This is a genomic window from Pseudomonas sp. 09C 129 (genome assembly GCF_002843625.1).
Lineage (GTDB): Bacteria > Pseudomonadota > Gammaproteobacteria > Pseudomonadales > Pseudomonadaceae > Aquipseudomonas > Aquipseudomonas chlororaphis.
Genome location: NZ_CP025261.1, coordinates 2,214,981 through 2,329,121, shown reverse-complemented (window position 1 = coordinate 2,329,121; position 114,141 = coordinate 2,214,981). Strand labels below are relative to the sequence as shown.

Here is a 114,141-nt window from a genome sequence, read left to right as displayed (position 1 = left end):
GCCCCAACTGACGCCGGGAACCGTGCGCGCGCTGCCGATCAGCGGTGAGCTGCTCAAGTTGCTGCAGCCCCTGGAAGGCCTGATCGCCGCCGGCCAATCGGCCAAGGCCGAAGTACTGTCGCTCAAGCAGGCGGACCAGACGTTCCAACTGTTGCTCAAGCTGACCCTCGACAGCGGCCGGCAGACCACCGTCCAGGCCACCAGCAACCAGGCGCTGCCCCTGGGCACCAGCCTGGCGGTGACCCAGCCCTCGGCCGGCAACCTGGCCATCACCGTGCAGCAGGCGATTGCCGCCAGCGTCGCCACCCTGACCCGCCTCGACACCGCACAGCTTCCCGTGGGCACCCTGCTGCAGGGCAAGGTGCTGACCACCCAGCTACAACCCCAGGCAGCCGGACAACCGGCGGTCTACCGCTCACTGGTGAGCCTGCTCAACACCGCCTTGAGCGGCAGCACCCTGAGCATCGACAGCCCGCAACCCCTGCGCATCGGCAGCCTGCTGAGCGCCCTGGTGCAAGGCTCGCAGAGCTTGAGCTTCGTGCCGCTGAGCGGGCGTCAGGAGCAACTGGCGATCGCCCAGCAACTGGCCGCCCAGCAAAGCCGCCAGGCCTCGCTGACGGGCCTGATCAATGCGTTGCAGAACCTGCCGCCCTCCGACGACACCTCCAGCGAACTGCGCGCCGCGGTGGACAAGTTGCTCGCCGGCCTGCCCGACCTGCAGCAACTGAGCAATCCCAAGGCGCTGGCCCTGGCCCTGGGTAACAGCGGCGCCTTCTTCGAGTCGCGGCTGCTGGCCGGCGACAATCCGGCCCTGGCGGCTGACCTGAAAGGCAACCTGTTGCGCCTGATCGCCCAGATGACGCCGGGCCTGCCGGCCAGCACCAGCTTCAACGCGATCATTGCCGCCAACACCCTGGCCCAGGTGCTGCCGAGCTTCGTGCGCAGCGCCCTGGGGACCCTCGGCCAGGTCAGCGCCAGGCCCCAGCCCGGTGGCTTCCCCCTGCCCTCGCGGCTGCTGCAAAGCCTTGAGGAGGAAGGCGACCTGGAACACCTGCTGCGCCTGGCCGCGGCCGCTGTTTCGCGCCTGCAGAGCCATCAGCTGGCGAGCCTGGAACAGAGCGGCCTGACCGATGACGGGCGGCTGCTGACCACCTGGCAACTGGAAATCCCGATGCGCACGATGCAGGACGTCGTGCCCTTGCAGGTCAAGTTCCAGCGCGAAGACCCGGCGGAAAAGCCGCCCGAGGAAAAACGCGAGGAACGCGAACCGAAACAGCAGCTGTGGCGCGTCGAACTGGCGTTCGACCTCGAACCCCTGGGCCCGCTGCAAGTGCAGGCGCAATTGCTCAAGGGCCGCCTGTCCAGCCAGCTCTGGGCGCAGCGGCCGTTTACCGCGAGCCTGATCGAAAGCCATCTGGGCAGCCTGCGTGAACGGCTGCTCGCGTCCGGCCTGGATGTGGGCGATCTGGACTGCCATCTCGGCACACCGCCGCAGGGCCCGAAAACCCGACTGGAACAACGCTGGGTCGATGAAACCGCATGAATAATCCCAACCCGCCACGCCAGGCCATCGCCCTCAAGTACGACGGCCAGCACGCCCCCACGCTGACCGCCAAGGGTGACGACGAATTGGCCGAAGCCATCCTGAAAATCGCCCGCGACTGTGAAGTGCCGATCTATGAGAACGCCGAGCTGGTGAAACTGCTGGCGCGCATGGAACTGGGCGACAGCATTCCCGAGGAGTTGTACCGGACCATTGCCGAAATCATCGCCTTCGCCTGGAACCTCAAGGGCAAGTTCCCGGCCGGGCATGAGCCGCAGGAAGCGGCGCTGGAGAAAGATGTGACGGAAAGCGGGGAGGATTACTGAAGAGCTACAAGCTACAAGCTACAAGCTACAAGCTACAAGCTACAAGCTACAAGATTCCAGCTTGAAGCTTGCGGCTTGTAGCTTGCAGCTAGCTTCTATGTAACTTGCTCATCAACTCGGCCTCGGCCTGGGTCAAGCCGCAGGACTGAGTCAGTTCGTCGACGCTGGCGCCCATGCCCACCAGGCGCGCGGCCTGGGCGAAGGACAGGCTCGACGGATCGCGCTGTTCCAGCTGGGCCAGCTTGTCCGGCAACGGGCCGACCACCGCGCGCAGCTCATGCAGGTCTTCGCCCATGCGCACCGTACCGTTCTGGTAATCGTCGACGCGCTTGGCCAGGTCCTTGATGCGCTGATCGCGCAGCGCATCGCCCTGGGCCTGCTGGGCGGCGATCTGCCGCTGAGCACGGATATAGGCCAGGAACATCGCCAGTGTGCCTGCCCAAAAGAGGAACAGGACAATAACCGCAACCTCGAGAATCAATCAGATACTCTCCAGTTCCGACCACTCTTCTTCGCTCATCATCTTGTCCAGCTCAACCAGAATCAGCAGCTCGCCGTTCTTGTTGCACACGCCCTGGATGAACTTGGCCGACTCTTCGTTACCGACGTTCGGCGCGGTCTCGACTTCCGACTGACGCAGGTAAACCACTTCCGCCACGCTGTCGACCATGATCCCGACCACTTGCTTGTCGGCTTCGATGATCACGATACGGGTGTTGTCATTGACCTCGGTCGGCACCAGGCCGAAGCGCTGGCGGGTGTCGATCACGGTCACCACGTTGCCGCGCAGGTTGATGATGCCCAGCACGTAGCTCGGGGCACCCGGTACCGGTGCGATCTCGGTGTAGCGCAGGACTTCCTGCACGCGCATCACGTTGATGCCGTAGGACTCGTTATCCAGCTTGAAGGTTACCCATTGCAGGATCGGATCTTCGGAACTCTGTGCAGACGACGACTTATTCATACCCCTGACCCCTCAAAAAACCGTTGGAAACGGTGTGTGTTCTGTGTGGCCGCACCGTCGGCGCAGCCTGTTGTTGGTCTATATCGGCTTCGGCGCCGGTTTACTGATAGCCATGTGTTTCGCGCCGCCGCTGGCGATCAGCTCGGCCAGCTCGGAAACGTCCAGCAGCGCGCACATATGCTCGATGACCGTGCCCGCCAGCCATGGCCGCTGGCCACGGTGGCTGCGCCATTTGATTTCGTTCGGGTCCAGGCGCAACGAGCGGCTGACCTGATGCACCGCCAGCCCCCACTCGTAGCCCTGGACCGAGATCACGTATTGCAGGCCCTGGCGGAAGTCGTCGCGGTAGCGATCCGGCATCACCCAGCGCGCGGTATCCAGCACCTTCAGGTTGCCGGCCTGGCTCGGCAGGATCCCGAGGAACCACTCCGGCTGACCGAACAGCGGCGTCAGTTCATGCCCCGCCAGGGAGTAGATCGACCCCAGGCAGACCAGCGGCACCGCCAGGGTCAACCCGGCGACATCGAACAGCAGGCACTCGAAGGGTTCCGCCGCCCAGCTCGGCCGGTCGTCACCCGCCACCGGGGGTGGCGTGCTGCTGGGTGGCCGATGCACCTCGACCACCGGTTCGACCAGGCCTTGCAACAAGGGCGCAACGGTCGACACGGTGGCCGGCAATGGCGCGGGCGCCTCCAGCACGGGGGCGACCACCGCTTCCTCGACCCGCACTACCGGCGCGACAACCGCAGCCGGCGCACGCTGGACCTGGGCATCGCGAGCCTGTTCTTCGAGCACCGCGGCCTGGAACTCATCCAGGACCTCGCTCGACACCGCCACCTCTGCAACGGCTGCCTGAACCTGCGGCAGCGCCTCGGGAACCGCGAACTCTTCTTCGGTGGCGTCCTGCAGCAACGCGTCCAGGTAGGATTGCAGCGCCAACTGCGGCCGGGACGTGACGTCGACAGGACGGTTCATAAGGATGCCCACGGATAAAGCCCAGCACAGTGACCTGTAGGGTTTATCGGCCAGACCGGCAGCAGACTTGAATGCTCCGCCACGTCAGGCCACCTGCGGGACAAGTTGCTGGGCTAGCAGGTGCTTGAGCAAGGCGCGATAGGCCAGTACGCCGCGACTCTTGCCGTCGAACTGCGAAGGCGTCAACCCGGCCCGGCTGGCATCGCGCAGGCGCGTGTCGACCGGGATATAGCCTTGCCAGATCTCATCCGGGAACTTGTCGCGCAGCACCCGCAAGGTGCCCAGGGACGCCTGGGTGCGGCGGTCGAACAGGGTCGGCACGATGCTGAACGGCAGCGCCTGTTTGCGCGAGCGGTTGATCATCGCCAAGGTATTGACCATGCGCTCCAGGCCCTTGACCGCCAGGTGCTCGGTCTGCACCGGGATCACCAGTTGCTGGCTCGCCGCCAAGGCATTGACCATCAGCACGCCGAGCAACGGCGGGCTGTCGATCACCGCATAGTCGAAATCCTGCCACAGCTGCGCCAGGCTCTTGGCGATCACCAGGCCCAGGCCGCTCTGCCCCGGCGACTGGCGCTCCAGGGTAGCCAGCGCGGTACTCGAGGGCAGCAGGGAAATACGTTCGTCGCTGGTCGACAGCAGCAACTGCCCGGGCAAGCCCTCGGGAACGCTGCCCTTGTGCAGGAACAGGTCGTAGTTACTGTGTTCCAGGCTGTCGGGGTCATAGCCGAAATAGCTGGTCATGGAGCCGTGGGGGTCGAGATCGACCACGACCACGCGCTTGCCCGCCTCGGCCAGCAACCCGGCTAAAGCGATGGAACTGGTGGTCTTACCGACGCCACCCTTTTGATTGGCAACTGCCCAGACTCTCATTCAGATTGTTCCTCCCGGCAGGCACGGGCCCACCGAGAAATAGCACCCAGTTATAAAGCCGGTGACGGAGAATTGACGGCACTCTCGCGTCCCGGCGTCTTGACTGACGTAGGTGCAGTTTGTGTGCCAGCCCGCTTCAATGCCGCATCCGGTGTCGCATGGGCGGTGCCGGTGCCTGTCAGGCTGCGGCGTACGTCGAGATTGCGCGACACCACCAGCACCACCCGACGGTTGCGGGCACGGCCATCGGCCGTCGCGTTATTGGCTACCGGCTGGAACTCGCCGTAGCCCACCGATGCCAGGCGCTGCGGATTGACCCCCTGCATCGCCAACATCCGCACGATGCTCGCCGAGCGGGCCGACGACAGCTCCCAGTTGGTCGGATACTGCGCGGTCTGGATCGGCTGGTTGTCGGTAAAGCCCTCGACGTGAATCGGGTTGTCGAAGGGTTTGAGGATCGCCGCCACCTTGTCGATGATGTTGAACGCCAGGTCGCTGGGCATGGCATCGCCGCTGCCGAACAACAGGCTGGAGTTGAGTTCGATCTCGACCCACAGCTCGTTGCCGCGCACGGTCATCTGGTTGGAACTGATCAGGTCGCCAAAAGCCGCGCTGATATCGTCGGCGATGCTTTTCAGCGGATCGCTGGCACCGGCGATACCGGCGTCGGTCTGCTCGCTGTCCTTGACCAGCGGCTTGGCCGGGGTCACGGTCTGGGGCCGCTCCTCACCGATGGGAATCGGTTTGAGGGCGCGGTCCGAATCGGTGAACACGCCGATCAGCGCTTCGGAAATGACCTTGTACTTGCCCTCGTTGATCGAGGAGATCGAGTACATGACCACGAAAAAGGCGAACAGCAAGGTGATGAAGTCCGCGTAGGACACCAGCCAACGCTCATGGTTGACGTGTTCTTCATGCCGGCGACGACGGGACATAGTCCATTACCCCCATCAATCCATGAAGCCTTGCAGCTTCAACTCAATGGAACGAGGATTTTCACCTTCGGCAATCGACAGGATTCCTTCAAGCAACATTTCGCGATAACGCGACTGGCGCAAGGCTATGGACTTGAGCTTGGCGGCGATCGGCAGCAATACCAGGTTGGCGCTGGCCACGCCGTAGATGGTGGCGACGAAGGCCACGGCGATACCGCTGCCCAGCTGCGAAGGGTCGGCCAGGTTGCCCATCACATGGATCAAGCCCATGACCGCACCGATGATACCGATGGTCGGCGCGTAGCCGCCCATGCTTTCAAAGACCTTGGCCGCTTCGATGTCGCGGCTTTCCTGGGTGTAGAAATCCACTTCCAGGATGCTGCGGATGGACTCCGGCTCGGCGCCGTCCACCAGCAGTTGCAGGCCCTTGCGCGAATAGGTGTCGGGCTCGGCATCGGCCACGCCTTCCAGGCCCAGCAGACCTTCCTTGCGGGCGGTCAGGCTCCAGTTGACGACACGGTCGATGCCCCCCGGCAGGTCGACCCGCGGCGGAAACAGGATCCAGCCGAGGATCTGCATGGCCCGCTTGAAGGCGCTCAGCGGCGATTGCAGCAACGCCGCGCCGATGGTCCCGCCCAGCACGATCAGCGCCGCCGGACCATTGGCCAGGGCCGACAGATGACCGCCTTCCAGGTAGTTGCCACCGATGATGGCGACGAACGCCATGATGATCCCGATGAGGCTTAGAACATCCATCAGAGACAGGCCTCGACCAGGTGCTTGCCAATGTCGTCCAGGCCGTACACCGCATCCGCCAGCTCCGCCTTGACGATCGCCATCGGCATCCCGTAGATCACACAGCTCGCCTCATCCTGGGCCCAGACCGCGCTGCCGCCCTGCTTGAGCAGGCGCGCGCCTTCGCGACCGTCGGCGCCCATGCCGGTGAGGACCACCGCCAGAACTTTGTCGCCGTAGGACTTGGCCGCCGAACCGAAGGTAATGTCCACGCACGGCTTGTAGTTCAGGCGCTCGTCGCCCGGGAGGATTTTCACCGCGCCACGGCCGTCGACCATCATCTGCTTGCCGCCCGGTGCCAGCAGCGCCAGGCCCGGACGCAGGATGTCGCCATCCTCGGCTTCCTTGACGCTGATCCGGCAAAGCTTGTCCAGGCGCTCGGCGAACGCCTTGGTGAAGGCCGCCGGCATGTGCTGGATCAGCACGATCGGCGCCGGGAAGTTGGCCGGCAACTGGGTCAGCACTCGCTGCAGCGCCACCGGACCACCGGTGGAGGTACCGATGGCCACCAGTTTGTAGGCCTTGCGCTTGGGCGCCGGCGACGACGCGCCAGCGGCCGGCGTGCGGGCGGGAATCGGCGCCGGAGCCGGGCGCGCCGGGGCCGTGCCGCCGAAGCTGCTGGTGCTCGTTGGCGCGGGCTTCGGTGCCGCCGCCGGTTGTGGCGCCGGCGCACTGTAGCTGCTGAAACGACGGTTACTGCGCGAGATGCTATGGACCTTCTCGCACAGCAGTTGCTTGACCTTCTCGGGATTGCGCGAGATGTCTTCGAAGTTCTTCGGCAGGAAATCCACCGCGCCGGCATCCAGCGCATCCAGGGTTACCCGGGCGCCTTCATGGGTCAGCGAGGAGAACATCAATACCGGCGTCGGGCAGCGCTGCATGATATGCCGCACGGCCGTGATGCCATCCATCATCGGCATCTCGTAGTCCATGGTGATCACGTCCGGCTTGAGTGCCAGCGCCTGATCGATCGCCTCTTTGCCGTTGGTCGCGGTACCGACGACCTGGATATTGATATCCGCTGAAAGAATTTCCGAGACGCGGCGGCGGAAAAAACCCGAATCATCCACCACCAGGACCTTGACTGCCATAAACACTCCGTTAGGCGGGGCAAGGCAAATGGCCCCGCCCCTCCGGTATTCAAATACGCCGTGCGGCGTAACGCTTGAGCATGCTCGGAACATCGAGAATCAGGGCGATGCGGCCGTCACCGGTAATGGTGGCGCCCGACATGCCCGGGGTTCCCTGGAGCATCTTGCCCAATGGCTTGATGACGACTTCTTCCTGGCCGACCAGTTGATCGACGACGAAGCCGATCCGCTGGGTGCCGACCGAAAGGATCACCACATGGCCTTCGCGCTGCTCTTCGTGAGCGGCGGAGCTGACCAGCCAGCGCTTGAGGTAGAACAGTGGCAGCGCCTTGTCGCGGACGATCACCACCTCCTGGCCGTCGACCACGTTGGTGCGCGACAGGTCCAGGTGGAAGATTTCGTTGACGTTGACCAGCGGGAAGGCGAACGCCTGGTTGCCCAGCATCACCATCAGGGTCGGCATGATCGCCAGGGTCAGCGGCACCTTGATGACGATCTTCGAACCCTGGCCCTTGGTCGAGTAGATGTTGATCGAACCGTTGAGCTGGGAAATCTTGGTCTTCACCACGTCCATGCCCACGCCGCGGCCGGACACGTCGGAGATCTCGGTCTTGGTCGAAAAACCCGGGGCGAAGATCAGGTTGTAGCACTCGGTGTCGCTCAGGCGATCGGCGGCATCCTTGTCCATCACCCCACGCTTGACCGCAATCGCGCGCAGGACGTTCGGGTCCATGCCTTTGCCGTCGTCGGAGATCGACAGCAGGATATGGTCGCCTTCCTGCTCGGCCGCCAGCACCACCTTGCCGCCACGGGACTTGCCCGAGGCCTCGCGCTCTTCCGGCGACTCGATACCGTGGTCGACGGCGTTGCGCACCAAGTGCACCAGCGGGTCGGCCAGGGCCTCGACGAGGTTCTTGTCGAGGTCGGTCTCTTCGCCGACCAGCTCCAGGTTGATCTCTTTCTTGAGCTGGCGGGCCAGGTCGCGAACCAGACGCGGGAAGCGCCCGAAGACCTTCTTGATCGGCTGCATCCGGGTCTTCATCACCGCGGTCTGCAAGTCGGCCGTGACCACGTCGAGGTTCGACACGGCCTTGGACATGGCTTCGTCGCCGCTGTTGAGCCCCAGGCGCACCAGGCGGTTACGCACCAGCACCAGCTCGCCGACCATGTTCATGATTTCGTCCAGCCGCGCGGTATCGACCCGCACGGTGGTTTCGGCTTCGCTGACCGGCTTTTCCGCCGGGGCGGCAGCCGGAGCACGAGCAGGCGCCGCCGCAGCGGCTGGAGCCGGTTTTGGCGTTTCGGCCTTGGCTTCCGGCTTCTTCACTGCAGGCTTGGCAACGGCGGCAGGCGCCGGAGCCGTGACGGCCGTTGCGCTCCCCACGGTCGCCGCGGCAGCGGGCACTTCAGAGAACTTGCCCTTGCCATGCAGCTCGTCGAGCAGGGATTCGAATTCCTGGTCGGTGATCAGGTCGCTACCAGCGGCGGCCGCGCTTGGTGCTGCCGGCGGCACTGCCGCCGCCACCGCGGAGTCCAGCGCATCGACCGCAAAGTTGCCTTTGCCATGCAGCTGGTCCAGCAGGGCTTCGAATTCGTCATCGGTGATTTCGTCGCTGGCCGCGGCTTTTTCCGCAGCCGGCGCCGTGGCCGAAGGGGCCACCGCATCCGGTGCGAACTGGCCCTTGCCATGCAATTGATCGAGCAGCGACTCGAACTCGGCATCGGTGATTTCGTCGCTGGCCGCTTCGCTGCCGGCAACGGGTGCCGCAGGGGCAACAGCAGCCGGAGCTTCGGCCTCGGCCTTGGCGGCATTGAGCGAATCGAGCAACTGCTCGAACTCGCTGTCGGTGATATCGCCGGACTCGCTTTCGGTCGATTCGGCGACCGGTTCGGCAACGGCTTCAACAACTGTCTCAACCTCGGCCACCGGCGCGGCGACCTCCTCGGCCCCCGCAGGCTCGGCCAGGCGGGCCAGGGCAGCCAGCAGCTCCGGAGTGGCGGCGGTGATCTCGGTACGCTCGCGCACCTGGCCGAACATGCCGTTCACTGCGTCCAGCGCTTCGAGCACTACGTCCATCAGTTCCGCGTCGACGCGACGCTCACCCTTGCGCAGGATGTCGAACACGTTCTCGGCGATGTGGCAGCACTCCACCAGCTCGTTGAGCTGGAGGAAGCCGGCGCCCCCTTTTACAGTGTGAAAACCGCGAAAAATTGCGTTGAGCAGATCCGCATCGTCCGGTCGGCTTTCCAGCTCGACCAGTTGTTCGGACAGTTGCTCTAGAATCTCGCCGGCCTCAACCAGAAAATCCTGAAGGATTTCTTCATCGGCGCCGAAGCTCATGTATGGGTGCTCCTAGAATCCAAGGCTGGAAAGCAAATCGTCGACATCGTCCTGACCGGATACAACGTCTTCACGTTTATCGGCATGAATCTGCGGACCTTCACCCTTGGCCAGATGTTTTTGCGGATCTTTTTCAGCGAGGATCGATTCACGGTCATGTTCGATGCCGGCAAAACGATCGACCTGGCTGGCCATCAGGACCAGTTTGAGCAGGTTGCTCTCGACTTCGGTGACCAACTGGGTCACGCGCTTGATCACCTGACCGGTCAGGTCCTGGTAGTCCTGCGCCAGCAGAATGTCGTTGAGGTTGCTCGATACCGCGCGCGTGTCTTGCTCGCTGCGGGTCAGGAAACCGTCCACCCGGCGGGCCAGGTCGCGGAATTCCTCGGCGCCCAGTTCGCGGCGCATGAAACGCCCCCAATCGGCGCTCAGGGCCTGGGCTTCGCTGCTCAGGCCATTGACCAGCGGGGTGGCGCTCTCGACCAGATCCATGGTGCGGTTGGCCGCGGCCTCGGTCAGCCTGACCACATAGGACAGGCGCTCGGTGGCATCCGTGATCTGTGAAACTTCCTCGGCTTGCGGCATATGCGGGTCAATCTGGAAATTGACGATGGCGCTATGCAGCTCGCGGGTGAGCTTGCCGACCTCCTGGTACAGGCCGCGGTCACGGGTCTGGTTGAGCTCATGGATCAGTTGCACGGCTTCGCCGAACTTGCCTTTTTCAAGGCTGTCGACCAGTTCGAGTGCGTGTTTTTTCAGGGTCGATTCGAAATCGCCCAATGAAGATTCGTTGTGCTCCATAGCTCCCCCGTGGCGGAATGATTCCACTCTCAACCGATGCGTTCGAAGATCTTCTCGATCTTCTCTTTCAACGCCTGGGCCGTGAAGGGCTTGACCACATAACCGTTTACGCCGGCCTGGGCAGCTTCGATGATTTGTTCGCGCTTGGCTTCAGCGGTCACCATGAGTACCGGCAGGTGCTTGAGTTTTTCATCGGCGCGCACATGGCGCAGCAGATCGATACCGGTCATGCCGGGCATGTTCCAGTCCGTTACCAGAAAGTCGATGCTCCCACTGTTGAGGACCGGAATGGCGGTGGTGCCATCGTCAGCCTCGACCGTGTTGGTGAAGCCCAGGTCACGCAACAGGTTTTTTATGATCCGCCGCATCGTTGAGAAGTCATCAACGATGAGGATTTTCATGTTCTTGTCCAATTCGACCTCCAAGCAGTCTTAAACGCGTCCAGCACCTGAACGCGCCATTCAATCAATCAGGCAGAGCACTCAACGACTGCATGGAATACACACCGCAAGTCCGGCCACGTCGTGCCAGTCTCGTCCGCAGTGTCCCCCACACTGCCTGTCAGCGCGCTCGCCACTCTCCCAAACGCCCCCGCAAACGGGCCGCGCACTGGCTGTGTAACTGGCTGACCCGCGATTCGCTGACCCCCAGGACCTCACCGATTTCCTTGAGGTTCAGCTCTTCGTCGTAGTACAGCGCCAAGACCAGTCGCTCACGCTCCGGCAAATTGGCAATCGCGTCCGCCAGCGCGGCCTGGAAACGTTCGTCCTCCAGGTCGCGCGACGGCTCGAGATGAGCACTCGCGCCATCCTCATGCAGCCCTTCATGCTCGCCGTCCTGCAACAGGTCGTCGAAGCTGAACAGGCGACTGCCCAAGGTGTCGTTCAAAATCCCGTAATAATCGTCGAGACTCAATTGAAGTTCGGCCGCAACTTCATGATCTTTAGCGTCACGACCGGTTTTAGCTTCAATTGCGCGAATGGCATCGCTCACCATCCGGGTATTGCGATGTACCGAACGCGGCGCCCAGTCACCTTTACGGACCTCATCGAGCATCGCACCACGGATACGGATACCCGCGTAGGTCTCGAAACTTGCGCCCTTGCTCGCGTCGTACTTGGTCGACACTTCGAGCAGACCGATCATCCCGGCCTGGATCAGGTCTTCGACCTGGACACTGGCCGGCAGGCGCGCCAGCAAGTGATAGGCAATACGCTTGACCAGCGGCGCATAGCGCTCGATCAATTCGTACTGGCTGTCACGTGCCGACTTTTTGTAAAGGTTGTAGCCGCTGGCGCTCATAGCACCGGTCCCGCTGTCTGATGCACGAGCCGCTCGACGAAAAATTCCAGATGTCCACGTGGGTTGGCCGGCAACGGCCAGGTATCGACCTTCTGCGCGATGGCCTTGAACGCCAGCGCGCATTTCGAACGCGGAAACGCCTCATAGACCGCACGCTGCTTTTGCACGGCCTTGCGCACGCATTCGTCGTAAGGCACGGCGCCGACATATTGTAGGGCCACGTCCAGGAAGCGATCCGTGACCTTGGTCAACTTGGCGAACAGATTGCGCCCTTCCTGCGGGCTCTGCGCCATGTTGGCGAGCACGCGGAAGCGGTTCATGCCGTAGTCGCGGTTGAGCAGCTTGATCAGCGCGTAGGCGTCGGTGATCGAGGTCGGCTCGTCGCAGACCACCAGCAACACTTCCTGGGCCGCGCGGACAAAGCTGACCACCGAGTCGCCGATGCCGGCGGCGGTGTCGATCACCAGCACATCGAGGTTGTCGCCGATGTCGCTGAAAGCCTGGATCAGGCCGGCATGCTGCGCCGGGCTCAGATGAACCATGCTCTGGGTGCCGGACGCCGCCGGCACGATACGGATTCCACCCGGCCCCTGCAGCAGCACATCGCGCAGCTCGCAGCGGCCTTCGATCACGTCAGCGAGGGTCCGTTTGGGGGTCAGCCCCAATAGCACGTCGACGTTGGCCAGGCCCAGGTCGGCGTCCAGCAGCATGACGCGCCGGCCGAGCTCCGCTAGGGCCAGGGACAAGTTCACTGACACGTTAGTCTTGCCGACGCCACCTTTGCCGCCGGTCACCGCGATCACCTGTACGGGATGCATGCTGCCCATGTTCGTTCTTTACCTTGTCTTACTTAGACGGGGCCACATAACTGGCTGCGCGTTCACCAACGGAACAATGCCTGGCAGACCATCGATGTAGGTACATTGCAATCTTTTCATGATTCCCTCAGCCAACCCGCTTGGTCGGGTTGTGGTAGAGGTCAGCGAACATGTCAGCCATGGCTTCTTCGCTGGGTTCTTCCTGCATCTGCACGCTCACCGCACGACTGACCAGCTGGTGACGGCGCGGCAAGTGCAGATCGTCCGGAATCCGCGGGCCATCGGTCAGATAGGCAACAGGGAGTTCATGACTGATCGCCAGGCTCAACACCTCACCAAGGCTGGCGGTTTCATCCAGTTTAGTCAGGATGCAGCCGGCCAGCCCGCAACGCTTGTAGCTGTGGTATGCGGCGGTTAGAACCTGTTTCTGGCTGGTGGTTGCCAAGACCAGATAATTTTTTGCCCGGATGCCACGTCCGGCCAGGCTTTCCAGCTGCATGCGCAGGGCCGGGTCGCTGGCTTGCAGGCCGGCGGTGTCGATCAGCACCACACGCTTGCGCAGCAGCGGATCGAGGGCTTGCGCCAGGGACTGGCCCGGGTCGACATGGGTCACCGAGACGTTGAGGATCCGGCCCAGGGTCTTGAGCTGTTCCTGGGCGCCGATGCGGTAGCTGTCCATGCTCACCAGCGCGATGTTCTGCGCGCCGTACTTGAGTACATAACGCGCGGCCAGCTTGGCCAGGGTGGTGGTCTTGCCCATGCCGGCGGGGCCGACCATGGCGATCACACCGCCCTCCTCCAGTGGCTCGACTTCCGGGGTCACGATCATCCGCGCCAGGTGGGCCAGGAGCATGCGCCAGGCCTGACGGGGTTCGTCGATTTCAGTGATCAGCGCCAGCAGGTCGCGGGCCAGCGGACCGGACAAGCCGATACGCTGCAGGCGCCGCCACAGGTTGGCCTGCTCGGGCCGGCTGCCTTGCAGCTGGCTCCAGGCCAGGGAGCCGAGCTGGACTTCCAGCAGCTCGCGCAGGCCATTGAGTTCAAAACGCATCGAGTCCAGCGCCCGCTGATCGACAGCCGGCGCGGCGACTACCGGGGCCGGGCGCTGGGGTTCGTTGAATGTAGGTTCGATCAGCGGCTCGGCGGCGGTCAGCGGCAGGCCGGCGAACAGCTGGCGATTGGTGCTGGCATCGCCGTCGCCACGCAGGCTCAGTTCGGCCTGGGCGGTGACGATGCGCGACTGAGTCTTGCGCAGTTCGTCCTCGAGCTCCATGTTCGGCACCCGTGGCGCCAGCGCCGACAGCTTGTAATCCAGGGCAGCCGTCAGCTCGACACCGCCGGCGATGCGGCGATTGCCAATGATGGCGGCGTCGGCGCCCAGCTCATCACGAACCAGCTTCATGGCCTGACGCATATCGGCGGCGAAAAAACGCTTAACTTGCATAACCCACTACCTCAGCCGTTGGGCCCTACTGTCGCAACGATGGTCACTTGCTTGTTGTCAGGGATTTCCTGGTACGCCAACACGTGCAAGCCCGGGACCGCCAGGCGTCCGAACCGCGAGAGCATCGCGCGGACCGGACCGGCTACCAGCAGAATCACCGGTTGACCTTGCATTTCCTGGCGCTGCGCGGCTTCGATCAACGAACGCTGCAGCTTCTCAGCCATGCTTGGCTCCAACAGGACACCCTCTTCCGAGCCTTGTCCTGCCTTCTGCAGACTATTGAGCAAAATCTGTTCCAACCTGGGCTCCAAGGTGATCACAGGCAGCTCGGACTCAGTCCCTACAATGCTTTGCACGATGGCGCGCGACAATCCGACACGCACCGCGGCCACCAAAGCGGCAGTATCTTGACTCTTGGCGGCATTGTTCGCGATGGCCTCGGCAATGCTGCGGATATCGCGCACCGGCACCTGTTCGGCCAGCAGCGCCTGCAGCACCTTGAGCAGCTGGGACAACGAAAGCACGCCCGGCACCAGCTCTTCCGCCAGCTTCGGCGAACCCTTGGCCAGCAATTGCAAGAGCTGCTGGACTTCTTCGTGGCCGATCAGCTCGCTGGAGTGCTTGTACAGAATCTGGTTGAGGTGGGTGGCGACCACGGTGCTGGCGTCGACCACGGTGTAGCCCAGCGACTGCGCCTGGGCGCGCTGGCTGATCTCGATCCACACCGCCTCCAGGCCGAAGGCCGGATCTTTGGCGTTGATGCCGTTGAGCGTGCCATAGACCTGCCCCGGGTTGATCGCCAGCTCGCGATCCGGGTAAATCTCGGCCTCGGCCAGGATCACCCCCATCAGCGTCAGCCGGTAGGCGCTGGGCGCCAGGTCGAGGTTGTCGCGAATATGCACGGTGGGCATGAGGAAGCCCAGGTCCTGGGACAGCTTCTTGCGCACGCCCTTGATCCGCGCCAGCAATTGCCCACCCTGGTTGCGGTCCACCAGGGGAATCAGGCGATAACCGACTTCCAGGCCGATCATGTCGATCTGGGTCACGTCGTCCCAGCCCAGCTCCTTGGTTTCCAGGGCGCGGGCCGGCGAAGGCAGCAGTTCCTGCTGGCGCTTGACCTCTTCCAGCGCCTTGACCTTGACCACGTTCTGGCGTTTCCAGAACAGGTACGCGGCACCGGCCGCCAGGGCCGCCATGCTCAGGAAGGAAAAGTGCGGCATGCCCGGCACCAGGCCCATCACCGCCATCAGGCCAGCGGCGACAGCCAGGGCCCGGGGCGAAGCGAACATCTGCCGGTTGATCTGCTTGCCCATGTCTTCGGAACCGGAAGCACGGGTCACCATGATCGCGGCCGCGGTGGACAGCAGCAGCGATGGCAATTGCGCCACCAAACCGTCACCGATGGTCAGCAAGGCGTAGACCCGGCCGGCATCGCCGAAGGACATGTGGTGCTGGAAGATGCCGACCGCCATGCCGCCGATCAGGTTGATGAACAGGATCAGCAGGCCGGCGATGGCGTCACCGCGGACGAACTTGCTGGCACCGTCCATGGAACCGTAGAACTCGGCCTCCTGGGCCACTTCCGAGCGGCGGGCCTTGGCCTGGGCCTGGTCGATCAGGCCGGCGTTGAGGTCGGCGTCGATGGCCATCTGCTTGCCCGGCATCGCATCGAGGGTGAAACGTGCGCTCACCTCGGAAATCCGCCCGGCACCCTTGGTCACCACCACGAAGTTGATGATCATCAGGATCGCGAACACCACGATACCGACCACATAGTTACCGCCGATCACCACCTCGCCGAAGGCCTGGATCACTTTACCGGCGGCGGCGTGACCGTCCTGGCCGTGGAGCATCACCACCCGCGTGGAGGCCACGTTCAGCGCCAGGCGCAACAGGGTCGCCACCAGCAGGATGGTCGGGAACACCGCGAAATCCAGCGGCCGCAGGGCATACACGCAGACCAGCAGCACGACGATCGACAGGGCGATGTTGAAGGTGAAGAACACGTCCAGCAGGAACGGCGGCACCGGCAGCATCATCATGGCCAGCATGACCAGCAGCAACAGCGGCACCCCCAGGTTCCCTCGACTGAGGTCGGCCAGGTTAGTGCGAGCCGTACTGATTAACTGAGAGCGATCCACCGGTATTCCCCGTTCCCTTGAAGCAAACTTTTGACGCCTGGAGGCGGCGCAGGGCGGGTATTGCAAGAAGCCTTCCAACTTTTGCCTGGAAGGCAAACTGATTTATGGCGTTGCGCCATCAGTCGTCACACAAGGCGCTTTCGCGCCATCGCGAGCAAGCTCGTTCCTACGGCCGGGCGTGGACTCTGCTGGAGCGAGCTTGCTCGCGATAACGTCGGTACAGCCAACGCCGACCTCAGGAATCGCGACGCAAATCCGGCGGAATCGGCAGGTCCTTGAGCGGATCGGGACGCTTGCCTTTGCCGGCCCGGTGCTGGCGAATCTGATAGACATACGCCAGCACCTGGGCCACCGCCAGATAAAGCCCGGCGGGGATTTCCTGCTCCAGCTCGGTGGAGTAGTAGATCGAACGCGCCAGCGCCGGCGATTCCAGCAACAGCACTTCGTTGGCCACGGCGATCTCGCGGATCTTCAGCGCCAGGAAATCGCTGCCCTTGGCCAGCAACACCGGCGCCCCGCCCTTCTCGGCGTCGTACTTGAGCGCCACGGCGTAGTGGGTCGGGTTGGTGATGACCACATCCGCCTCGGGAATCGCCGCCATCATCCGCCGCTGCGACATCTCGCGCTGGACCTGGCGAATCCGCTGCTTGACCTCCGGACGCCCCTCCTGGTCCTTGTGCTCGTCACGCACTTCCTGCTTGGTCATCAGCAGCTTCTTGTAGCTCTGGTACAGCTGCACCGGCACGTCCACCGCGGCGATCAGGATCAGCCCGCAAGCCATCCACAAGGTACTCCAGGCCACCACTTGCACACTGTGGATAATCGCCTGCTCCAGCGGCTCGTGGGCGATCCGCAGCAGGTCGTCGATGTCCGAAGACAGCACCGACAAGGCCACGATCAGGATCACCACGAACTTGGCGAAGGCCTTGAGCAACTCGATCAGCGAGGTCGGGGACACCATGCGCTTCATGCCGCTGAGCGGGTTCATGCGGCTGAACTTGGGCGCCAGGCTCTTGGTGGAAAACAGCCAGCCGCCCAAGGAGATAGGACCGATCAGTGCCGCCAGCACCAGGGGCAGCAGGATCGGCATCGCGGCGATAATCGCGATCTTGCCCGAATGCAGCAGGTACAGGCCCATGGCGCCGGGGCTGAGCAGCACCTCGCGCGGCAGGGAGAAATTCAGGCGCATGATTTCCAGCAGGTCCCGGGCCACTCCCGCGCCGTAGATCAGCAGGCCGGCGGCGCCGATCATGGTGATCGCCAGGGTATTGAGTTCCTTGGAGCGGGCAATCTCGCCCTTTTCCCGGGAGTCCTTCTTGCGTTTCTCCGTGGGGTCTTCTGTCTTGTCCTGACCGCTCTCGCTCTCAGCCATGGTTCAACGCGCCTGCGCCAGGTTGCGCAGCAACTGCAGGGCCTCGACGGCCAGCGGTTGATACTGGTTGAGAATGTCGCCCAGGCTGACCCAGAAAATCACCAGGCCCAGTACCAGGGTCAGCGGAAAGCCGATGGAGAAAATGTTCAACTGCGGCGCCGCGCGGGTCATCACGCCAAAGGCAATGTTCACCACCAGCAGCGCGGTGATCGCCGGCAATACCAGCAACAGCGCGGCGCCCAGCACCCAACCCAGCTTGCCGGCGATGTCCCAGAAATGGTTGACCAGCAGCGCGCTGCCCACCGGCAAGGTGGTGAAGCTCTCGGTCAGCACCTCGAAGACCACCAGATGCCCATTCATGCCGAGGAACAGCAAGGTCACCAGCATGGTCAGGAACTGCCCGATCACCGCCGCCGAAACACCGTTGGTGGGGTCGACCATGGACGCGAAGCCCATGCCCATCTGCGTCGAAATGATCTGCCCGGCGATCACGAAAGCCTGGAAGAACAACTGCAGGGAGAAACCGAACAAGGCACCGATGATGATCTGCTCGGCAATCAGCAGCAGCCCGCCGAGATCCAGTGCATTGACCGCCGGCATGGGCGGCAGCCCCGGCACCACCACGACCGTGATGGCCAGGGTGAAATACAGACGGATGCGGGTCGGCACCAGGGTCGTGCCGAAGACCGGCATGGTCATCAGCACGGCGCCGATACGAAACAGCGGCAGCATGAAGCTCGCGACCCAGGTGCTGATCTGCGTATCGGTAAGCGCCAGCAGAGACATGATTCAGCCGATCAACTGCGGAATACTGCCGTACAACTGCAGGATGTATTCCATGAAGGTCTGCACCAGCCAGGGACCGGCGACGATCAGCGTCACCAGCATCACCAGCAGGCGCGGCAGGAAGCTCAGGGTCTGTTCGTTGATCTGGGTGGCGGCCTGGAACATCGCCACCAGCAAGCCCACCAGCAGGCTGGGGATCACCAGGATGGCGACCATCATGGTGGTCAGCCAGAGCGCTTCGCGAAACAGGTCTACTGCGACTTCAGGCGTCATAACGCGTCACCCGCCAACAAGGTTCTAAACACCACCGAAACTGCCCGCCAGGGTGCCGATGATCAGGGCCCAGCCATCCACCAGCACGAACAGCATGATCTTGAACGGCAGGGAAATGATCAGCGGCGAGAGCATCATCATGCCCATGGCCATCAGCACACTGGCGACCACCAGGTCGATGATCAGGAACGGAATGAAGATCATGAAACCGATCTGGAACGCGGTCTTCAGCTCCGAGGTGACGAAGGCCGGCACCAGGATCGTCAGCGGCGCCTGGTCCGGCGTCGCGATATCAGTGCGCTTGGACAGGCGCATGAACAGCTCCAGGTCGCTGCTGCGGGTCTGGGCCAGCATGAAATCCTTGATCGGCACCTGGGCCTTGGCCACCGCGTCCTGGGCGCTGAGCTTCTCCGCCAGGTACGGCTGCAGGGCATCCTGGTTCACCCGGTCGAACACCGGGGCCATGATGAACATCGTCAGGAACAGCGCCATGCCGGTGAGAATCTGGTTCGACGGCGTCTGCTGCAGGCCCAGGGCCTGACGCAGGATCGAGAACACGATGATGATCCGGGTAAAGCTGGTCATCAGCATGACGAACGCCGGAATGAAGCTCAGCGCGGTCATGATCAACAGGATCTGCAGGCTGACCGAGTATTCCTGCTGGCCGTCGGCATTGGTGCCGAGGGTGATCGCCGGGATCGACAACGGGTCGGCCGCCAGCGCCAGCGGCGCCGCCAGCATCAGGGCCAACATCAAGAGGAGGCGCAACGGCATTACTTCTTATCCTTCTGATCCTTGCCCAGCAGCTCCATCAGGCGCTGGGCAAACTCCGGAGTCGCCTGCTCGGTGCTCGGCACCTGCACCGGCTCCTTGAGCACATGCAACGCAGTGATGGTGCCCGGCGTCAGGCCGAGCAGAATCTGTTCGTTGCCGACCTGCACCAGCACCAGCCGGTCCCGCGGCCCAAGCGCCCGCGAACCGATCAGCTCGATGACCTGGCCCTTGCCGGCCGGTCCGGCCTGCTGCACCCGGCGCAACAGCCAGGCGAGGAAGAAGATCAGCCCCACCACCAGCAACAGGCCCAGCACCAGCTGGGTCAGCTGCCCGGCCACGCCGCTGCTGCCAACCGCTGGCGCGGCGGTACCGGCCACCGGCTCGGCGGCCAGGGCCCAAAGCGGCCAGGCCAGGAACAGCGCGAGTGCCTTTCTCACTTAGCGCAGCTTCTTGATGCGTTCGCTCGGGCTGATCACGTCGGTCAGGCGGATGCCGAACTTCTCGTTGACCACCACCACTTCGCCATGGGCGATCAGCGTGCCGTTGACCAGCACGTCCAGCGGCTCGCCGGCCAGGCGATCGAGTTCGATCACCGATCCCTGGTTGAGTTGCAGCAGGTTGCGAATGTTGATGTCGGTGCTGCCGACCTCCATGGAGATCGATACCGGGATATCCAGGATCACGTCCAGGTTCGGACCGTCGAGGGTCACCGGCTCGTTGTTCTTCGGCACGCTGCCGAACTCTTCCATCGGCAGGCGATTGGACGCTGGCACGCTGGCCGCATCGGCCGCCAGCAAGGCATCGATATCGTCTTGCCCGGCGTCGCCGGTTTCCTGCAGGGCAGCCGCCCACTCATCAGCCAGGGCCTGGTCTTCTGCGGAAGTCATTTCGTGTTCGTCAGCCATGTTGTCCTCGGCGGGCAAAAAATCATTAACAAAGCGAATTCATAACAACGCCGCTCAACGGCGCTCGATCGGCTCGATCACTTGCAGGGCCAGGTTGCCCTTGTGCGAACCGAGCTTGACCTTGAACGCCGGTACGCCGTTGGCGCGCATGATCATGTCTTCAGGCAGCTCCACCGGGATCACATCCCCTGGCTGCATGTGCAGGATGTCGCGCAGGCGCAACTGCCGGCGGGCCACCGTGGCGCTCAAAGGCACATCCACATCCAGCACGTCTTCGCGCAGGGCCTTGCTCCAGCGCTCGTCCTGGTCGTCCAGGTCCGATTGGAAGCCGGCGTCGAGCATTTCCCGCACCGGCTCGATCATCGAGTACGGCATGGTCACGTGCAGGTCGCCGCCACCGCCATCGAGCTCGATGTGGAAGGTCGAGACCACGATCGCTTCGCTCGGGCCGACGATGTTGGCCATGGCCGGGTTCACTTCGGAGTTGATGTACTCGAAGTTGACTTCCATGATCGCCTGCCAGGCTTCCTTCAGGTCGACGAAAGCCTGCTCCAGCACCATGCGCACCACGCGCAATTCGGTCGGGGTGAATTCACGGCCTTCGATCTTGGCGTGACGACCGTCGCCGCCGAAGAAGTTGTCCACCAGCTTGAACACCAGCTTGGCGTCGAGGATGAACAGCGCGGTACCGCGCAGCGGCTTGATCTTCACCAGGTTGAGGCTGGTCGGCACGTACAGCGAGTGCACGTATTCGCCGAACTTCATCACCTGCACGCCGCCCACCGCCACGTCCGCCGAACGGCGCAGCATGTTGAACATGCTGATACGGGTGTAGCGGGCAAAACGCTCGTTGATCATCTCCAGGGTCGGCATGCGTCCGCGGACGATGCGATCCTGGCTGGTCAGGTCGTAGCTTTTGACGCTGCCGGGCTCGGCGGCGTGTTCGGTCTGTACCAGACCGTCATCGACGCCATGCAGCAGCGCGTCGATCTCATCCTGGGACAGCAGGTCCTGCACGGCCATGTCGTGTTCCTACTGCAGTACGAAGTTAGTAAAGAGCAACTGCTCGACCACCACTTTGCCGACCTCTTTCTGCGCCACTTCCTGCACGCTGGCGGTGGCCTTCTGACGCAGCATTTCCTGACCGACCGGAGTCGCCAGGGTGTCGAAGCTCTGGCCGGAGAAGAGCATGACCAGGTTGTTGCGGATCACCGGCATATGCACTTTCAGCGCGTCCAGATCGGCCTGGTTGCGCGCCAGCAGGGTGATGCTCACCTGCATGTAGCGCTGGCGGCCGTTCTGTGTGTAGTTGGCCACGAAGGCCGGCGCCATGGGCTCATAGATGGCCGCCGGCTTGACGCTGCTGGTCGCCTCGGTCGTCTCGGCAGGCTTGCTCTGGGCACTGCTGTGCATGAAGTACCAGGTCGCCCCGACGGACAAACCGATCGCCAGCAACAAGGCCAGAACAATCAAGAGGATAAGCTTGAGTTTGCCTTTCCCGGCGGGGGTTTTCTCTGCTGCTTCGCTCTTCGCCATGCCAATAATCCGTCACTAATCGGGTTTTCACAGTCGCACGGCAAGGCAAGAGCAAGTGTTATGCCAGATTTGTCTGAACTGGGATGAACTGAAGGGATAGGGGAAGCGCAAAGCAGAAGATCGCCAGCCGCGGAGTCACACGGCTGGCGATCTTCTGTTCAATGACACCCGAAGCGGGTCAGGCGTAATAGTCGACGGCGCTGCTGCCGATGACCGTGCTGGTGCTGGTGGCGACTTCGGCGACGCTCGGCGGCAACTCTTCATCCACGCCATCCAGACGCCCGCCGCTGGCGCTGGTGCCGTTGCTGCGATGCTGCCCCTGCTGGGCCTGCTCCTGGCCACCCTGCCAGTTGCGCGACTGGTCGGAGACGTTGACGTCCACCTGCCCCATGCCTTGCTGGTGGAACATGTCGCGCAGGCGATGCATCTGCCCTTCGAGGGCCTCGCGCACGCCAACATGGGCACTCATGAAGGTCACCTGGGTCTGCTGGTCCGGCACCATGTTCACGCGAATGTCCAGGCGCCCCAGCTCGACCGGCTGCAACTGGATCTCGGCCGACTTCAGATTGACGCTGGACAGGTACATGACCCGGTTGACCACTTCTTCGGTCCAGCCGCTCTGATGCATGGCCAGCGGCTGGTTCACCGGGACGGCATTGGCGGTCTTGGGCGTGGCCGCCTGGGTCAGGGCTGCCAGGCGGTTGGCGAAATCGTCGACGCGGGTGTCGCTGGCAGCGCCCTTGAGGTCCTTGAGACCGTCATCGAGCAGGCCGCTGAAGGCCTTTTCGCCGCCCTGCTCGGTGCTGTCCTTGTCCACCTGCAGGTCCAGCATGTTGGCCATGCCGCTGGCGAAGGTCTGCGCCGAAGTCGGCCCATCATCGGCCACCACGCTCGGCGCCGCCTTGCTCTGCGCCTGGCTGGAAGCCGAGACATGGCCGCTCTGCTCCATGGCCAGGCGCACCACCGGCAGCGCATCCAGCGGATCAGCTTCAGGGTCGAATTCCGGATCGACCGGCACCGGCGTCGCAGTGCTGGTCACCACCGGTATAACCGGCTGCGCTTGCGGCTGCACTGGCGGCTGTGCCGGAACCGGCGCAGTCGCCACTTCTGGCTCGGGCGCCGGCAACGGCACCGGCACCGGCTGGGTCGCCTGCATCAGCGCCGGATCGAGGGTCGGGTCGACCGGCGTGCTCTCGGCCAGCGGCTGATCGCTGCTCGCGGCCTGGTCATCGGCGACTTTTTCGCCACTGGCAACAGCCTTGTCGGCAGGCAAGGTTTTGCCGCTATCGGCAACCGCAGGCTCGGGGGCGGCAGTCTTGCCCTTGCCCTGATCCACCTTGGCAGCGGTTTCGCCACCCTTGTCGCGAGCCGGCTTGATCGGGCCGTCGGCAGCCGCTACCGGCTTGCCGAGTGCCTCCTTGGCGAACACCCGGGCAAAGCTTGCGCCTTTGTCCCCGGGCTCGGCGGCGCTGGCCTGGGGGGTGGCGGAAGCCGCTTGAGTCTTGGCCTGGGAAGCGGCCTGAAGAAGCATGTTCGGGGTAAGGGGCATGAAAACGGTCTCCGCTGCACTGGGATCGTAGGTACAGTTGGGAGACTTGAGTGCAAAGGTCGAGCCAGCTTTGCTGGCTCGCGGGAAAAAGCCTGGGCTGCAGCGGTTTTTCAGCAGTGAAAACGCTGGCGTTCCTGCTCGCACAGCTGGCGGACAATGGCGAATTCGCCATCGATCTCGCCCACCAGCTGCTCGATACCGCGCAACGACGAGCCCTGGGCACGTTGCTCCAACTGATGACAGAGCTCGGCCAGGCGAATCGCCCCCATATTGCTGCTGCTGCCCTTGAAGCTATGGGCAGTGGCGACAAGTTGACGGGGGTCGTCGACCTTGTGCAACTGGCGCAAACGCTCTTCGGAGTCACAGAGGAAGGTGTCGAGCAACAACGGATACTCATCCTCCATGACTTCCTGCAATGCGTTCAGCACCTCGTGATCCAGATGAATCTCAGACACTTGCTCACTCCTTGATCAAGAATCGGCGAATTATGCCAGAGGCTCCCAAGAAAACTCCACGCAGGCACTACGACCGTCGTCGGACCAGCTGGCACGCCGGCTGAGCTGACGGATCAGGCTGACGCCGCGCCCGGAAAGACGGTCGCCATCGACGGGCCGCGCCATTACCCGCCCGACATCGAAACCACTGCCGCTGTCCTCGACCCGGATCAGCAAACGACCGCCAGCCCCTTGAGGCTCCACTTGCAGGTGCACCCGCACAAACCCCTCCTGCAAGGCTTCGAGGCGTACCGCGCGCTCCCGGTAATAGCGGGAAAATCCCTGGGCATCGCGCTTGAGGCTCGAGTCCAGGCCCAATACGCCATGCTCCAGGGCATTGGAATACAACTCGGCCAGCACACTGTAGAGCGCCCCGCTCTGCGCCCGCAGGCCATGCACTTCCAGCAGCAGCTGCAACAGGTAAGGCAAAGGGTTGAAACGTTTGAGGGTCGCGGCGCGGTACTCGAAACTCACCGACCAGTCCAGCGGGCAGGACTGACCGCTGTCGGAGTACACCAGCGCCGGCGGCGTCAGTTGCCGGGCCTCGAGGAGGCTGACCTCGACCATGCTCACGTCGTCCCGCGCATCCCCGCCAAACTCGCTCAGGGCCCGCTGGATCTCCTCGAACAACAGGTCCGGCTCGCGGTTGGCGGCAAACACCCGCTGCAGGCGCTCGACACCGAACAGTTGCTCGTTGGCGTCGCAGGTGTCGATCACCCCATCGGACAACAGAAAAACCCGGTCGCCCAGGGCCATGGGAAAGACTTCGGTGCGGTCGTCGAATGCCTCGGCGCCCAGCACCCCCAGCGGCAGATGGTGCGCCCCCAGCGGCACCCGCTCCCCGCTTGCCAGGCGATGCAGGTAGCCATCCGGCATGCCGCCGTTCCACACCTCCACCGCCCGCCGCTGGAAACTCAGGCACAGCAGCGTCGCACAACAGAACATGCCGACCGGCAGAATGCGCTTGAGCTTGGCATTCATCTCGCGCAGGGTTTCGGGCAGCCCGTAACCCTTGGCCGTCATGCCGTAAAACACCTCGGCCAGGGGCATCGCGCCCACCGCCGCTGGCAAGCCGTGGCCCGTGAAATCCCCCAACAGCACATGCATGTCGCCTGTCGGGGTAAAGGCAGCCAGCAGCAAATCGCCATTGAACAGCGCGTACGGCGACTGCAGGTAGCGGATATTCGGCGCGCTCAGGCAGCCGGAATGCGCCACCTTGTCGAACACCGCCTTGGCCACCCGCTGCTCGTTGAGCAGGTAGTCATGATGCTGGGTGATCTGGTCGCGCTGCTGCAGCACGGTTTCCTGCAGGCGCCGCAAGCGATCCATGGCTTTGATCTTGGCGGCCAGGATCACCGGGCTGTAGGGTTTTGCCAGAAAATCGTCGCCACCGGCTTCCAGGCAGCGCGCCAACGCCTCGCTCTGGGTGAGCGAGGTCAGGAAAATGATCGGCACCAGCGCTTCGCCAGCCAGACGCTTGATCTGCCGGGCGGCCTCGAAACCGTCCATCACCGGCATCATCGCGTCCATCAACACCAGGTGCGGGCGCTGCTGGACGAATAGTTCCACCGCCTCGGCGCCGTTACTCGCCGTCAGCACTTCGTGCCCCTGGCGCCGGACGATGCTCGACAGCAACATGCGGTCGCTGGTGCCGTCCTCGGCGATCAGCACGCACAGAGGTGCCTCACTCGACTGCATGTCGATCAACTGATGTCGAACAGCTTGTCGAAATTGGAAATGGCGAGAATCTTGCGCACGTCCGAGTTGCTGTTGATCACTCGCACGTCGGAATCGTCGCCGCCGGCGTGATCGCGCAGCAACAGGAGCATGCCCAGGGCGGAACTGTCGAGGTAGGTGGCGTCTTTCAGGTCCACCACTATGGAGTCGGGCCTTTTGTTGAGGCGCTCGTAGGACTCGCGAAACTCTTGATGACGGCCGAAATCGAAACGCCCCTTGATCGAAATCGTCAGTTTGTGCCCGTCCGGTGAAACTTCAGTAACGACTGACATGATTCGCTTCCTTGTGATTGGCAATCTGTACAAGGTTTAGCACCCCGTACAAGCCTGGGCAACCCGAACCGCCGAAGCGTCGCTGACGAGCGCCTGGCGGTGACGAGTGGGGTGGCGCTCAGTACGGATCCTGGCGCGGCAGGCGCTGGGACAGCTCGTCGAGCAGCTTCTGCTCGCGCTTGTCTTCCAGTTGGCGGGCCTCATCGATGTAGCGTTGCACCAGCTTGCGCAAACCCTCGACCCGGGCATAGGCCTGCTGCCAGGTTTCCCGGGCGCGGTTGAGGTTGTTCTGGTGCCAGGCCAGGCTTTGCCGCTGCTGGCCCACGGCGGTTTCCAGCTGATTGAGAAAGTGCTGGTAGTTCATCAGCCACTGGCCGGAAACCCCAGCACTGCCCCGCTCGATCCACTGTTGCTGGTATTCGGCACGAAAGCGTTCCAGGTCCCCCAGCTTGCTTTCCGCCAGGCGCACCTGGCCCTGGAAATGCCCCAGGCGCTGGGCGGCGGTGCGCTCGGCGCTTTCGGCCATGTCGACCACCGGCGCCAGACGCGCGGCACGGCTGTTGGCCATGACGAATTAACCGCCCGGCGCCGGAGCGAAAACCATCTCCAGATGGGCTTCGCTTTCACCCAGGCTGATGCTGTCGTTGAGCCCCTGGCGCAGGTACGCGACCATCGACGGCTGCAGCGAGATGGCGGCGTCGGTTTCGCGATCGCCGCCCGGTACGTAAGCGCCGACGCTGATCAGGTCGCGCGCCTGTTGGTAACGCGACCACAGCTGCTTGAAATACTGGGCGCGAGTCATGTGATCCGGGGTCACCACCGCCGGCATGACCCGGCTGATGGACGCCTCGATATCGATCGCCGGGTAATGCCCCTCCTCCGCCAGGCGCCGCGACAGCACGATGTGCCCGTCGAGTACGCCACGCGCCGAGTCGGCGATCGGGTCCTGCTGGTCGTCGCCTTCGGACAACACGGTATAGAACGCGGTGATCGAGCCGCCACCGGCCTCGGCGTTGCCCGCGCGCTCCACCAGTTTCGGCAGCTTGGCGAAGACCGACGGCGGATAGCCCTTGGTCGCGGGCGGCTCGCCGATGGCCAGGGCGATTTCCCGCTGGGCCTGGGCGAAACGGGTCAGGGAATCCATCAGCAACAGGACGTTCTTGCCCTTGTCGCGAAAGTATTCGGCGATACGCGTGCAGTACATGGCCGCGCGCAGGCGCATCAGCGGCGCATCGTCTGCCGGCGATGCCACCACCACGGAGCGCTTGAGCCCCTCTTCACCGAGGATGTGCTCGATGAACTCCTTGACCTCACGGCCCCGCTCACCGATCAGACCGACCACGATGATGTCGGCCTCGGTAAAGCGGGTCATCATGCCCAGCAGCACACTCTTGCCCACACCGGTACCGGCGAACAGGCCGAGACGCTGACCGCGGCCCACCGTCAATAATCCGTTGATGCAGCGAATGCCCACGTCCAGCGGCCGGCTGATGGGGTCGCGCTTGAGCGGGTTGATGGTCGGACCGTCCATCGGCACCCAGTCCTCGGCCTTCATCCCGCCTTTGCCGTCCAACGCACGGCCAGCACCGTCGAGGACCCGCCCGAGCATGCTCATGCCCATCGGCAGGCGGCCAGTATCGGCCAGCGGCACGACCCGGGCGCCGGGCGCGATACCGGCGACGCTGCCGACCGGCATCAGGAATACCTTGCTGCCGGAGAAGCCCATCACCTCGGCCTCGACCTGCACCGGGTGATAGCTGTCGTCGTTGATCACCATGCAGCGCGTGCCCATGGCCGCCCGCAGGCCTTCGGCCTCCAGGGTCAGGCCGACCATGCGCAGCAGGCGGCCTTCGAGAATCGGCTGGTTCGGCAGTTCGGTGGCTTCGGCGTAGCTGCTCAGGCGCTTGCCGAAGCTGGTGCGGTCAAGGCGCATCGGCAGGGTCCTGCGCGGGGTCGACAGGGTCGACATCCGCGGCGGGCTTGCCGGTGGCGGCCCCCAGCTCGACGCTCAGGTCCGATTCGGCGGGATGCAAAGCCTGCTCATGAAGCTGGTCGGACAGCTTGTCCATGATCTTGGCGATCCGGGTTTCCATGGTCGCGTCGATCCGGCTGTGCTCGGTCTCGACCCGGCAGCCGCCCGGCAACATGGCTTCGTCCTCGACGATGCGCCAGCTTTCCTCGTGGCGCTCGCGCAGGCTTTTGACCTGGGCGAAATCCTGCGGATTGATGTACAGCCGCACGTTGCCCACACCCAGCGGCAGCAGCTTGAGGGCTTCGCGCATGACGTGTTCGATCTGGCTGGAGTCGATGGCCAGCTCGCGCTGGATCACCTGGCGCGTCATGTGCTGCACCAGGTTGACCAGGGCCTTTTCAATCTGTGTGTCCTGCTCGGCGATGGGTTCGAACAGATTGCCCATCAGCGTTTCCAGCGCCTCCAGCTTGGCACTCAGGGCCACGTCGGCTTCCTGGCGGACCTTCAGCGTGGTGCTGTGGAAACCTTCCTTTTCGCCCGTGGCGAAGCCTTCGTTATAGGCTTCCTGGCGAATGCTCTCGAGCTCTTCGAGGGTCAGTGGCTGGACTTCTTCCAGCGGCACTTCCTCGATCTGCGCCGGCGGCTCTTCCACCGGTTCCGGCTCGGGCTCGGGTACATGGGGGTCGAAACTGGGCAGCGCCCAGACGTCGAAACCACCGACGTCCCGAGCGCGAATCAGGTCGCTGTGGGATTCATCACTGCTGGACGACATAACGCGACCTTAGATCATTTCTTCGCCGCCCTTCCCGCCGAGAACGATTTCTCCGGCTTCGGCCATACGGCGGGCAATGGTGAGGATTTCCTTCTGCGCGGTTTCCACATCGCTGACGCGCACCGGGCCCTTGGCCTCGAGGTCGTCGCGCAGCAGTTCGGCAGCCCGCTTGGACATGTTCTTGAAGATCTTTTCCTTGACGCCTTCGTCCGACCCCTTGAGGGCCAGGACCAGCACGTCGGAAGACACTTCGCGCAGCAATGCCTGGATGCCGCGGTCGTCGACATCGGCGAGGTTGTTGAACACGAACATGAGGTCTTCGATCTGGCCGGACAGGTCTTCGTCGACTTCGCGGATCGAGTCCATCAACTGGCCTTCGATCGAGCTGTCGAGGAAGTTCATGATGTCGGCAGCGCGCTTGATACCACCCAGGGTGGTACGCGAGGCGTTGGAGTTGCCGGCGAACTGCTTCTCGAGAATCTGGTTGAGTTCTTTCAGGGCGGCCGGCTGCACGGTATTGAGCGAGGAAACCCGCAGGATGATGTCCAGGCGCGCCTTGTGGTCGAAGTTGCCAAGCACTTCGCCCGCCTGGTCCGGATCGAGGTACGCCACCACGATCGCCTGGATCTGCGGGTGCTCGTAACGGATCACGTCCGCCACGGCGCGCGGTTCCATCCACTTCAGGCTGTCCAGGCCGCTGGTGTTGCCACCCAGCAGGATGCGGTCGATCAGGCCGTTGGCCTTGTCCTCGCCCAGGGCCTGGGTGAGCATCTTGCGCACATAGTCGTCGGAGCCCACGCCTAGGCTGGTCTGGTCGCCGACGATGTCGACGAACTCGCTCATCACCTGCTCGACCTGCTCGCGATGCACGTTGCCCATCTGCGCCATGGCCACGCCCACTCGCTGGACCTCTTTGGGGCCCATGTGGCGCAGCACCTGCGCGGCGTCGGTGGAACCCAGGGACAGCAGCAGGATCGCGGCCTTGTCGACCCGGGTCAGTTTGGCGGTAGCGGCTCGGTTATCACTCATCTGCGTTAATCCACTCTTTCACGACCTGGGCCACTCGACCCGGGTCTTCTGCCACCAGACTCTTGATTGCGTTCAACTGTGCGTCATAGCCTTCGCTCGGGCTAGGCAGCAGGATGCTTTGCGGGCCACCGAGGCTGACGCGATCGTTGGCCAGCTCGCCATCCAGGCCGCCCATGCCGCCGAGTTCGACATCGCTGCCCAGACCCGCCAGTTGCTTGCCCTTGCCGCCACCGGTGATGTTGTTGAGCACCGGACGCAACACGCCGAACACCAGGACCAGGATAAACAGCACACCCAGGACCTGCTTCACGATGTCCCAGAACCAGGGCTGCGAGTAGAACGGAATGTCGGCGATCACCTCGCCGCGATCGGCCGAGAACGGCACGTTGATCACGCTGACGCTGTCGCCACGGCTGGCGTCGAAGCCCACGGCGTCCTGCACCAGGCGGGTAAAGCGCGCCAATTCGTCGGCGCTCCACGGCGCACGGCTGGTTTCGCCGTTGGCCGGATTGACCTTGACCTGATCGTCCACCACCACCGCCACCGACAGCCGGTTCAGACGCCCCTGCTGTTGCTTGGTGTGGCTGATGGAGCGATCCAGTTCGAAGTTCTTGGTGGATTGTTGACGCTTGTCGTTCGGGTACGGCGCCAGCATCGGCTGGCCGGTGGCCGGGTCCATGATCTGCTGGCCGTTGGCATCCAGCAGCGGCTGGCCTGGCTGCACCATGCCGGCGGCAGCGGTGGCGCCACCGGTGGTCTGCGGTGCGCTGGCCGGCGACGGCGGCTGGTTGCTCAGGGCGCCAGGAACGCCTTGCGGGCCCAGGCTGCTGGAGCGTTGTTCGTTGACCGACTGCTCGCTGCGCAAGGCCGGCTGGTCCGGGTTGAACTGTTCGGAGGTCGACTCGACAGCACTGAAGTCCACATCGGCGGACACTTCAGCCTTATAGCGGTCGTTGCCGAGGATCGGCTGCAGGATGTTGTGCACACGCTGGGTCAGCATGCTTTCCATGCGGCGGCTGTAGTCGAATTGCTTGCCGGCCATGGTCAGTTCGGAGTTTTCCGCCTGGTCGGAGAGCAGGTTGCCCTTCTGGTCGACCACGGTGATCTGCGACTTGCTCAACTCGGGAACGCTGGTCGCCACCAGATTGACGATGGCCACCACCTGGCCCGGTTCCAGCGAACGGCCGGAATACAGCTCGACCAGTACCGAAGCGCTGGGCTTGCGCTCGTCGCGCACGAACACCGAGCTTTTCGGAATCGCCAGGTGCACGCGTGCGCCCTTGACGTTGTTCAGGCTGGAAATGGTCCGCGCCAGCTCGCCTTCCAGGCCGCGACGGTAGCGGGTCGCCTCCATGAACTGGCTGGTGCCCAGGCCCTGCTCTTTATCGAGAATCTCGAAACCGATATTGCCGTCGCCCGGAGCCACGCCGGCAGCGGCCAGCTTGAGGCGCGCGCGCGACAGGTCGTCGGCCTTGACCAGCAAGGCACCGGAGTTGGGCTCGACGGTGTAGGGAATATCGGCGGAGGCCAGGGTGTCCATGACCTGCTTGGCGTCCATGCCGGCAAGGCTGCCGTACAACGGACGGTAATCGGGTTGCTGGGACCACAACACCACGGCAAAACCAATCGCCACGCTGGCAGCCAGACCGACCATGAGGCCAACCTGACGCAACATGGTCATCTCGGAGAGGTTTTCCAGAAAGGACAACCCGAACAGCGGCGGCTTGCCTTCTGTCGGAGTGGCCTTGGCCGGTACGTTATCGGCGACTGCTTCTGCCATGACTCAATCTCGTCCTTAAACCGGCATCTGCATGATGTCTTGGTACGCCTGAACCAGCTTGTTGCGCACCTGGGTCAACGCCTGGAAGGACACACTGGCCTTCTGCGAGGAAATCATCACGTCGGTCAGGTCGACACCGCTCTTGCCGATCTCGAAGGCACTGGCCAGCTGGCTGGACGCCTGCTGAGTGTCGTTGACCTTGTTCACCGCCTGCCCAAGCATGTCGGAAAAACTGCTGCCGCTCACCTGCGACACCGCGGCCGATTTTGGCTGGGCCATGGCGTCCATTTGCATGGCCCGCATGTCCAACATCAACCGATTAAATTCAATACCTTGGCTCATGGTCTACTCTCTCCGACGACCCGCATTTTTTTGACACTCACGCAGCGGTTAGTGAGGTGTTAGCAACAAGGGTGCCAGCTCCGCGGCGACACCGAACAAAAGCCTGCATGGCTTCAGCCTTAAACGACTCATGTTGCAAACAGATACGCCTCGACATCCATTCCGGCATCGCGCATTTGCGCCAACTTGTAGCGCAAGGTTCGCGGGCTGATACCCAGGCGCTCGGCCGCCTCCTTGCGTCGGCCGCGCTCGGTGCGCAAGGTGTCGATGATCATCTGGAACTCCCGACGCCGCAGATCGTCGCCCAAGGCCCCCGCCGACTCGGCTGGCGGCAGCTCGGCCTCCACCGGCGCACTGCGCACCGTCGCCACCGCGGCGGGCGCCATGGCAGGCAGCGGCGCACAGGCCAGCGGTCCGCCCAGGCAGAAATCTTCCGGCTGGATCAGGCCACCCTGCTGCAGGATCAGTGCGCGCTGAATGGCGTTGTCCAGTTCGCGCACGTTGCCCGGCCATGGATAACCGAGCAGGCACGCCTGCGCTTCGGCCGACAGCCGCGCGGCGGCGTGTTTCATTTTATTGACGTGCTTGGCCAGCAGGCGCTCGGCCAGCGGCAGGATATCGGCGGTACGCTCGCGCAGCGGGCGCCAGGCCAGCGGGAATACCGACAGCCGATAGTAAAGGTCTTCCCGGAACCGCCCCGCCGCCACTTCGCCGGCCAGGTCGCGGTTGGTGGTCGCCACCACCCGGATATCCAGGGCGATGGGCTTGCGCGCCCCTACCCTCTCGACTTCGCGCTCCTGCAGCACCCGCAGCAGCTTGGCCTGCAGGGCCAGGGGCATTTCGGAAATCTCGTCCAGCAGCAGGGTACCGCCATCGGCCTGTTCGAACTTGCCGGGCTGGGCGGCGATGGCGCCGGTAAAGGCGCCCTTCTCGTGACCGAACAGCGTGGCTTCGAGCATGTTGTCCGGAATCGCCGCGCAGTTGATAGCGATAAAGGGCTGGCTGGAGCGATGGGACTGCTGGTGGATGTAACGCGCCAGCACCTCTTTACCGGTACCGGACTCGCCCGAGATCAATACGGTGGAATCGCTGCGAGCGACCCGCGCCGCCAGTTCGAGCAGTTGAGCGCTGGCCGGCTCGAATGCCACCGGCCCTTCGCCCTCGGCAGCCCCAAGGCAACCCAGGGCATGTCGCGCCACCAGATCCAGCAGGGCCTTGGGCTCGAAGGGCTTGACCAGGTAGTCGGCGGCGCCTTGACGCATGGCCTCGACCGCACGCTCGACCGCGCCATGGGCGGTCATCAGCAATACCGGCAATTGCGGCTGGCGCGCACGCAGCACGCCCAGCAACTGATGACCGTCCATGCCCGGCATGTTGACGTCGCTGACCACCAGGCTGAACGACTCGCCAGACACCGCCTCCAGCGCTTCCTCCGCACTGCCGACCGCCTTGTAGTCATGACCGGCCAACAGCAGCGTATCCGCCAAGGCTTCGCGCAGGGCGCGATCGTCTTCAACCAGTAGAACCTTGATTGCCATTACCTTCACTCCACTCCTTGAGCGCCGCAGAACAGTGGCAGAACCACCAGCGCACATGTACCGCGCCCAGGACGCGAGCGCAGCAGCAATTCTCCCTGATGGGCACGTGCCACCGCCTTGACGACTGTCAGCCCCAGTCCGGTTCCCGTGGTCTTGGTGGTGAAAAACGGTTCACCCAAACGCGCCAGTACCGCAGCGTCGATACCGCTGCCGCTATCGCTGACGCACAACCGCAAGCTGTTGCCACGGGTATAAAGATGGACCTTCAGGCGCACCTGGCCGGCACTGGCCTGGATCGCGTTCTCGATCAGGTTGAGCACCGCCCCCACCAGCGTGTCGCGACTGCACAGCAACTCGCCCGCATGGCTGTCGCACTGCCAGCGCACGGGCACGTCCTGCACATGGGTCAGGGCCGCCGCCTGCAACGACTGCAACAACGCCTTGGGCGTCACGCGATCGGTCAGCGGCAACTCGCCCCGGGCAAACACCAGCATGTCGCGGACCTGATGCTCCAGCTCATGCAACCGCTCCTTCAGCCGCCCAGCAAAGCGCTGCTGGGTGGCGACAGGCAGTGCCTGCTCGGTCAGGTGACTGGCATACAGCAGTGCGGCGGACAATGGCGTACGGATCTGATGCGCCAGGGACGCCACCATGCGTCCCAGGGACGACAGGCGCTCATGGCGGGCCAGTTGATCTTGCAGGTGACGGGTTTCAGTCAGGTCGTTGAGCAGCACCAATTGGCCCGGCTCGGCATCCAGCGAACGGGTGGCGATCGACAGCCGCCGCCCATCCTTCAACGAGATCTCATGGCCGTCGTCTTCCCGTGGCGCGAAACAACGAGCGATGACATGCCGCCAGAGCTCGCCCTCGAGAGGCAGGCCCAGCAGGTCGCAAGCGGCAGGATTGGCTTCGCGGACAATGCCCTGGGCGTCGATGACAATGACGCCGCCAGGCAACAGATCGAGGAGGTTTTGCAGGCGGTTGGCCAGACGCTCTTTTTCCGCCAGCTCCTGCATGCGCTGGGCGCTGACCACGGCCAGTTCGCCCTTGAGCTCGGTCACCCGAGCCTCAAGCATGCTGTAGGAGTCGGTAAGCTGGCTCGACATCTGGTTGAACAAGGCGAACGCCTGCTCAAGGCCAAGCCGGCTTGCCTGCTCTACGGACGACGTTTGCCCCTGGCTTTCAGGAACAGGAGACATCTGGGCGGCTTGGGGCATCGTGCTCTCTCGCGTGGCTGACCGTCAGTTAAACGGAACGTTGAGAGAGACTTAGCAATACCCGTGCCGGAAAAAAACCGCCCGGTTTTCAACAGGTTAAAAAACAGGCGTCAATCATCCGCCTGTTCATCACCCTCGCGACGGCTCATGCCGTACTTGCGCATTTTTTCCACCAGCGTGGTGCGGCGGATACGCAGGCGCTCCGCAGCCCGCGCGACAATGCCATTGGCGTCGTCGAGCGCCTGCTGGATCAGGCCCTGCTCCAGACCACCGAGGTAGTCCTTCAGGTCCAGGCCTTCCGGCGGCAGCATGGCGGTGGCGGCGAAGTCCGGCGTATGGCCATTGATCGCCACCCGCTCTTCCAGATCACTGCGCAGGCTGTCCACCAACTGCTCGTCTTCGTCGTCGACATAGCGGAATTTCTTCGGCAATTCGACCACGCCGATCACGCCGTAGGGATGCATGATCGCCATGCGCTCCACCAGGTTGGCCAACTCGCGGACGTTGCCCGGCCAGCCATGGCGGCAGAGCGACATGATCGCCGCGGAGTTGAAGCGGATCGAACCGCGCTTCTCGTGCTCCATACGCGAGATCAGCTCGTTCATCAGCAGCGGAATGTCTTCCACCCGCTCACGCAGCGGCGCCATCTCGATCGGGAACACGTTCAGGCGGTAGTACAGGTCTTCGCGGAAACTGCCGACCTCGATCATGCTCTCGAGGTTCTTGTGAGTCGCGGCGATAATCCGCACATCGACGCTCTGGGTCTTGTTGCTGCCCACGCGCTCGAAGGTACGCTCCTGCAGCACGCGCAACAGCTTGACCTGCATCGGCAGCGGCATATCGCCGATTTCGTCGAGGAACAGGGTGCCGCCGTTGGCCAGCTCGAAACGCCCGGCACGGCTGGTGATGGCCCCGGTGAAGGCGCCCTTCTCATGGCCGAACAGTTCGCTCTCCAGCAACTCGGCCGGAATCGCACCACAGTTGACGGGCACGAACGGCGCTTCGCGACGCTTGGAGTGATAGTGCAGGTTACGCGCCACCACTTCCTTGCCAGTCCCGGACTCGCCGAGGATCAGCACGCTGGCGTCGGTATCGGCCACTTGCTGCATCATCTGCCGGACATGCTGGATCGCCCGGCTGGTGCCGACCAGACTGCGAAAGAGGTTGGGTTCGCGATGGCGACCGCGCTCACGGGCCTGGTCGTACATCTCACGATAGACCTGGGCGCGATGCAGGGAATCGAGCAACTTGCTGTAGCTGGGTGGCATTTCCAGGGTGGAAAGCACTCGACGACGCTGGTCTTCCGGCAAGTCAATGGAAGAATTATCGCCCATTAACAAAACTGGAAGGAACTCATCCCAGGTTGAGAGTGTCTTTAACAGGCCCAAAAGTGCACCAGGAGCATTTACAGTCCCGATGAGGACACAGATTACTTCACGACTGGATGACAATGAGCCGACAGCCTGCTGCCAGTCATGGCTACCGCAGGGTAAATTTTCTTCGCCAAGAAAATTTAAAATCACCGCCAGGTCGCGGCGGCGGACGCTATCGTCATCAATCAGCAGAATTTTGGTTTCACGCCACATGCAATAGCAACTTCCCTAGTCAACTCAATGCCCGGAATCAGGGCAAGCTAGACGCTTGTAGGCATTTTGAGCCTGATAGACGTCTGAAATCTGAAAACAGCCACTAGTTAAGTCAAAAAAGCGTGCACAGTCAAATTTATGGCGCACTGGATTCGGATTAACTTAGGGGTTAATTAACCGAACAGATGGTAAACCTTTGCCGCGTTCTGTGCTTGATGGATCTGCGACATCTCGTCGACTATCGCCTGACGCTCCCCTGTCGTCACTTCAAGAAGCTGCCGATAAACCCCCAACAGTTCCTGCAAATTCTCGCGCAACGCGGCTTCATCTTCCGGAGATTCACTCAAGATGTCTTCCATGCAGGAACGGCAGGCCAGATCCAACTGACCGATCGCTTCCCAATTACGCTCGGCCAGGGCGGCGACCAGTGCTTCACGGGTTTCTTCGATGCGCTGCAATACAAGACTCATGGTGATCTCCTTAGAACTGCGGACCCGGCGCAGCGATGGCATCCCAGCCTTCCTTGACGGTGCGCAGCAGATCGGCGACCTCGTCGAGAATCTTTGGATCGGTCTTGATGTTCGCCTCGGTGAGGCGCGTCATCATGTAGGTGTACAAGCCATCCAGATCGCCCAGGGTGTCGAGTGAGTTTTCCAGATCGAGCCCTTCACGCAAGCCGCCGATAATGCCGATGGCCTTGCTGATGAACACACCCTTGCCGGGAATATCCTTGCGCTCCATCGCCCCCTTGGCCTGGGCGATACGATCCAGGCCGCCTTCCATCAGCATCTGCACCAGACGATGGGGGCTGGCTTCGGAAGTCTGCGCCTGGGCACCAATCTTCTGGTATTGCCGAAGGGCTAACATCGGATTCATGTTCTACCTCATCAAAACTCAAGGGTTCGTATAACCAGCGTATCGACCGGGCGTCAAAAAACTTTAGATCAAAAGCCAAAAGCCCGGAACGCTACAAACGTTGCCGGGCTTTTGGCGCCTGGTATCAATCAGCCTTTCTGTTGCGCAGTCAATGCCTCGAACATCGAGGTGATGTTGCTCGCGGTGGCTTTCAACTTGCCCACCAGGGTGTCCATGTCGTTGTACTTCTTGGTCAGTACCGTCGTCAGAGTTTCGATACGACGATCCAGGGCCTCCTGATCCAGGGTCAGCTTGGCCTTGGCCTTGTTCAGCTCAGTGGTGCGCTGATCGAGAACACCGCCAGTCTGGGCAAAAGGCTTGATGGCGTCGTCCATGCGGCTTAGCAGGCCGTTTTCACCGGTGAACAGGGTCTGCACCTCGCCACCCAGCTTTTTGTCGTTCATCGCCGCGGTGAACTTGGTGGAATCGAAATCCAGGGCACCGGTCTTCGGGTTGGTGGTAACCCCCAATTGCGACAGAACGGTCAGCTTGTCACCAGACCCGACCTCAGACAGCGGCGCACGAATGGCCGCCAGGATCGAACGCGGCAACGAGTCGCCGGTCAGCTGCGCCGGGATAGTCAGCTTGCCATTGTCATCCAGGGACGGCTTGGTCAGCGCGGTCACACTGTTGGCCACCGCGTTGTAGGCGTCGACGAACTTCTGGATCGAAGCCTTCAAACCATCGGTATTGGCCGCGACGGTGATGGTCGAGGTGCCTGGCGCGACCAGATTGAAGGTCATCCCGGAAACCGCCTTGTCCACGGCGTTGCTCTTGCTGGTCAAGGCCATGCCGTCAACAGTGAAATTGGCATCCCTGGCCAGGGCACCAATGGAACCGGCGGAAGTGGCGGTCATCGGCGAACCGGAAGCGCCCACGACGTTGCTACCGTCGATTTCCAGACCGGCAATGCCACTCAGAGAAATATCGGACCCCGCACCGGTAGTGGTCGAACCCACCACCAAACGCGATCCAAAGGAATCGGTCACGATGTTCGCGCTGATACCCGCGCTCTTGAGCGATGCGTCGGCGTTGATCGAGTCACGTACCGACTGCAAGGTAGCGCCAGCTTTTATATCGAGATTGTAGTTAGTGCCATTTTGACTGATTTTCAGGGTACCAGTCGGAATAGCACTGGTAGCGCCACCAGCGAAGGCAGCACTGGTGACTTTCGAGGCGGTCGCAAGATTGCCGACCGAGACGACATAGTTGCCGTTGACCGCGGTGTTGCCAGCGACCGCCGTTACATACTTGTTGTCGGAAGTGGTGGCGGCATAGCCGGGAAATTGCGGATTGGTCTTGCTGCTGAGTTCGGTAATGGTGGTCCGAAAGGTCGACAACAAAGACTTCAAGGTGCCGATGCCGGAGATGCTTGCGGTGTTGTTCGCAGTTCCCCGGTCGATCTGACCTTGCTTGGGCGCTTTGTCAGCGTTTACCAAGGCTTTGACGATAGCACCAGTATCGAGGCCGGAGCCTAGACCGGTACCCGGTAGAATTGGACTTGCCATGGAGATCTCCCTTCAGTGTGTCGCCGGTCTTTTGACCATTACAACGCCCAAAAGAACATAGCAACAAATTTCATGCCAGCTGTCAGACTTTAGCGCTGAACAACAAGCTGCTCGCATCATTCAAACTATTGGCCAACTTCAGGACTTCTTCGTTGGGGATCTGACGAATCACCTCACCGGAGTCGCTGGCAATGACCTTGACGACGACCTTGCCAGAAGGCTCGTCGATAGAGAATTCCAGATTACGTTTGACCGATTGCACAAACTTTTCAATTTCCTGAATGGCCATTTTCAGTTTGTCCTGCTCGGTTTGCGCACTCTTACTCTCTTCCTTGACAGTCGACAGCGCCACAACGTCCGCTTGAGGCTTCTCCACAGGCTTGTCAGCAACAGGCGTTGCCGGCTTGGCTGTTGGATAAGACAAGTTCAGCTTCATGCTCATATCCATGTCCATCACCTCTTAAAGTAAAAAGCGAGAGAGCGCGACCAGCGCACTCCCCCGCCAAAGCTTAGCCAGCTATTACTGAAGCAGTTTCAGTACAGCGGACGGCAGTTGGTTGGCCTGGGCCAGAACTGCGGTGGAAGCTTGTTGCAGAGTCTGCTGCTTGGTCATCTGCGCAGTTTCAGCAGCGAAGTCGGTATCTTGTACGCGACCCAGTGCAGCACTGGCGTTTTCGTTGATGTTCTGCAGGTTGGAAATGGTGCTGGTCAGACGGTTTTGTGCAGCACCGAGGTCAGCACGGCTGGAGTTGATGGTTGCCAGGGCCTTTTCGATTGCGTCGATCGAAGCCTTGGTGCTGGCTTCGGCGGTGGCGCTGCTGTTACCGGTGATGGCGATGGTTGCAGAACCTACGCTCAGAGTTGCAGCGTCGAAGCCGCTGGCCAGAGTGATGGTGATCTGGTTGGTAGCACCGGTGTTGGAACCGACCTGGAAGGTCATGGTGCCAGCACTGCCGTCGATCAGGTTCTTGCCGTTCAGGTTGGTCGACTTGGCGATACGAGTCAGCTCGTCCGACATCGAAGCGAATTCTTTGTTCAGTGCAACACGGTCAGCGGTACCGTTGGAGTCGTTTCGCGATTGAATAGCCAGTTCGCGCATACGTTGCAGGATGTTGGTGGATTCCTGCATCGCGCCTTCAGCGGTCTGAGCGATGGAGATACCGTCGTTGGCGTTTTTGATCGCCATGGTCTGACCGCGGATCTGCGAAGTCATACGGGTAGCGATTTGCAGGCCGGCGGCGTCGTCTTTTGCACTGTTGATTTTCAGGCCGGAAGACAGGCGAGTCATCGAAGTCGACAGAGCGTCGGAAGCGCGGTTCAGGTTCTTCTGAACGTTCAACGATGTGACGTTAGTGTTTACTGTTAAAGCCATGACGAATTCCTCGTTGGTTGGGTACTGCGGCTTCCGGCCCTGGCAACCGCCGGGTATGGCCTAGAGAACCTTCGTAATAGTTATCGTCGGCAATGCAAGTTGCTTTAGGGGATTTTCAAAAAAATTTGCCATCAGCGTGCCACCCCCCGTAAATCAAGGGCTCGGCATTTTTAAATACGTGGAAAAATGGCGCCAGGAAAATGCCGGAGAAGGTCCGGGCGCGGAGATCACCCGGGCAGGCAGGGAATGCCTCAGCCAGCAGAGAGGGAGCGCAGCACTTCAACGCATTCATATTGCAGGTAGTCGGCCAGGGCCAGCCAGTTTTGCCCTTGCTGACATTCGAACATCAGGCCAAGCAAAGTCTCCCAGTCCTGGCGCTGCGCTGGCGGCGCGGTATCGATCAGCGGCTGGATCGCCCCCATCAACTGGACCATGGTCACGGCCGTCTCGACATCGTGCCCCAGGCGGAAGCCCTCGGCGCATTGCTGCAAGCGGGCGATCAGCCCCTCGATCGCGCTCATTGACTGAACTCCGGATGATAGGTCGTCCCGGCAATCATCGCCCCGTCCCGACTGCTGTTATAGAAGCGCACCCGTGGATGACCGGCGATAAACCGCTCCAGCTCGCACAGGTAACTGCGGAAATTGAGTTGGGTCCTGACCCGCTGGCCATGCCCGTCCAGCACCCAGTGCCGGGCCGCGCCCAGCTGCGGCCCCAACTCGCCGTCGAGCCAGCCGGCATGCGTCTTGTTCATCGGGAAGGCAAAGTCGGCACCGAACAAGGTGACCTGCTCGGCGCCCATTTTTACCGCCAGGTCCACCGCGGGATGAATCACGCTGCCACCGACATACAGCTGCGCCTTGGGCAATTGCTCGCGTATCCGCGTGTAAATCGGGCTGGCGGAATACCCTACGTAACGCGGTCCCTGCCAGAGCGCCAGAATCTGCGGGTCGACCATCGGCAGATAGACCAGGGTGATGGCTGCCGATTTTTCTGGCGGCAGGTGCAGGCTGGAAATCCGGTGATCGATGCTGACCACGATATCCGGCTCGATCCCCTGTTTGAGCAATGGTCGGTAGGCGGTATCGACACAGATAAACAGGGGCCGCCGGGCCTGGGCGCGAATCTCGCGCAAGCGTTCGAAATGCCGCTCCAGGCTCGGCCCGGTGGCAATCACAAAGATCTCGCGCCCCGGCTGGCTACCGAACAGCTGCGCCACGTCATTGTCGCTGGCCACCAGCTCGGCACTCGCTTGCAGGCGTTGGGCGACCTCCGGGGAATCGACCACGAAGTCGCGGTTATTGAAGGCCAGGTGCACCTCACTGACCAGGCGATCGCGGATCTTGGCGTTGTAGTCATCCGCCAGCACCAGCTCGGAGGGCAAGGCGAAGAACGGCAGCTGGATTTCCGCCAGATCGCCGGCATAACCCAGTTCGACTCGAGGATCGTTCAACCAGGCCTGCTGATCGAGCAATTGCAGCACCAGCGCAAACACCGCGCCGTTCAAGATGTGCACCTGCAAGCGTTGCAGCGCCGGGTTTTCCAGCAGTATCTGCTGCAAGTCACCCAAGCCGGTGCCGTACAGATGGATCACCGGACTGTCGGCCGGCAGGCTCGCCGCCTGGATCCGAGCTTCCGCGGTGCGATCGTGGCGACTGGTGAGCTGAATGCCGGAAATACTCAAGGTCGAACCCAGCCCTTCGACCAGATCCGCCTGCAACGCAGCACTGTCCTCCGCCAGCAACCGCTCGAGCAGTCGCGGCCAGCGAGCCTGTATTGCCTGGGCATTGCCCTCGAAGCTTTCGCTCATGCTGTCTCGCCTATCTTCATGCAAAAAAAATAGCGCTCAGGGTACACCCTGGGCGCTATTTTTGGATGCCGCGGGATCAACTCATGGGCGATAGATAATTGCCGAGCCCCAGGACAGCCCTACACCGAAGCCACTCAGGGCCACACGTTGCCACTTCGACTCGAGCACGTGCTTTTCCAGCAGCAGCGGAATGCTCGACGATACAGTATTACCGGTCTCGACCATGTCCTTGATGAACTTCTCCGGCTCGCCTTCGAAACGGCGCGCCACGGCATCGACGATCGCCGCACTGCCCTGGTGGATACAGAACGCATCGATCTGCTCCGCCTTCAGGCCGGACTCATCCAGCAGCTCATTCAAATGCGCCGGGACTTTCAGCAGGGCAAAATTGAACACTTGGCGGCCATTCATGAAAAACACGCCATCGGTGACTTTCAGGTGCGGAGCGCCGGAACCGTCGGTGCCGAATTTGGCCTTGCCCAGCTGCCAGGGAGCGTCTTCGCACATCCAGGTAGCAGTCGCCGCATCGCCGAACAGCATGGTGGTGTTGCGGTCTTGCGGATCGACGATCTTCGAGTAAGGGTCGGCGGTGACCAGCAGGCCGTTCTTCAGGCCCGCGGCTTCCATGAAGCCCTTGAGCGCGTAGATGCCATAGACATAACCGGAGCAGCCCAGGGAAATATCGAAGGCCGCGACGTGGGTCGGCAGGCCCAGCTTGTCCTGGACGATGGCGGCGGTGTGCGGCAGGCCTTCTTCGTCGCCGTTCTGGGTGACGACGATCAGCGCGTCGATCGACTCGCGCGACAGTTGCGGGTTGTTGGCGAACAGCGCATTGACTGCTTCGACACACAGGTCCGAGGTTTCCTGCGTGGCGTCTTTGCGCGGCAGGAAGGCCGAACCGATCTTGCCCAGGATGAACTCTTCATCCTTTTCGAATTTTGCACCTTGTGCGTAATTGTCTACGCCGGCTACAGGCACGTAGCTCGCAATGCTCTTTATGCCAATCATTACGGCTTCCCAATAATAAACAGCTGAATACCCCGACCACCGGACCGGGGCTGCCGACAAACAGACATCCTGGCGCCCCTGACAGGCGACAGCGGGAAGAATAAAAGGCTATCACTGCGCCGTTTACCGGCCAGGCGCCATCTCCCCGGTCAATACAATACAGTGAAGATGCGCGTTATGACTCGCAGGTCACGCTATTTTGCCGAATCAGCCCTACAAACGGCTATTCGACAAATGCCCAATCCAGTGCGGTACCACGCTTGAGGGCCTGGCGCGCGCAACGCCCGAGGACCGCGTCGATGTGCTTGGGGGCCAGCCCCAGGCCCGGACGGATGGCCCGGACGTTATCGCTACTGAACACCTCCCCCGCCGCCATATCGCGGGTGACATAGAGGGAACGGCGGTACAACACCGACTGCCGCTCGGCCTCGGTCGCGCCGTAACGCACCTGGCCCAGGGCCTGCCAGGCACGTTCGGTTTCCACCACCAGGCTGTGCAGCTCCGCCGGTTCCAGGGAAAAACTCGCATCCACCCCGCCGGCGGCGCGGTCAAGGGTGAAGTGTTTCTCCACCACAGTAGCGCCCAGCGCCACGGCGGCCACTGAAACCCCGACTCCCATGGAGTGGTCGGACAAACCGACCTCGCAGCCGAACATCTGGCGCAGATGGGGAATGGTCAGGATGTTGCTGTTTTCCGGCGAAGCCGGGTAGGTGCTGGTGCACTTGAGCAGCACCAAATCCTTGCAGCCGGCCTCCCGGGCGGCGCGCACGCTTTCGTCCAGCTCGGCGATGCTGGCCATGCCGGTGGAAATGATCAGCGGCTTGCCGGTGGCCGCCACCCGACGAATCAGCGGCAGGTCGGTGTTTTCGAAACTGGCGATCTTGTAGGCCGGCACCTCGAGGCTTTCGAGGAAGTCCACCGCGCTCTCATCGAACGGCGTGGAGAACGCCAGCATCCCCAGTTCCCTGGCGCGGGCGAAGATCGGTGCGTGCCACTGCCAGGGTGTGTGGGCTTTTTCATACAGGGCATACAGCGAAGAGCCGGCCCAGAGACTGGCCGGATCCTTGATGAAGAATTCGCCGTGGTCCAGGTCCAGGGTCATGGTGTCGGCGGTATAGGTCTGCAACTTCAAGGCATGGGCGCCGGCCTTGGCCGCGGCCTCGACGATCTGCAGGGCAACGTCCAGCGACTGGTTATGGTTGCCGCTCATCTCGGCAATGATGAACGGCGGCGAGCCGGCGCCGATCGAGCGCGAGCCGATGTTGAAACTAGTCATTGGGGTTTTCCTTCGATTCACGCGTAAATTCGCCAGTGGCCGGTGCATCACCGACGCGGCGCAATGGGTTGCCGGTCATCTCGAACAGGGCTGTCGCCACCCGCGATGCACCCTGCCCGTCCACCAGTTGCCGGGAGCGCTGCGCCAGGCTCTGGCGCAACGGGTAATCGCCAACGAGCGCCGCGACCGCCTGGCGGATCAGCTCGACACTCACCTGCTCGCTGGGCCCCAGGTAGACATGCGCGCCCGCCTCGGCCAGCAGCCGGGCATTGGCCTCTTGATTGCCGGCCACGCTGATGCACAGGGTCGGCAGGCCCAGGGCGGCGCGCTCCCAACTGGTGCCGCCACCGGCGCCGATAAACAGGTCCGCTTCGGCCATCAAGCGGGAAAAATCGCTGACATAGGCGTGCAAACGCCAATGCCCGCGACCGGCCGCCAGTTCCTGCATCTGCGCCCAGGCCGGGTTGCCGGCCCCGGCGACAAAGTCCACCTGCAGGTCGTCGAACGCACTCAAGGCCAGCATCGTCTTGTGGGTCTGGCTGGCCGCATCGAAGCCGCCGAAATTCACCAGCACCCGACTCGCTCGCTCGCGAATGGCAATCGGCGGACAACGGAACTCCTCGCGCAGCAAGGCGAAGTGCGGCCCCAGCAACGCCCGGCACTCGGCGTCGATCAGGCCGGCATAGGCCTGGGGCGTGCCGCTGAAGTTCTGGTCGAGCAACAGATCGACCCCGTGCCGCCGGTTGGCCAGGTCATCGATGGCGGCAATCCGTGGTGCCCATTGCCGCGCCGCCTGCTGCCACTGCCGGTCGAGGCCGTAGTGATCGACCAGCACCCAATCGAATCGCGGCTGATCCTGCAACGCTGCCCGCAAGGCGGCGATATCCGACTGCCAGAGCAGCGGCGCCTCGATGTCTTGCGCGCATTCCCCCGGATAGCTCGCCGGCAGGGCGAACGTCTGGAAACCCAGTCCGGCCAGGTGATCCAATTGCTGCCCGGGCAAGCTTCGGCAAGCGAAAGCCACTGTGGCGCCCAGCTCGCGCAAAGCCCTGGCCAGGGTCAGGCAGCGGGCGATATGGCCGCTGCCAATGGTCGGCGAGGCGTCGGCCCGGATCAGCACTCTCACTCCAGCTCTCCACCGGCTTTCAGCGCCGCGTACAGATACTCCGCGCGCAGCCAGTCTTCCTCGGTGTCGATGTCCTGCACCAGATGGCGCGGCAGGATCACCGGCAGGCTGAGCGGGGAAAACACCAGGTCGCCGCGCAACCAGGCCTCGCTGCGCCCCCAATAGAACTGCCCGGCGTCCTGATAGGCCGGCGGCAGGTCCTGGGAGCGTGTGTTGCGAAACTCCGGATAAAGCGCAGTCAACGCGCCCTGCTCGTCCAGGGTCAGGGCGCGCTGCACCGGAAACGCAAAGCTGCACACGGAAAAGGCGAAGGACTTTTCAGGCTGAGCCTCCAGCGCCGCCAAGCCCTGGCGCAGGTAGCGCAGTTGCAACAAGGGCGCGGTGGCGTAAATGCAGCAGGCGTAATCGAAGGTCTCGCCACGCTCGCGCAACGCATTCAAGGCATGCACGATCACCGGCCCGGTGCCGGTGAAATCGTCCGCCAGCTCGGCCGGACGCATGAATGGCACCGTGGCGCCGCTGGCCCTGGCCAGCTCGGCGATCTCCGGGTCATCGGTACTGACCAGCACCTGATCGAACAACCCGCAGCGCAGCGCCGTGGCAATCGAGCGGGCAATCATCGGCACGCCGTCGAACGGCTTGAGGTTCTTGCGCGCTATGCGTTTGCTGCCGCCACGGGCGGGAATGATGGCGATGGCACTCAAGGCTGGGCGGGCTCCTGGATAAGCTGGCGCAATTGCTCGACCACATACGTCTGCTGCTCATCGTCCAGCGCCGGAAACAGCGGCAGGCTGATGGCTTCGCCGTAGTAGCGCTCGGCCTCGGGGAAATCCCCCGCGGCAAATCCCAGGTCGCGGTAATACGGCTGCAGATGCACCGGGATGTAATGCAGATTGACCCCGACCCCGGCCTCGCGCAATGCCTCGAACACCTCGCGATGGGTGCGGCGGATGCGCTCGGGCTGCAAGCGCACCACGTACAGATGCCAGGCCGACTGCGCCTGCTCCTGAGCCTGTGGCAGGGTCAGCGGCAGATCGGCCAGCAGGCGGTCATAACGGGCCGCCAGCTGCCGGCGCCGGGCAATGAAAGCGTCGAGCTTGTCCAGTTGGGACAAGCCCAGGGCTGCCTGCAGATCGGTGATGCGGTAATTGAAACCCAGCTCGGTCTGCTGGTAGTACCAGGGGCCGTGGCTGGGCTCGGTCATCTGCGCCGGGTCGCGGGTCATGCCGTGGCTGCGCAAGCGGCGCAAGCGGTCCGCCAACTGCGGGCTGTTGGTCAGGACCATGCCGCCCTCGGCGCTGGTGATGATTTTCACCGGATGAAAGCTGAACACCGTCATCGCCGCGAATTCGCCACAGCCCACCGGCCGCCCGGCATAGGACGCGCCCACCGCGTGGGAGGCATCCTCGATCAGCACGAAGCCATAACGCTGCGCCAGCTGCGCCATGGCACGCATGTCGCAGCTTTGCCCGGAAAACGCCACCGCCACCACCACCTTGGGCAGTCTGCCCGTGCGCTCGGCGGCCTCAAGCTTATGCGCCAACGCCCGGGCATCCATGTTCCAGGTGTGCGGGTCGATATCGACGAAGTCCACCTCGGCGCCGCAATAACGTCCGCAGTTGGCCGAGGCCAGGAAAGTATTGGGCGTGGTCCACAGCCGGTCTCCCGGCCCCAGACCGGCGGCCAGGCAGGCGATGTGCAAGGCCGCCGTGGCATTGCACACCGCCACGCCATGGCCGGCCTCGCAGCGAGCGGCCATGGCCTGCTCGAAGCGTTCGATGGTCGGCCCCTGGGTCAGCCAGTCGGACCGCAGCACCGCGACCACCGCATCGATGTCCGCCTGGTCGAGACTCTGGCGCCCGTAGGGAATCATGCCGGCAACCTGGCATGCAGCTCGGCGATCTGGCCCACCGAGAGGAAATGCGGATTGGTGTCGGAGCGGTATTCGAACGCCTCGCCCACCGGCCGCCCCTGTTCGCCCAGGCCGTCCACGGCAAAGTCGACGTTGACGTTGGTAAAGCGGATCGACGGCTGGATGGTGTAGTGATCGGTGAACTCCAGGGTCATGCGCGCGTCATCCAGCGGCACCATCAGCTCGTGGAGTTTTTCCCCCGGACGAATGCCCACCTGCTTGTGCGGCAGGTTTTGCGCCATGCCACGCGCCAGGTCGACGATCCGGATCGACGGGATCTTCGGCACGAAGACTTCACCGCCATGCATGCGCGAGAAGCTGTCGAGCACGAACTGCACCCCGTGATCCAGGGTGATCCAGAAACGGGTCATGCGCGCGTCGGTGATCGGCAACTCGCGGGCGCCTTCGGCGATCAGCTGGCTGAAAAACGGCACCACCGAGCCCCGGGAGCCAGCTACGTTGCCGTAGCGCACCACGGCAAAACGGGTCGGCTGGTCGCCGGCGATATTGTTCGCCGCGACGAACAACTTGTCCGACAGCAGCTTGGTCGCGCCGTACAGGTTGACCGGGCTCGCCGCTTTGTCGGTGGACAGGGCGATGACTTTCTTCACGCCGTTGTCGATGGCCGCGGCAATGATGTTTTCCGCGCCGTTGACGTTGGTGCGGATGCACTCGGTGGGGTTGTATTCCGCCGCCGGCACCTGCTTCAGGGCCGCAGCGTGCACCACATAGTCGATCCCGCGCATGGCCTGGCGCAGACGCTCGGCGTCACGCACGTCGCCGAGGAAATAACGCATGCAGGGCGCATTGAAGGTCTGCTGCATTTCGTACTGTTTCAGTTCATCGCGGGAGAACACCACCACCCGCTTGGGCTGGTATTGCTCCAGCAGGCGCCGGATGAAATTGCGCCCGAACGAGCCGGTGCCGCCAGAGATGAAAATCGATTTGCCGTTGAACATGTCTTGAGTCCTTTTTCCTGTCAGCCAGGCTTATGCGAGCAGCTGCGCCCAGTCGACACTGGCAGGAGCGCCAGGAGTGAAGCCCTTGCCGGTCCGGCTCAGGTTCTGGTTGCAGGCCACATCGTGTTCGAAGCGCGCCTGCCATTTGTCACGCAGCGCCGCCGCGACCTGGGTATCGTCCGCCAGGATGCCCGGATGGAGGATCTGCACCTGCGGGGTCCAGACCGTCAACAGGCCGGCATCGGCCACTTTCAGGCACAGGTCGACATCAGCGAATGCCTCGGCGAAGTGTTCTTCGTCCAGGCCACCGACAGCGTTGTAGGCCTCCTTGCGAATCATCAGGCAGGCGCCGGAGACCGCCGAATAGTTCTGCTCGGCGAGCAAACCATTCAGGTAGCCGCTGGCGCCTTTCGGCTCACCGGCGAACGCCGCCCCCAGATGCCCGTTCAACCCGAGAACCAGGCCAGCCGAGGTGGTCGCGCCCTTGGCGTCGACCAAGCGCGCACCGACAATCCCCACTTCCGGCCGCTGCGCCTGATTGAGCAGGCTCTCCATCCAGTCGGCATTGACCACTTCGCCGTTGGCCGCCAGCAGCACCAGGTACTCGCCCCGGGCCTCCTGGCTCGCCGCGTTGTACAGCGCCGAGGCGTTCAGGCGCCGCGGGCTGCGCAGCACGCGGATACGATCACCCTTCTGCTCCAGGCTGGCGAGCCAGTTGGCCAGCTCTTCGGACTGGCTATGGTTGTCGGCGATGACCACTTCGTAGCGTTGGTAGCGCGTGCGTTGCAGCACGCTGACCAGGCAACGCTGCAGCTGCTCCAGATTGTCCTCGCTGCGCAGGATGATCGAGGCCAGCGGACGCTCGGCATGGCCGTAGTTGATCTGGTAGACCCCAGGCTGCGCCGCGCTGACCTGGGCCCGGTAGCCACGGTTGCCCAGATGGCGGGTCAACGCCTGGCTTTGTTGGGTGTTCTCCTCCACCGTCGCGGCCTGGCCGAGCAACAGCGGCTCGGCCAAATGGGCCAGGCCGGCCAGCCCGCCGTCTTCGATCAGGCGCAGCAGCAGGTCGTATTCCATGGCCTGTGGAAAGGCCGTCGAATAACCACCGGCGGCCACCAGTACATCACGGCGAATCAGCCAGTGGCCGGCCATCAGGTCCGGCACGCTTTGCAGCAGGTCGAGGTTGACGCCCGGGCGGAACACATCCTTCAGCGCGCCATCGGCACCGTAGTGGATTTCGTCCATGGCCACCGCGCGGCAACCTTGCGCGCCGAGCAGTTCCAGGCTGGCGCGCAGCAGGCCGCTGGCGGTGAAACGCTCGCCGGCACGGGCCAGGAGCAACCAGTCGCGGGAGGATTGCGTCACGATCTGGTTGATGCGCTCCACATAGTTGCTGGTGCTGACCTTGACGAAATGCACGGTGTCCTGGGCGGTGGTGGTCGCCGGCAGGTCGCCCGTGGTGAAGACCACCACCTGGAAGGACCGGCAATGGCCGTTGACCAGGCTGTCGAAGGTCGCCTGCAGCTTGACCATGTCCGCGTCGAGGTCGAGCAGCAGGATGCCGAAGCTCGGGCCACCGTTGTGCCGGGCCAGGTGCTCGTTGATCGCCTTGAGCTGCTGCGCCTCGGGGTTGCGCGCCTCCAGCCATTTCAGCAGGCGCCCCGAAGGCATGTTTTCCAACAGCGCCGGGCTGTCCTGGAAAGGCAGCGACGCCAGGCGATCGGCCCAGGCCTGCAATTTGCGGGCATCGTTCTGCTCCTGAAGGTCCTGCCCCTCGCAAGCCAGCAGCGAGGCCGCCAGACGCTGGACCACCTCAAGGTTGAACAGGTTGCACGACAGCGCCTCCCACAGGCGGCTGCGCAAGGTGCGGTCGGTGTCGTTGGGTTGTACCTGCATCAGTTCCTGCTGCTTGAGCAGTACGCCTTCGAGCTCCTGCAGTTGCAGGCGGCCGGCCGGCATCCCATGCATGAGAAATTCGAACTCGGTCAACAAGTCGAACATCGGCTTGTTGTAGAACGGCATCTCGACGAACTGCTCCGGGCCGAACGAACGCACCGGCTCGGCCCCCGGCTCGACCCAGGCCGAACGGAAAATCATCTTGCCGTTGAGCGAGCGCCCGGTGAGCAGGCACTCGGCCATGGCCGTGAAGCTGTCCAGGGCAATCTGTTTGGCCCGCTGTGGGTCCAGGCCGCTCAAGCCGGTAGGCAACGACGCCAGGAACCCGGCGAACGCCTCGCGCTGGGCCACCGACTTGGCGTCGCCGTAGGTCAGCACCGTCAACACATCGGTGTTGTGCTCCGAGGCGTTGTAGTTGACTTCCCGCACGGCGAACGGGATCGGCAGGATCCGCGCCTTGGCCGAGGCCAGCAGGAAGAAGGTATGGCCGATCTCCTGCCATTCGAAACTGGTCCCCGGCGGCAGCAGGCTGTACCACTGTTGCAGCAGGTCGGTGCGGGTCACCGCGTAGAACGGCGGCAGGAAATGGCTCATGAACGCCATGACCCGCTCGCCGGCATCTGCCGAGGCGTAGTCCTCGATCACCCGGCAATCGCGGCGGTAGTAGTTCACCTCGGCGGCGCGGGCCAGGTACATCATCCCGTAGCCATGGCACAGGCCGTAGTCGGGGTTGGCTTCGAGAAACTCCACCGATTCGGTCAACGCGCCATGGAGCAGGAAGTCGTCGTCGGCGGCAAATACCATGTACGGCGTGGTCACCTGCCCGACACCGTAGGTGAGCTTGTCCTGCAGGCCCTTGTAGGTGTACTGCGGCAGATGCCGGTAGTCGACCTGGGGGAACTGCCCGGCCAGGCTTTCGTCGGCGTGCAGCGAAGAGTCCAGCACCAGGATCTTGCAGGGGTAGGTGCTGTAGTACTGCAAGGTGCGGCGCAAGAACGCCTTGCGATTGTGGGACATCACCACCAGCGTGAAACGCTCGCTCAACGGTGCGCTAGTGTTTTGAGCCTTGTCTTGAACCTGCATCAGTGTTTCCCCACAACCGGCAAAGTGCTGTTACCTGCAAACCATTGAATTCAACGAACGCGACGCAGATAGCCATCCGGCGCCACGGTGATCAGCAGCTTGTTCTGCATCTGGTAGTCGATCTCGAAGTCGCGGTTCTCTTCCAGGTAGGCCCAGACCGCGGTTTTCGGGTTGTCGCCCGGGCCCCATGGACGGTCCGGGAAGAAGTCCGCCGGCATGTCCTCGACCACGGTGTCCATCACCACGCAGTAGCTGTCCACCGACACCAGCGGCGCATACAAACGCAACTCCTCGAGCACGTGCTCGTGGGTGTGGTTGGAGTCGAGTACCAGAATCACTTTTTTGCCTTCGGCGGCGGCGCGCACCTTGGCGGCAATCGCCGGATCGATGCTCGAGCCTTCGATCATCGAAATGCGCTTGCTCATCGGATGGCTTTCGATGGCTTCGCGGTTATGCGCGCGGATATCCAGGTCGATGCCCAGCACTTCACCGTGGCCCTGCAGTTCGAGCAGCGAGGCGTAGTAGATGATCGAGCCGCCGTGGGCGATGCCGCATTCGATCACCAGGTCCGGCTTGACCCGCCAGATGATCTCCTGCATGGCCATCATGTCCTGGGGCAGCTGGATGATCGGGCGGCCCATCCAGGAGAAGTGATAGCTGTACTTGTGGCCGGCGGACTCGTTGAAGAAGTCGCGCGCCAGGCCCTTGAGTTTCTGGTCTTCGCCCTGGGCGCGGATCTGCTCCTGACACTCGGCTTCGAAGGCTTGGATAATGCTGTTGTCGGTCATGGTCGGGTCTCAATAAACGTCATTTGAACGAAGCGCTGTCGACTGCGTGATAGACATAACGCCCATCGGTCATGCGCTTGATTTCGTCGAGATAGTTGGAATTCATCACAAACAGGTGAGCGCCCTCGGACAAGGTCGCCATGGCCTCTTCGGGGGACGACACGCGAGCGCCGCTCAGGGGCAGATAACGGCCCTGCTTGGCCGGATTGATATCCACCACCTGGTCCACCGAAACGCCCGCGCGCTGCAGGAACAGCGAATAGATCACACCCTTGGAAGACGCGCCCCAGATCGCCGAGCCCGCCTCGGGTTGGGCCTGGATAATCTGCTTGGCCCGCTCGAGGCTGGCAGTGAAATCCAGCGGCATCTTCAGGCGCTCGACCGGCGTCTCGCCGGGCTCGCGCAAGGTGCCGAGGTCGGCCACCACGTACAGGTACTGGCCGCCGAACAGGTGGCCGGCTTCGTGCACTGTGCCGAACATCCGGCGCAGGTCGTCCAGGCGGAAGTAGTTGACGTGCTCGTAGAACACGTCGAACCAGGCGCGATGCTCGACGATCCAGTCGAAGCACGGCACTTCGATGTAGATCTGCCCGCCCTGGTTGGCCTCGGCCATCTGTGCCAGGAACGCCCGCGGGTCGGCAATATGCTCCAGCACATGGCGCAACACCACGGCATCGGCCGACAGGCCCAGGCCAGAGGTAAAGGGCGCCTTGATCACATCGGCGTTATCGCCTTCGTAGGCCGGGTCGATGCCGGTGATGCGATAGCCCCGCTCACGCAGCAGCTCAAGGAAATAGCCCTTGCCGCAACCGACCTCGATCAGCTCGCGACCCTTGAAATGCCGGGCGATGATGCCCTCGACATCCAGCAGGTGACGCTGGAACTGCGCCGAATGGGCCTGCTCGTTCTGGTAGTCGCTGTCGTAGCTCAGCTTGTCGGGGTCGAAGGCCTGGTTGAAGATCAGGCCGCTCTCCTCGTCCTGCACCAGCACCATGTCGGCACAGGCCGACGCCCTGGCGCTCTGCGCGTCGGCGAAGGTGCGATTCTGCAGCACCGGCAGGTCCATGACCCGATACAACTCATGCCCCATGTTCTGCTCCCAATAGTTGTTGCAGGCGCTCGTTCGCCCCCCAGAACGCCATGGGTTCGTGGGCGGGATAGGGGTAATGCCCCAGGTTCAGGCGGATCATCGAGCCGCGCTCGCGCACCCGTCGCTCGACCAGCGCACGAACCGATATCGGCTGGCCGCTGGAACAGTTGACCACCCCGGAAAAATCCCGCCGTTGCAGCAACGCCGCCAGGCTGGCAGCGGCGTCTTCGATGGCCAGGTAATCGCGCAGCTGTTCGCCGGCGGACATGTCGAACACCGCATCGCCGGCGTCGATCGCCCGGTCCAGGGCGGCCAGCAGGCTGTTGGGGTTCTGCCCGGCGCCATGCAGGTAGAACAGCCGCGCCCATTGCAGGGTGAAAGGCAGTTGCTGCTGCAGGTTTTCCAGGAACAGCCGCAGGCTGTGCTTGGCCAACCCATAGGGATTGCTCGGCTGCGCCGGCGTCTGCTCGTCGAGCGGACCGCTCTGCATACCGTATTCGAAACAGGTGCCGGTGATCATGACCTGGGGCACGCCCGCCTCGACCGCGGCCTTGATAAACCGGTAGTCGGCCATCAGGTTGTGCTCGAAGTGGAACAGCGCCTTGTAATTCGGCAGCCCCGGCCAGGCCAGGTGCGCCAGGGCATCGACGCCCTCGACCAGGGCGGCGATATCGGTGTCGGCGGCATGCACGTCCGCGGCCACCCGCTCCACCGCTCCAACCCAGGGCATGGCGGCCAGCTTTTGTGGGTCACGGGCCAGCGCCCGCACCTGGCAGCCGCGGGCCAGCAAGGCGGCGACCAGATGCCGGCCGACAAACCCGCTGGCCCCGGTGACCAGTACCTTCAGGCCACTCACAGCAGCTTCAACTCGGGCACGGCGATCACAAAACGCCCGCCCCACTGGCGAACGTGGGCCAGTTGCTCGCTGACTTCCGACAGCAGGTTCCACGGCAACACCAGCACATAATCCGGGCGCTCGCTATCGATACGCTCGGGCGCGACCACCGCAATCCTGCTGCCGGGCAGGAACTTGCCCTGCTTGTGCGGGCTGGCGTCGGCGACCCAGGCCAGCAAGTCCGGCTTGACCCCGGCGTAATTGAGCAAGGTGTTGCCCTTGGCCGCGGCGCCATAACCCACCACGCGCTTGCCTTCGGCCTTGGCCTGGAGCAGGAAGCGCAACAGGTCATGCTTGATGCGTTCCGCAGCGGGTGCCAGCGTGGCGTAGAACTCGGGGGTCTTCACGCCCGCGTCGAACTCGGTTTGCAACTGCTGCTGCACCGCCGGTTGCACGGCGCGGCGTTCGCCGTCCTTGCGCTGGACGAAAACCCGTAGCGAACCACCATGGGTGGTCAGTTGGCTGACGTCGAAGACTTCCAGTCCGTTACGCTCGCACAGTGCCTGCACGGCGGTCAGCGACAGATAGGAATAGTGTTCGTGATAGAGCGTGTCGAACTGCGCGCCGGCCATCAGCGTCAGCAGTTGCGGGAATTCGAAGGTGGCCACGCCGGTCGGCTTGAGCAGCGTCGCGAAACCGCCGAGGAAATCGTTGATGTCCGGTACATGGGCCAGCACATTGTTGGCCGCCATCAGGTCGGCGGCCCAGCCTTGGTTTTTCAGCTGCGCGGCAGTGTCGCGACCGAAGAACAGCTCACGAATCTCCAGGCCTTTTTCCCGCGCGGCTTGCGCGGTGCTGCGGGTCGGCTCGACGCCCAGGCACTTGATCCCGCGAGCGGCCACGTACTGCAACAGGTAACCGTCGTTGGCGGCGACTTCCACCACACGGCTGTCAGCCATCAAGCCAAAGCGCTCGACCATCTCGGCCACATAGCGCTCGGCGTGGGCCAGCCAAGTGCTGGAGAAAGAACTGAAATAGGCGTACTCGGCATCGAACAGGCTTTCGGCGCTGGTGTAATCCTCGGTCTGTACCAGCCAGCATTGCTGGCACACGGCGACCTTCAGCGGCACCCATTGCTCGGCCTGTTCAAGACGATCGGCATGCACATAGGCGTTGGACGGTGGCGAGGTGCCGAGGTCGATCAGCGGCAGGCTCAGCGGTGCGGCGCACCCACGGCAGTTCATAGACGCACTCCAGCAAAGTGTTGATCGAGCGCGGGATGGCTGGAATCCCGGGCCGACAGATTATTGACAGGCAACGGCCAGGCAATCGCCAGCCGTGGATCGTTCACCGACAGACCGCCCTCGTGCTCCGGCGTGTAATCGGCGCTGTGCAGGTAGAGCAGCTCGGCGTCGTCGGTGAGGGTCTGAAAACCGTGGGCGAATCCGGCCGGGATCAGCAGGCTACGGCCATCGCCGGCCTTCAGGTGCTCGGCGTGCCAGTGCAGAAAGGTCTCGGAGTCCGGACGCAGATCCACCGCCACATCCCACACCTCGCCGCGCAGGCAGGTGATCAGCTTGGCTTCCGGCGCATTGGCGTTCTGGTAATGCAGGCCGCGCGCACTGCCCTTCTCGCGGGTACAGGAATGGTTGATCTGACGGATATGAAACTCGCTGCCGAATGCACTCAGACTGCCTTCGCAGAACAGCCGGGCGAAATGTCCGCGCTGATCTTCGAAGCGCTTGTGCTGGACGCTGAACAGCCCGGCCAGCGGCAGCTGTTTCAAGGAAAACTCGCTCACAGCGCGCCCCGGTACAGGTTCAGTTGAGCGAGGGTCACAGCGCGCATGTCGTCGCCACGCTGCCAGGCCAGGTGCCAGTCCAGGGTCTGCGCCAGGCATTGCTGCAGCGACCAGCGCGGTTGCCAGGCCAGCAGCTGGCGTGCGCGGCTGCTGTCCAGGCGCAACAGGCCGGCTTCGTGCAGCTCGCTCGGCTCGATCCGCAGCCCGGGGGCGGCCGGCCAGCGCGCGGCCAGCAACTCGACCACTTCACCGACGCTGCACATGTCCGCTTCGCTTGGCCCGAAGTTCCAGGCCCCGGCGAACCGCGGCCCTTGTTCGTAGAGGCCGGCGGCCAGTTGCAGGTAGCCGGCCAGTGGCTCCAGGGCGTGCTGCCATGGGCGCACCGCCTGCGGGTAGCGCAGGGTCACCGGCTCGTCGGCCGACCAGGCCTTGAGCACATCGGGGATCAGCCGTTCCGGGGCAAAGTCGCCGCCGCCCAGTACGTTGCCGGCACGCGCCGTGGCCAGGGCCAGGCCGTGTTCGGCGTACTTGTCGGCCGGGAAGAACGACGCGGCATAGGACTGCGCCAGCAACTCGCAGCACGCCTTGCTGCTGCTGTAGGGATCATGCCCGCCCAGGGCTTCGTTTTCACGGTAGGGCCACAGCCATTCCTGGTTGGCGTAGACCTTGTCGGTGGTCACCAGCACACAGGCACGCACGCCGCCGACCTGACGGATCGCTTCCAGCAGGTTCAGGGTGCCCATCACGTTGCTGGAGTAAGTACCCAGCGGGTCGCGATAGCCCTCGCGTACCAACGGTTGCGCCGCCAGGTGCAGGACGATTTCCGGCTGCGTCTCGGCGATCAGCTCCAGCAAGGCGCCAAGGTCGCGCAGGTCGCCACGCTGGTCGTTGATACCCTCGGCAACCCGCGCCAGCTCGAACAGGCTCGGCTCGGTCGCAGGGTCCAGGGAGAAGCCACTGACTTCGGCCCCCAGGCTGTGCAGCCACAGGGTCAGCCAGCTGCCCTTGAAACCGGTGTGGCCGGTCAGCAGGACCCGCTTGCCGCGCCAGAATTGCGCGCTCAGTCCCACTGCTTCCATGGGGCCTCCCCGCTCTGCCAGAGTTGCTCCAGGTGGTTCTTGTCACGCAGGGTGTCCATCGGATGCCAGAAGCCGTCGTGCTGGAAGGCATGCAATTGGCCTTGCCCGGCCAGCGTGGTCAGCGGCTCGGCTTCCCACACCGTGTCGTCGGCCGTTAGCAGCGGCAACACCTTGGGCGACAGCACGAAGAACCCGCCATTGATCCAGCCACCGTCACCTCGGGGCTTTTCGGTAAAGCCCAGGACGCTGTCGCCATCGCGTTCCAGGGCGCCGTAACGGCCAGGCGGCTGCACCGCGGTGACGGTCGCGTGCTTGCCATGGGCCAGGTGGAAGTCCACCAGGGCGCCGATATTCAGGTCGGAAACGCCGTCGCCGTAGGTAAAGCAGAAGGCTTCTTCGTTCTCCAGGTAGCGCCCGGCCCGACGCAGACGGCCACCGGTCATGGTTTCCTCACCGGTGTCGATCAGGGTCACGCGCCAGGGCTCGCTGTAGTTCTGATGAACGTCCATACGGTTTTCCCGCATGTCGAAGGTGACGTCGGAGGTGTGCAGAAAGTAGTTGGCGAAGAAATCCTTGATCGCGTACCCCTTGTAGCCCAGGCAGATCACGAAGTCGTGAATACCGTGGGCCGAGTACTGCTTCATGATGTGCCAGAGAATTGGCTTGCCGCCAATCTCGATCATCGGCTTGGGCTTGAGATGGGACTCCTCGCTGATGCGCGTGCCCAGGCCACCCGCCAAAATAACTGCCTTCATCGTCTCCCCTCTTGTTCGTCACAGGGCTCTGCCAAGCTGTACCGAGCTTTTTGCGGGCCTTCTGGATAAAACCTTGTGCCGTTGGCGGCGCTTCGCTGTTTGACGCAAGCGCTCGTTTTATGGCGATTTCGAGGGGGCTTGCAGGAAACGCGCCAGCTCCTGGGTCCCGGCCCATGGCCCTGACACCGTGGAGAACCCGGAAGGCGACGCCACAAGGATCGCCTTCAGCAGCGAGAAAACCGGCGCACCCTCCCCCTCGATCGCCGCCATAAAAAAGCCAGGCATCGAAAGCCTGGCTTGTTTAGTTACCGCCCCGGATCAATCCGGCAACCACCCCTGCATCCACAGATTCAGGTTGTTGCCCCGCAGCATGTAGTCACGCAAGACTTCTTCGCGCAGCGCATCGCCCATGCGATAGCTGGCTTCGGGGTCGGCCAGGTGCATGCGGATCGCGCCGATCCATTCCTGGGTGCTGTTGCTTACGACCTTGGTACACGGCAGGTAGCCGCGATAGGCCTCGGTGTCGGTGCAGATCACCGGGTAACCGCAGGCGCCGTATTCCAGGAGCCGCAGGTTGCTCTTGCAGTCGTTGAAGATGTGGAACTCCAGCGGCGCCAGGGCCAGGTCGAGATTGAGGCTGGCCAGTTTGAACGGATAGGCCTGCAGGCCTATCACCGGGTGGAACTCATGCACGTAGGGCCGCAACTCATCCGGGCACATGCCGAAGAACACCCACTCGACTTCATTGGCCAGCTCGCGCACTGTCTCGGCGATGATTTCCAGGTCGCCCGTATGGCTGGTGCCGCCGCCCCAGCCCACCCGCGGCTTGCGGGAGGTTCCGCGGCGGCTGGTGAGGGTAGCCCAGGGGTCGGCCGGCAACATGTTCGGCACCACACGGATATCGCTGTGCATGCTCGACAAGACATCGGCCAGCGGCTGGGTAGTCACCACCACGCGGTCACACAGGGCTATGCCCTGGCGCAGCATCTCTTCGGTATTCAGCGGCTGGTTGCGCGCATGGGTGTTTTTCTTCGGCGCGCTGACCACATAGTCGTCGAGTTCAAAGACCCGCAGCGCACTGGAATACTTCTTCATGCGCAGGATGTCGCTCACCGCACCGTCGCTGTAGCGGCATTGCAGGATGATCGAGTCCGGGGCGATACGCTCGATTTCCACGGTCGAGGGCGATTCATAGGCCACCCGGCCGATCAGCCTGCCCGTCGCCTCCAGTTCGGCCAGCGGCGCCGTGACCCGATAGTGGCCCACCGCCGAACTGTTGACCGGCAAACCCAGTACCAGCGGCACAGCGCGGCTACAGAACGGATTCCAGTTATTGCGCAGGCCAGCCTCCAGACTGAAACTGGAGTAGCCCAGGCTCAACGCCGGGTTGTACGCCGGGTCGCGGGCGATTTTCGGCATCCAGCGACGATAGAATGTATCGTGCTCGCGCTCCTGCAAGGCCAATTGCCCGGGCTCTTGCGATACCTCGCGGGCGGCGGTCAGCAGCACGCTGGCATACGGCGTCCAGACCACCAGATAGCCGTTGTCATTGATCCGCAGGCACAGGTCGACATCACCCAGCCCGGAAACGTAATGGACCTCGTCGAGCCCACCGACGCTGTCGAACACTTCCTTGCGCACCATCAGGCAATCGCCGCTGACCGCACTCCAGCTCTGCGGCACCTGCAGACGCTGCATGTAACCGCGGGCGCTGGCGGCTTCGCCATAAAACGGCGAGCTTGCCGCCCCGGCCAGGCCAAGAATCAACCCGGCATGCATGATCGAACCGTCCAGGCCGAGCATCCGCGCACCGACCACACCGACCTCCGGACGCTGGGCATGATTGAGCAATTCGTCCAGCCAGTCGCCAGCGCCAATCAGGCTGTTCGCGCTGAGCAGCAACAGGTATTCGCCACGAGCCTGTTGCGCCGCGTAATTGCCAGTCGCCGCCGCACCGCCAGCACCGGCAAAACGCAGCACCCGCAGCATGTCCGCGCCCAGTTGCGCCATGGCCTGCAACCAGTCCGCCATGGCCGGGTCGCGGCTGCCACTGTCGACGATCAGGATCTCGTAATGGCTGTAGGCGGTCTTCTCGATCAGGCTCTCGGTGCAACGCTGCAGCGCTGCCAGCGAATCCCCGGCCTGGATGATGATCGAGACCAGCGGCCGCCGCGAGTGCAGATAGTCGATGTGGTTGATCAGTGGCAGCTCGTCGTGGCTGATCCGGTGCTCCACGCCGATGCGTTCCAGATGCGCACCGACCAGCCCGGCATTGCCCTCGATCACCTCGGGCAACGACAACCAGTCGGCATAGTTGAACAGCGATTCGAGCTGGATTTCGGCGATGTGCTCGATGGTTTGCGGCCCGGCTTCCTCTACCAGACGCCACAGCAGATCGTGGGGCGCCAGCTCGCCGAAATGCGCCTGGAACCCGCCCAGGGCCATGAAGCGCTGGCGCTCGAAGGCCAGAGCCCGCCCGACATAGGGATAGCCGCGCATCAGATCCAGGTTGAAGTCGGGCTTGAATACCGGGTCGCTGGATTCGCCGTCGACCAGCGCGCCTTCGTCGCTGTAGATGCACAGGGCGCCCGGGATCCCGGCGATGCGCTCGGCGAGGATCAGCAGCGCCGATTCCTTCAGGGTGTCGCCGGCGCGCAGCAGGTAAAACCAGTGGCAGCCTTCCAGTTGCGGCACCAGCGCATTGAGCTGCTGTGGCCACTGCGTTTCCAGCGGCAGTTGCAGCACGCGTTCGTGCTCCGCGCACTCGGCATCGGACAGGACCAGGATCGCCTGCGGCGCGTACAACTGCTGCGCCAGGCTCTGCAAGGTCGACTCCAGGGCCACGCCATCGGCAGCCACGTCGATCACAATGGGCACGATCTGCGGTCGCACCGGCCAGCTGCCGATTCGCTGCGGCAGATTGCGCTTCTCGGTCTCGGAGAAAGAGCGGATCGCCAGCCACTCCTGGTAGAACTCGGCATAACTTTCGCTCTCGCCGCCGACCCGACCACTGACCACGGTGTTGCGGTTGCCGAGCACCCGGGTCACGCAGAGTTCGTCCCACCGCCAGGATGGCTCGGACATTTTTGCCAGGTCGACAGAACGCACCCAGCCCGAGGCCGGGGCCGACTCGCCGCTGCGCGCGGCGAGCATCTGCGCCAGCCAGTCCCATTCAAGCTTCTCCGCCCGCTGCATTTCCGGCTGCTTGCTCAAGCGTTCCGGATACAGGCGCTCAGTGCTCAGCACGGTGTTGAGTAGCGCCAGGTTGCCACGCCGCATCAGGCACACGAACAGCGCCAGATCCAGCAGCGCGACAAACCCCGCGCCCTCTTGCGTCAAGGCCGGCAGCAACTCGAGCACATCGGCGCGGCGCATCAGGGTCGAACTGAAATTGCCGAGGAAGTTGCGCGGCGTGCTCTCGAGGATCGCCAGCATGTCGTCGCCCTTGAGCATGGCGTCATTCGGCGACAACCGGGCGTTCTCGACCCGCGGCGGCAGAATGAAGTTGCCGGCGTCGCTCATCATGCGCAAGCCGCAGACCAGATTGATCTCGGGATGATCGACCAGCACCTGGGCCTGCATGGCAATGCTCGGGGCGAACAGGCGGTCGTCATCGCAGAGAATCTTGATCAGCTCGCCCTGCGCCTCTTCGACGCAGCGCAGCAGGTTCTTCTGCATGCCCAGGCGCCGTGGGTTGCGCAGATAACGCACCGGATGGGGCGGCTCGGAGATGGCGTCCACCGCCTGACGGATCTCATCACCGGCCGAGTCGTCGCAGATGACGATTTCGACCCGCTCCCAGGTCTGGGCCAGCGCACTCTCGAACGCCTGGCTGAAGAAGCGCGGATTGAAGGCAGGGATGACGATGCTGACTAGCGGGCGTTGATTCACGACGGGAAACTCTCGAGCGGCGGGCCCGGCCTGGTCAGGCGGGCCGCAGAACCGCTTAATGAAGACGGTTGACGGCTCGACGGCGCGGCCGCGCTCACAGGAGCGCGACCGGACTCAGGCTCAGACCTTGTTGAACAGGCCCAGCTGGGCAATCTTGCTGAAGGCCAGTTGCGAGGCTTGCAGCATGGTCTGTTGCAGGGTCAGGCGGGTCATCACCTCGGCCGGGTCGGAATCGCGTATCGCCGACTGGGTCTGGGTGTTGGCCGAGCTCAGGCTCAGGTTGGTTTCGTTCTGAATCTCCAGCGCCGAACCCCGACCACCGATATCACTGACCGCGCTCGCCACCTGGTTGGCGCCGCTGGCCAGATTGGCCATCCCCGCCTGCAACCCCGCGTTGAGTTTCTGGATGGCGATCGGATCACCGTTGGTCGGTGTATCCAGCACCGTACGCAGCTGGCTAATGGTGTCGAGGACGTTCTGGGTCTGGTGGTTGTTGACCGCCACCACATACTGGTCGCCCGCCGCCGGCGTACCGCTGAAGGTGAAGCCCACGCCAGACGCCGTGGCAGTGGAGCCGGCCATGGTGCCGGTGGAAACCGGCTTGCTGTCGGCGGTCAACGGCGACGCGTACAGCTCGTAGTCGGTGGCGCTGGTGAACTTGAGGATCGCACCACCGCTCGGGAAGCTGGCGTTGTAGGCGTTGCTGTTGCTGACGCTGGCACCAGTGACTACCGCGGTCGACGGGTTGCCCGGACTGCGTGAGACGTTGAAGGAATCGGGCTTGGCCGCCAGGGTGAAGCTGTGACCGGCGATCTCCGTGTTCGGGGGGGTAGCATCGCCGGGTTTCAGGTTGATGCTCAAACGCAGATCGACGCCGCGGAAACTGACGGTCTGCGCTTCTGCGCCTTTGCTGGAGCTGAAGGAGCCATTCTGGCTGGCCTCGGATGTCACGTCGTTGCCGGCGCTGTCGGTGATCTTGAACTGAGTACTGCTGAGGAAGCTGATGGTGTACGGCTCGCCGCTGCGGAACTCGCTGTTGTACTTCGGATTCGAAGACACCTGGCCGTTGGACAGCGTCACCCGGCCATCATCCACCGCCGGAGCGGTCATGCTGACCTGGCTGCGGCTGGTGTTGATGGCTTGCTGGAAGGCGGCCCAGCCAGTGGTGTTGGTGGCCATGGACATAGTGTCGCCCACCGGCAGGTTCAGCGTGGTCTGGTCACCGTTGTAACTGTAGGTGCCGTCGGAGTTGCGGGTGAACGGCACGGTGTCGCCCTGGGAGCCGGCAAAAATGTACTTGCCGTTTTCATCCTGGGTATTCATCAGGCTCAACAGCTGCTCTTCGATCTGCGCCAGCTCGGCGGCGTTGGCCTTGCGGTCGGCGTCAGTGTAACCGGCGTTGCCGGCTCCGCTCGCCAGTTCCTGGGCACGCGCCAGAACGCTGGTGATGCTGGTCAGGACCGATTCGGCCTGCCCCAGGGACGCTTTGATCGAGGTGGTGTTGGCCGAATACTGGCTCAGCAGCGAAGCCTGCTGACCCAGTTGCAGCAGGCGCGAGGCGCCTACCGGATCGTCGGCCGCGGTGTTGACGCGAATCAGGCTGCTGGCCTCTTCGCTGCTCTTGACCGCATTGGCGAAGTTCTTCTGGTAGTTGGCAGCCGAGGACTCGTAAAACTGGGCGGTGGAAATACGCATGGACTACGACTCCTTAAAGGCTGTTGATCAGGGTGGCGAAGGTTTCCTGCGCCGCCTTGATGATCTGCGAGGACGCGGTGTAGTACTGCTGGTACTTGACCAGATTGCCGGTCTCTTGATCCAGGTCGACCCCGGACAACGAATCCCGCGCGCCCTTGGCGTTGGCCAGGATCGTCTCGGTGGCCGCGCTGTCGAGCTTGCCCTGGCTGGCCTTGGCACCGACGTTCTCCACCAGCTTGCCGTAGGCATCGACCAGGGTGATGCCCTTGCTGGCCGAACCGGTATCCACCGTCTGCTTGCTCTGCAGGCCCGCCAGGGCGGTGCCGTTGCGGTTGTCGGTGGAACCGGCGCCGTTGAACTTGACGTTCAGCCCTTCGCCTTCCTTCGGCGAACCGGCGACGCTCATTTCCACGGTGAAGGTTTTCTGCACCGGCGGTGTGCCGCCGTCGGTGATCGGGTTGCCGCTGGCATCGACCATCTTGATCTGCAGGTTCAGGGTGTTGTTCTGCCCCGGGACGATCGAACCGGTGCCCATCAACGTGCCCTTGGCATCGTAGTATTTGTAGCCCTGGCTGCCGCCCGCGGGGGCGTCGAAGACCAGCTTGACCGGTACCGAATTCTTGATCGCGGTCTGCATCTCGGTTTTGGCGGCCGAGTTGTAGATGTCCAGCGCCGGCTTGACTGTCGGCAGGCCCGGAATACTCAGCGAACCGGTGGCCCCCGGCAGTACCTCGGCATTCAGCGGCGCGGCGATGGCCAGGCGCTTGGCGTCGGTCAGCTCGGTCTTGATAGTGGTGGCCGCGTTACGGGTCGGGGTGATCTTGAAACTGTCGCCGGCGCTCATCGCCCCGCCGTTGAGGCTCAGGGTGAAACCGTCGATCACCGGTGGCGGCGTGGTGGTGGTGCTGAACGCGCCCAGGCTGGTGCCGTCGGAGCGCTTGACCGTGTAGTCGGTGGCGCTGGTGAAGGTCACCTGGTAGTCGCTGATGGTCAGCTTGCCGGTGTCCTTGATGGTCACGTCGAGGTTGCCCGAGCCTGCGCTGTTGTTGCCGTTGGCAATGCTGCGCTGGCTGATCAGGGCCGCACTGTTGATGTTGTTGAACAGTGCCGCGCCGAACTCGCCGTTCTTGTCGATACCTTGTCCGAGCTGGCTGTTGACCTGGTCGGCGATTACCAGGGCCACGCGCCCCAGTTCGTTCATCGCCGGGTCCAGCACCTCGTTGCGATAGCGCAGCAGGCCGCCGATCTCGCCACCGGTGACCACCGAGGTCACATCGATAGTGCTCGAGCCGCGATTGAGCTGCAGCGAGGAACGGGTCGGGTCGGTCTTGCCGGCGACCACTTCCAGCTTGCTGGTGGTGTTACCCACGACCAGCGGCTGGCCGCTGCCCAGGTACAGGTCGACGCTCGAGCCGCGCTCCGAGACATCCACCTTGACGAACTGCGACAGCTGGCGCAGCGTCTCGTTGCGCTCGTCAAGCAGGTTGTTGGGCATGCCGCCGCCACCGGAGACTTCGGAAATCTTCTGGTTCAGCAGGGCGACAGTGGCCGCCAGCTTGTTGACCTGGTCAGCCATGCTGCTCAGGTTGCCGTTGATGTTGGCGTTCTGCTCGTTCAATTGGCTGGAAACCGAGTTGAAGCGGTTGCTCAGGGCTTGCGCATCGCTGAGCAGCAATTGGCGCGAGGCGTCGTCGGTCGGCTTGGCGTTGACGTTCTGCATCGAGGCAAAGAACTTGGTCAGCGCGCCGGTGATACCGGTGCCGCTGTCCGACAGCAGCTTGTCCACCGGGGTGATCTGCCCCAGGTAGGCGGCGGCATCGCTGTTCAGCGAGGTGGTGGTCTGCAGCTGGGCGTCCAGATAGCTGTTGTACACCCGGCGCACGTCGGCCAGGGTGGTACCGCTGCCGATGAAGACATTGCCGTACTGGTTCGAAGCCTTGCTGCCCTGCACGGTCTGCTGGCGCGAATAACCGGCGGTATCGGCGTGGGCGATGTTGTTACCCGTGGTCATCAACGACATTTGGCTGGCTGACAGCCCCGACATCCCGATATTGAGCAAACTCATGATTCAGACCTTATAAATTCGTGGAAGCGCCCGCCGCAGCGTAGTTCTCGTAGCTCTTCATCTGCTTGGCAATCTGCGAAATCTTGCTTGCGTAGTCCGGGTCGGTTGCATACCCGGCCTTTTGCAACTCGCGTACAAACTGTTCGGGGTTATCGGCCGACTTCAGCACTTCTTGATAGCGATTATTGCTCTGCAACAAGGTCACCAAGTCGTGGAAGCTGTCCTGATACGAGGCATAGGAACGGAACTCGGCCGTCTCCTTGACCATCTGGCCATTTCTGAATTCGCTGGTGATCGCCCGCGCCTGGTCGCCCTTCCAACTGCTGCCGGCCTTGATGCCGAACAGGTTGTGGCTGCTGCTGCCGTCCTGCTGGCGCATCACCGATTTGCCCCAGCCGGTTTCCAGCGCGGCCTGGGCGACCAGGTAGCGCGGATCGACACCGATGCGGTCGGCGGCCTGCTGCGCCATCGGCAGCATGGTGGCGACGAATTCGTCCGCCGAGCTGAAGGCTTTCTTCGCCGGCGCCAACGGTGGCTGGGCCACGGCGCGACCGTAGATCTGCATGCGTCCGTGGGGCACCGCGGCAAAGCTGCGCGAGCTGTTCTTGACCAGCGCGTCGGTAGCGGCCGTGGTGCGTTCCGGCAAGGCCGTCCGGTTGGCGGCGGCACTGTCGGCCGACGGCACGATGCCCGCCAGCAGGCGATCGGTCAGCTTGCTCGGCAGGGAAATACGCCGCTGATTGAGCAGCGCCATATCGTTATGGGGACCGCTGTCGGCGGCGCGCTGCGGTTCCAGTGCACGAGACGCCCACAACGGGCGCTGACCATTGACCCGCGACAACGGCCCACCCAAAGCGGTGGTGCCGGCAGCGATGGCGGTTGGCGTCGCGACCTTTTCAGTCAGCGCGACCTTTTCAGCCTGGGCGCCGGGCAGGGTCGCCGCCGCGGCAGGATTAGTAGATTTGTTCTTCGACATCTGGCGCATCAGCACATCGGCCAGGCCGATGCCACCACCCTCGCGGGACATGGAAACCGCCAGCTGCTGGTCGTACATTTCCTGGTATTGCTTGGCCGCGGGCGTGTTGAGCGGGTTGTCCTTGCCCAGCGCTTCGGTGGCCGAACGCATGGACTTGAGCATTTCGTTGAGGAACAGCGACTCGAACTCCTGCGCCACCTTGCGCATGTTGGCGTCGCTGTTCTTGTCGCCGACCTTGAGCTGGTTAAGCCGGTTGAGGTCCGAGTAGGAACCCGAATCGCCGCTGCTGACCAGACCGCTCTTGCGAATATCCATGGCCCCTACCTCAAATCACGATCAGGTCGGCTTGCAGCGCGCCGGCCTGTTTCAAGGCTTCGAGGATCGCCATCAGGTCGCCCGGTGCCGCGCCGACCTGGTTCACCGCACGCACGATTTCGTCGAGGGTGGTGCCCGGGCCGAACTTGAACATCGGCTTGGCTTCCTGTTCGGCGTTGACCCGCGAGCGTGGCACGACCGCGGTCTGGCCACTGGACAGCGGGCCAGGCTGGCTGACGATCGGGTCTTCGGTGATGGTCACGGTAAGGCTGCCGTGAGTCACGGCGGCTGGCGACACCTTGACGTTCTGGCCGATGACGATAGTGCCGGTGCGCGAGTTGATGATGACCTTGGCCACCGCCTGCCCCGGATCGATTTCCAGGTTCTCGAGGATCGACAGATAGTCGACGCGCTGGCTCGGATCGAGCGGCGCGGTAACGCGAATCGAACCGCCGTCGATGGCCTGGGCCACGCCCGGGCCGAGCATGTCGTTGATCTTGTCGACGATGCGCTTGGCGGTGGTGAAGTCGGAACGGTTGAGGTTCAGGGTCAGGCTGTTGCCCTGGTTGAAACCGCTCGGTACCGCGCGCTCCACCGAGGCACCGCCAGGGATGCGACCGGCCGACGGAACGTTGACCGTGATCTTCGAACCGTCACGCCCCTCGGCGTCGAAACCGCCCACCACCAGGTTGCCCTGGGCGATGGCATAGACGTTGCCGTCGATCCCCTTGAGTGGCGTCAGCAGCAAGGTGCCACCGCGCAGGCTCTTGGAGTTGCCGATGGAGGACACGGTGATATCCACCTGCTGCCCCGGCTTGGCGAACGCTGGCAGATCGGCGCTCACCGATACCGCCGCGACGTTCTTCAACTGCACATTGCCGGAGCCCGGCGGCACCTTGATGCCGAACTGCGACAGCATGTTGTTGAAGGTCTGCAGGGTGAAGGGTGTCTGGGTCGTCTGGTCGCCGGTGCCGTTAAGCCCGACCACCAGGCCGTAGCCGATCAACTGGTTGGAACGCACGCCGGAAATGCTGGCGATGTCCTTCAGCCGTTCGGCTTGAGCGTGGCAGGCTGCCGAAAGCAACAGCGCAGCCAGCATGAGGCGTTTGAAATTCAACGTAGCCACCTAGAAAGGGAACAGCGGGCTGAGGAAGAAACGGTCGAACCAGCCCGGCTGGCTCGCATCGGCAAAGGCACCGGTGCCCGAATAGGTGATGCGGGCGTCGGCGACGCGGGTCGAGGAAACCGTGTTGTCGGTGGCGATATCGTCGGCGCGCACCAGGCCGGCAATGCGCACCAGCTCGTCGCCGGTGTTGAGGGTCAGCCACTTCTCGCCGCGCACGGCGATGATGCCGTTGGGCAGCACGTCGGCCACCGTCACGGTGATCGAACCGGTCAGGCTGTTGCTCTGGCCGGACTTGCTGTCGCCCTTGGTGGCCCGGTCGCCGCTGTAACCGACGTCCAGGCTCAGGTCGCCGCCGCCCACCGGGTTATTGGTGCTCAGGCCGCCACCGAAAAACGAGGTCAGGCCGATGCCGGTCTTGCTGTTTTTGTCGACCTGCGAGTTGGCATTCTTGCTCGCCTGGGTCCGCTCGTTGAGGGTGATGGTGATGATGTCGCCCACGCGGAACGCCTTGCGGTCGCTGTAGAGGTTCTGCTCGAAGCCGGCCTGGTAGATCGAGCCGTTGTTGGCCGCAGCCGGCAACGGAGTACGTGGCAACACCGGAGCGTAATACGGGTCATTGGGCTTCGGCGTCGGGGCCACGCAGCCTCCGAGCACGACGAACCCACTCAGTGCGAGAACAGATACAAAGCGATTCATGACCCTACCTCATGGTGTTGCAGGCGGCCGCTGGGCCGCCCCAGGACTTGATTACAGATTCTGCGTGACGAACGAGAGCATCTGGTCGGCGGTGGAGATCACCTTGGAGTTCATCTCGTAGGCACGCTGGGTGGTGATCATGTTGACCATCTCCTCAACGGTGCTGACGTTGGAGGTTTCCAGGGTGTTCTGCAGGGTGGTGCCGAAACCGTTGAGGCCCGGGGTACCGACTTGCGGCGCGCCGCTGGCGGCGGTTTCCAGGAACAGGTTGTTGCCCGTCGCTTGCAGGCCGGCCGGGTTGATGAAGTCAGCGGTCTGCAGGTTGCCGATCACTTGCGAGGCCGGGTTGCCGGCTGTGGTGATCGAGACGGTGCCGTCCTGGCCCACGGTGAAGGTCTGGGCGTCGTTCGGCACGACGATCGCCGGCTCCAGCGTGAAGCCGTTGGCGGTGACGATCTGGCCGTTGGAATCCAGGTGAAAGGTGCCGTCACGGGTGTAGGACGTGGTGCCGTCCGGTTGCAGGATCTGGAAGAAACCGCGGCCGTTGATGGCCATGTCCAGCGGCTGCTCGGTGGTCTGCAGGCTGCCGGCGGTGAAGTTCTTCTGGGTGCCGACGATGCGCACACCGGTACCCAGTTGCAGGCCCGACGGCAGCTCGCTGTCCTGGGTCGACTGGGCGCCAGGCTGACGCTTGATCTGATACAGCAGGTCCTGGAACTCGGCGCGATCACGTTTGAAACCCGTGGTCGAAACGTTCGCCAGGTTGTTGGAAATGGTGGTCAGGTTAGTGTCCTGGGCGGACAGACCTGTTTTGGCAACCCACAGAGCCGGAAGCATTCGATTCTCCTCGTGCGCCTGTTTTACGGCGCGACGTACTGGTAATTAGCTGATCTGCAAGACCCGAGCCATGGCCTGGTCGTCTTCTTTGGCGGTGTTCATCATCTTGATGTGCAGCTCGAACTGCTTGGAGAGCGCCAGCACCGAGGTCATTTCCTCGACCGCATTGACGTTGCTCGACTCGAGGAATCCCGAGACCAGTTGCACATTGGCGTCAGCCGCTGCCGGCTGGCCGTCCTTGGTATGGATCGAACCGTCCAGACCCTTGGTCATGTTCTTCAGGTCCGGGTTGACCAGCTTGATGCGGTCGACCTCGGCCATCACCCGTGGGCCTTCGCCCATGGCGCGGATGCTGATGGTGCCGTCCTGGCCGACTTCCACCTGCTGCTCCGGCGGCACGGCGATCGGGCCGCCGTTGCCGATCACCGGCATGCCGTTGCCGGCGCGCAGCACGCCCAGGGCGTCGATGTTCAGGCTGCCGGTGCGCACGTAGCTTTCACCGCCCTCCGGGGTCTGCACGGCGATCCAGCCATTGCCGCTGACCGCCACGTCGAGGTCGCGACCGGTTTCCACCAGCGAGCCCGGGGTGAAATCGGTAGCCGGCCGTTCGGACATGGCAAAGGCCCGCGCCGGAAAGCTGTCACCAAACACCGGCATCGAACGCGCCTGCTCCAGGTCGCGCTGGAAACCGTTGGTGGAGATGTTCGCCAGGTTGTTGGCATGCGCCTTTTGCGCCAGCGCATTCTGGCTGGCACCGGTCATGGCCACATAAAGGTACTTGTCCACAGTCTTTCCTCTGCATGTCGGACGTTTGCCGTCCACCGCTGTACTGCTGAGCCACAAGCAATAAGCGCACCAACTTGTTTTTCGGACGGCCGAAGGCAGGAAATCCGGGAACTTGAGGGCGTTCGAAGGGAATCGGCGGATTGTGTCAAAGACGAAAAACCGGCGCAGACATGCCGCTTACGGCAAGCCTCGGCCTCCAGGGCACTCCCCTGCCTCGCCGCTGCTCCTGTAGCCGCTGCCGCAGGCTGCGATCGAGGCCGCAGGACTCGCAAGGCTGGCAACGCATGACCTCGACCCGATCGCAGACTTAAGGTCTGGCGCCTGCTGCGCAGCCGATCGCAGCCTGCGGCAGCGGCTACAGGATTCAGTTTTTGTCGGTGTTCTTGCCGACTTCGTATTCGCGCAGTTTGTTGGCGATGGTGGTATGCGACACGCCCAGGCGCTTGCCCAGCTGGCGGCTGCTGGGGTGCTCGGAATACAGGCGTTCGAGCACCGCCTTTTCGAAGCGCCCGACGATGTCGTCGAGCCCGCCTTCCAGGGAGAAGTCACCAAGGGGTTGGCGCACGCCATAGTCCGGCAGGCGGATGTGCTCGGCCTTCACCGTACCGCCGTCGCACAGGGACACCGCCTGGAACAGCACGTTTTCCAGCTGCCGCACGTTGCCCGGCCAGTGGTAATGACTGAGGCGCTCCATGGCCGCTGGCGCCAGCCTGGGCAAGGCGCAGCCGATCTGCCGGCTGGCCTGGTCGAGGAAGTGCTCCACCAGCGGTGTCAGGCCGTCGAGGCACTCGCGCAGCGGCGGGATGTGCAACGACAAGACGTTGAGGCGGTGATACAGGTCCTGGCGGAACTCGCCGCGGGCGCACAGCTCGGACAAATCGACCTGGGTCGCACAGATCACCCGCACGTCCAGGTACACCTCTTCGTCGCTACCGACCCGACGGAAGCAGCCGTCCTGCAGAAAACGCAGGAGCTTGACCTGCAAGCGCGGGCTCATCTCGCCCACCCCATCGAGAAACAGCGTGCCGCCGGCGGTCAGTTCCAGCAGCCCGAGCTTGCCTTCGGCCCGCGCACCTTCGAAGGCCCCCGGCCCGTAGCCGAACAGCTCGGTCTCGGCCATGGATTCCGGCAGGCCGGCGCAGTTGAGCGCCATCAGCGGCGATTGCCCGCGCGGGCTGGCCAGGTGGCAGGCGCGCGCCAGCAGTTCCTTGCCGGTGCCGGTCTCACCCTCGATCAGCAGCGGCGCGTCCAGCGGTGCCATGCGCCGCGCTTCACGGACCACCGCGGCCATGACTTTCGAGCTCTGGAAGATGCTGTCGAAGCCTCGCAGTTCCTGCTTGCGCACGTTATAGATGCGCTCGCCGACCCGGTCCGCGCGGTGCAGCGTCAGCACCGCGCCGGCCATGGCCTCGCTGTCGTCGTGCTCCGATTGCAGCGGCGCGATGTCCGCCAGAAACACGTCACCCTTGACCTTGACCCGCAGGCCGTTGATCCGCGATTTGTTGGCCCGTACCAGTTCCGGCAGGTCGAAATCCTCGGCATAGCGCGACAGTGGAATCCCCGGCACCTCGTCCACCCGCACGCCCAACAGCTGCGCCGCCGCGCGGTTGGCGGCGACGATGGAACCGCCCATGTCGATGGACAACACCGGAAACTCCAGGGCCCCGAGCAAGGCATTGAGTTCCATGTGCCGTCGCTCGCTGGGCATCAGCCCGACCCGCTTGACCCCGAACACCCCGGCGATCGACTCGAACTTCGGCCGCAATGCCTGGAACTGCAGATTGATCAGGTTCGGGCAATGCAGGTAGATGGCATTGCCATGCTCCCCGCCCACCTCGCCCCGGGCCACGTTGATGCCGTACTCCACCAGCAGGTTGAGAATGTCGCGCAGGATGCCGATGCGATTCTGGCAGTGGACTTTGATACGCATAGAAGGAAGGCCCGAGACAGGTAATAGAGGGCGTGAATGCCAGAAAGCGGCACTTTTGGCACCGTTCGACAGGAACTTTCTGCGGTGTGACGCAGATAATCGTCAAGATTATGTGACAGTCGCCGACCTTTTCAAATCGACTATTCTCAGTAATAGCGGACCCGCAACGCTTTCGTAACGAAAACTTTACGAAATCAGCCCTGATCCGCCCATTACGTTCACGTCAACCTGCTGCATGGGCTGCAACCTTGGGTTATCTCTAGCGTCAACTGATAACAAGAAGCAGCCCCTGACAGGAGAGCAGCATGAAGCAGACGCAGTACGTGGCCCGCGAGCCCGACGCGCAAGGTTTTATCCACTACCCCGATGAAGAACACGCGGTGTGGAACACCCTGATCACCCGTCAGTTGAAAGTGATCGAGGGTCGCGCGTGCCAGGAATACCTGGACGGCATCGAGAAACTCGGCCTGCCCCACGACCGCATCCCGCAGCTGGGCGAAATCAACAAGGTGCTGGGCGCAACCACCGGCTGGCAGGTCGCCCGGGTGCCGGCGCTGATTCCCTTCCAGACCTTCTTCGAATTGCTCGCCAGCAAACAGTTTCCGGTCGCGACCTTTATTCGTACCCGCGAAGAACTGGACTACCTGCAAGAGCCGGACATCTTCCACGAGATCTTTGGCCACTGCCCGCTGCTGACCAACCCCTGGTTCGCCGAATTCACCCACACCTACGGCAAGCTCGGCCTGCAGGCCACCAAGGAAGAACGGGTGTACCTGGCGCGCCTGTACTGGATGACCATCGAATTCGGCCTGCTGGACACCCCGCAAGGCCAGCGCATCTACGGCGGCGGCATCCTTTCCTCGCCGAAGGAAACCGTCTACTGCCTGTCGGACGTGCCCGAGCACCAGGCCTTCGACCCGCTGGAAGCGATGCGCACCCCGTACCGCATCGACATCCTGCAACCCATCTACTTTGTGCTGCCCAACCTCAAGCGCCTGTTCGACCTGGCCCATGAAGACATCATGGCCCTGGTGCACCAGGGCATGCAGATGGGCCTGCACGCCCCCAAGTTTCCGCCCAAACCCAAGGCGGCCTGAGCGCCCTGCCCTCGCGCGGCGCTCATAAAACCCGTAATTTCCAACAAGAACCGATTTCAGGAACCCACCATGACCGCTCTCAACCAAGCCCATTGCGAAGCCTGCCGCGCCGATGCCCCACAAGTCAGCGACGAAGAACTGCCGGTACTGATCAAGCAGATCCCCGACTGGAACATCGAAGTGCGCGATGGCGTCATGCAACTGGAAAAAGTCTTCCTGTTCAAAAACTTCAAGTTCGCCCTGGCCTTTACCAACGCAATGGGTGAAATTTCCGAGGCAGAAGGTCATCATCCTGGCCTGCTCACCGAATGGGGCAAGGTCACCGTGACCTGGTGGAGCCACTCCATCAAGGGCCTGCACCGCAACGACTTCATCATGGCCGCTCGCACCGACGAAGTGGCCAAGACCGCAGAAGGACGCAAGTAATGCATTTCGACGCCATAGGCCGAGTACCCGGCGACCCGATTCTTGGCCTGATGGAGGCCTATGCGTCGGACAGCAACCCACGCAAGTTCGACCTCGGCGTCGGTGTCTACAAGGATTCCCAGGGCCTGACGCCGATCCCTCGGTCGGTCAAGCTGGCCGAGCAGCGCCTGGTCGACCGGCAGACCACCAAGATCTACATCGGCGGCCACGGCGACGCGGCCTTTGGCAAGGTGATCAATGAACTGGTGCTGGGCGCCGATTCGCAACTGATCGCCGAACGCCGCGCCGGCGCCACCCAGACCCCGGGCGGCACCGGCGCATTGCGCCTGAGCGCCGACTTCATCGCCCACTGCCTGCCGGGCCGTGGCGTGTGGTTGAGCAATCCGACCTGGCCGATCCACGAAACCATCTTTGCCGCCGCCGGCATCCAGGTCAGCCACTACCCTTACGTCGGCAGCGACAACCGCCTCGACGTCGAGGCCATGCTGGCGACCCTGAACCAGGTGCCCAAGGGCGACGTGGTACTGCTGCACGCTTGCTGCCACAACCCCACCGGTTTCGACCTGAGCCACGACGACTGGCATCGGGTGCTGGACGTGGTGCGCAGCCGCAACCTGCTGCCGCTGATCGACTTCGCCTACCAGGGCTTCGGCGACGGCCTGGAGCAGGATGCCTGGGCGGTACGGCTGTTCGCGGCCGAACTGCCCGAGCTGCTGATCACCAGTTCCTGCTCGAAGAACTTCGGCCTGTACCGCGACCGCACCGGCGCGCTGATCGTCTGCACCCGGGACGCGGAAAAGCTGCTGGACGTACGCAGCCAGCTGGCCCACATCGCCCGCAACCTGTGGTCCACCCCGCCGGATCACGGCGCCGCGGTGGTCGCCACCATCCTCGGCGACCCGGAGCTGAAAAGCCTCTGGGCCGACGAAGTGGAAGCCATGCGCCTGCGCATCGCCCAGTTGCGTTCAGGCCTGGTGGAGGCGCTGCAACCCTTCGGCCTGGCCGAGCGCTTCGCCCACATCGGCGTGCAACGCGGGATGTTCTCCTACACTGGCCTGACGCCGGAACAGGTCGGCAAACTGCGCGATCAGCACAGCGTGTACATGGTCAGCTCCGGCCGGGCCAACGTCGCTGGCATCGACGCCACCCGCCTGGACCTGCTGGCCGAAGCCATCGCCGAAGTCTGCAAGTGACACCCTGATCGCGAGCAAGCTCGCTCCTACAAAAGCACCTGCCTGTAGGAGCAAGCTTGCTCGCGATGCTCTTCAATGATCCCCCGCCCGATGAAACTCCTTTCATCCTAAAAGCCGTGATAAAAATCTTTTTGTCATTTCCAGTGCTGTATCCTGCCCAGGCTTTTTAAAAGCGCGGATCTACCCAGCGATTTAAAAAACAGACCTTGCGAGGAGCAACGAACATGCACGAGATTCCTAATCTCCCCTTCCCAAGCCTGCACGAAACTGAGCAGACAACCCCGCAACAAGCCGGCGCCCAACAGCCCGAGCCGAAAGAAGCCGCACCCGGTCACAAGGCCGACAGCGAAGACTGACCGCAACACCCAGACCGTGTGGAAAGCGCTCTTTGATGCGCTTTCCACACCGCCTGAAACCCGCTTTCGAGAACCGCCTCCATGACCGACGCCTTCAGCGAAACCCAAGCCAGCGTTTTGATCGGCACCGCCGAAAAGATGATCGAGATCTGGAACCGCCTGACGCCGGAAAAACAGGCCGCCCTGCTGGCCCGCTTCGGCACCCAGGAAAACGCCCTGGCCGCCCTGGTCACCACGCAATTGCTGGCCCCAGCCCAAGCCTGAACCCGTGGCGCGCAAAAACTTGCGCCAACCCATCGATTTCTCCACCTGAATCGTTTCAACCCTCGGTATCATAAGCAGCCTATCTATCTCTGCCGCGTCCGTGGACCTTTCCCATGCCAGATACCCAGCGCCCCTTGGCGGTCACGCTGCAAGTCGTCTCCATCGTCCTTTTCACCTTTATCGGCTACCTGAACATCGGCATCCCCCTGGCCGTGCTGCCGGGATACGTGCACAGCGAGCTGGGCTTTGGCGCGGTGATCGCCGGGCTGGTGATCAGCGTGCAATACCTGGCCACCCTGCTCAGCCGCCCCTATGCCGGGAAGATCATCGACAACCTGGGCAGCAAGCGCGCGGTGATGTACGGCCTGGCCGGCTGCGGCCTGAGCGGTGTGTTCATGCTGTTGTCGGCATGGCTGCACAGCTTGCCGGTGCTGAGCCTGGCCAGCCTGCTGGTCGGGCGCCTGGTGCTGGGCAGCGCCGAGAGCCTGGTGGGCTCGGGCTCCATCGGCTGGGGCATCGGCCGCGTCGGCGCGCAGAACACCGCCAAGGTGATTTCCTGGAATGGCATCGCCAGCTATGGCGCACTGGCCGTCGGCGCGCCGCTGGGGGTGTTGCTGGTGGATCGCCTGGGGCTGTGGAGCATGGGCGTGAGCATCATCCTCCTGGCGCTCCTGGGCCTGGCGCTGGCCTGGCCGAAACTGGCGGCGCCGATCGTCGCCGGCGAGCGCTTGCCGTTCATCCATGTCCTGGGCCGGGTGTTCCCTCACGGCTGCGGGCTGGCCCTGGGCTCGATCGGCTTTGGCACCATCGCCACCTTCATCACCCTGTATTACGCCACCCAGAACTGGTCCAACGCGGTGCTGTGCCTGAGCCTGTTCGGCGCCAGCTTTATCGGCGCGCGCCTGCTGTTCGGCAACCTGATCAACCGCCTCGGCGGCTTTCGCGTGGCAATCGCCTGCCTGTCGGTGGAAACCCTGGGCCTGTTGCTGTTGTGGCTGGCGCCGGATGCCCATTGGGCGCTGGCCGGCGCGGCGTTGAGCGGCTTCGGCTTCTCCCTGGTGTTCCCGGCGCTGGGGGTGGAAGCGGTCAACCTGGTTCCCGCCTCCAGCCGTGGCGCGGCGGTGGGTGCCTATTCGCTGTTCATCGACCTGTCACTGGGAATCACCGGACCGCTGGCCGGGGCGATCGCCGCCGGTTTCGGTTTTGCCTCGATCTTCCTGTTCGCCGCCCTCGCCGCCTGCAGCGGTTTGCTGCTGAGCCTCTACCTGTACCGCCAGGCGCCAAAGTATCGCGAGGAGCGCAGCGAGCGTTAGTAGTCGACCTTGCCGCGACCGGCCTTGATGTTGCCCCGCTTGCTCTTGGACTCCAGGCGCCGGGTCTTCGAGCCCAGGGTCGGCTTGGTCGGCCGACGCTTCTTCTCCACCTTGATGGCGCCGAGGATCAGCTCCACCAGACGCTCCAGGGCATCGGCGCGGTTCTGCTCCTGGGTCCGGTATTGCTGGGCCTTGATGACGATCACCCCGTCGCTGGTAATGCGACTGTCGCGCAGCGCCAGCAACCGCTCCTTGTAGAACGGCGGCAGCGACGAGGCCGGAATGTCGAAGCGCAGGTGCACCGCGCTGGAGACCTTGTTGACGTTCTGCCCACCCGCGCCTTGCGCGCGAATGGCGGTCAATTCGATCTCGGCATCCGGCAGATGCACGTTGTTGGAAATCACCAGCATGGAAAAGGCATCCGCTTTCAGGGCGTTCAGGATACCGCGCCTGCGGATTTGCAGCGCCCACAAAAAACCCGGCCAAAGCCGGGTTTTCCGTTACCGCGCGAGCCTCACTTCAGTGAAGCGTTGGCCGCCTGCAGGCTGTGCTGCGCGCTGCGCTTGTTCTTGATGCCGTAGCAGACCCACATGAAAGCGACCCAGACCGGAATCGCGTACACCGAGATCTGGATGCCCGGGATCATCAGCATGATGCCGAGGATGAACACTACGAACGCCAGGCAGACGTAGTTGCCGTAGGGGTACCACAGCGCCTTGAACAACGGCGATTGTTTCGTGCGGTTCATGTGCTGGCGGAACTTGAAGTGCGAGTAGCTGATCATCGCCCAGTTGATCACCAGGGTGGCGACCACCAGCGACATCAGCAGCTCCAGGGCGTGCTGCGGGATCAGGTAGTTGAGCACCACGGCGACGAAGGTCACCACCGCCGAGGCCAGGATCGACATCACCGGCACGCCGCGCTTGTCGATCTTCGCCAGGACTTTCGGCGCGTCGCCCTGCTCGGCCATGCCCAGCAGCATGCGACTGTTGCAGTAGGTGCCGCTGTTGTACACCGACAAGGCCGCGGTCAGGACCACGAAGTTGAGGATGTGCGCCGCGGTATCGCTGCCCAGCATCGAGAACACCTGGACGAACGGGCTGCCGCTGTAGGCATCGCCGGAGGCATTCAGGGTCTCCAGCAGGCTGTTCCATGGGGTCAGGGACAACAGCACGACCAGGGCACCGATGTAGAAAATCAGGATGCGGTAGATCACCTGGTTGATGGCCTTGGGAATCACGGTCTTCGGCTTGTCGGCCTCGGCCGCGGTAAACCCGAGCATCTCCAGGCCGCCGAAGGAGAACATGATGATCGCCATGGCCATCACCAGGCCGCTGACGCCATTGGGGAAGAACCCGCCGTGCTCCCACAGGTTGCTCACCGAAGCCTGCGGGCCGCCGTGACCGCTGACCAGCAGGTAGCTGCCCAGGGCGATCATGCCGACGATGGCCACCACCTTGATGATCGCGAACCAGAACTCGGCTTCACCGAAGACTTTGACGTTGGCCAGGTTGATCAGGTTGATCAGCACGAAGAACGCCGCAGCCGAGGCCCAGGTCGGCACGTCCGGCCACCAGTAGTGCACGTACTTGCCGACCGCGGTCAGCTCCGACATACCCACCAGGATGTACAGAATCCAGCAGTTCCAGCCCGACAGGAAACCGGCGAAACCGCCCCAGTACTTGTGCGCGAAATGGCTGAAGGAACCGGCCACCGGCTCTTCGACGATCATCTCGCCGAGCTGGCGCATGATCATGAAAGCGATGAAGCCGCAGATGGCGTAGCCGAGGATCATCGACGGCCCGGCCGACTTGAGCACGCCGGCGGAGCCCAGGAACAATCCGGTACCGATCGCGCCGCCCAGGGCGATCAGTTGAATATGGCGATTTTTCAGGCCGCGCTTCAGCTCGCCTGAATGCGAGTTTTGTCCACTCATGAAAAGGGTCTCACGCAAGGTTTGATGATGTTCGATAGACGTTGCAGCCGACAGCAGGCTTAAGCAGCGCGGATCAAACCCCAGCGCAGGCACCAGGAGTTCAGCGTTTGTTTAACGGTCATGCGTCACCTGTTTGTTTTTATCTGTGACGAAATCGAACCCACCACGCTTGTGACGTGGCGGAGTGAACAAGGCGGATAGCCTTGAGATTATTGGCCTTGGGAGCGTGTCTCGAGCATTCGAGCCAGAGCTCGTCACGCGTCGAAACCAGTCGTTGAGGCGCAAAATGCGCGGATACGCAGTTGGGTCACAGTTAAAACGCCGCGCATTGTACACCCCTGACTCCCTGCCGCCAGACGCGGCTTATCAGCGCGTCGGGTGCCGGAATCGCACGGGGCCAGCTCGATGCTCGGCATCGGCGGCAAGGTTCGGGACAGACCCGTCGGGGTCGTCGACGAAGGTACGACAGCAATCGCCCTTCGGAGGGAATCGGTTGAGGTGAGCCACGGCGTTCATTGCGCCTCCTTCTTGTTATGCACCTGCACACAGGCATGGGCTGCATCACACCTGCCTTGAGGCCGCGGAACAAGCGGCTTGGAGCCCGGCGGCGGGCTGTATCGAGGCAACAACGGAAGGTTTTTCTTACAGCGCCGAACAAGGGTCGATTCGATGAATCGATAGCGGGTTTTTCGTAAGCATTTCTTTACAAGGCGGAACGTATTTTTTCCACTTCAGATCAGTGACATCGGCGACTGCAAATTGACGGCCAGCGCTTTTTTATCTGTCTGCTCGCTCAGCTTTTTGTTTTTTCTTGATAATTTTCCAGCACAAAAACAGAACAAAAAGTTCAATAAAAATAATTCAATTATTTTTTTGCATTTCAAAAAACCCTGGACTAGGTTTCCAGCCACTTGCCGGACCACACCCCTGGCAAGCCGAGCGGCCACGTTGAGCAGTTGGGGCTTTCAAGCACTCCCCGTAGAACGCCCGAGCCGTCTCACCGACTGCTTATCCGAAACTGCTTTTATCCGAAAAAGTCATCTAGGAGATTCACGATGCAAGCACTGGAAAAAGACTTGGACACTGAACTGCAACTGGACGATTGGTTTGAAGCAGCGACCCACGAGGCCGCGGTGGAAATGATGCAGGCCGACGCGGTAGTACCGTTCGGCACGGCGATGTGGCCTTTGTAAAAAGGGCCTTCAGGCAGGAGCGGCCCGGCGGTCGCCCCTGCCTCCATCCGCTGTCTGTCAGGGAGGATCCATGGACAACACCGCTGCCATCCGGCATTTCCTTTACTACCTCGAACACCATCCGGCCCTGGCCGAGCGACAGAGCGCCAGGGTCCTGATCGGCCACACCGCCGAATATGCCGCCACCAGCGCCGCCATCATCGAGCAGGCCGGTGAGCCCTTCAGTTTCACAGCCCTGCGCCTCGACCTCGAACCCACCTCGGCGCTGGCCCAGGCCATCGCCGACTGCGATCTGTATATCTTCTTCTACGACTCCTCCACCCTCTCGCCGCCCCGCCCGCAAGGCCCGGAGTTCATCCAGGCGCTGCAGGGCGTGATGGCCGAGAACTGGAAGAAGTCGCTGCTGTTCAAGGACTACGGCGACTACTTCTACGACACCTTCAGCGTCGAGCCGCAACGCATCGCCGAGCTCAACGCGACCCTGATCCAGCATATGTCCGAGGCCACCACCCTGAGCTTTCGCGACGACCACGGCTCGTACTTCGAAGCACCGCTGGACAGCATCAAGAAGTGGACCAACATCAACGGCGTGGGCAACTACGACCTGGCGCCCGGAGAAATCGCCAGCCACAGCGAGGCCATCAATGGCCGGGTGAAATTCGTCGGCACCTTCCTCGGCACCATCCCCTTCGCGCGCAAGTACGGCGTGCTGCAATCGCCGCTGGAACTGTGGATCGACAACTCCACCATCAGCCGCATCGCCACCGACGTGCCGGGGCTGGCGGAGGACTTCAACAAATACCTGGATGCCAACCCATCCAACCGGCGCATCGAGGAACTGGGCATCGGCACCAACGAAGGAGTGAAAGACCTCTACGCGCGCAACTCGGGTTTCGAGGAGCGCCATTGCGGCCTGCACCTGGGGCTGGGCGGTGGCGCCAAGGGCAGCCATCACCTGGACCTGATCTTTGCCAGCGGGGTGCTGGCGCTGGACGACAAGCCGGTGTTCGATGGCAGGTTCGTGTTCTGAGCCTGTAGCCGCTGGCGCAGCCTGCGGCTACATAGAGGCAAAAAAAAACGCCAACCCTGAGGTTGGCGTTTTTTCTTGTCGCTTACAGCTTGCAGCTCAAGGCTGCCTCACTCGGGCTTGCGGCGACCGAACCCCGGGCGCTGGCCGGAACCGGCCGGGGCGCCACGGCGCTTGCCCGACGGTGCGTCCTTGTCGACCAGGACGATGCCCGGACGCTTGGACTTCGGCGCTGGCTTGGCCGGGCGCTTGGTGTCGCTCGGACGATCCGCCACTGGCGTACCACGACCCGATTCCCCCCGACCGGCAGCCGGACGCGGCGCCCGTGGAGCGCGCTCGCCATCCTGGCGTGGCGCGGGCTTGCGGCCTGGACGCTCGCCTTCGATCTGCGGCTCGCGCGACGGGCGCGGGGCACCAGCAGCAGGCGCGCCATGGGCCGGACGCAGAGTCCGCACGCGCTCGCTCTTGCCCACCGGGCGCGAGGATTTGCGCTGCATGCGTTCCAGCTTGTCCTTGCTCTTGGCGTTGAGCTGCGGCATCGCCACCGGCGTCAGGCCAACCTCGGCGCTGAGGACGTCCACTTCGTACTGGCTCATTTCGCGCCAGCGGCCCATCGGCAGGTCGGAGTTGAGAAACACCGGACCGAAACGCACGCGCTTCAGGCGGCTGACCACCAGGCCCTGGGATTCCCACAGGCGACGTACTTCACGGTTGCGGCCTTCCATCACCACGCAGTGGTACCAGTGGTTGAAACCTTCACCACCGGGCGCCTGCTGGATGTCGGTGAACTTGGCCGGGCCGTCTTCGAGCATCACGCCGGCTTTCAGGCGCTCGATCATCTCGTCGTCGACTTCGCCACGCACACGTACCGCGTACTCACGGTCCATTTCATAGGACGGGTGCATCAGGCGGTTGGCCAGCTCACCGTCGGTGGTGAACATCAGCAGGCCGGTGGTGTTGATGTCGAGGCGACCGATATTGATCCAGCGGCCTTCTCGCGGACGCGGCAGCTTGTCGAACACGGTCGGGCGGCCTTCCGGGTCGTCACGGGTGCAGATTTCGCCGTCGGGCTTGTTGTACATGATCACGCGGCGGACCGATTCGGACGCCTCTTCGCGCTTGATCACCTTGCCATCGATGGAGATGGCGTCGTGCAGGTCGACGCGCAGGCCAAGGGTGGCCTCTTTGCCATTGACCTTGATCCGGCCCTGGCTGATCCAGGACTCTACGTCACGGCGCGAGCCGACACCGATACGGGCGAGGACTTTCTGCAGCTTTTCGCCTGCTGGGCCGATTTCCTGTTGGTCTTGCTGATCTTCACTCATCTGGGCACCTCCCGGTGTGTCGATTCAGGCTTGAGCGGCCTGAACAGTAATAAAAACAGGTCTTGTGGCGAAGGGATCGCCAAAGGGTCGCGAATCATACGCTCATGGCGTCGGTTGCGCATCAGAGACTAGCCGATAAGTGGTGGCCTACCGATTTTTCCGCTGGCCGGTGGCAGCGCAGGCACCTGGGCGACCGAGGCGTCTCAATCGTCTTCGAGCAGGCGTCTTTCGTTCTCGATGGCCTCGGCCAGCGCCAGGGCTTCGGCCTCTTCGTCGCTCAGTTCCGGAGCCGGCGGTTCCAGCGCTGCCACGGCGGCCAGCAGCTTGGCGCGGGCTTCGGCGACGCCGAGCACATCGTCATCGACTTCCTGTTCGTCGTCGGCGTCCGCTTCGAGTTCGGTATCGTGCTCGACTTGTACTTCGGCTTCGGCACGAGTGTGCGCTTCGGCCCTGATCTCGGCGCCCACCTCGGCGCCGGCAATCACATCGTCCCCGGACGAATCCACCGCGCCATCGCGATGCAGATCGTCGAAGTCGGTCTTGATCCCCTCCTCCATCGAGTCCAGCTCCAGCAGCAAGGTGTGGAAACTGGTCTCTTCCTTCGGCTCTTCCGGCTCGGCACTGGCGTCGGCCAAAGCTTGCAGGCTGGCAGGCACCGGTGCGTCGTCGAAGTCGAGGACCGGCTCGGTTTCGATTTCGCGCAGCTCGGCCAGCGGCGGCAGGTCGTCGAGGTTCTGCAGGTTGAAATGATCGAGAAACGCCTTGGTGGTGGCGAACATCGCCGGCTTGCCTGGCACGTCACGGTAGCCGACCACGCGAATCCACTCGCGCTCCAGCAAGGTCTTGACGATCTGGCTATTGACCGCCACGCCCCGCACATCCTCGATTTCGCCCCGGGTGATCGGCTGGCGGTAGGCAATCAACGCCAGGGTTTCCAGCATCGCCCGGGAATAACGCTGGGGCCGTTCTTCCCACAAACGGCCGACCCAGGGCGCGAACTTTTCCCGCACCTGCAGGCGATAACCGGAGGCCACTTCCTTGAGTTCAAAGGCCCGCCCTTCGCAGGACTTGCCAAGAATGGTCAGGGCCTTCTTGAAGACCGCGGGGTCCGGCCGCTCGCCTTCCTCGAAAAGTTCGAACAGGCGCTCCATGGATTGCGGTTTTCCCGAGGCCAACAGAAAGGCTTCAAGCAGTGGCGCCAGCTCGCGGGGTTCATTCAGATTCATTGTTTCAGCTCGTTATTCGGCTCGTGCCCGCACATGGATAGCCGTGAAGGGCTCATTCTGTACCAGCTCGACCAGGGATTCCTTGACCAGTTCGAGGATCGCCATGAAGGTCACCACCACCCCCAGGCGTCCTTCTTCCGCGGTGAACAGCTCGACAAAGGGCACAAAACCACCGCCCTTGAGCCGCTCCAGCACCTCGCTCATGCGCTCGCGGGTGGACAGCGCCTCGCGACTGACCTGATGGCTTTCGAACATGTCGCCACGGCGCAACACCTCGGCCATGGACATCAGCACCTCTTCCAGGGCGACATCCGGCAACAACTTGCGCGCCCGGGCTTCCGGGGCGTCGAGCTTGGGCACTATGACGTCGCGGCCGACCCGGCTCAGGCCGTCGATACCTTCGGCGGCGGCCTTGAAGCGCTCGTACTCCTGCAGGCGACGGATCAATTCGGCGCGCGGGTCTTCCTCTTCCTCTTCCACCTCGGCCGAGCGCGGCAACAGCATGCGCGACTTGATCTCGGCGAGCATGGCCGCCATCACCAGGTATTCGGCGGCCAGTTCCAGGCGCACCGACTGCATCAACTCGACATAGCCCATGTACTGGCGGGTGATTTCCGCCACCGGGATGTCGAGGATGTCGATGTTCTGTTTGCGGATCAGATACAACAGCAGGTCGAGCGGGCCTTCGAAGGCTTCGAGAAATACTTCCAGGGCGTCCGGCGGGATGTACAGGTCCAGCGGCATTTCCATGACCGCCTGGCCATAAACCATCGCAAAGGGCAGCTCCTGCTGCGCTCCGGCCTGGTCGTCGACGTGTTCCACTGCGGACATTCAGGCCTCGACCATGAAGGGAGCCGGGTCGCCGCAGCCGATACGGATCACTTCCGGCTCGCCATCGGCCAGGTTGATCACGGTGGAGGCCATGATGCCGCCAAAACCGCCATCGATGATCAGGTCGACCTGATGCTCGAGCAGTTGGCGCATTTCATAAGGGTCGTTCATCGGCTCGGTTTCGCCGGGCATGATCAGGCTGACGCTCATCAGCGGCTCGCCGAGTTCGGCCAGCAGCGCCAGGGCGATCGGATGGCTCGGCACCCGCAGGCCGATGGTGCGTTTCTTCGGGTGCAGCAACAGCCGCGGCACTTCGCGGGTGGCGTTGAGGATGAAGGTATAAGGCCCAGGCAGATGCGCCTTGAGCAGGCGAAAGGTGCCGGTATCGATCTTGGCGAACAGACCCAGCTGCGACAGGTCGCTGCAGATCAGCGCGAAGTTGTGTTTGTCATCCAGTTGCCGCAGGCGCCGCACGCGCTCGACCGCGCTCTTGTCGCCGATCTGGCAGCCAATGGCGTAGGACGAGTCGGTCGGGTAAATCACCACGCCCCCTGAGCGGATGATTTCGACAGCCTGTTTGATCAGGCGCGGTTGCGGGTTTTCCGGATGAATCTGGAAAAATTGACTCACATTCTCTACCTGTTCAGACGGCGGCAATAATTGGGTCATGTTTGAACCGACACCAGAGCGGCGGCAGATCCTCCGGAACAGGGCGATACTCGCCTATCTCGGACCAGCCTCCAGGGCCATGAAAATCACTGCCGGCGCTCACCAGCAGACCGAACTCCCGAGCAAGGATGGCCAGGCTGCCCACCTGCTCGGCGGGTTGATGGCCGTTGACCACCTCGATCGCGTGGCCACCTGCTTGAATATAGTCGGCAATCAGGCGGCGACGTTTGCTGCGGGTGAAATCGTAATGCCAGGGATGCGCCAGGCTGACCCAGGCCCCCGCCGCGCGCAACGTCTCGACGGTTTCCTCGAGGGTCGGCCAGTGCTGCTTGACGTCGCCCAGCTTGCCGGCCCCCAGCCATTTGCGAAAAGCTTCGGCGCGGTCCTTCACGAAACCGGCGCGCACCAGGTAATCGGCGAAGTGCGGCCGGGCCGGCGCATTGCCGCTATCGCCCAGTTCCTGCTGGATCGCCCGGGCCCCTTCGAGGGCGCCCGGCATTCCTTTGAGCGCCAGCTTGCGGCTTATTTCTTCGGACCGCAGCCAGCGACCGTCGTGCAATTTGCCGATGGCTTCGACCAATGACGGTGCATTGACGTCGAAGCCGTAGCCCAGCACATGAATGGTCGCCCCACCCCAGGTGCAGGACAATTCGACGCCATTGACCAGTTGCATGCCCAGTTCATGGGCCGCCAGGCGCGCCTCGTCGAGGCCTTCCAGGGTGTCATGATCGGTCAGGGCCAGGACTCGCACGCCTTTCTCGAACGCACGCGCAACCAGAGCCGCGGGCGCCAGGGCGCCATCGGAGGCCGTGCTGTGGCAGTGCAAATCAACATTCACGGGACTGTTCAACCTCAAGTCAGCTGGCGCTTTCGCTACCATGGATGTTTGTTATTATGCCGCCACATCCTGCTTCTGGCTGCCACTGTGAAACAATTCATCGACTTCATCCCGCTGTTCCTGTTTTTCATCGTCTACAAAATCGATCCCCGAGTCGTCGACATTGCCGGTCAACAACTGACCGTAGGCGGTATCTACAGCGCCACGGCGGTGTTGATCATCAGTTCCCTGGTGGTCTACGGCGCGCTGTTCATCTCCCAGCGCAAGCTGGAGAAAAGCCAGTGGCTGACCCTGGTCGCCTGCCTGGTGTTCGGCAGCCTGACCCTGGCCTTCCACAGCGAGACCTTCCTCAAGTGGAAAGCACCGGTGGTCAACTGGCTGTTCGCCCTGGCCTTTATCGGCAGCCATTTCATCGGCGACCGCCTGCTGATCAAGCGCATCATGGGCCACGCGCTGAGCCTGCCGGATCCGGTCTGGACCCGCCTGAACATCGCCTGGATCGCCTTCTTCCTGTTCTGCGGCGCCGCCAACCTGTTCGTCGCCTTCACCTTCCAGAGCATCTGGGTCGACTTCAAGGTCTTCGGCAGCCTGGGCATGACCGTGCTGTTCCTGGTCGGCCAGGGCATTTACCTGTCGCGCCATCTTCACGACACCGAACCCACCACGTCGAAAACCGAGGACTGACATGCTTTACGCAATCATTGCTACAGACGTCGCCAACTCCCTGGAAAACCGCCTGGCCGCGCGCCCGGCGCATCTGGAGCGGTTGCAGCAGCTCAAGGCCGAAGGTCGCGTGGTACTGGCCGGGCCACACCCTGCCGTCGACAGCAATGATCCTGGCGCCGCGGGTTTCACCGGCAGCCTGATCGTCGCCGAATTCGACTCGCTGAACGCCGCCCAGGCCTGGGCCGACGCCGACCCTTACGTCGCCGCCGGTGTCTATGCCAACGTCGTGGTCAAGCCGTTCAAGCAAGTCCTGCCGTAAATCCTCTCCCCCGCGGTGAACCTTATCGGTTCATCGCGCTCTCAATCGCTCATTATTCTCGTTTGACTGCCGACAACCTGCCCAACACTCGATTGGAATCAGGAGTTGCGATGCGCCAAGGTCTGTTGTGCCTGTTGTTGGTCATGTTAACGATCGGGGCGAGCGCCTCCGCCGAAGAAACCACGGACCCTGGGCATTCGACGCCTTTGTCCCTGAGTGCCGGCAGCCAGATCAACGAATTGCAGCAGCGCCTCAAAGACAGCGAGCGCCAGCGTGAAGAGCTGACCCGGCAATTGCAGGGTGCCGACAGCGAGCGCGAAAGCGCCCAGCTGAGCCGCCTGCGCCAGGAGAATCAGCGCCTCAAGCTGCAACTGCGCGAAGTCCAGGCCAGTTCCGTGCCGCGCCTGCTGACCGAGCAGCAACAGTGGTTCGTCACCGGCGCCGGGGTAGCGCTATTGGCCCTGCTCTGCGGTATCTTCGCCAGTGGTGGACATAGAAAGCGTCGACAATGGCTAAATTGAGTGATTCATGAGCGACCTGTTACTGATTGACGATGACCAGGAGCTCTGCGAGCTCCTGACCAGCTGGCTGGGCCAGGAGGGTTTTCAGGTACGGGCCTGCCACGATGGCCTGAGCGCCCGTCGCGCCCTGGCCGATCACGCCCCGGCGGCGGTGGTGCTGGACGTGATGCTGCCCGACGGCAGCGGCCTGGAACTGCTCAAGCAACTGCGCAGCGACCACCCGGACTTGCCGGTGCTGATGCTCTCGGCCCGCGGCGAGCCCCTGGACCGCATCCTCGGCCTGGAGCTGGGCGCCGACGACTACCTGGCCAAACCCTGCGACCCGCGTGAACTGACCGCCCGCCTGCGCGCTGTGCTGCGCCGCAGCCACCCGACCGCGGTGTCCAGCCAGATGGAGCTGGGCGACCTGTGTTTCAGCCCGGTACGCGGCGTGGTCAGCATCGACGAACAGGACATCACCCTCACCGTTTCCGAAAGCCGCCTGCTGGAAGCCTTGCTCAAGCAACCGGGCGAACCGCTGGACAAGCAGGAACTGGCGCAGATCGCCCTGGGCCGCAAGCTGACCCTGTACGACCGCAGCCTTGACATGCACGTCAGCAACCTGCGCAAGAAGATCGGCCCGCACCCCGACGGCCGCCCGCGCATCGTCGCCCTGCGCAGCCGCGGCTACTACTACAGCCTCTGACTCTGAACAGATCCCTGGTCCTGCAGCCGCTGCCGCAGGCTGCGATAGGGCGCCGCCGTCCTGCATTCGCAAGATCCCCGCGAGCGTACCGGTCGTTCGCAGCCTCGCGGGCTCGGCAGCGGCTACAGGGGTTATGTCAGTTTCGCCAAAAAACGTCTTTACCCAAGCTTTACCCTTCGCTGACCGCCGCTGACCTTGCTCTGCGTAATCTGCACACATCCGGAACTGACCGGGAATGAGACAAGGAGATACACCATGCGCAAGACCCTGATCGCTCTGATGTTCGCCGCCGCCCTGCCGACCGTGGCCATGGCCATGCCGGAAGGCGCAGGCCCCATGGGGCCGATGGATGGCCCGCGCCACAGCGAACACATGCGGGGCAAAGGCCCTTACAGCCAGCTGGACCTGAGCCACGAGCAGCGCCAGCAGATCCGCAAGCTGATGGGTGAGCAGATGCACGAGCGCAAGCAGCTGGTGCAGAAGTACCTGGAAAAACTGTCGCCGGCCGACCAGAAAGCCATGAAGGACGAGATCGCCGCCAAGCGCCAGAAAACCGAAGCCGACATCCGCGCCCTGCTCAAGCCGGAACAGCAGAAAGAGTTTGACGCCATCCAGAAGAAACACGCCGAGCGCCGCGCCGAATGGGCCGAGTTCAAGGCCTGGAAAGCGCAACAGCCGCAAAAAGCGCAATAATGCTTTAGCGCTTATTCCACAGCCCAGTGGCGCTCCCACTGGGTTTTCCTTGTTTGAGGACTTCCCGTGCGTTCATTGTTCTGGCGCATCCTCGCCAGCTTCTGGCTGGCCATCACTCTGGTTGCAGGGCTGTCGATTCTGCTTGGCCACATGCTGAACCAGGATGCCTGGATCCTCAGTCGCCATCCGGGCCTCAATACCCTGGCCGAAGAGTGGACGCGCACCTACGAAGAACAAGGCGAAGACGCCGCCCAGGAGATCCTGGAGCAACGCAAGCACCAGTATCACGTCAACGTGCAAGTGCTCAACGACGCCGGCGACCCGGTGGTCCGTGGCACCTTCCCGCGCCGCGCGGCCGCCTTGGAGGCCCGGCAGAACAACGATGACCGGCGCCTGCCCTGGCGGCGCCTGACCGCCGAATACACCAGCCCGAAAACCGGCGAGACCTACCTGCTGATCTACCGCATCCCCCATCCGGAACTGGACGCCTGGCACCGCGACAGCCTGCTGTGGCCGCTGAGTGCCCTGACCATCGCGCTGGTGGTGCTGACCCTGTTCAGCCTGCTGGTGACCCTGTCCATCACCCGCCCCCTCAGCCGTTTACGCGGTGCGGTGCATGACCTGGGACAGGCCACCTACCAACAGAACAGCCTGGCCCGCCTGGCCGCCCGCCGCGACGAGTTCGGCGTGCTGGCCAAGGACTTCAACCGCATGGGCTCGCGCCTGCAAAGCCTGATCGGCAGCCAGCGCCAACTGCTGCGCGACGTCTCCCACGAGCTGCGCTCGCCGCTGGCGCGCCTGCGCATCGCCCTGGCACTGGCCGAGCGCGCCACAGTCGAGGAGCGCGAGCGCCTGTGGCCGCGCCTGACCCGCGAGTGCGATCGCCTGGAAGCGCTGATCAGCGAAATCCTGGTGCTGGCCCGGGTCGATGCCGACAACGCCAGCGCCGAAGAGGTGGACCTCAACGCCCTGCTCGATAACCTGCAGAAGGATGCCCAACTGGCCTGCCCGGAACAGCCGGTGAACATCCAGGCCGAATCGCAACTCAGCCTCAAGGGCTGGCCGACCATGATCGAGCGGGCGGTGGACAATCTGCTGCGCAATGCCCAGCGCTTCAACCCGGCCGGACAGCCGATCGAAGTACAGGCATTGCGTCAGGGGGACAGGATCGTGCTCAGCGTCCGCGATCACGGCCCCGGTGTGGAGGCCGAACATTTGCGCCAGCTGGGGGAACCCTTCTACCGCGCCCCGGGCCAGACCGCGCCGGGTCACGGGCTGGGCCTGGCCATCGCCCGACGTGCCGCGGAACGCCATGGCGGCAGCCTGACCCTGGACAATCATCCGCAGGGTGGTTTTATCGCCAGCCTGGCGTTGCCGTTGGTGCCAGGCGTTAGCGCTCAGGCCTGAAAAGCATCGCGGGCAAGTCGGAGCGAGGCTTGCCCGCGATTGGCTATCCGCTACACCGCGACTCTAGGATCAGGCCTTGCCCGACCAGGCGCTGACGAACTCCGCCGTATCCACCTTGGGCGCGACCCGTGGCTCGTTCAGTGGTGTGCCCAGATACAGGAAGGCGATGATCTCTTCACCTTCGCCCAGGCCAAGGCCCTTGGCGACATGGGGTGAATAGGACAGCTCGCCGGTACGCCATACCGCACCGATACCCTGGGCATAGGCCGCCAGCAGGATGCCGTGGGCGGCACAGCCGGCCGCCAACCGTTGCTCCGACTTCGGCACCTTGACGTGCTCCTGCAGGCGAGCCACCACAACCACCACCAACGGCGCGCGCAATGGCATGGCACGGGCCTTGTCCAGGGCCGCCTGGGTCACTTCGCCCCCCTGCAATTGCACCGCCTCCACCAGCAGCTCGCCCAACTGCTCGCGGGCCGCGCCTTCCACCGTCAGAAAGCGCCACGGCCGCAACTGGCCATGATCCGGGGCGCGCAATGCCGCCGCGAACAGCGCTTCGCGTTGCGCCGCCGTCGGCGCCGGGTCCACCAGACGCGGTACGGAAACACGGTTGAGCAATGCGTCGAGAGCCTCCATCGGCCACCTCCTGAAAAAAATGTCCGGCCATTCTACCGGGAAGTGCCTTCCGGGTGCCGGTTTACATGCTCTGCGCCGCAGGTAGAATGGCGCCCTCCTTATCAGCCCCGAGCGGACCTCATGGCGTTGCCGACCCTACGGATCATTGGTTTCATCATCGGCATTTTCCTGATCACCCTGGCCATCGCCATGGTCATTCCGATGGCGACCCTGGTGTTGTTCGAACGCACCGGCGACCTGCCGTCGTTCCTCTGGGCCAGCATGATCACTTTCGTCGCCGGCCTGGCCCTGGTGATACCGGGGCGTCCGGAACATGTGCACCTGCGTCCGCGGGACATGTACCTGCTGACGGTGTCCAGCTGGCTGGTGGTGTGCATCTTCGCCGCCCTGCCGTTTTTGCTGACCCAGCACATCAGCTACACCGACTCGTTCTTTGAAAGCATGTCCGGCATCACCGCCACCGGCGCCACCGTGCTCAGCGGCCTGGACAACATGTCGCCGGGCATCCTGATGTGGCGCTCCCTGCTGCACTGGCTCGGCGGCATCGGCTTCATCGGCATGGCGGTGGCGATCCTGCCGCTGCTGCGCATCGGTGGCATGCGCCTGTTCCAGACCGAATCTTCGGACCGCTCGGAAAAGGTCATGCCGCGTTCGCACATGGTGGCGCGGCTGATCGTGGCGGCGTATGTCGGCATCACCATTCTCGGCAGCCTGGCCTTCTGGTGGGCCGGGATGAGCCTGTTCGACGCGATCAACCACGCGATGTCGGCGATTTCCACCGGCGGCTTCTCCACCTCCGACAGCTCGCTGGCGCACTGGCCGCAACCGGCGGTGCACTGGGTGGCAGTGGTGGTGATGATCCTCGGCAGCCTGCCGTTCACCCTGTACGTCGCCACCCTGCGCGGCAACCGCCGGGCGCTGATCAAGGACCAGCAGGTCCAGGGCCTGCTCGGCATGCTGCTGGTGACCTGGCTGGTGCTCGGCACCTGGTACTGGTGGACCACCCAGTTGCATTGGCTGGAGGCCCTGCGTCACGTCGCGCTGAACGTCACCTCGGTGGTCACCACCACCGGTTTCGCCTTGGGCGACTACAGCCTGTGGGGCAACTTCTCGCTGATGCTGTTCTTTTACCTGGGCTTCGTCGGCGGCTGTTCCGGCTCGACCGCCGGCGGGATCAAGATCTTCCGCTTCCAGGTCGCCTACATCCTGCTCAAGGCCAACTTGAACCAGCTGATCCACCCGCGCGCGGTGATCAAGCAGAAATACAACGGTCACCGCCTCGACGAGGAAATCGTCCGTTCGATCCTGACCTTCTCGTTCTTCTTCGCCATCACCATCTGCGTGATCGCCCTGGCGCTGTCGCTGCTGGGTGTGGACTGGATGACCGCCCTGACCGGCGCGGCCAGTACGGTGTCGGGGGTCGGCCCGGGCCTGGGCGAAACCATCGGTCCGGCCGGCAACTTCGCCACCCTGCCGGACGCCGCCAAGTGGATTCTGTCCCTGGGCATGCTGCTCGGCCGGTTGGAGATCATCACCGTATTCGTACTGTGTATTCCGGCATTCTGGCGTCACTGACAGCGGCCCCGGATTCCTGCAATCGCGCCCGGTATTCGCCGGGCGTGGCATCGAACCAGCGGCGAAAAGCGCGGAAAAAGTTGCTCGGATCGGCAAACCCCAACAGATAGGCAATCTCCAGCAGGGTCATGCTCGGCTGCGCCAGGTACTGCTCGGCCAGCTCACGACGGGTGTCGTCGAGCAGGGTCTGGAAACTGGTGCCCTCCTCCTGCAGACGCCGTTGCAGGGTGCGCTGGGACAGGTGCAGGGTCTGGGCCACGGTTTCGCGCTTCGGCTCACCCTGGGGCAGCAACCGGCACAACGCCTGGCGGGCCTTGTGTGTCACCCGGCTTTCGGAGAACCGCGCCAGGTACTCACCGGCAAAGCGGTCATGCAGCCGCGCCATGGCCTCATTGGCGGTCGGCAACGGCGCTTCCATATCGGCCCGCTCGAAAATCAACGCATCGTAAGGCGCGTTGAACACCAGCGGCGCATGAAACGCCTGCTTGTAGGGCTCCAGATCGACCGGTACCGCCCCCTGCATCAGGACCTGGCGCGGCTGCAGCGTACGCCCGGTCAGCCAGCCACACAGCGCCAGCGCGCAGGCCAGCGAGGCTTCGGCACTTTGCCGGGTCGGCGGCAGATGATCGCCGTGCACCGTCAGAATCAGCGCATAACCTTCAGGTAAAAGCCGGAAACTCAGGTCAGCGCTTTCCGCGATGATCCGCTGATAGCGCACCAAACGCTGGAAACCCTCGACCAGGGTACGACTGGACATCAGGGCATACCCGGCCACGTTGAAGGAGGCCGGTCGCACCACCTTGCCCATGTTCAGGCCGATCGCCGGGTTGCCGGACTGCTCCACCGCACGCTGCCAGAGACGCGTCATCGAGTCCTGGGGGAAGCGTGCGTCCGGGTCGTCCAGCGCGGCATAGTCGAGCCCGATCTGCTTGAACAATGCACGGCAATCCAGGCCGTCCATCTCCAGAGCTTTGACAATTCCCATCGCCCAGCTTGCAGAAGTCGTTCGTTCGCTCATGGTGGGTTCTTTTACATGATGAGCCGCATGCCACGGCCGATTTCCCAAGGATACCAACCCATAGAGCGTAATTTACATCGCTTTATTTACAAGGGTTCCAGGCAGTTCATCTTAGCCAGTTAGGGATCGATAGAAGCTATGGGACTCCGCAATGCCAATATAATGGCATTGCGCCCTTCCATCTCGTGCTGTCCAATAGGCTGAATAGAATCCTATCGCCAATGGCAATCCGCATGAGCATCATGTAATGTGCATGCCAATTTATATACCGTTCCGTGCAAAGGACCGCAGCAAATGCTCCTGTTTTTTTCCGCTCTTCTACTGTGCATTCCTTTGCGAATCTTTGTTCCAGCTTTGGGTGTCGAGATTGCCCCGGCTGATGTACTGTGCCTATTTGCGCTGTTCTATGTATTAACAATCCACCCTAAAATAAACCGCTGGCTTCTTCTTAGTATTTTCCTGTCACTCACCTCACTAATCTTCGTCCAATCGATATACATGCCTGGCAATATCGGTCGCGCATTACTTTCCATGGCTTTTTTCTTCAAACCATATTTAATCTACCTGCTAGGACAAAGCCTTGGAGTACGAAACTTTCAGCCAGAAAAGTTCAACAAGACAATCATCTTGCTTCTTTCTATCACAGCCTTTGCAGCCACTGTCGACGCCATATTCGTCAAACATCATGTAGCTGCAATTGCAGAATTCGAAAGGATACCTGGAGAGTGGATTCTGGGCGGTATATTCGATCCTACTTTCTTTGGTTTGAAATTCCACGGCAGTAATGGCATCAATGGAATTGCCGTATTCTTTTCTTTTGCATTTATGACGTTGCTAGCGCTCGGCGTCGTTATGAAACCCGTAAAAAATGTAAAAATCATTGCATGCATCGGCATGCTATGTTGCTTGATTCTGGTTCTTGGCAGTGGCTCAAGACAAGCCGCCTTTGGCGTGCTGATCAGCGGTATTTGTTATTTGCTCATGGGAAAAATGACAACTAACAGACTATTTTGGGCGAACCTTTCCGGGGTTTTCGCGATACTGGTGACACTAGTCGTAATAACCTTCTTCTCACAATATTTCGTCGAACTGTTTGCGAAGGCTCGAATAATGGCCGAGAACATCTCCGATGGAAACTGGGACGCCGTATCCTCTGGAAGACTGGGTCTATATGTAATCCTTGTCGAAGATTTGTTAAAAAGCCCAATATTCGGCACCGGGTTCAGCGGCTATGGCATTTTCGACTCTGGACTGGGTTACTTTGAAAATGATGTCAGTACTTCCGGGTACACCCCTCACAATCAGTACCTGGGCGCACTGTGGAAAATGGGGGCTCTCGCGGGGATCTTCTACTTCGCCTTCCTTTGGAATATTACCCGCCCATTCTTTAGAAACCCACAAAAAACCAAGTACCAACGCAATCTATATATCGCGACAGCTATTCTTATCGTTCCATTTTTCACTGTATTCAATGTGTTCCAGGATGGCTTGTCCTCACCATCCACTGGACCATTACTGCTTTTCCTCATTGGTTACTACAGGCGAGGGCTCGAATTGAGCTATCTGGATACCAATGAGACTCCAGATAACAAACCGGCCCAGCCGGTTGATGCCAAGCTACCGACATAAGGTGGCTGGCAGCCCCCCTTGTGCGCTACAGCTAGCCAAGGTCACTACGAACCGCCTGCCCCGGCTGTCCCAATAGCTCACTGGCCCAACGCAAGCCTCCACCATCCAGCCGCCAGAGCGGCCCTCCCCTTGCTGGAGAACTCAGAAGAAACCCGGCACGTTACTCGAACCGGGCTTGCCGTGCCTGCGCTTCAAGGCTGCGGCGTCGGTTGGAGGAACATCCGCTGCAAGTTGCGTAACAGCTCATAAGGACTGAACAACAATCACAAGAATGTATCGCTGCTGGATATCTTCACCTGAGACAAAGGCAGATTAGGTGCGGAAGCATTTCTCAAAGACAAAAGGACTATGGCCATATAGCCTCTAAACCTTATTTCCCGAGTTTCATTCCAAGGATACTAAAGTGGCGCCTATTGTCACTGGCCCCAGCCATTGATGACTCTAGACTCAAATAAGCTCCCCGCAGAGCGTCCCGCTGGCAGAACAACAACCACAGAGATCGCAGTCGTGGATAACATCAAGCAGTTCAATAGCTTCGCCGAGTTCTATCCGTATTACCTGAGCGAACACAGCAACAGCACCTGCCGCCGCCTGCACTTCGTGGGCACGACCCTGGTGATCTTCATCCTCGCCTTCGCCATCGGCAAAGGCGCCTGGCTATTGCTGCTGGCCCTGCCGGTGGCCGGCTACAGCTTCGCCTGGGTCGGTCATTTCTTCTTCGAGAAGAACCGCCCGGCCACCTTCCAGCATCCGTTCTACAGCCTTGTGGGCGATTTCGTCATGTACCGCGACATGCTGACCGGCAAGGTGCCGTTCTAGGCCTGGCCGGACAGCAAGCCGTCCTGCACAGCCAGTGCAGGATTGGATCCAGGGCATAGACTCCCATCGTTGCGCAAAAAACAACAAGAGGATGGCCGATGAACGCTCACGCCCGTTTCACCCACATGAAGGATGGCACCCAGGAAGACTGGGCGATCATCGCCGCGGATTTCAGGGCCTATGCCAAGCAGTTGCCGGCGCGCATCGTGGCGCACCTGAAGTTGCTCGAGGGCGATTTTGGCGGCTTCCCGGTGGACCGCCTGAGCCACTCGCTGCAAACCGCCAGCCGGGCCTGGCATGACGGCCGCGACGAGGAATACGTGGTCTGCGCCCTGCTCCACGACATCGGCGACACCCTGGGTTCCTACAATCACCCGGACATCGCCGCGGCGATCCTCAAGCCCTTCGTCAGCCCCGAGAACCTGTGGATGGTGGAGAAGCACGGGATCTTCCAGGGCTACTACTTCTTCCATCACCTGGGCATGGACCGGCACCTGCGCGAACAATTCAAGGACCACCCGCTGTATCTGCAGACCGCCGAGTTCTGTGCCAAGTACGACGCCGCGGCGTTCGATCCAGGCTACGACAGCCTGCCCCTGAGCTTTTTCGAACCCATGCTCGAACGCCTGTTCGCCCAGCCGAAAAACTCGATCTACAAGGCGGCCATAAAGGAACACGCACCGGCCTGAGGACAGCTGAGCGGCCATCGCGAGCAAGCTCGCTCCTACAGGTAGGAGCGAGCTTGCTCGCGATACTATTCAGGCCAGCTCCGCGACCTTGGCCTGTTCGGCCTTGCGCTGCGCCTCCCGCGCCTGGGCGTCGGCCAGGCGATACAGTTCGATGGTGCCGTCCCAGTGCTCGATCAGGGCGGTGCACGACTCGACCCAATCCCCGCAGTTGAGGTAGTCCACCTCGCCGACCTTGCGGATCTCGGCATGGTGAATGTGCCCGCACACCACGCCGTGCAACTCACGCTTCACGCATTCGTGAGCGATGGCTTCCTCGAAGTCGCTGATAAAGCTGACCGCGGTCTTGACCTTGTGCTTGAGGTAGGCCGACAACGACCAGTAACCGTAGCCGTAGCGCGCCCGCCAGTGATTCAGCCAGCGATTGAGGGTCAGGGTGAACTCGTAGGCCGAGTCGCCGAGAAAGGCCAGCCAGCGATGGTAGCGGGTGATGACATCGAACTGGTCGCCATGGATCACCAGCAGGTGCCGGCCGTCGGCGGTGACGTGCACCGCCTCGTCCACCAACTGGATATTGCCCAGGATCAGCTTCGAATAACGGCGCAGGAATTCGTCGTGGTTGCCGGTGACATAGATCACCTCGGTGCCGCGCTTGCTCATGGTCAGCAGGCGGCGGATGACGTTGGTGTGTGCCTGGGGCCAGTACATGCCGCCGCGCAGCTTCCAACCGTCGATGATGTCGCCGACCAGGTAGATCCGGTCGGCGTGATAGCCCTTGAGGAACTGCGACAGATGCTCCGCCTGGCAGTCCCGGGTGCCCAGATGCACATCGGAAATCCACAGGGTGCGCACGCGTTGTTTACGGCTGGGTCTGGCGAGTTCGGCACTGGTCATGGGCACGCTCCTGCATTTTCTGCGAGCTTGCGCCCCAGCGATTAATCGCCTGTGACAGAAATACGGCAGTCCGATGACAACGCTGAAGCCCGGGCCGCCGGTGTAGACTGCCGTTCTGCCAAGGAGACTGCGATGAGACCGATCCTCACGCTACGCCAATACAGCCACGACCTGATCGTCCACAGCCACGAACACGCGCAACTGGTGTTCGGCCTGTCGGGCCAGCTCGACTTCGAGGTCGACGGCCAGGGCAGCCAGGTGGTCCAGCAGAGCTTCGTGGTGGTGCCTTCCGGCGCCCATCATGCCTGCGGCAGCCCCAACGGCAGTCGCTGCCTGGTGCTCGACGTACCCGACGAACATTGGCTGCTGCAATCGCTGGGCGATCACGCCGATGCCAGTCGCCGCCTACTCGACAACCCTGGGCGCCTGCCCCTGGATACGGCGCAGAGCCAGCTGGTCAACTGGCTCGCCGGCAGCCCGGTCAACGACCCGCTGATTGCCCAGCAAGGCGCCGTGCTGTTGCTGGCCAGCCTCAACCAGGCCAGCCCCGCCAGCGTCGGCGGCCGACGCCTGCCCTATGCGGCCTTGAATGCCCATATCGATAAACACGCCGCCCATCCGCTGCAAGTAGCCGACCTGGCGCAAATCGCCGGACTGTCCAGCGCTCGCCTGCATGCGCGGTTTGTCGCCGAATGCGGGCAGACGCCGATGGACTACATCCGCAGCCGGCGCCTGCACATGGCCGCCGGGCTGTTGCGCGATTCGGCACTGCCCATCGGCGAAATCGCCAGCCGCGTCGGCTACAGCTCCCAGAGCGCCTTCGCCGCCGCGGTGCTGCGCGAGTTCGGCGTCTCCCCCGGCAAGCTGCGGCGCGCGACGGGCCAGCGCTAGGCTGTCGACAAAAAACGCGAGGATCGCGACAGACCGGGTCCTGCCCAGGCTTTTAGACTGGCACCGCTCCGCTCAACCGTTTTGAAGGATTGAAATGACTCCGCGTACTGCCCTTGGCGCCCTGCATATCGGCGCATTGATGTTCGGCCTCACCGGTGTATTCGGCAAACTCGCCGCCGCTTCGCCGGCCATCATCGTCTTTGGTCGCGCGGCGTTCGCGGTGCTCGCCCTGGCGTTCTTCGCCCGCTGCGCCAGCAGCATCCGCTGGCAACGGTTGCAGGCCACGGACTGGTGGCGCCTGCTGCTCAGCGGCCTGCTGCTGGCCGGGCACTGGGTGAGTTTCTTCATCGCGGTGAAAGTCGCCGGCGTGGCCATCGCCACCCTGGGCTTCGCCAGCTTCCCGGCCTTCACGGTGATCCTCGAGGGGCTGATCTTTCGTGAGCGGATCCGCCTCAACGAGATCGTCCTGGTGGCCCTGGTCAGCGTCGGCCTGGTGCTGGTCACGCCGGACTTCGACCTCGCCAGCGAAGCCACCAGCGGGCTGCTCTGGGCCGTGGGATCAGGTCTGCTGTTCGCCCTGCTGTCACTGAACAATCGCGCCAGTTCCGCGCGCATCCCGGCGGTGCAGGCGGCACTATGCCAGAACGTGGTGGTTGCCTTGTGCTTGCTGCCGGTGGCGGCCCCAGGGCTGAGCGAGGTCCGGGCCCTCGACTGGTTGTGGATCAGCCTGCTCGGCATCTTCTGCACCGGCCTGGCCCACAGCCTGTTCGTCGCCAGCCTCGCGGTGATCAAGGCCCGTACTGCGGCGGTGGTGTTCGCCCTGGAGCCGGTCTACGGGATTACCGTGGCCTGGCTGCTGTTCAACGAGACGCCGACGCTGCGCATGCTGATCGGCGGCGTCTTGATCATCCTCGCCATCGTGGTCTCCAGCAGCCTGTCCGGCTCAAGCAAAAAAGCGCCAGTGGCAGAAGTCGCGTCTCACTGAGTGCGGTCGTTGTGGCCGAGGTCGCGCTGCGGATCGATCTGGTCGCGCACCCGCTGCTTGAGTACCTTGGCTTCGGGAAAACCGCCATCGGCCTTGCGTTCCCAGATCTGTACGCCGTCGCAGGTAATGCGGAACGTGCCGCCGGTGGCCGGCTCCAGGGACACCTTGCCCAGGTCGTCGCTGAAGGTGCTCAGCAGTTCCTGGGCCAGCCAGGCGGCGCGCAGCAGCCACTGGCACTGGGTGCAATAGGTGATGACCACTTCGGGTTTACGTTCTGACATGGTGCTGCCGACTCCTGGGCTCAAGGGCGTCGTTATAATAGCCGCCTTTATCGCTCGCCCCGAGATCCATGATGCGTCGTTTGCTGTCCTGCCTGCTCCTGTGTTTGCTCCCCGTGTTCCTGCACGCCGCCGAAGCGCCACGGCCGAAGATCGGCCTGGTGTTGTCCGGCGGCGCCGCCCGTGGCCTGGCGCATATCGGCGTGCTCAAGGCCCTGGAGGAGCAAGGCGTGAAGATCGATGCAATTGCCGGCACCAGCATGGGCGCGGTGATCGGCGGGCTGTACGCCTCGGGCTATAAGATCGACGAGCTGGAAAAACTGGCCCTGAGCATCGACTGGCAACAGGCGCTGTCCGACGCGCCACCCCGGGAAGACATACCGTTTCGTCGCAAGCAGGATGACCGCGACTTCCTGGTAAAACAGAAACTCAGCTTCCGCGACGACGGTAGCCTCGGCCTGCCGCTGGGGGTCATCCAGGGCCAGAACCTGGCGCTGCTGCTGGAAAGCATGCTGGCCCACGCCAGCGATACCCGGGACTTCGACAAGCTGCCGATCCCCTTCCGCGCGGTCGCCACCGACATCGCCAGCGGCGAGAAAGTAGTGTTCCGCAAGGGCCACCTGCCCCGGGTGATTCGCGCCAGCATGTCGATCCCGGCGGTGTTCGCCCCGGTGGAAATGGATGGCCGGCTGCTGGTGGACGGTGGCATGACCGACAACATTCCGCTGGATGTGGCCCGCGACATGGGCGTGGACATCGCCATCGTGGTCGACATCGGCACCCCATTGCGCTCGCGCCAGCAGTTGGCGACCGTGGTCGATGTGCTGAACCAGTCGATCACCCTGATGACCCGGCGCAACTCCGAGGAACAACTGGCGACCCTGCACAAGAATGACGTGCTGATCCAGCCGCCCCTGGCCAGCTTCGGGGTCACCGACTTCGGTCGCGCCCAGGAAATGATCGACGCCGGCTACCGCGCCACCCGCATCCTCGACACCCGCCTGGCGCCGCTGCGTCGGGCCGAACCGATGGATGCCGAACTCAGCGCCGCGCGCACGCCCAGCCAGCGCACCCCGATCATCACCGCGATCCGGGTGGAAAACGATTCGAAGGTCAGCGACGACGTGATCCGCTACTACATCCGCCAGCACATCGGCGAGCCTCTGGACCTGGGCCGGCTGCAGACCGACATGGGCACGCTGTATGGCCTGGACTACTTCGAGCAGGTGCAATACCGCGTGGTCCACAAAGGCAATGACCATACCCTGGTGATCAACGCCCGGGGCAAGCGCAGCGGCACCGACTACCTGCGCCTGGGGCTGAACCTGTCCGACGACATGCGCGGCGACAGTGCTTTCAACCTGGGCGCCAGCTACCGGGTCAACGGCATCAACAGCCTCGGCGCCGAATGGCTGACCCGGGTGCAGATCGGTGATCAGCAGGAGCTCTACAGCGAGTTCTATCAACCACTGGATGTCGGCTCGCGCTACTTCATCGCGCCTTACATCGGCATCGAGTCACAGAACATCGAAGCCGTGCTGGATAACGACCCGATCGCCGAATACCGCCTGGAACGCTACGGTTTCGGCCTCAATATCGGGCGCCAGATCGGTAACAGCGGCGAGATCCGCTTCGGTGTCGGCGAGGCCTGGGGCAAGGCCGATGTCCGCGTCGGCGACCAGGACCTGCCCAGCGAAAGCTTCAACGAGGGCTACTACGAACTGCGCTACTCGTTCGACTCCCTGGACAATGTCTACTTCCCCCATGAGGGCGAGGACATCGGCCTGTCGCTGCGCCAGTTCGAACCCAGCCTGGGCTCGGACAAGCGCTACCGGCAGTGGGAGTTCAAGCTGGACAAGGCCCTGAGCAGCGGCCCGAACACCTTTATCCTCGGCGGTCGGTATGGCCGGACCCTGGATGAGGCCGAAGTGGTGACCTCAAGCTTCGTGCTCGGCGGCGCCCGCCAGCTGTCGGGCTTCCGCCAGGATGCGCTCTCGGGCCAGAACGTCAGCCTGATGCGGGGCGTCTACTACCGGCGGCTGACACCCCGCTCCTACCTGCCCCTGGACTTCCCGCTGTATATCGGCGGTTCCCTGGAGCGAGGGCGGGCCTGGAACAACGACAACGAGTTCGACAGTGGCTACATCAACGCCGCCAGCATCTTCCTTGGTTTCGACACGCCGCTGGGGCCGCTGAATTTCAGTTACGGCATCAACGACGACAACCAGAAAGCGGTCTACCTCAACTTGGGCCAGACGTTCTGAGGCTTGGTGTCCGACTCGGCTTCGGCCTTGCTGCCGGCGCCCGGTTCGTCTGGCTCCTCCAGGCGCCAGACGATCGAATCGGCATTGAATGGCGCCGGTGCTGCGGTAGGAGACGCCGGAGCGCTGGAGGGCTCGGAAGGTGCGATCAGGTCCCAGTCGACATCGATCGACGGCTCGCGATCAACCAACCGATCTCCTGCCACGGGCTGTACCGGAGCAACAGGGGGCGTTGATCTGAACGACTCCTGGGCTGCCACCGTCGTCACAGCACTGGCCAGCGTTCGTGTGGGCCGACTCTCGGGGGCCGTCTGTGCCTCCGGTACGGCGGCGGACTGACGACGGCGACGCACGACCAACACCACCAGCCAGGCCGTCAACAGCAAGGCAGCAAGCATCAGCCAGGGATTCGAGCCTTCATCAGTCTCCGGGGCCTGTTCGGCTGGCTGGGATGGGCTGGCGGCGGTGGGTGTCGCGGCCCCGGGCGCCGGGGCAGGATGATCGGCAGGCTTGCTCCGGGCTTCGGCCAACTGACGTTGCAGCTCCACCAGCTGTTGCTGCTGGCGCGCCAGTTGTTCGTCCCGCAGCTGCAATGTGTTGCGCAGCTCTTGGGCCTGGTCCTGCAATTGCTGGTTGGCCTGCAGGGCTTGCACCAATTGTCCGGCCGCGGGATCGCTCGCTTTGGCCGCCGCGGGTGACGCCTGGGTGGCGATCGCCGGTTCGGGTTTTGCTACCCCCCTGACCGGGGCCGGCACTATCTCGGGGCTTCCCTGGGGATCGATCAGCAGCGTGTACTCGCGCAACTGCCGGCCATTGGCCTGGTTCACCTGCAGCAGGAAATCCAGGAACGGCTCGTTCACTGGCTTGCTCGACACTACCCGGATCACCCTGCGCTCGCCCTGCAGAACCTGGGTAAAACGCAAATCTTCGAGAAACGGCAAGCGCTCGATACCGGCCTGCTTGAACTCGCCGGCCGTCGCCAGGCTGACCGACAACTCGCCCTCCTCCAGGCCTTGCGCCTGCACCAGGGCGATCTCCGCCTCCAGCGGCTGGTTCAGCGCCGAATGCACGGTGATTTCACCCAGGCCCACCGCCGGGGCCGGGGACGAATACAAGGCCGCCAGCACCGGCAGAAGGAACAAGGAACGATTCTTCGCCACCCAGGACGACCCGACGAAACCGCGCAGAGCGGCCAGCAGACTCTGGAACATGAGCACCCTTTTTGAGGACCGAAAGCGACCACAGCGGCGATACGCTGGCTGCGCATGCCGCTGTGGACCTGGTATTTCTTATAGTCCGCCGGTGTCGGTAGCTCAAAAATCCGCGGCGCTAGTTATGCCTCAAGACTTTTCCAGATTGGCCAGGATGTGCGCATGAACCCGCATGCATACCCGCATATCCTCTTCATCGACACCGACGAACAATTCACTGCGCAGGGCTGTGGCGATGGTTTCGATCTGTTCGATCAAGGGCAGCGCCGGGGCGCACAGAACGATCTTCTTCGCCCGGCGATCCTCGACCACCGACTGCCGTTGCACCAAACCCTGGGTTTCCAGGCTGTCGAGCAGCCGCGCCAGGGTCGGTCCTTCGACGCCGACACTCTGGGCAAGTTCACGCTGGGTCGGGGCTTCATCGAAACGGGCGAGGTGCAGCAGCACCAGCCAGCGGGCCTGGGACAGGCCAAGTCCGGCCAGACGGCGATCCAGTTCGGCGCGCCAGCCTCGGGACATCTGCGCCAACTGCATGCCAAAACGGTGTTGATCGGTTAACGGCATAAACAACTCATGAGTTAGTAGACTGAAAATTAAGAAAAACTAATTATTAGTCAGCTAAGCATGACAGTTGCCGAGTGGCAAGGTTTGGCATGAACTGAATCGTTACATCTTGCCGCCGTGGGACTCACATCTCGAATTCCGATTCCAGCGCCGCACGCACGCAATACAGCACACCTTCCGGCACGCGACCGGCAAACAGCTCGGCCACTTCGCTCACCGAGGGCAGCTCGCCTTCGCCGTCGAGAAAGGCGTCCTGGATCTCGCCGAGCAGGTCTTCCGGCAGATCCAGCGCCTGCTCCAGGGATAGCTGCTGCTTGCCCACGGCTTCGGCGAGCATCGTGTAAACGTTCTTTTCCGAGCACTGCAATTGCCCGGCGATCTGCAGTGGCGTCATGCCGGCGCGGGCCAGGGTAATCAGCTCGTGGCGGATGTCGGCCACCACTTTCGGCGCCTCCACCTGGCCGCCCAACACTTCGAGGAATGCCTCGCCATAACGCTCCAGCTTGCGCGCGCCGACACCGCTGACCCGGGCCATTTCCGCCAGGGAGCCGGGCTGGCTGCGGAGCATTTCCAGCAGGGTGGAATCGGGGAAAATGACATAGGGCGGCACGCCATGTTCTTCCGCCAGCTTGCGCCGCAAGGCGCGCAAGGCTTCCCACTGTTCGCGCTCTTCGCCACGTACCAGTTGGCTGGCCTGGCTGGTGCTGCTCTTGGCGGCGATCTGCGGCTTTATGTCGCGGCGCAGCTCCAGGCTCACCTCGCCCTTGAGCAGCGGCCGGCAGCTGTCGCTCAGACGCAGGCCGCCGTAGCCTTCCAGATCGATGTCGGCCAGGCCGCGGGCCACCAGTTGGCGGAACAGCGAGCGCCATTCGCCTTCGCTGCGCGCCTTGCCCACGCCGAACACGGAAAGATGCTGATGGCCGAAGCTGCGGACCTTTTCCGTGTCCTTGCCCAGCAGCACGTCCACCAGGTGGCCGACACCATACCGCTGGCCAGTGCGATAGATCGCCGACAGCGCCTGGCGCGCCGGCTCGGTGGCATCCCAGGTCTGCACGCCGTCGACGCAGTTGTCGCAATGGCCGCATGGCTGTGGCATGTCTTCGTCGAAATAGGCCAGCAGGGTCTGGCGCCGGCAGCGGGTTTCCTCGCACAGCGCCAGCATGGCATCGAGCTTGTGCTGCTCCAGGCGTTTGTGGCGTTCGTCGCCCTCGGAATTCTGCAACATCTGCTTGAGCATCAGCACGTCCTGCAGGCCGTAGGCCATCCAGGCATCGGCAGGCAGGCCGTCACGCCCGGCACGCCCGGTTTCCTGGTAATAGGCCTCAAGGGACTTGGGCAGGTCCAGGTGCGCCACGAAGCGCACGTTGGGTTTGTCGATGCCCATGCCGAAAGCGATGGTCGCGACCATGATCAGCCCTTCCTCGTTGAGGAAACGCTTCTGGTGATAGGCCCGCAGCTCGCTGGGCAACCCGGCGTGATACGGCAGCGCCGGAAAGCCCTGCTCGCAGAGGAAGGCAGCAACCTCGTCGACCTTCTTGCGCGACAGGCAATAGACGATGCCGGCGTCGCTGCGTCGTTCGCTGAGGAACGCCAGCAGCTGCTTGCGCGGCTGCTCCTTGGGAACGATGCGATAGAAGATGTTCGGACGGTCGAAACTGGAGAGGAAACGCTCGGCATCCTGCAGGTGCAGGCGATTGACGATTTCCTCGCGGGTGCGCTTGTCGGCGGTGGCGGTCAGGGCGATGCGCGGCACCTGGGGGAACATTTCCGCCAGCTGGCCCAGTTGCAGGTACTCCGGACGGAAATCATGCCCCCATTGGGACACGCAATGCGCCTCGTCGATGGCGAACAGGGCGATGTCGAGGTTCTGCAGGAACGCCAGCATCCGCGGCTGCACCAGGCGCTCCGGCGCCAGGTACAGCATCTTCACCTCGCCCCGCCGGATGCGCGCGGCCAGGTCGCGCTGCTGTTCGGCGCTCAGGGTGGAGTTCAGCGCCGCCGCGGCGACCCCGAGTTCCTCCAGGGTCGCGACCTGATCGTCCATCAGCGCGATCAATGGCGAGACCACCACCGCCAGGCCTTCGCGCAGCAGGGCCGGGACCTGGAAGCACAATGACTTGCCGCCGCCGGTAGGCATCAGTACCAGGGCGTCGCCGCCACTGGCCACACGCTCAATGATCGCACCTTGGCGGCCACGGAAACTGTCGTAGCCGAAGATGTCCTTGAGGACGCGTTGAGCCTGTTCGAGCATGAAAAACTCCAAAAATCGCTGAAATCCCTGTGCGCAGGCTGGCCGAAAAGGCCACGGTTTTCACTGACAAATCCGTTAGCGGACTTTTCCTGGACCGTCACGACGCCTGCCGGGCATCACAAAACGCGCAAGTATACCCGAGCACTTGCCGGCGAAGGGTGCCGACAATGGACCGCCGGTAACCTTCAGGCTCAGCATGAAAAGTGGCTGCGCGCTGGGCGCCTTCGGCGCTACGCAGGCCATGCTGCGTTAAAAACAGGCTCGGAATGCTCATTTAGGAACCTAAAGTCGGATGCGACCCCAGCCGTTCCTCGCCTGTTTGCTCTATCGACCTTCGCTCGCCGACTTTTCCTGCAAACCCTGGAAGCGTGCAAATCTGCGCTGCGGCTGGCCTGGGCGCTCAAGAAGGCCTAGAATTCAGCATCGTTTATTCCCAAGGTAGCCCTTCAATGTCCTTCGCTGAGCAATTAACCCGCCTGCAAGCCTTCCTCGACGCCGATGAGCTGCATGACGAGGCGCTGGACTATGTGGCCGCCCACGGCTACCTGACTGCGCTGTCCATCTGTTCCGAAAGCGTGCCCGATCGTGAGTGGATCGACGCCCTGTTCGCCGAGGAGCCGCACTACAGCGACGCCGCCCAGCGCGAAGAGATCGAATCCACCCTGATTGCCCTCAAGGCCCACATCGCCCGCCAACTGGCTTCCGACGAAGAGTTCGAGCTGCCGTGCGACCTCGACCTCGGCGACGAGCCGGACGACTCCGACCTGCGCGGCTGGTGCATCGGTTTCATGGAAGGTGTGTTCCTGCGCGAAGCAGCCTGGTTCGAAACCGCCGAGGAAGAAGTCAGCGAGATGCTCCTGCCGATCATGGTCGGCTCCGGTCTGTTCGACGAACAACCCGAGTTCTCCGACATCGCCAGCGATGCCAACCTGATGGACGACATGATCGTGCAGATCCCGGAAGCCCTGACCGCGCTGTACTTGCTGTGCAACGCGCCGGACGAAAAACCGGCCATTCTCAAGCCCCGTCACCACTGAGTCACCGCCTATGGCCAAGCCCATAGGCAACCGCCCCCTGATCCTGCGTTACGTTCTGCTGGCCATCGGCTGGCTGAGCGTAGTGCTGGGGGTGACCGGCATTTTCCTCCCGGTATTGCCCACTACGCCCTTCCTGCTGCTGGCCGCCGCCTGCTTTGCCCGCAGTTCGCCGCGCTTCTATCGGTGGCTGGTGGAACATCCGCGGCTCGGCCCGTGGATCCGCGATTACCTGGACGGCCACGGCATTCCGCTCAAGGGCAAGGTCTACGCCATCGGCCTGATGTGGCTGAGCATCGGCCTGTCCTGCTACCTGGTGCCCCTGCCCTGGGCCCGCGGCTTCATGCTGACCAGCGCGGTGCTGGTGACGATCTACATCCTGCGCCAGAAGACCCTGCACAAGCCTTGAACCCGGCCCTGCGCATCGCCTTCCTCCGTTCGTGGCAACCCGACCAGTTGCCCATGCTCGCAAAAAATACCGCCTAGACTTCAGAAACCTGCATTCGAGCAGCCCGCCATGCCCGCACGTTCGCGTCGCCCCGAGTGGACACTGCTCCGGTTTCGGCTGGCCGGCTGGTCGCTGTTGCTGGTCTGTTTGTGGACCGACCCGGGCAATGTGCGGGCGAACTGGGAATTCGTTTCTGCCCTGAGCACCTTCGAGTACCGTCATCAGGTCCTGGGCCCGGCCCGGGAACGTCTCGAGGCCTGGAACCAGTTATTGCGGGACCTGACCGGGCGAGCGGAATACGAACAACTGAATGCCATCAACCGCTTCTTCAACCAGCAATTGAGCTTCAAGGAGGACCAGCGCACCTGGCAGCAGAGCGACTATTGGGCCACGCCGATCGAGGCCCTGCTCAAGGGCGCCGGGGATTGCGAGGACTATGCACTGGCCAAGTATTTCAGCCTGCGCAGCCTGGGGGTCTCCAGCGACAAACTGCGCCTCACTTACGTCAAGGCCAGGCGCGGCAACCGACCGCACATGGTCCTGGCCTATTACCCCAGCCCCGGCGCCGGACCGCTGATACTGGACAACCTCAGCAGCGACATTCGTTCCGCCGCCCAACGCCAGGATCCGAACCCGGTATACGCCTTCAATGCCGAGGGGCTGTACCTGCCCGGAGTGGCTGGCGACACGCGCAGCATCGACCCGAAAAAACTCTCGCGCTGGCAGGACGTACTGAAAAAGATGCGGGACGAGGGCTTCACGGTGGGTAATGGCTGATCCGACAAGGAGTGCCGAATGTCGCTACTCAAGCAACTGTTCATCGCCATCTGCCTGTTCCTGCTGGTGGCCTTCAGCGGCAGTTTTTTTGTCAGCCTGGAAAGCTCCCGCGAGCAGATGCTCAACCAGCTGCGCTCCCACGCCCAGGATGCAGCCACCGCCCTGGGCCTGTCCCTGACCAGCCAGGTCGACGACCCGGCGATGATGGAACTGATGGTCAGTTCGATCTTCGACAGCGGCTACTACAACAGCATCCGGGTGGTGAACATCGAAGACGAAAGCATGCTGGTGGAGCGTTCGGTGCCTGCCAGGATCGAGGGCGTACCCCAGTGGTTCGTCAGGCTGGTGAGCCTGCGCCCGCAGGGTGGCGACGCCCTGGTCATGCGTGGCTGGGAACAGGTGGCGCGGGTGGAAGTGCTGAGCAACCCGCAGTTCGCCCTGGCCAGGCTCTGGGACAGCAGCGTCGGCAGCCTGCTCTGGCTGCTGGTGTGCGGCTTGCTCAGCGCGGTATTCGGCGGCTGGCTGCTGCGGCGCCAGTTGCGGCCGCTGGACGCCATGGTCAAGCAGGCCGAAGCCATCAGTCATCGCGAGTTCCTCAGCCTGCCGACGGTGCCGCGCACGCCCGAGCTCAAGCGGGTGGTCCTGGCCATGAACCAGATGGTGGAAAAACTCAAAGCCCTGTTCGCCGAAGAGGCCGCGCGCAGCGAGAAACTGCGGGCCGAGTCCTATCAGGACAGCCTGACCGGCCTGGCCAACCGGCGCCTGCTGGACGAACAGCTCGGCGATCAGTTGCTGCTCAACGAGCAGAGTGGCGATGGTTATCTGCTGATGCTGCGGGTCAATGACCTCAGTGGCCTGAACCAGCGCCTGGGTGGCCAGCGCACCGACGCCCTGATCAAGAGCATCGGCGACCTGCTCAAGCGCATCAGCGCCCAGGCCGACCGCCGCCACTGGCTGGCGGCGCGCAATCGCGGCGGCGAATTCAGCCTGCTGACACCGGGCCTGGACAGCCGCGGCGCCGAGCGCCTGGCCATGGAAATCAGCGCCACCCTGGAGAACCTGCGCCTGACCGGGGCCAGCGACTGCACACCGGTGGCGCACCTGGGCATAGTCGCCTACCGGCCCGGCGACCCGCTGAGCGGCGTATGGTTGCGCCTGGACCAGGCGCTGGCGCACGCCCAGCAGCACCCCGAGCGTCCCTGGGCATTGCTGCAGGCGTTCGCCGCCGGCCCCAGCCAGCCGCAGCATGACTGGCGCGCCTGGATCGACGATGCCCTGAGCAGCGGCAAGTTGAAGTTGTATTTCCAGCCGGTGGTGCAGTGCGCCGACACCAGCGAGGTGCTGCATCACAAAGTGCTGGCGCGCTTGCTCGACCCGCAGGGCGAAGCCATTGCCGCCGGGCATTTCCTGCCGTGGATCGAGCGCCTGGGCTGGTCGGCACGCTTCGACCTGGCCATGCTCGAACACACCCTGGATTATCTGCTCGAGAATGCTTGGCCGCTGGCTCTGAGCCTGTCCGGCAGCACCCTGCGCGACCCCGACGCGTTGCGGCGGATCCTCGACCAGCTCAAGGCCCTGCCCGACCTGGCCAAGTTACTGACCCTGGAGATCGACGAACGCCAACTGCCCTCGGCCAGCGAGCTGCAGCAGTTGAGCCAGCGCCTGCGGGACAGCGGCTACCGGATCGGCCTGCAACATTTCGGCGGCAACTTCAGCCAGATCGGCAACCTCGCCCACCTCGGCCTGGCCTACCTGAAAGTCGATGGCAGCTACATCCGCGACATCGACCGGCAAAGCGACAAACAGCTGTTCATCGAGGCGATATTTCGCGCCACCCACAGCATCGACCTGCCGCTGATCGCCGAACGGGTCGAGACCCAGGGCGAACTGGACACCCTCAAGGCCCTGGGCCTGTTCGGGGTCATGGGGCGGCTGATCGGCCCACCGGAACCGATGTAGCCCCTTCCCCGCACAGCCCCGGCGCCAACCTCGGTCGAGGCTGGCGCCGGGCCCGCCGGGCCTCAGACGGTATCGACCTTCAACGAATGGTCATTGAGCATGCCGTTGATGATGGTCGCGGTATCCGCGCCCCCCGCGATCACTCCGCCCGCGCCCGGCGTCACCCCGTAGTGCTCCGCCAGGTTGACCCCGGCCAGATCGATGGTCTGGGTCGGCGAGGCCCCCGCCGCCGCGCTGACGTCGATACTGGTGATCAGCGACGGACCGCTGCCAGTGACCGTGAAGTGCAGGTAGTCATCCAGCGATGCGCTGCTGGCGTTCTCGCCCTGCAACAGTTGCGACAGGTCGAGTTTGTCGATACCCGGCGTGAAGTCGGTGACCAGGTCATGCCCGCTGTTGCCCTGCTGCCACTGGAAGGTGTCGCTGCCGCTGCCACCGGTCAGGGTGTTGTTGCCCATCCCGCCGATCAACAGGTCGTCGCCGCCACCGCCGTTGAGCACATCGTTGCCCAGGCCGCCGGTGATGATGTTGGCGTTGTTGTCGCCGGTCAGGGTGTCGTTGTAGTTGGAGCCCACCAGGTTTTCGATGGCGGTCAGGGTATCGGTCCCAGCGCCACCGGTGTTCTGCGCACCGAGCAGCGAGAGGTCGACCGTGACCCCGGCACTGGCATGGGCGTAGCTGGCGGTGTCGTTGCCCGTGCCGCCGTCGAGCAGGTCGTTGCCCGGCCCGCCGAACAGCAGGTCGTTACCCGCGTCGCCATGCAGGGTGTTGTTGCCGCTGCCGGCGATGAGCACGTCGTTGCCGTCGCCGGCATTGATCAGATTGTCGCCGCTGCCGGCCAGCAGCACATCGTCGCCAGCGGTGCCGGTCAAGGTATGGCCGTCCTGATAACTGATGCTCACCGCCGCGCTGTCGCTGCCGCCATGGCTGTCGCTGGCGGTGTAGGTGCCGTGGTAATCCGGCGTGGATTCCTGGCCGCCCGCGTAGTTGACGGTCATGGTCAGCTGGTAGTTTTCCGAACCGTTGGCGTTGCCGCCGCTGGGGTTGGTCAGGTTGGTGATGTGGATCTGGTAGATGCCGTCCGCCCCCGCGGTGAACGAGCCGCCATCGGCGATCGCGATGTAGGCCCCGCCATTGAAGGCATACTCCATGCCCACCCGGCCCGCCGTCAGGTTGTGATCCAGGTTCAGGGTCTCGCCCTGTTTCAGGCTGACGCTGATCACATCCTCATCGTTGTCATTGCCGTTGTTGATGCTGCCCAGGAAGCCGCTGATCACCACCGCGGCCGTCATCGCCGCCGTATTGGCATTGAACGAGGCCCGGGCGACGCTCAGGGTCTGGTTGGACCCTCCGGTGAAGCCGATGGTCTGCAGGCTGCCGGCGGTAAAGTCCGCCCCAGGGGACAGCCAGCCGGTGTTGAAACTCGTCGGCGCAGCCGTCAGCGGATCGCCGTTGGCATCACTGTCGTTGGCCAGCAGGGCATCGGCCGGCACCACGATAGTGCCCGACAGAATGTTGGTGATGATGTGGTCGTCGCCCGCCACCGGCGCCGCGTTCGGATTGACCTTGACCACCAGGGTCGAGCTGGCCAGGTCGCCGTCGTTATCGCTGACGGTAAAGCCGACTGTCTCGGTCAGCACCACGCTGGTGACGTTCTGCGAGCTGTAGGTGTAATCGCCGGTGTCGAGTTTCACCACCAGTGTGCCGCCGTTGTTGGTGGCGATGCTGAGGCTGTTGTCCAGGGTATCGAAGGTGCCGTGGTTGACCCCGCCGCTGAAGCTCAGCGAGCCCTGGTTGCTATTACCGTTGGGGTCATAGGTGTAGGTGGTGCCATCGACCACCAAGGTCTTGATGAAACCGCCGTCGGCGCCGAACGAGCCACCTTCGCCGAGCAGGCTGCCGGTGACCGGGGTGCCCTGTACCGTACCGGCCAGCACCGAGTCGAGCTGGTTCAGGTCGGTGACCACCACGGCATTGGTATCGATGTGGGTACTGCCGTCATAGGCCAGCGGGTCGAGGTTGCTGTTGCTGACACCGCTGCCCAGGCCGATTGCATAGTTCTTGATGCCGTTGGCGTCGAGGAAGGCTTTCCAGGCGGTCTCGTCGGCGGTGCCGATCTCCTGGCCATCGGTGGGTTTGCCGTCGGAGAAGAAATAACCGACGTTCTGCGCCCCGCTGATCTGGCCACTGGTGACAAACGCCAGCTTCGCCGCGGCCACGGCCGCATCGTAGTTGGTGCCGCCGCCCGCGGTCAGGGAGGCGATGATCGACTTGGCCGTCGCCACATCGACCCAGATCGGCGTCTTGTCCGTGGCGCTGCTGCTGAAGGTGACAATCTGCACCTTCACATCGCCCATGTCGTCGTACTTGTCGAGCAAGGTGCTGATCGCCTGCTTGGCCAGTTCCAGGCGCGACAGGCCGGGGACACCCGACGGGTCGGCCATGCTGCCGGATACGTCGATCACCAGCAGCAGGTTGGAATCGACCTCCAGCGCAGTGACCGCCCGCTCGCTGGCGACCGCCTGGGGTACATCGTCGACGATGCTGATCTGGATGGTGCTGGTGGTGGTATTGCCCACCGCGTCAGTAGCCTTGTAGGTGAAGCTTTCGCTCAGCACGTTCGGGCCGTCGTTGGCGTTCGGCGAGGTTTTCGGCGCCGAGGTCAGGGTGTAGCGGTAGGTGCCGTCGGGGTTGAGCAGGATCTGCCCGTAAGTGCCGGTGGCGCTGCCGACCAGGGTGTAGGTAATCGCACCGCTGCCGCCGGAGACCGAGCCGACCAGGGTGCCGGTGGCGGTTTCGCCGGTATTGCCCGGGTCACTGCCGGTCACCGTACCGGCCGCCAGGTCCTGGCCGTCCTTGCTCAGGTCCAGGGCCTTTTCGAAGACAGTGATGTCCTGGTCGGTGACCGCCCTGAGTTCGTTGCCGCAGATCTGGATGGTGATGGTGGTGGTGCTTTCATCGCCGTCCGCGTCACGCACGGTGTAGACGAACACATCTTGCGAATCAGGAGCGGTGACCGAGTTCGGATTGCTGTGATAGGTCGCGTTGCCGAAGGCGTCCAGGGTCAGCGTGCCATACAGGCCGTTGATGGAGGTGTTCAAGCCGCCAATGGCCGAGGTCGAGGTGTCGCTGCCGGCGCGCACGCCGACCACCGCGCCAGTGATTGCCGGGCCATCGGCGCCACCAATGTCGTTACCCAGCACGTTGCCGCTGAGGGTCGTGCCTTCGTCGGCCATCACCACATCAGGGTGAGCGGTGGGCAGGTCGTCGACGATATTCACATCCAGCACCCCGGAGGCGCTGCTGCCGTCGCCATCGCTGGCGAACACATTGAAATGCTCGGCGATGCTGTTGGCCCCCAGCCCCGTCGGATGGCTTTCATTGTCGAGCAGGGTGTAGCTGTAGGCGACGACACCGATACTGGCGTCGTAGCCGGTAATGGTCAGCACGTTACCCAAGGCCGTCAGGATCGATTGCGGGAAGCTCGCGGCCACCCCGCCCGTTACCACGTTGATCCCGCCCACCGTCAGGGTTTGCAGGCCGTCCGGTGCGTTGACCAGGAAGAAGCCGCTCTGGGTCAAGGCCGGGGCGTTGGGGCTGGTGCCATCGCTGAGGTGCTTCTCGTAGACCGTCAGCTCGCCGCCCTCGATATCCAGGCAGTGCAGGGTCACGCAGTCGTCGTTGTTATGGACGTTCAGCACCAGGTTGGCGGTGCTCGGGTCGCCATCGGCGTCGGTGAGGGTGTAGGCGAAGGTCTCGGTAGCGCTGCCATTGCCCTGCAAGGCCTTGAAGTCGGCGTCCGCGGTGTTGAGGGTGTAGGTGTAGGTGCCATCGGCTGCGAGGACCAGGGTGCCGTAGGTGCCGGTGAAGGTACCGGCGGTCACTGGGCCTGTGGGTACGCGGTCAGCGCCCTGCACGTCGTTGGTCAACACATTGCCGCTGAGCACCAGCTGGCTTTCCGAGGCCACGCCATTGCTGTCATCGACTGCCGTTGGCAGGTCGTCCACCACATTCACATCCAGCGAACCGCTGGCCGTGCTGCCATCGGCATCGGTCGCCACCACATTGAAGTGTTCGCTGAGGCTGTTGGCGCCATTGGCGGTTGGGTGATCCTCGTTGTCCGTCAGGGTGTAGCTGTAGCTGATCACCCCGGTGGCGGCGTTATAGCCCGTGATGGTCAGAGTGTTGCCCAAGGCCGTGGTCACCGATTGCGGGAAGCCTGCGGCCACCCCGCCCGTCACCAGGTTGATCCCGCCGACCGTCAAGGTCTGCAGGCCATCCAGCGCGGTCACAGTGAAGGTGCCGCTCTGGGTCAGCGCCGCGGCATCCGGGCTGCTGCCGTCCGCCAGGTTTTTCTCGTAGACCGTCAGTTCGCCGCCGTTGGTATCCAGGCCATCGAGGGTCACGCCGTCATCGTTGTTATGGAT

Annotated in this window: 107 protein-coding genes and 1 pseudogene (2 of these 108 running past the window's edge); 28 read left to right on the top strand and 80 right to left on the bottom strand. The window is 63.0% G+C overall.

Going from position 1 to position 114,141, the window contains the following annotated elements; all coding sequences use genetic code 11:
• Nucleotides 1-1,543, top strand: the 3' portion of a protein-coding gene (locus tag CXQ81_RS10670; protein ID WP_101337176.1) for a flagellar hook-length control protein FliK. 29 nt of this gene lie to the left of the window's left edge; only the last 1,543 of its 1,572 coding nucleotides appear in the window; the start codon falls outside the window, past its left edge; it ends in the stop codon at nt 1,541-1,543.
• Complete coding sequence (locus tag CXQ81_RS10665; RefSeq protein ID WP_053260133.1) at nt 1,540-1,869, top strand: EscU/YscU/HrcU family type III secretion system export apparatus switch protein; 330 nt, start codon at nt 1,540-1,542, stop codon at nt 1,867-1,869. The genes CXQ81_RS10670 and CXQ81_RS10665 overlap by 4 nt, the downstream gene beginning before the upstream one ends.
• An 88-nt stretch (nt 1,870-1,957) precedes the next feature.
• Here CXQ81_RS10665 and CXQ81_RS10660 read toward each other — a convergent pair whose 3' ends face one another.
• The 65 genes and pseudogenes from CXQ81_RS10660 to CXQ81_RS10340 form a co-directional block, all read right to left on the bottom strand.
• Nucleotides 1,958-2,350 carry a DUF2802 domain-containing protein gene (locus CXQ81_RS10660; protein WP_087088858.1) on the bottom strand — a complete coding sequence of 131 codons (393 nt, stop codon included), beginning with the start codon at nt 2,348-2,350 and terminating at the stop codon, nt 1,958-1,960.
• Nucleotides 2,351-2,833 carry a chemotaxis protein CheW gene (locus CXQ81_RS10655; RefSeq protein ID WP_007922496.1) on the bottom strand — a complete coding sequence of 161 codons (483 nt, stop codon included), beginning with the start codon at nt 2,831-2,833 and terminating at the stop codon, nt 2,351-2,353.
• Between the two features lie 78 nt (nt 2,834-2,911).
• Nucleotides 2,912-3,808 (bottom strand): CheW domain-containing protein, encoded by an 897-nt coding sequence (locus CXQ81_RS10650; protein ID WP_101337175.1) that lies wholly within the window; start codon nt 3,806-3,808, stop codon nt 2,912-2,914.
• An 84-nt stretch (nt 3,809-3,892) separates the two neighbouring features.
• Complete coding sequence (locus CXQ81_RS10645; RefSeq protein ID WP_007922498.1) at nt 3,893-4,681, bottom strand: ParA family protein; 789 nt, start codon at nt 4,679-4,681, stop codon at nt 3,893-3,895.
• Nucleotides 4,682-4,731: 50 nt separating this feature from the next.
• Nucleotides 4,732-5,616 (bottom strand): flagellar motor protein MotD, encoded by an 885-nt coding sequence (gene motD, locus CXQ81_RS10640; RefSeq protein WP_007922499.1) that lies wholly within the window; start codon nt 5,614-5,616, stop codon nt 4,732-4,734.
• A gap of 15 nt (nt 5,617-5,631) precedes the next feature.
• The gene (locus CXQ81_RS10635) at nt 5,632-6,372 is read right to left on the bottom strand and encodes a flagellar motor protein (protein ID WP_007922500.1); all 741 of its coding nucleotides are present in this window, start codon (nt 6,370-6,372) and stop codon (nt 5,632-5,634) included.
• Nucleotides 6,372-7,502: a chemotaxis response regulator protein-glutamate methylesterase gene (locus CXQ81_RS10630; RefSeq protein ID WP_092418067.1), complete on the bottom strand. Its 1,131-nt coding sequence runs from the start codon at nt 7,500-7,502 to the stop codon at nt 6,372-6,374. Before CXQ81_RS10630 ends, CXQ81_RS10635 begins: the two co-directional genes overlap by 1 nt.
• A gap of 49 nt (nt 7,503-7,551) precedes the next feature.
• Nucleotides 7,552-9,843 (bottom strand): chemotaxis protein CheA, encoded by a 2,292-nt coding sequence (locus CXQ81_RS10625; protein ID WP_101337174.1) that lies wholly within the window; start codon nt 9,841-9,843, stop codon nt 7,552-7,554.
• A 12-nt stretch (nt 9,844-9,855) separates the two neighbouring features.
• Nucleotides 9,856-10,644: a protein phosphatase CheZ gene (locus CXQ81_RS10620; protein WP_007922504.1), complete on the bottom strand. Its 789-nt coding sequence runs from the start codon at nt 10,642-10,644 to the stop codon at nt 9,856-9,858.
• Between the two features lie 29 nt (nt 10,645-10,673).
• Nucleotides 10,674-11,045: a chemotaxis response regulator CheY gene (locus CXQ81_RS10615; RefSeq protein WP_003183998.1), complete on the bottom strand. Its 372-nt coding sequence runs from the start codon at nt 11,043-11,045 to the stop codon at nt 10,674-10,676.
• 160 nt (nt 11,046-11,205) lie between these two features.
• Entirely contained in the window at nt 11,206-11,946 is a 741-nt protein-coding gene (gene fliA, locus CXQ81_RS10610) for an RNA polymerase sigma factor FliA (RefSeq protein WP_007922505.1), read from the bottom strand.
• A complete protein-coding gene (gene fleN / locus CXQ81_RS10605) occupies nt 11,943-12,773 on the bottom strand; it encodes a flagellar synthesis regulator FleN (protein ID WP_007922506.1) in 831 nt (276 codons plus the stop codon). Before fleN ends, fliA begins: the two co-directional genes overlap by 4 nt.
• A 118-nt stretch (nt 12,774-12,891) precedes the next feature.
• Nucleotides 12,892-14,208, bottom strand: coding sequence for a flagellar biosynthesis protein FlhF (gene flhF / locus CXQ81_RS10600; RefSeq protein WP_007922507.1), 1,317 nt, complete (start codon nt 14,206-14,208; stop codon nt 12,892-12,894).
• Between the two features lie 11 nt (nt 14,209-14,219).
• A complete protein-coding gene (gene flhA / locus CXQ81_RS10595; RefSeq protein WP_037033952.1) occupies nt 14,220-16,349 on the bottom strand; it encodes a flagellar biosynthesis protein FlhA in 2,130 nt (709 codons plus the stop codon).
• Nucleotides 16,350-16,584: 235 nt separating this feature from the next.
• The gene (flhB, locus tag CXQ81_RS10590) at nt 16,585-17,721 is read right to left on the bottom strand and encodes a flagellar biosynthesis protein FlhB (protein WP_007922509.1); all 1,137 of its coding nucleotides are present in this window, start codon (nt 17,719-17,721) and stop codon (nt 16,585-16,587) included.
• Between the two features lie 3 nt (nt 17,722-17,724).
• Nucleotides 17,725-18,507, bottom strand: a complete 783-nt coding sequence (gene fliR, locus CXQ81_RS10585) for a flagellar biosynthetic protein FliR (protein ID WP_007922510.1) — start codon at nt 18,505-18,507, stop codon at nt 17,725-17,727.
• Nucleotides 18,508-18,510: 3 nt separating this feature from the next.
• Nucleotides 18,511-18,780: a flagellar biosynthesis protein FliQ gene (gene fliQ, locus CXQ81_RS10580; RefSeq protein ID WP_003184009.1), complete on the bottom strand. Its 270-nt coding sequence runs from the start codon at nt 18,778-18,780 to the stop codon at nt 18,511-18,513.
• Between the two features lie 24 nt (nt 18,781-18,804).
• The gene (gene fliP / locus CXQ81_RS10575; RefSeq protein ID WP_007922525.1) at nt 18,805-19,554 is read right to left on the bottom strand and encodes a flagellar type III secretion system pore protein FliP; all 750 of its coding nucleotides are present in this window, start codon (nt 19,552-19,554) and stop codon (nt 18,805-18,807) included.
• Entirely contained in the window at nt 19,554-19,991 is a 438-nt protein-coding gene (gene fliO / locus CXQ81_RS10570) for a flagellar biosynthetic protein FliO (RefSeq protein ID WP_087088873.1), read from the bottom strand. The genes fliP and fliO overlap by 1 nt, the downstream gene beginning before the upstream one ends.
• Nucleotides 19,992-20,459 carry a flagellar motor switch protein FliN gene (fliN, locus tag CXQ81_RS10565; RefSeq protein WP_101339398.1) on the bottom strand — a complete coding sequence of 156 codons (468 nt, stop codon included), beginning with the start codon at nt 20,457-20,459 and terminating at the stop codon, nt 19,992-19,994. It abuts the gene before it with no gap.
• Nucleotides 20,460-20,513: 54 nt separating this feature from the next.
• Nucleotides 20,514-21,482: a flagellar motor switch protein FliM gene (gene fliM, locus CXQ81_RS10560; protein WP_009042741.1), complete on the bottom strand. Its 969-nt coding sequence runs from the start codon at nt 21,480-21,482 to the stop codon at nt 20,514-20,516.
• Between the two features lie 9 nt (nt 21,483-21,491).
• Nucleotides 21,492-21,995, bottom strand: a complete 504-nt coding sequence (gene fliL / locus CXQ81_RS10555; RefSeq protein WP_007922529.1) for a flagellar basal body-associated protein FliL — start codon at nt 21,993-21,995, stop codon at nt 21,492-21,494.
• 178 nt (nt 21,996-22,173) lie between these two features.
• Entirely contained in the window at nt 22,174-23,544 is a 1,371-nt protein-coding gene (locus tag CXQ81_RS10550) for a flagellar hook-length control protein FliK (protein WP_101337173.1), read from the bottom strand.
• 110 nt (nt 23,545-23,654) lie between these two features.
• A complete protein-coding gene (locus CXQ81_RS10545; protein WP_007922619.1) occupies nt 23,655-23,999 on the bottom strand; it encodes an Hpt domain-containing protein in 345 nt (114 codons plus the stop codon).
• A 30-nt stretch (nt 24,000-24,029) separates the two neighbouring features.
• A complete protein-coding gene (locus CXQ81_RS10540) occupies nt 24,030-25,736 on the bottom strand; it encodes a fused response regulator/phosphatase (RefSeq protein ID WP_101337172.1) in 1,707 nt (568 codons plus the stop codon).
• A gap of 5 nt (nt 25,737-25,741) precedes the next feature.
• A complete protein-coding gene (locus CXQ81_RS10535; RefSeq protein ID WP_007922622.1) occupies nt 25,742-26,047 on the bottom strand; it encodes an STAS domain-containing protein in 306 nt (101 codons plus the stop codon).
• A 118-nt stretch (nt 26,048-26,165) separates the two neighbouring features.
• A complete protein-coding gene (gene fliJ / locus CXQ81_RS10530) occupies nt 26,166-26,615 on the bottom strand; it encodes a flagellar export protein FliJ (protein WP_007922624.1) in 450 nt (149 codons plus the stop codon).
• A 6-nt stretch (nt 26,616-26,621) separates the two neighbouring features.
• Complete coding sequence (fliI, locus tag CXQ81_RS10525) at nt 26,622-27,980, bottom strand: flagellar protein export ATPase FliI (protein WP_009042736.1); 1,359 nt, start codon at nt 27,978-27,980, stop codon at nt 26,622-26,624.
• Nucleotides 27,970-28,791, bottom strand: a complete 822-nt coding sequence (fliH, locus tag CXQ81_RS10520; protein WP_101337171.1) for a flagellar assembly protein FliH — start codon at nt 28,789-28,791, stop codon at nt 27,970-27,972. The genes fliI and fliH overlap by 11 nt, the downstream gene beginning before the upstream one ends.
• 9 nt (nt 28,792-28,800) lie before the next feature.
• Complete coding sequence (gene fliG / locus CXQ81_RS10515; RefSeq protein WP_007922630.1) at nt 28,801-29,820, bottom strand: flagellar motor switch protein FliG; 1,020 nt, start codon at nt 29,818-29,820, stop codon at nt 28,801-28,803.
• Nucleotides 29,813-31,600 carry a flagellar basal-body MS-ring/collar protein FliF gene (gene fliF / locus CXQ81_RS10510; protein ID WP_007922632.1) on the bottom strand — a complete coding sequence of 596 codons (1,788 nt, stop codon included), beginning with the start codon at nt 31,598-31,600 and terminating at the stop codon, nt 29,813-29,815. Before fliF ends, fliG begins: the two co-directional genes overlap by 8 nt.
• A gap of 15 nt (nt 31,601-31,615) precedes the next feature.
• The gene (fliE, locus tag CXQ81_RS10505) at nt 31,616-31,942 is read right to left on the bottom strand and encodes a flagellar hook-basal body complex protein FliE (protein ID WP_101337170.1); all 327 of its coding nucleotides are present in this window, start codon (nt 31,940-31,942) and stop codon (nt 31,616-31,618) included.
• A 128-nt stretch (nt 31,943-32,070) separates the two neighbouring features.
• A complete protein-coding gene (gene fleR, locus CXQ81_RS10500) occupies nt 32,071-33,480 on the bottom strand; it encodes a sigma-54-dependent response regulator transcription factor FleR (RefSeq protein WP_101337169.1) in 1,410 nt (469 codons plus the stop codon).
• A 5-nt stretch (nt 33,481-33,485) separates the two neighbouring features.
• Nucleotides 33,486-34,697, bottom strand: coding sequence for a PAS domain-containing sensor histidine kinase (locus CXQ81_RS10495; RefSeq protein ID WP_101337168.1), 1,212 nt, complete (start codon nt 34,695-34,697; stop codon nt 33,486-33,488).
• Nucleotides 34,698-34,807: 110 nt separating this feature from the next.
• A complete protein-coding gene (locus CXQ81_RS10490) occupies nt 34,808-36,283 on the bottom strand; it encodes a sigma-54 dependent transcriptional regulator (RefSeq protein WP_007922638.1) in 1,476 nt (491 codons plus the stop codon).
• A 173-nt stretch (nt 36,284-36,456) separates the two neighbouring features.
• Nucleotides 36,457-36,753, bottom strand: coding sequence for a flagellar protein FliT (fliT, locus tag CXQ81_RS10485; RefSeq protein ID WP_075118555.1), 297 nt, complete (start codon nt 36,751-36,753; stop codon nt 36,457-36,459).
• Nucleotides 36,754-36,763: 10 nt separating this feature from the next.
• A complete protein-coding gene (gene fliS, locus CXQ81_RS10480) occupies nt 36,764-37,159 on the bottom strand; it encodes a flagellar export chaperone FliS (RefSeq protein ID WP_007922642.1) in 396 nt (131 codons plus the stop codon).
• Between the two features lie 128 nt (nt 37,160-37,287).
• Nucleotides 37,288-38,706 (bottom strand): flagellar filament capping protein FliD, encoded by a 1,419-nt coding sequence (fliD, locus tag CXQ81_RS10475; protein WP_007922643.1) that lies wholly within the window; start codon nt 38,704-38,706, stop codon nt 37,288-37,290.
• An 82-nt stretch (nt 38,707-38,788) separates the two neighbouring features.
• On the bottom strand, nt 38,789-39,154 hold the full coding sequence (locus CXQ81_RS10470) for a flagellar protein FlaG (protein WP_007922645.1): 366 nt from the start codon (nt 39,152-39,154) through the stop codon (nt 38,789-38,791).
• Nucleotides 39,155-39,226: 72 nt separating this feature from the next.
• Entirely contained in the window at nt 39,227-40,078 is an 852-nt protein-coding gene (locus tag CXQ81_RS10465) for a flagellin domain-containing protein (RefSeq protein ID WP_007922647.1), read from the bottom strand.
• A 251-nt stretch (nt 40,079-40,329) separates the two neighbouring features.
• Nucleotides 40,330-40,599, bottom strand: coding sequence for a hypothetical protein (locus tag CXQ81_RS10460; RefSeq protein WP_007922648.1), 270 nt, complete (start codon nt 40,597-40,599; stop codon nt 40,330-40,332).
• Complete coding sequence (locus CXQ81_RS10455; RefSeq protein WP_101337167.1) at nt 40,596-41,888, bottom strand: motility associated factor glycosyltransferase family protein; 1,293 nt, start codon at nt 41,886-41,888, stop codon at nt 40,596-40,598. Before CXQ81_RS10455 ends, CXQ81_RS10460 begins: the two co-directional genes overlap by 4 nt.
• A gap of 81 nt (nt 41,889-41,969) precedes the next feature.
• Complete coding sequence (locus tag CXQ81_RS10450) at nt 41,970-42,896, bottom strand: ketoacyl-ACP synthase III (protein ID WP_101337166.1); 927 nt, start codon at nt 42,894-42,896, stop codon at nt 41,970-41,972.
• A gap of 223 nt (nt 42,897-43,119) precedes the next feature.
• Nucleotides 43,120-44,172: a pseudaminic acid synthase gene (gene pseI / locus CXQ81_RS10445; protein ID WP_101337165.1), complete on the bottom strand. Its 1,053-nt coding sequence runs from the start codon at nt 44,170-44,172 to the stop codon at nt 43,120-43,122.
• A gap of 85 nt (nt 44,173-44,257) precedes the next feature.
• Nucleotides 44,258-45,298, bottom strand: a pseudogene (gene pseG / locus CXQ81_RS10440) (UDP-2,4-diacetamido-2,4,6-trideoxy-beta-L-altropyranose hydrolase); the annotation flags it as partial.
• Nucleotides 45,295-46,002: a pseudaminic acid cytidylyltransferase gene (gene pseF / locus CXQ81_RS10435; protein WP_101337163.1), complete on the bottom strand. Its 708-nt coding sequence runs from the start codon at nt 46,000-46,002 to the stop codon at nt 45,295-45,297. The pseudogene pseG and the gene pseF, both read right to left, overlap by 4 nt.
• Nucleotides 45,999-47,171, bottom strand: a complete 1,173-nt coding sequence (gene pseC, locus CXQ81_RS10430) for a UDP-4-amino-4,6-dideoxy-N-acetyl-beta-L-altrosamine transaminase (RefSeq protein ID WP_101337162.1) — start codon at nt 47,169-47,171, stop codon at nt 45,999-46,001. Before pseC ends, pseF begins: the two co-directional genes overlap by 4 nt.
• Nucleotides 47,168-48,169 carry a UDP-N-acetylglucosamine 4,6-dehydratase (inverting) gene (pseB, locus tag CXQ81_RS10425; protein ID WP_009042721.1) on the bottom strand — a complete coding sequence of 334 codons (1,002 nt, stop codon included), beginning with the start codon at nt 48,167-48,169 and terminating at the stop codon, nt 47,168-47,170. The genes pseC and pseB overlap by 4 nt, the downstream gene beginning before the upstream one ends.
• A 30-nt stretch (nt 48,170-48,199) precedes the next feature.
• Nucleotides 48,200-51,148, bottom strand: a complete 2,949-nt coding sequence (locus CXQ81_RS10420; RefSeq protein WP_101337161.1) for a TIGR00180 family glycosyltransferase — start codon at nt 51,146-51,148, stop codon at nt 48,200-48,202.
• Between the two features lie 50 nt (nt 51,149-51,198).
• The gene (locus CXQ81_RS10415; protein WP_101337160.1) at nt 51,199-51,936 is read right to left on the bottom strand and encodes a cephalosporin hydroxylase family protein; all 738 of its coding nucleotides are present in this window, start codon (nt 51,934-51,936) and stop codon (nt 51,199-51,201) included.
• A 19-nt stretch (nt 51,937-51,955) separates the two neighbouring features.
• A complete protein-coding gene (locus CXQ81_RS10410) occupies nt 51,956-53,026 on the bottom strand; it encodes a class I SAM-dependent methyltransferase (protein WP_007922662.1) in 1,071 nt (356 codons plus the stop codon).
• Nucleotides 53,016-53,873, bottom strand: coding sequence for an NAD(P)-dependent oxidoreductase (locus CXQ81_RS10405; RefSeq protein WP_178081097.1), 858 nt, complete (start codon nt 53,871-53,873; stop codon nt 53,016-53,018). The genes CXQ81_RS10410 and CXQ81_RS10405 overlap by 11 nt, the downstream gene beginning before the upstream one ends.
• Nucleotides 53,874-53,878: 5 nt before the next feature.
• Nucleotides 53,879-55,105 (bottom strand): class I SAM-dependent methyltransferase, encoded by a 1,227-nt coding sequence (locus CXQ81_RS10400; protein ID WP_101337158.1) that lies wholly within the window; start codon nt 55,103-55,105, stop codon nt 53,879-53,881.
• Nucleotides 55,102-55,662, bottom strand: coding sequence for a dTDP-4-dehydrorhamnose 3,5-epimerase family protein (locus CXQ81_RS10395; RefSeq protein WP_101337157.1), 561 nt, complete (start codon nt 55,660-55,662; stop codon nt 55,102-55,104). Before CXQ81_RS10395 ends, CXQ81_RS10400 begins: the two co-directional genes overlap by 4 nt.
• Nucleotides 55,659-56,741 (bottom strand): CDP-glucose 4,6-dehydratase, encoded by a 1,083-nt coding sequence (gene rfbG / locus CXQ81_RS10390; protein WP_101337156.1) that lies wholly within the window; start codon nt 56,739-56,741, stop codon nt 55,659-55,661. The genes CXQ81_RS10395 and rfbG overlap by 4 nt, the downstream gene beginning before the upstream one ends.
• Entirely contained in the window at nt 56,723-57,496 is a 774-nt protein-coding gene (gene rfbF / locus CXQ81_RS10385) for a glucose-1-phosphate cytidylyltransferase (protein ID WP_007922676.1), read from the bottom strand. The genes rfbG and rfbF overlap by 19 nt, the downstream gene beginning before the upstream one ends.
• A gap of 318 nt (nt 57,497-57,814) precedes the next feature.
• Nucleotides 57,815-61,387 carry a glycosyltransferase gene (locus tag CXQ81_RS10380; RefSeq protein WP_101337155.1) on the bottom strand — a complete coding sequence of 1,191 codons (3,573 nt, stop codon included), beginning with the start codon at nt 61,385-61,387 and terminating at the stop codon, nt 57,815-57,817.
• Between the two features lie 120 nt (nt 61,388-61,507).
• Nucleotides 61,508-63,082, bottom strand: a complete 1,575-nt coding sequence (locus CXQ81_RS10375; RefSeq protein WP_101337154.1) for a flagellar hook-associated protein 3 — start codon at nt 63,080-63,082, stop codon at nt 61,508-61,510.
• Between the two features lie 13 nt (nt 63,083-63,095).
• Nucleotides 63,096-65,147, bottom strand: a complete 2,052-nt coding sequence (flgK, locus tag CXQ81_RS10370) for a flagellar hook-associated protein FlgK (RefSeq protein ID WP_101337153.1) — start codon at nt 65,145-65,147, stop codon at nt 63,096-63,098.
• Nucleotides 65,148-65,157: 10 nt separating this feature from the next.
• Nucleotides 65,158-66,438, bottom strand: coding sequence for a flagellar assembly peptidoglycan hydrolase FlgJ (gene flgJ / locus CXQ81_RS10365; RefSeq protein ID WP_101337152.1), 1,281 nt, complete (start codon nt 66,436-66,438; stop codon nt 65,158-65,160).
• A 10-nt stretch (nt 66,439-66,448) separates the two neighbouring features.
• The gene (locus CXQ81_RS10360) at nt 66,449-67,537 is read right to left on the bottom strand and encodes a flagellar basal body P-ring protein FlgI (protein ID WP_101339397.1); all 1,089 of its coding nucleotides are present in this window, start codon (nt 67,535-67,537) and stop codon (nt 66,449-66,451) included.
• Nucleotides 67,538-67,564: 27 nt separating this feature from the next.
• Nucleotides 67,565-68,260: a flagellar basal body L-ring protein FlgH gene (flgH, locus tag CXQ81_RS10355; RefSeq protein ID WP_007922701.1), complete on the bottom strand. Its 696-nt coding sequence runs from the start codon at nt 68,258-68,260 to the stop codon at nt 67,565-67,567.
• A 51-nt stretch (nt 68,261-68,311) separates the two neighbouring features.
• Entirely contained in the window at nt 68,312-69,097 is a 786-nt protein-coding gene (gene flgG, locus CXQ81_RS10350; RefSeq protein WP_025805167.1) for a flagellar basal-body rod protein FlgG, read from the bottom strand.
• 45 nt (nt 69,098-69,142) lie between these two features.
• Nucleotides 69,143-69,883 carry a flagellar basal body rod protein FlgF gene (locus tag CXQ81_RS10345; protein ID WP_007922703.1) on the bottom strand — a complete coding sequence of 247 codons (741 nt, stop codon included), beginning with the start codon at nt 69,881-69,883 and terminating at the stop codon, nt 69,143-69,145.
• A 364-nt stretch (nt 69,884-70,247) separates the two neighbouring features.
• Complete coding sequence (locus CXQ81_RS10340; protein ID WP_101337151.1) at nt 70,248-71,813, bottom strand: sigma-54-dependent transcriptional regulator; 1,566 nt, start codon at nt 71,811-71,813, stop codon at nt 70,248-70,250.
• Nucleotides 71,814-72,118: 305 nt separating this feature from the next.
• Here CXQ81_RS10340 and phhA point away from each other — a divergent pair, with 305 nt between their 5' ends.
• The 6 genes from phhA to CXQ81_RS10315 all read left to right on the top strand — a co-directional run bounded on the left by phhA (nt 72,119) and on the right by CXQ81_RS10315 (nt 76,462).
• On the top strand, nt 72,119-72,910 hold the full coding sequence (gene phhA / locus CXQ81_RS10335; RefSeq protein WP_007930098.1) for a phenylalanine 4-monooxygenase: 792 nt from the start codon (nt 72,119-72,121) through the stop codon (nt 72,908-72,910).
• Nucleotides 72,911-72,979: 69 nt separating this feature from the next.
• Entirely contained in the window at nt 72,980-73,336 is a 357-nt protein-coding gene (locus CXQ81_RS10330; RefSeq protein WP_007930096.1) for a 4a-hydroxytetrahydrobiopterin dehydratase, read from the top strand.
• Complete coding sequence (locus CXQ81_RS10325; RefSeq protein ID WP_087088926.1) at nt 73,336-74,529, top strand: amino acid aminotransferase; 1,194 nt, start codon at nt 73,336-73,338, stop codon at nt 74,527-74,529. Before CXQ81_RS10330 ends, CXQ81_RS10325 begins: the two co-directional genes overlap by 1 nt.
• A 224-nt stretch (nt 74,530-74,753) precedes the next feature.
• On the top strand, nt 74,754-74,885 hold the full coding sequence (locus CXQ81_RS31445) for a hypothetical protein (RefSeq protein WP_007930094.1): 132 nt from the start codon (nt 74,754-74,756) through the stop codon (nt 74,883-74,885).
• Between the two features lie 81 nt (nt 74,886-74,966).
• Entirely contained in the window at nt 74,967-75,149 is a 183-nt protein-coding gene (locus tag CXQ81_RS10320) for a hypothetical protein (protein WP_053277930.1), read from the top strand.
• 113 nt (nt 75,150-75,262) lie between these two features.
• Entirely contained in the window at nt 75,263-76,462 is a 1,200-nt protein-coding gene (locus CXQ81_RS10315; protein ID WP_101337150.1) for an MFS transporter, read from the top strand.
• Here CXQ81_RS10315 and arfB read toward each other — a convergent pair.
• Nucleotides 76,459-76,872, bottom strand: coding sequence for an alternative ribosome rescue aminoacyl-tRNA hydrolase ArfB (gene arfB / locus CXQ81_RS10310; RefSeq protein WP_007930091.1), 414 nt, complete (start codon nt 76,870-76,872; stop codon nt 76,459-76,461). The two genes, CXQ81_RS10315 and arfB, sit on opposite strands and share 4 nt — an antisense overlap.
• A 104-nt stretch (nt 76,873-76,976) precedes the next feature.
• Complete coding sequence (locus tag CXQ81_RS10305) at nt 76,977-78,398, bottom strand: amino acid permease (protein ID WP_007930090.1); 1,422 nt, start codon at nt 78,396-78,398, stop codon at nt 76,977-76,979.
• 1,055 nt (nt 78,399-79,453) lie between these two features.
• On the opposite strand from CXQ81_RS10305, the gene CXQ81_RS31190 reads away from it, so the two are divergent.
• Both CXQ81_RS31190 and CXQ81_RS10300 read left to right on the top strand, forming a co-directional pair.
• Nucleotides 79,454-79,591, top strand: a complete 138-nt coding sequence (locus CXQ81_RS31190; RefSeq protein ID WP_007930088.1) for a hypothetical protein — start codon at nt 79,454-79,456, stop codon at nt 79,589-79,591.
• A gap of 70 nt (nt 79,592-79,661) precedes the next feature.
• Nucleotides 79,662-80,621, top strand: a complete 960-nt coding sequence (locus CXQ81_RS10300; RefSeq protein ID WP_101337149.1) for a leucyl aminopeptidase — start codon at nt 79,662-79,664, stop codon at nt 80,619-80,621.
• 107 nt (nt 80,622-80,728) lie between these two features.
• Here the strand turns inward: CXQ81_RS10300 and rluB are convergent, their stop codons facing one another.
• The 5 genes from rluB to CXQ81_RS10275 form a co-directional block, all read right to left on the bottom strand.
• Entirely contained in the window at nt 80,729-81,943 is a 1,215-nt protein-coding gene (gene rluB / locus CXQ81_RS10295) for a 23S rRNA pseudouridine(2605) synthase RluB (RefSeq protein WP_007930085.1), read from the bottom strand.
• Nucleotides 81,944-82,146: 203 nt separating this feature from the next.
• On the bottom strand, nt 82,147-83,169 hold the full coding sequence (gene scpB / locus CXQ81_RS10290; protein WP_101337148.1) for an SMC-Scp complex subunit ScpB: 1,023 nt from the start codon (nt 83,167-83,169) through the stop codon (nt 82,147-82,149).
• Nucleotides 83,170-83,181: 12 nt separating this feature from the next.
• Nucleotides 83,182-83,880, bottom strand: a complete 699-nt coding sequence (locus CXQ81_RS10285; protein WP_172962981.1) for a ScpA family protein — start codon at nt 83,878-83,880, stop codon at nt 83,182-83,184.
• 120 nt (nt 83,881-84,000) lie between these two features.
• Nucleotides 84,001-84,630: an L-threonylcarbamoyladenylate synthase gene (locus CXQ81_RS10280; protein WP_009042694.1), complete on the bottom strand. Its 630-nt coding sequence runs from the start codon at nt 84,628-84,630 to the stop codon at nt 84,001-84,003.
• Nucleotides 84,631-84,643: 13 nt separating this feature from the next.
• Nucleotides 84,644-85,507 carry a PHP domain-containing protein gene (locus tag CXQ81_RS10275; RefSeq protein WP_007930079.1) on the bottom strand — a complete coding sequence of 288 codons (864 nt, stop codon included), beginning with the start codon at nt 85,505-85,507 and terminating at the stop codon, nt 84,644-84,646.
• 87 nt (nt 85,508-85,594) lie between these two features.
• On the opposite strand from CXQ81_RS10275, the gene CXQ81_RS10270 reads away from it, so the two are divergent.
• The 6 genes from CXQ81_RS10270 (at nt 85,595) to CXQ81_RS10245 (ending at nt 89,798) form a co-directional block, all read left to right on the top strand.
• The gene (locus CXQ81_RS10270) at nt 85,595-86,191 is read left to right on the top strand and encodes a septation protein A (protein WP_053260088.1); all 597 of its coding nucleotides are present in this window, start codon (nt 85,595-85,597) and stop codon (nt 86,189-86,191) included.
• A gap of 1 nt (nt 86,192) precedes the next feature.
• Nucleotides 86,193-86,492, top strand: coding sequence for a YciI family protein (locus CXQ81_RS10265; protein ID WP_087088936.1), 300 nt, complete (start codon nt 86,193-86,195; stop codon nt 86,490-86,492).
• A gap of 110 nt (nt 86,493-86,602) precedes the next feature.
• Nucleotides 86,603-87,013 (top strand): translation initiation factor 2, encoded by a 411-nt coding sequence (locus tag CXQ81_RS10260; protein ID WP_101337147.1) that lies wholly within the window; start codon nt 86,603-86,605, stop codon nt 87,011-87,013.
• Between the two features lie 7 nt (nt 87,014-87,020).
• Entirely contained in the window at nt 87,021-87,698 is a 678-nt protein-coding gene (locus CXQ81_RS10255) for a response regulator transcription factor (protein WP_007930075.1), read from the top strand.
• A gap of 255 nt (nt 87,699-87,953) precedes the next feature.
• A complete protein-coding gene (locus CXQ81_RS10250; protein ID WP_016702278.1) occupies nt 87,954-88,391 on the top strand; it encodes a Spy/CpxP family protein refolding chaperone in 438 nt (145 codons plus the stop codon).
• A gap of 66 nt (nt 88,392-88,457) precedes the next feature.
• Complete coding sequence (locus CXQ81_RS10245; RefSeq protein WP_101337146.1) at nt 88,458-89,798, top strand: HAMP domain-containing sensor histidine kinase; 1,341 nt, start codon at nt 88,458-88,460, stop codon at nt 89,796-89,798.
• A gap of 69 nt (nt 89,799-89,867) precedes the next feature.
• On the opposite strand, the gene CXQ81_RS10240 is transcribed toward CXQ81_RS10245, so the two are convergent.
• The gene (locus CXQ81_RS10240; protein ID WP_007929740.1) at nt 89,868-90,434 is read right to left on the bottom strand and encodes a nitroreductase family protein; all 567 of its coding nucleotides are present in this window, start codon (nt 90,432-90,434) and stop codon (nt 89,868-89,870) included.
• Between the two features lie 120 nt (nt 90,435-90,554).
• Here CXQ81_RS10240 and CXQ81_RS10235 point away from each other — a divergent pair, with 120 nt between their 5' ends.
• Nucleotides 90,555-92,009 (top strand): TrkH family potassium uptake protein, encoded by a 1,455-nt coding sequence (locus tag CXQ81_RS10235; RefSeq protein WP_009042687.1) that lies wholly within the window; start codon nt 90,555-90,557, stop codon nt 92,007-92,009.
• Here the strand turns inward: CXQ81_RS10235 and CXQ81_RS10230 are convergent.
• Nucleotides 91,966-93,027, bottom strand: a complete 1,062-nt coding sequence (locus tag CXQ81_RS10230) for an AraC family transcriptional regulator (protein WP_101337145.1) — start codon at nt 93,025-93,027, stop codon at nt 91,966-91,968. The two genes, CXQ81_RS10235 and CXQ81_RS10230, sit on opposite strands and share 44 nt — an antisense overlap.
• A gap of 294 nt (nt 93,028-93,321) precedes the next feature.
• Between CXQ81_RS10230 and CXQ81_RS10225 the strand changes: the two genes are divergently transcribed.
• The 3 genes from CXQ81_RS10225 to CXQ81_RS10215 all read left to right on the top strand — a co-directional run bounded on the left by CXQ81_RS10225 (nt 93,322) and on the right by CXQ81_RS10215 (nt 96,164).
• On the top strand, nt 93,322-94,656 hold the full coding sequence (locus CXQ81_RS10225) for an O-antigen ligase (protein WP_101337144.1): 1,335 nt from the start codon (nt 93,322-93,324) through the stop codon (nt 94,654-94,656).
• Between the two features lie 507 nt (nt 94,657-95,163).
• Nucleotides 95,164-95,475: a DUF962 domain-containing protein gene (locus tag CXQ81_RS10220; protein ID WP_101337143.1), complete on the top strand. Its 312-nt coding sequence runs from the start codon at nt 95,164-95,166 to the stop codon at nt 95,473-95,475.
• Between the two features lie 98 nt (nt 95,476-95,573).
• On the top strand, nt 95,574-96,164 hold the full coding sequence (locus tag CXQ81_RS10215; RefSeq protein WP_101337142.1) for an HD domain-containing protein: 591 nt from the start codon (nt 95,574-95,576) through the stop codon (nt 96,162-96,164).
• A gap of 69 nt (nt 96,165-96,233) precedes the next feature.
• Here the strand turns inward: CXQ81_RS10215 and CXQ81_RS10210 are convergent, their stop codons facing one another.
• Complete coding sequence (locus CXQ81_RS10210; RefSeq protein ID WP_101337141.1) at nt 96,234-97,055, bottom strand: UDP-2,3-diacylglucosamine diphosphatase; 822 nt, start codon at nt 97,053-97,055, stop codon at nt 96,234-96,236.
• Nucleotides 97,056-97,187: 132 nt separating this feature from the next.
• Here CXQ81_RS10210 and CXQ81_RS10205 point away from each other — a divergent pair, with 132 nt between their 5' ends.
• Together CXQ81_RS10205 and CXQ81_RS10200 are read left to right on the top strand one after the other, a co-directional pair.
• On the top strand, nt 97,188-97,946 hold the full coding sequence (locus tag CXQ81_RS10205) for an AraC family transcriptional regulator (protein ID WP_053260082.1): 759 nt from the start codon (nt 97,188-97,190) through the stop codon (nt 97,944-97,946).
• A gap of 94 nt (nt 97,947-98,040) precedes the next feature.
• The gene (locus CXQ81_RS10200; RefSeq protein ID WP_007929748.1) at nt 98,041-98,931 is read left to right on the top strand and encodes a DMT family transporter; all 891 of its coding nucleotides are present in this window, start codon (nt 98,041-98,043) and stop codon (nt 98,929-98,931) included.
• On the opposite strand, the gene CXQ81_RS10195 is transcribed toward CXQ81_RS10200, so the two are convergent.
• The gene (locus CXQ81_RS10195; RefSeq protein WP_007929749.1) at nt 98,925-99,212 is read right to left on the bottom strand and encodes a SelT/SelW/SelH family protein; all 288 of its coding nucleotides are present in this window, start codon (nt 99,210-99,212) and stop codon (nt 98,925-98,927) included. The two genes, CXQ81_RS10200 and CXQ81_RS10195, sit on opposite strands and share 7 nt — an antisense overlap.
• Before the next feature lie 71 nt (nt 99,213-99,283).
• Here CXQ81_RS10195 and CXQ81_RS10190 point away from each other — a divergent pair, with 71 nt between their 5' ends.
• Nucleotides 99,284-101,473: a patatin-like phospholipase family protein gene (locus CXQ81_RS10190; protein ID WP_101337140.1), complete on the top strand. Its 2,190-nt coding sequence runs from the start codon at nt 99,284-99,286 to the stop codon at nt 101,471-101,473.
• On the opposite strand, the gene CXQ81_RS10185 is transcribed toward CXQ81_RS10190, so the two are convergent.
• The 3 genes from CXQ81_RS10185 to recQ form a co-directional block, all read right to left on the bottom strand.
• Nucleotides 101,446-102,681 carry a FimV family protein gene (locus CXQ81_RS10185; protein ID WP_101337139.1) on the bottom strand — a complete coding sequence of 412 codons (1,236 nt, stop codon included), beginning with the start codon at nt 102,679-102,681 and terminating at the stop codon, nt 101,446-101,448. The two genes, CXQ81_RS10190 and CXQ81_RS10185, sit on opposite strands and share 28 nt — an antisense overlap.
• A 129-nt stretch (nt 102,682-102,810) precedes the next feature.
• Complete coding sequence (locus CXQ81_RS10180; RefSeq protein ID WP_007929752.1) at nt 102,811-103,245, bottom strand: MarR family transcriptional regulator; 435 nt, start codon at nt 103,243-103,245, stop codon at nt 102,811-102,813.
• 124 nt (nt 103,246-103,369) lie between these two features.
• Nucleotides 103,370-105,496 (bottom strand): DNA helicase RecQ, encoded by a 2,127-nt coding sequence (gene recQ, locus CXQ81_RS10175; protein WP_101337138.1) that lies wholly within the window; start codon nt 105,494-105,496, stop codon nt 103,370-103,372.
• On the opposite strand from recQ, the gene CXQ81_RS31030 reads away from it, so the two are divergent.
• The 5 genes from CXQ81_RS31030 (at nt 105,479) to lapD (ending at nt 109,714) form a co-directional block, all read left to right on the top strand.
• Entirely contained in the window at nt 105,479-105,910 is a 432-nt protein-coding gene (locus tag CXQ81_RS31030) for a hypothetical protein (RefSeq protein WP_157832242.1), read from the top strand. The two genes, recQ and CXQ81_RS31030, sit on opposite strands and share 18 nt — an antisense overlap.
• A gap of 35 nt (nt 105,911-105,945) precedes the next feature.
• The gene (locus CXQ81_RS10170) at nt 105,946-106,533 is read left to right on the top strand and encodes a YecA family protein (RefSeq protein ID WP_007929756.1); all 588 of its coding nucleotides are present in this window, start codon (nt 105,946-105,948) and stop codon (nt 106,531-106,533) included.
• 10 nt (nt 106,534-106,543) lie between these two features.
• Complete coding sequence (locus tag CXQ81_RS10165) at nt 106,544-106,939, top strand: YbaN family protein (protein ID WP_007929758.1); 396 nt, start codon at nt 106,544-106,546, stop codon at nt 106,937-106,939.
• Nucleotides 106,940-107,047: 108 nt separating this feature from the next.
• Nucleotides 107,048-107,755, top strand: a complete 708-nt coding sequence (locus tag CXQ81_RS10160; protein ID WP_101337137.1) for a transglutaminase-like cysteine peptidase — start codon at nt 107,048-107,050, stop codon at nt 107,753-107,755.
• 18 nt (nt 107,756-107,773) lie between these two features.
• Nucleotides 107,774-109,714 (top strand): cyclic di-GMP receptor LapD, encoded by a 1,941-nt coding sequence (lapD, locus tag CXQ81_RS10155; RefSeq protein WP_101337136.1) that lies wholly within the window; start codon nt 107,774-107,776, stop codon nt 109,712-109,714.
• 62 nt (nt 109,715-109,776) lie between these two features.
• Here the strand turns inward: lapD and CXQ81_RS10150 are convergent, their stop codons facing one another.
• A protein-coding gene (locus CXQ81_RS10150; protein ID WP_101337135.1) for a retention module-containing protein crosses the window boundary here: on the bottom strand, nt 109,777-114,141 show its 3' portion. It continues 2,016 nt past the right edge of the window; only the last 4,365 of its 6,381 coding nucleotides appear in the window; the start codon falls outside the window, past its right edge — the gene reads right to left on this strand; it ends in the stop codon at nt 109,777-109,779.

What these genes read in the sequence shown, in the direction of transcription:
- arfB (WP_007930091.1), bottom strand. Translation starts at nt 76,872, where the DNA reads ATGCTGGTGATTTCCAACAACGTGCATCTGCCGGATGCCGAGATCGAA.
- fliD (WP_007922643.1), bottom strand. Translation starts at nt 38,706, where the DNA reads ATGGCAAGTCCAATTCTACCGGGTACCGGTCTAGGCTCCGGCCTCGAT.
- fliT (WP_075118555.1), bottom strand. Translation starts at nt 36,753, where the DNA reads ATGAGTCTTGTATTGCAGCGCATCGAAGAAACCCGTGAAGCACTGGTC.
- flgG (WP_025805167.1), bottom strand. Translation starts at nt 69,097, where the DNA reads ATGCTTCCGGCTCTGTGGGTTGCCAAAACAGGTCTGTCCGCCCAGGAC.
- CXQ81_RS10615 (WP_003183998.1), bottom strand. Translation starts at nt 11,045, where the DNA reads ATGAAAATCCTCATCGTTGATGACTTCTCAACGATGCGGCGGATCATA.
- CXQ81_RS10495 (WP_101337168.1), bottom strand. Translation starts at nt 34,697, where the DNA reads ATGCCCCAAGCCGCCCAGATGTCTCCTGTTCCTGAAAGCCAGGGGCAA.
- CXQ81_RS10360 (WP_101339397.1), bottom strand. Translation starts at nt 67,537, where the DNA reads ATGCTGGCTGCGCTGTTGCTTTCGGCAGCCTGCCACGCTCAAGCCGAA.
- pseI (WP_101337165.1), bottom strand. Translation starts at nt 44,172, where the DNA reads ATGACTAGTTTCAACATCGGCTCGCGCTCGATCGGCGCCGGCTCGCCG.
- CXQ81_RS10465 (WP_007922647.1), bottom strand. Translation starts at nt 40,078, where the DNA reads ATGGCTTTAACAGTAAACACTAACGTCACATCGTTGAACGTTCAGAAG.
- CXQ81_RS10550 (WP_101337173.1), bottom strand. Translation starts at nt 23,544, where the DNA reads ATGCCCCTTACCCCGAACATGCTTCTTCAGGCCGCTTCCCAGGCCAAG.
- CXQ81_RS10160 (WP_101337137.1), top strand. Translation starts at nt 107,048, where the DNA reads ATGCCCGCACGTTCGCGTCGCCCCGAGTGGACACTGCTCCGGTTTCGG.
- rfbF (WP_007922676.1), bottom strand. Translation starts at nt 57,496, where the DNA reads ATGAAGGCAGTTATTTTGGCGGGTGGCCTGGGCACGCGCATCAGCGAG.
- CXQ81_RS10625 (WP_101337174.1), bottom strand. Translation starts at nt 9,843, where the DNA reads ATGAGCTTCGGCGCCGATGAAGAAATCCTTCAGGATTTTCTGGTTGAG.
- CXQ81_RS10460 (WP_007922648.1), bottom strand. Translation starts at nt 40,599, where the DNA reads ATGAGCGCGATCGAGGGGCTGATCGCCCGCTTGCAGCAATGCGCCGAG.
- fliF (WP_007922632.1), bottom strand. Translation starts at nt 31,600, where the DNA reads ATGGCAGAAGCAGTCGCCGATAACGTACCGGCCAAGGCCACTCCGACA.
- CXQ81_RS10650 (WP_101337175.1), bottom strand. Translation starts at nt 3,808, where the DNA reads ATGAACCGTCCTGTCGACGTCACGTCCCGGCCGCAGTTGGCGCTGCAA.
- CXQ81_RS10240 (WP_007929740.1), bottom strand. Translation starts at nt 90,434, where the DNA reads ATGGAGGCTCTCGACGCATTGCTCAACCGTGTTTCCGTACCGCGTCTG.
- flgH (WP_007922701.1), bottom strand. Translation starts at nt 68,260, where the DNA reads ATGAATCGCTTTGTATCTGTTCTCGCACTGAGTGGGTTCGTCGTGCTC.
- fliP (WP_007922525.1), bottom strand. Translation starts at nt 19,554, where the DNA reads ATGCCGTTGCGCCTCCTCTTGATGTTGGCCCTGATGCTGGCGGCGCCG.
- fliR (WP_007922510.1), bottom strand. Translation starts at nt 18,507, where the DNA reads ATGTCTCTGCTGGCGCTTACCGATACGCAGATCAGCACCTGGGTCGCG.
- CXQ81_RS10260 (WP_101337147.1), top strand. Translation starts at nt 86,603, where the DNA reads ATGCGCCAAGGTCTGTTGTGCCTGTTGTTGGTCATGTTAACGATCGGG.
- CXQ81_RS10400 (WP_101337158.1), bottom strand. Translation starts at nt 55,105, where the DNA reads ATGAACTGCCGTGGGTGCGCCGCACCGCTGAGCCTGCCGCTGATCGAC.
- motD (WP_007922499.1), bottom strand. Translation starts at nt 5,616, where the DNA reads ATGTCCCGTCGTCGCCGGCATGAAGAACACGTCAACCATGAGCGTTGG.
- CXQ81_RS10470 (WP_007922645.1), bottom strand. Translation starts at nt 39,154, where the DNA reads ATGGATATGAGCATGAAGCTGAACTTGTCTTATCCAACAGCCAAGCCG.
- fliS (WP_007922642.1), bottom strand. Translation starts at nt 37,159, where the DNA reads ATGAATCCGATGTTAGCCCTTCGGCAATACCAGAAGATTGGTGCCCAG.
- CXQ81_RS10265 (WP_087088936.1), top strand. Translation starts at nt 86,193, where the DNA reads ATGCTTTACGCAATCATTGCTACAGACGTCGCCAACTCCCTGGAAAAC.
- CXQ81_RS10325 (WP_087088926.1), top strand. Translation starts at nt 73,336, where the DNA reads ATGCATTTCGACGCCATAGGCCGAGTACCCGGCGACCCGATTCTTGGC.
- fleR (WP_101337169.1), bottom strand. Translation starts at nt 33,480, where the DNA reads ATGGCAATCAAGGTTCTACTGGTTGAAGACGATCGCGCCCTGCGCGAA.
- CXQ81_RS10340 (WP_101337151.1), bottom strand. Translation starts at nt 71,813, where the DNA reads ATGCGTATCAAAGTCCACTGCCAGAATCGCATCGGCATCCTGCGCGAC.
- CXQ81_RS10410 (WP_007922662.1), bottom strand. Translation starts at nt 53,026, where the DNA reads ATGGGGCATGAGTTGTATCGGGTCATGGACCTGCCGGTGCTGCAGAAT.
- CXQ81_RS10180 (WP_007929752.1), bottom strand. Translation starts at nt 103,245, where the DNA reads ATGCCGTTAACCGATCAACACCGTTTTGGCATGCAGTTGGCGCAGATG.
- pseC (WP_101337162.1), bottom strand. Translation starts at nt 47,171, where the DNA reads ATGATTCCCTACGGGCGCCAGAGTCTCGACCAGGCGGACATCGATGCG.
- flhB (WP_007922509.1), bottom strand. Translation starts at nt 17,721, where the DNA reads ATGGCTGAGAGCGAGAGCGGTCAGGACAAGACAGAAGACCCCACGGAG.
- CXQ81_RS10375 (WP_101337154.1), bottom strand. Translation starts at nt 63,082, where the DNA reads ATGCGTATTTCCACCGCCCAGTTTTACGAGTCCTCGGCTGCCAACTAC.
- flgK (WP_101337153.1), bottom strand. Translation starts at nt 65,147, where the DNA reads ATGAGTTTGCTCAATATCGGGATGTCGGGGCTGTCAGCCAGCCAAATG.
- CXQ81_RS10450 (WP_101337166.1), bottom strand. Translation starts at nt 42,896, where the DNA reads ATGATTGGCATAAAGAGCATTGCGAGCTACGTGCCTGTAGCCGGCGTA.
- lapD (WP_101337136.1), top strand. Translation starts at nt 107,774, where the DNA reads ATGTCGCTACTCAAGCAACTGTTCATCGCCATCTGCCTGTTCCTGCTG.
- CXQ81_RS10540 (WP_101337172.1), bottom strand. Translation starts at nt 25,736, where the DNA reads ATGCAGTCGAGTGAGGCACCTCTGTGCGTGCTGATCGCCGAGGACGGC.
- CXQ81_RS10320 (WP_053277930.1), top strand. Translation starts at nt 74,967, where the DNA reads ATGACCGACGCCTTCAGCGAAACCCAAGCCAGCGTTTTGATCGGCACC.
- CXQ81_RS10255 (WP_007930075.1), top strand. Translation starts at nt 87,021, where the DNA reads ATGAGCGACCTGTTACTGATTGACGATGACCAGGAGCTCTGCGAGCTC.
- fliL (WP_007922529.1), bottom strand. Translation starts at nt 21,995, where the DNA reads ATGGCGAAGAGCGAAGCAGCAGAGAAAACCCCCGCCGGGAAAGGCAAA.
- fliI (WP_009042736.1), bottom strand. Translation starts at nt 27,980, where the DNA reads ATGCGCCTTGACCGCACCAGCTTCGGCAAGCGCCTGAGCAGCTACGCC.
- CXQ81_RS10210 (WP_101337141.1), bottom strand. Translation starts at nt 97,055, where the DNA reads ATGACCAGTGCCGAACTCGCCAGACCCAGCCGTAAACAACGCGTGCGC.
- rfbG (WP_101337156.1), bottom strand. Translation starts at nt 56,741, where the DNA reads ATGGAAGCAGTGGGACTGAGCGCGCAATTCTGGCGCGGCAAGCGGGTC.
- flhF (WP_007922507.1), bottom strand. Translation starts at nt 14,208, where the DNA reads ATGCAAGTTAAGCGTTTTTTCGCCGCCGATATGCGTCAGGCCATGAAG.
- flgJ (WP_101337152.1), bottom strand. Translation starts at nt 66,438, where the DNA reads ATGGATATTCGCAAGAGCGGTCTGGTCAGCAGCGGCGATTCGGGTTCC.
- fleN (WP_007922506.1), bottom strand. Translation starts at nt 12,773, where the DNA reads ATGGGCAGCATGCATCCCGTACAGGTGATCGCGGTGACCGGCGGCAAA.
- CXQ81_RS10165 (WP_007929758.1), top strand. Translation starts at nt 106,544, where the DNA reads ATGGCCAAGCCCATAGGCAACCGCCCCCTGATCCTGCGTTACGTTCTG.
- phhA (WP_007930098.1), top strand. Translation starts at nt 72,119, where the DNA reads ATGAAGCAGACGCAGTACGTGGCCCGCGAGCCCGACGCGCAAGGTTTT.
- CXQ81_RS10185 (WP_101337139.1), bottom strand. Translation starts at nt 102,681, where the DNA reads ATGTTCCAGAGTCTGCTGGCCGCTCTGCGCGGTTTCGTCGGGTCGTCC.
- CXQ81_RS10535 (WP_007922622.1), bottom strand. Translation starts at nt 26,047, where the DNA reads ATGTCAGTCGTTACTGAAGTTTCACCGGACGGGCACAAACTGACGATT.
- CXQ81_RS10235 (WP_009042687.1), top strand. Translation starts at nt 90,555, where the DNA reads ATGGCGTTGCCGACCCTACGGATCATTGGTTTCATCATCGGCATTTTC.
- fliG (WP_007922630.1), bottom strand. Translation starts at nt 29,820, where the DNA reads ATGAGTGATAACCGAGCCGCTACCGCCAAACTGACCCGGGTCGACAAG.
- CXQ81_RS10315 (WP_101337150.1), top strand. Translation starts at nt 75,263, where the DNA reads ATGCCAGATACCCAGCGCCCCTTGGCGGTCACGCTGCAAGTCGTCTCC.
- CXQ81_RS10635 (WP_007922500.1), bottom strand. Translation starts at nt 6,372, where the DNA reads ATGGATGTTCTAAGCCTCATCGGGATCATCATGGCGTTCGTCGCCATC.
- scpB (WP_101337148.1), bottom strand. Translation starts at nt 83,169, where the DNA reads ATGAATCTGAATGAACCCCGCGAGCTGGCGCCACTGCTTGAAGCCTTT.
- CXQ81_RS10300 (WP_101337149.1), top strand. Translation starts at nt 79,662, where the DNA reads ATGGACAACACCGCTGCCATCCGGCATTTCCTTTACTACCTCGAACAC.
- fliA (WP_007922505.1), bottom strand. Translation starts at nt 11,946, where the DNA reads ATGAGCGCCAGCGGCTACAACCTTTACAAAAAGTCGGCACGTGACAGC.
- CXQ81_RS10190 (WP_101337140.1), top strand. Translation starts at nt 99,284, where the DNA reads ATGCGTCGTTTGCTGTCCTGCCTGCTCCTGTGTTTGCTCCCCGTGTTC.
- fliN (WP_101339398.1), bottom strand. Translation starts at nt 20,459, where the DNA reads ATGGCTGACGAACACGAAATGACTTCCGCAGAAGACCAGGCCCTGGCT.
- CXQ81_RS10200 (WP_007929748.1), top strand. Translation starts at nt 98,041, where the DNA reads ATGACTCCGCGTACTGCCCTTGGCGCCCTGCATATCGGCGCATTGATG.
- CXQ81_RS10490 (WP_007922638.1), bottom strand. Translation starts at nt 36,283, where the DNA reads ATGTGGCGTGAAACCAAAATTCTGCTGATTGATGACGATAGCGTCCGC.
- CXQ81_RS10620 (WP_007922504.1), bottom strand. Translation starts at nt 10,644, where the DNA reads ATGGAGCACAACGAATCTTCATTGGGCGATTTCGAATCGACCCTGAAA.
- recQ (WP_101337138.1), bottom strand. Translation starts at nt 105,496, where the DNA reads ATGCTCGAACAGGCTCAACGCGTCCTCAAGGACATCTTCGGCTACGAC.
- fliH (WP_101337171.1), bottom strand. Translation starts at nt 28,791, where the DNA reads ATGTCGTCCAGCAGTGATGAATCCCACAGCGACCTGATTCGCGCTCGG.
- CXQ81_RS10225 (WP_101337144.1), top strand. Translation starts at nt 93,322, where the DNA reads ATGCTCCTGTTTTTTTCCGCTCTTCTACTGTGCATTCCTTTGCGAATC.
- fliM (WP_009042741.1), bottom strand. Translation starts at nt 21,482, where the DNA reads ATGGCCGTGCAGGACCTGCTGTCCCAGGATGAGATCGACGCGCTGCTG.
- CXQ81_RS31190 (WP_007930088.1), top strand. Translation starts at nt 79,454, where the DNA reads ATGCAAGCACTGGAAAAAGACTTGGACACTGAACTGCAACTGGACGAT.
- rluB (WP_007930085.1), bottom strand. Translation starts at nt 81,943, where the DNA reads ATGAGTGAAGATCAGCAAGACCAACAGGAAATCGGCCCAGCAGGCGAA.
- CXQ81_RS10630 (WP_092418067.1), bottom strand. Translation starts at nt 7,502, where the DNA reads ATGGCAGTCAAGGTCCTGGTGGTGGATGATTCGGGTTTTTTCCGCCGC.
- fliQ (WP_003184009.1), bottom strand. Translation starts at nt 18,780, where the DNA reads ATGACGCCTGAAGTCGCAGTAGACCTGTTTCGCGAAGCGCTCTGGCTG.
- CXQ81_RS10330 (WP_007930096.1), top strand. Translation starts at nt 72,980, where the DNA reads ATGACCGCTCTCAACCAAGCCCATTGCGAAGCCTGCCGCGCCGATGCC.
- CXQ81_RS10205 (WP_053260082.1), top strand. Translation starts at nt 97,188, where the DNA reads ATGAGACCGATCCTCACGCTACGCCAATACAGCCACGACCTGATCGTC.
- CXQ81_RS10170 (WP_007929756.1), top strand. Translation starts at nt 105,946, where the DNA reads ATGTCCTTCGCTGAGCAATTAACCCGCCTGCAAGCCTTCCTCGACGCC.
- CXQ81_RS10305 (WP_007930090.1), bottom strand. Translation starts at nt 78,398, where the DNA reads ATGAGTGGACAAAACTCGCATTCAGGCGAGCTGAAGCGCGGCCTGAAA.
- CXQ81_RS10415 (WP_101337160.1), bottom strand. Translation starts at nt 51,936, where the DNA reads ATGACCGACAACAGCATTATCCAAGCCTTCGAAGCCGAGTGTCAGGAG.
- fliJ (WP_007922624.1), bottom strand. Translation starts at nt 26,615, where the DNA reads ATGGCCAACAGCCGTGCCGCGCGTCTGGCGCCGGTGGTCGACATGGCC.
- fliE (WP_101337170.1), bottom strand. Translation starts at nt 31,942, where the DNA reads ATGAGCCAAGGTATTGAATTTAATCGGTTGATGTTGGACATGCGGGCC.
- CXQ81_RS10645 (WP_007922498.1), bottom strand. Translation starts at nt 4,681, where the DNA reads ATGAGAGTCTGGGCAGTTGCCAATCAAAAGGGTGGCGTCGGTAAGACC.
- CXQ81_RS10655 (WP_007922496.1), bottom strand. Translation starts at nt 2,833, where the DNA reads ATGAATAAGTCGTCGTCTGCACAGAGTTCCGAAGATCCGATCCTGCAA.
- CXQ81_RS10250 (WP_016702278.1), top strand. Translation starts at nt 87,954, where the DNA reads ATGCGCAAGACCCTGATCGCTCTGATGTTCGCCGCCGCCCTGCCGACC.
- CXQ81_RS10455 (WP_101337167.1), bottom strand. Translation starts at nt 41,888, where the DNA reads ATGAGCGAAAGCTTCGAGGGCAATGCCCAGGCAATACAGGCTCGCTGG.
- CXQ81_RS10195 (WP_007929749.1), bottom strand. Translation starts at nt 99,212, where the DNA reads ATGTCAGAACGTAAACCCGAAGTGGTCATCACCTATTGCACCCAGTGC.
- pseB (WP_009042721.1), bottom strand. Translation starts at nt 48,169, where the DNA reads ATGTTCAACGGCAAATCGATTTTCATCTCTGGCGGCACCGGCTCGTTC.
- CXQ81_RS10665 (WP_053260133.1), top strand. Translation starts at nt 1,540, where the DNA reads ATGAATAATCCCAACCCGCCACGCCAGGCCATCGCCCTCAAGTACGAC.
- CXQ81_RS10420 (WP_101337161.1), bottom strand. Translation starts at nt 51,148, where the DNA reads ATGCAGGTTCAAGACAAGGCTCAAAACACTAGCGCACCGTTGAGCGAG.
- CXQ81_RS10230 (WP_101337145.1), bottom strand. Translation starts at nt 93,027, where the DNA reads ATGAGCGAACGAACGACTTCTGCAAGCTGGGCGATGGGAATTGTCAAA.
- CXQ81_RS10215 (WP_101337142.1), top strand. Translation starts at nt 95,574, where the DNA reads ATGAACGCTCACGCCCGTTTCACCCACATGAAGGATGGCACCCAGGAA.
- CXQ81_RS31445 (WP_007930094.1), top strand. Translation starts at nt 74,754, where the DNA reads ATGCACGAGATTCCTAATCTCCCCTTCCCAAGCCTGCACGAAACTGAG.